Annotated in this window: 100 protein-coding genes and 2 riboswitches (1 of these 102 running past the window's edge); of the genes, 48 read left to right on the top strand and 52 right to left on the bottom strand. The window is 66.4% G+C overall.

Annotated features, from left to right (window positions below; genetic code table 11):
* From AC07ZS_RS07265 to thiC, 17 genes are all read left to right on the top strand, one after another.
* Window positions 1-425: the 3' portion of a precorrin-8X methylmutase gene (locus AC07ZS_RS07265; protein ID WP_494797916.1), read on the top strand. It extends 265 nt beyond the left edge of the window; only the last 425 of its 690 coding nucleotides appear in the window; its start codon lies off the left edge, out of view; it ends in the stop codon at window positions 423-425.
* Entirely contained in the window at window positions 422-1,531 is a 1,110-nt protein-coding gene (locus tag AC07ZS_RS07260; RefSeq protein WP_494797915.1) for a cobalt-precorrin-5B (C(1))-methyltransferase, read from the top strand. The genes AC07ZS_RS07265 and AC07ZS_RS07260 overlap by 4 nt, the downstream gene beginning before the upstream one ends.
* Entirely contained in the window at window positions 1,528-2,829 is a 1,302-nt protein-coding gene (gene cbiE / locus AC07ZS_RS07255; protein ID WP_494797914.1) for a precorrin-6y C5,15-methyltransferase (decarboxylating) subunit CbiE, read from the top strand. Before AC07ZS_RS07260 ends, cbiE begins: the two co-directional genes overlap by 4 nt.
* Entirely contained in the window at window positions 2,826-3,620 is a 795-nt protein-coding gene (gene cobI, locus AC07ZS_RS07250) for a precorrin-2 C(20)-methyltransferase (protein WP_494797913.1), read from the top strand. Before cbiE ends, cobI begins: the two co-directional genes overlap by 4 nt.
* Window positions 3,617-4,369 carry a cobalamin biosynthesis central domain-containing protein gene (locus AC07ZS_RS07245; protein ID WP_494797912.1) on the top strand — a complete coding sequence of 251 codons (753 nt, stop codon included), beginning with the start codon at window positions 3,617-3,619 and terminating at the stop codon, window positions 4,367-4,369. The genes cobI and AC07ZS_RS07245 overlap by 4 nt, the downstream gene beginning before the upstream one ends.
* Complete coding sequence (locus AC07ZS_RS07240) at window positions 4,366-4,818, top strand: cobalamin biosynthesis protein (RefSeq protein ID WP_472890505.1); 453 nt, start codon at window positions 4,366-4,368, stop codon at window positions 4,816-4,818. The genes AC07ZS_RS07245 and AC07ZS_RS07240 overlap by 4 nt, the downstream gene beginning before the upstream one ends.
* On the top strand, window positions 4,815-5,006 hold the full coding sequence (locus tag AC07ZS_RS07235) for a CbtB domain-containing protein (protein ID WP_494797911.1): 192 nt from the start codon (window positions 4,815-4,817) through the stop codon (window positions 5,004-5,006). Before AC07ZS_RS07240 ends, AC07ZS_RS07235 begins: the two co-directional genes overlap by 4 nt.
* A gap of 155 nt (window positions 5,007-5,161) precedes the next feature.
* Window positions 5,162-5,971: a CbtA family protein gene (locus AC07ZS_RS07230; RefSeq protein ID WP_494797910.1), complete on the top strand. Its 810-nt coding sequence runs from the start codon at window positions 5,162-5,164 to the stop codon at window positions 5,969-5,971.
* Entirely contained in the window at window positions 5,968-6,957 is a 990-nt protein-coding gene (gene cobJ / locus AC07ZS_RS07225; protein WP_494797909.1) for a precorrin-3B C(17)-methyltransferase, read from the top strand. The genes AC07ZS_RS07230 and cobJ overlap by 4 nt, the downstream gene beginning before the upstream one ends.
* A gap of 78 nt (window positions 6,958-7,035) precedes the next feature.
* Window positions 7,036-7,671, top strand: a complete 636-nt coding sequence (gene queE / locus AC07ZS_RS07220) for a 7-carboxy-7-deazaguanine synthase (RefSeq protein WP_494797908.1) — start codon at window positions 7,036-7,038, stop codon at window positions 7,669-7,671.
* Window positions 7,668-8,054 carry a 6-carboxytetrahydropterin synthase gene (locus AC07ZS_RS07215; RefSeq protein ID WP_494797907.1) on the top strand — a complete coding sequence of 129 codons (387 nt, stop codon included), beginning with the start codon at window positions 7,668-7,670 and terminating at the stop codon, window positions 8,052-8,054. The genes queE and AC07ZS_RS07215 overlap by 4 nt, the downstream gene beginning before the upstream one ends.
* A gap of 1 nt (window position 8,055) precedes the next feature.
* A complete protein-coding gene (locus AC07ZS_RS07210; RefSeq protein ID WP_494797906.1) occupies window positions 8,056-8,406 on the top strand; it encodes a (2Fe-2S) ferredoxin domain-containing protein in 351 nt (116 codons plus the stop codon).
* Window positions 8,396-9,145 (top strand): uroporphyrinogen-III C-methyltransferase, encoded by a 750-nt coding sequence (gene cobA / locus AC07ZS_RS07205; RefSeq protein ID WP_494797905.1) that lies wholly within the window; start codon window positions 8,396-8,398, stop codon window positions 9,143-9,145. Before AC07ZS_RS07210 ends, cobA begins: the two co-directional genes overlap by 11 nt.
* A gap of 296 nt (window positions 9,146-9,441) precedes the next feature.
* Complete coding sequence (bluB, locus tag AC07ZS_RS07200) at window positions 9,442-10,134, top strand: 5,6-dimethylbenzimidazole synthase (protein WP_494797904.1); 693 nt, start codon at window positions 9,442-9,444, stop codon at window positions 10,132-10,134.
* A 629-nt stretch (window positions 10,135-10,763) separates the two neighbouring features.
* Window positions 10,764-11,021: a hypothetical protein gene (locus tag AC07ZS_RS07195; RefSeq protein WP_494797903.1), complete on the top strand. Its 258-nt coding sequence runs from the start codon at window positions 10,764-10,766 to the stop codon at window positions 11,019-11,021.
* 270 nt (window positions 11,022-11,291) lie between these two features.
* A riboswitch (cyclic di-GMP riboswitch) is annotated at window positions 11,292-11,380 on the top strand.
* A gap of 53 nt (window positions 11,381-11,433) precedes the next feature.
* The gene (locus AC07ZS_RS07190; RefSeq protein WP_494797902.1) at window positions 11,434-13,737 is read left to right on the top strand and encodes a S8 family peptidase; all 2,304 of its coding nucleotides are present in this window, start codon (window positions 11,434-11,436) and stop codon (window positions 13,735-13,737) included.
* Between the two features lie 120 nt (window positions 13,738-13,857).
* A riboswitch (TPP riboswitch) is annotated at window positions 13,858-13,973 on the top strand.
* Window positions 13,974-14,093: 120 nt separating this feature from the next.
* On the top strand, window positions 14,094-16,001 hold the full coding sequence (gene thiC, locus AC07ZS_RS07185; RefSeq protein WP_494797901.1) for a phosphomethylpyrimidine synthase ThiC: 1,908 nt from the start codon (window positions 14,094-14,096) through the stop codon (window positions 15,999-16,001).
* 114 nt (window positions 16,002-16,115) lie between these two features.
* Here thiC and AC07ZS_RS07180 read toward each other — a convergent pair whose 3' ends face one another.
* The 7 genes from AC07ZS_RS07180 to AC07ZS_RS07150 all read right to left on the bottom strand — a co-directional run bounded on the left by AC07ZS_RS07180 (window position 16,116) and on the right by AC07ZS_RS07150 (window position 21,508).
* Complete coding sequence (locus AC07ZS_RS07180; RefSeq protein ID WP_494797900.1) at window positions 16,116-16,562, bottom strand: type IV pilin protein; 447 nt, start codon at window positions 16,560-16,562, stop codon at window positions 16,116-16,118.
* 311 nt (window positions 16,563-16,873) lie between these two features.
* Window positions 16,874-17,335 carry a hypothetical protein gene (locus AC07ZS_RS07175; RefSeq protein ID WP_494797899.1) on the bottom strand — a complete coding sequence of 154 codons (462 nt, stop codon included), beginning with the start codon at window positions 17,333-17,335 and terminating at the stop codon, window positions 16,874-16,876.
* Complete coding sequence (locus AC07ZS_RS07170) at window positions 17,332-18,657, bottom strand: hemolysin family protein (RefSeq protein WP_494797898.1); 1,326 nt, start codon at window positions 18,655-18,657, stop codon at window positions 17,332-17,334. The genes AC07ZS_RS07175 and AC07ZS_RS07170 overlap by 4 nt, the downstream gene beginning before the upstream one ends.
* A 210-nt stretch (window positions 18,658-18,867) precedes the next feature.
* Window positions 18,868-19,221, bottom strand: a complete 354-nt coding sequence (locus tag AC07ZS_RS07165; RefSeq protein ID WP_494797897.1) for a hypothetical protein — start codon at window positions 19,219-19,221, stop codon at window positions 18,868-18,870.
* A 396-nt stretch (window positions 19,222-19,617) separates the two neighbouring features.
* Complete coding sequence (locus AC07ZS_RS07160; RefSeq protein ID WP_494797896.1) at window positions 19,618-20,271, bottom strand: transmembrane anchor protein; 654 nt, start codon at window positions 20,269-20,271, stop codon at window positions 19,618-19,620.
* A 20-nt stretch (window positions 20,272-20,291) separates the two neighbouring features.
* Window positions 20,292-21,029: a HupE/UreJ family protein gene (locus tag AC07ZS_RS07155; protein ID WP_494797895.1), complete on the bottom strand. Its 738-nt coding sequence runs from the start codon at window positions 21,027-21,029 to the stop codon at window positions 20,292-20,294.
* 56 nt (window positions 21,030-21,085) lie between these two features.
* Window positions 21,086-21,508 carry a hypothetical protein gene (locus AC07ZS_RS07150; RefSeq protein WP_494797894.1) on the bottom strand — a complete coding sequence of 141 codons (423 nt, stop codon included), beginning with the start codon at window positions 21,506-21,508 and terminating at the stop codon, window positions 21,086-21,088.
* Between the two features lie 71 nt (window positions 21,509-21,579).
* Here AC07ZS_RS07150 and AC07ZS_RS07145 point away from each other — a divergent pair, with 71 nt between their 5' ends.
* The 8 genes from AC07ZS_RS07145 to AC07ZS_RS07110 all read left to right on the top strand — a co-directional run bounded on the left by AC07ZS_RS07145 (window position 21,580) and on the right by AC07ZS_RS07110 (window position 29,036).
* Window positions 21,580-21,858 carry a metal-sensing transcriptional repressor gene (locus AC07ZS_RS07145; protein WP_494797893.1) on the top strand — a complete coding sequence of 93 codons (279 nt, stop codon included), beginning with the start codon at window positions 21,580-21,582 and terminating at the stop codon, window positions 21,856-21,858.
* A 46-nt stretch (window positions 21,859-21,904) separates the two neighbouring features.
* Window positions 21,905-23,230 carry an MFS transporter gene (locus AC07ZS_RS07140; protein WP_494797892.1) on the top strand — a complete coding sequence of 442 codons (1,326 nt, stop codon included), beginning with the start codon at window positions 21,905-21,907 and terminating at the stop codon, window positions 23,228-23,230.
* 107 nt (window positions 23,231-23,337) lie between these two features.
* On the top strand, window positions 23,338-24,279 hold the full coding sequence (locus AC07ZS_RS07135) for a chromate resistance protein ChrB domain-containing protein (RefSeq protein ID WP_494797891.1): 942 nt from the start codon (window positions 23,338-23,340) through the stop codon (window positions 24,277-24,279).
* A complete protein-coding gene (gene chrA, locus AC07ZS_RS07130; protein WP_494797890.1) occupies window positions 24,276-25,649 on the top strand; it encodes a chromate efflux transporter in 1,374 nt (457 codons plus the stop codon). Before AC07ZS_RS07135 ends, chrA begins: the two co-directional genes overlap by 4 nt.
* Window positions 25,646-26,566: a Fe-Mn family superoxide dismutase gene (locus tag AC07ZS_RS07125; protein WP_494797889.1), complete on the top strand. Its 921-nt coding sequence runs from the start codon at window positions 25,646-25,648 to the stop codon at window positions 26,564-26,566. Before chrA ends, AC07ZS_RS07125 begins: the two co-directional genes overlap by 4 nt.
* Window positions 26,563-27,018 (top strand): chromate resistance protein ChrB domain-containing protein, encoded by a 456-nt coding sequence (locus tag AC07ZS_RS07120; protein ID WP_494797888.1) that lies wholly within the window; start codon window positions 26,563-26,565, stop codon window positions 27,016-27,018. The genes AC07ZS_RS07125 and AC07ZS_RS07120 overlap by 4 nt, the downstream gene beginning before the upstream one ends.
* A gap of 12 nt (window positions 27,019-27,030) precedes the next feature.
* Window positions 27,031-27,951, top strand: coding sequence for an MBL fold metallo-hydrolase (locus AC07ZS_RS07115; protein ID WP_494797887.1), 921 nt, complete (start codon window positions 27,031-27,033; stop codon window positions 27,949-27,951).
* A gap of 662 nt (window positions 27,952-28,613) precedes the next feature.
* Window positions 28,614-29,036 (top strand): hypothetical protein, encoded by a 423-nt coding sequence (locus AC07ZS_RS07110; RefSeq protein ID WP_494797886.1) that lies wholly within the window; start codon window positions 28,614-28,616, stop codon window positions 29,034-29,036.
* Window positions 29,037-29,423: 387 nt separating this feature from the next.
* Here the strand turns inward: AC07ZS_RS07110 and AC07ZS_RS07105 are convergent, their stop codons facing one another.
* Window positions 29,424-29,702 (bottom strand): metal-sensing transcriptional repressor, encoded by a 279-nt coding sequence (locus AC07ZS_RS07105; RefSeq protein WP_494797885.1) that lies wholly within the window; start codon window positions 29,700-29,702, stop codon window positions 29,424-29,426.
* Window positions 29,703-30,352: 650 nt separating this feature from the next.
* Between AC07ZS_RS07105 and AC07ZS_RS07100 the strand changes: the two genes are divergently transcribed.
* Window positions 30,353-31,474 (top strand): nickel/cobalt efflux transporter, encoded by a 1,122-nt coding sequence (locus AC07ZS_RS07100; RefSeq protein WP_494797884.1) that lies wholly within the window; start codon window positions 30,353-30,355, stop codon window positions 31,472-31,474.
* A 4-nt stretch (window positions 31,475-31,478) separates the two neighbouring features.
* A complete protein-coding gene (locus AC07ZS_RS07095) occupies window positions 31,479-32,249 on the top strand; it encodes a ZIP family metal transporter (RefSeq protein WP_494797883.1) in 771 nt (256 codons plus the stop codon).
* 115 nt (window positions 32,250-32,364) lie between these two features.
* Here the strand turns inward: AC07ZS_RS07095 and AC07ZS_RS07090 are convergent, their stop codons facing one another.
* Window positions 32,365-33,537, bottom strand: a complete 1,173-nt coding sequence (locus AC07ZS_RS07090) for a tyrosine-type recombinase/integrase (RefSeq protein ID WP_494797882.1) — start codon at window positions 33,535-33,537, stop codon at window positions 32,365-32,367.
* A 113-nt stretch (window positions 33,538-33,650) separates the two neighbouring features.
* On the opposite strand from AC07ZS_RS07090, the gene AC07ZS_RS07085 reads away from it, so the two are divergent.
* Entirely contained in the window at window positions 33,651-34,667 is a 1,017-nt protein-coding gene (locus tag AC07ZS_RS07085; RefSeq protein ID WP_494797881.1) for a DNA-binding protein, read from the top strand.
* Window positions 34,668-34,797: 130 nt separating this feature from the next.
* On the opposite strand, the gene AC07ZS_RS07080 is transcribed toward AC07ZS_RS07085, so the two are convergent.
* The 25 genes from AC07ZS_RS07080 to AC07ZS_RS06960 form a co-directional block, all read right to left on the bottom strand.
* Window positions 34,798-35,622: a hypothetical protein gene (locus AC07ZS_RS07080; RefSeq protein WP_494797880.1), complete on the bottom strand. Its 825-nt coding sequence runs from the start codon at window positions 35,620-35,622 to the stop codon at window positions 34,798-34,800.
* A 261-nt stretch (window positions 35,623-35,883) separates the two neighbouring features.
* A complete protein-coding gene (locus AC07ZS_RS07075; RefSeq protein ID WP_494797879.1) occupies window positions 35,884-38,835 on the bottom strand; it encodes a Tn3 family transposase in 2,952 nt (983 codons plus the stop codon).
* Window positions 38,836-38,999: 164 nt separating this feature from the next.
* Window positions 39,000-39,920 (bottom strand): helix-turn-helix domain-containing protein, encoded by a 921-nt coding sequence (locus tag AC07ZS_RS07070; protein WP_494797878.1) that lies wholly within the window; start codon window positions 39,918-39,920, stop codon window positions 39,000-39,002.
* Window positions 39,917-40,474 (bottom strand): methylated-DNA--[protein]-cysteine S-methyltransferase, encoded by a 558-nt coding sequence (locus AC07ZS_RS07065; protein WP_494797877.1) that lies wholly within the window; start codon window positions 40,472-40,474, stop codon window positions 39,917-39,919. The genes AC07ZS_RS07070 and AC07ZS_RS07065 overlap by 4 nt, the downstream gene beginning before the upstream one ends.
* A 7-nt stretch (window positions 40,475-40,481) precedes the next feature.
* Entirely contained in the window at window positions 40,482-41,387 is a 906-nt protein-coding gene (locus AC07ZS_RS07060; protein ID WP_494797876.1) for an SDR family oxidoreductase, read from the bottom strand.
* A 25-nt stretch (window positions 41,388-41,412) separates the two neighbouring features.
* Window positions 41,413-41,865: a GNAT family N-acetyltransferase gene (locus tag AC07ZS_RS07055; protein WP_494797921.1), complete on the bottom strand. Its 453-nt coding sequence runs from the start codon at window positions 41,863-41,865 to the stop codon at window positions 41,413-41,415.
* A 5-nt stretch (window positions 41,866-41,870) separates the two neighbouring features.
* Window positions 41,871-42,806 carry a glutathione S-transferase family protein gene (locus tag AC07ZS_RS07050; protein WP_494797875.1) on the bottom strand — a complete coding sequence of 312 codons (936 nt, stop codon included), beginning with the start codon at window positions 42,804-42,806 and terminating at the stop codon, window positions 41,871-41,873.
* Between the two features lie 26 nt (window positions 42,807-42,832).
* Window positions 42,833-44,482: an isovaleryl-CoA dehydrogenase gene (locus AC07ZS_RS07045; RefSeq protein WP_494797874.1), complete on the bottom strand. Its 1,650-nt coding sequence runs from the start codon at window positions 44,480-44,482 to the stop codon at window positions 42,833-42,835.
* 11 nt (window positions 44,483-44,493) lie between these two features.
* Complete coding sequence (locus AC07ZS_RS07040; RefSeq protein WP_494797873.1) at window positions 44,494-45,510, bottom strand: NADP-dependent oxidoreductase; 1,017 nt, start codon at window positions 45,508-45,510, stop codon at window positions 44,494-44,496.
* A 28-nt stretch (window positions 45,511-45,538) separates the two neighbouring features.
* Window positions 45,539-45,967, bottom strand: coding sequence for a PaaI family thioesterase (locus tag AC07ZS_RS07035; protein ID WP_494797872.1), 429 nt, complete (start codon window positions 45,965-45,967; stop codon window positions 45,539-45,541).
* A gap of 7 nt (window positions 45,968-45,974) precedes the next feature.
* Window positions 45,975-46,766 (bottom strand): SDR family oxidoreductase, encoded by a 792-nt coding sequence (locus tag AC07ZS_RS07030; RefSeq protein ID WP_494797871.1) that lies wholly within the window; start codon window positions 46,764-46,766, stop codon window positions 45,975-45,977.
* A 52-nt stretch (window positions 46,767-46,818) separates the two neighbouring features.
* Window positions 46,819-48,096, bottom strand: coding sequence for an RNA polymerase sigma factor (locus AC07ZS_RS07025; RefSeq protein WP_494797870.1), 1,278 nt, complete (start codon window positions 48,094-48,096; stop codon window positions 46,819-46,821).
* On the bottom strand, window positions 48,093-48,452 hold the full coding sequence (locus AC07ZS_RS07020; RefSeq protein WP_494797869.1) for a YciI family protein: 360 nt from the start codon (window positions 48,450-48,452) through the stop codon (window positions 48,093-48,095). Before AC07ZS_RS07020 ends, AC07ZS_RS07025 begins: the two co-directional genes overlap by 4 nt.
* Before the next feature lie 130 nt (window positions 48,453-48,582).
* Complete coding sequence (locus AC07ZS_RS07015) at window positions 48,583-48,882, bottom strand: Dabb family protein (RefSeq protein WP_494797868.1); 300 nt, start codon at window positions 48,880-48,882, stop codon at window positions 48,583-48,585.
* Window positions 48,882-50,705 (bottom strand): acyl-CoA dehydrogenase, encoded by a 1,824-nt coding sequence (locus tag AC07ZS_RS07010; RefSeq protein ID WP_494797867.1) that lies wholly within the window; start codon window positions 50,703-50,705, stop codon window positions 48,882-48,884. Before AC07ZS_RS07010 ends, AC07ZS_RS07015 begins: the two co-directional genes overlap by 1 nt.
* A 13-nt stretch (window positions 50,706-50,718) precedes the next feature.
* Window positions 50,719-51,156, bottom strand: a complete 438-nt coding sequence (locus tag AC07ZS_RS07005; RefSeq protein WP_494797866.1) for a PaaI family thioesterase — start codon at window positions 51,154-51,156, stop codon at window positions 50,719-50,721.
* Window positions 51,157-51,167: 11 nt separating this feature from the next.
* Window positions 51,168-52,343, bottom strand: coding sequence for an acetyl-CoA C-acyltransferase (locus AC07ZS_RS07000; RefSeq protein ID WP_494797865.1), 1,176 nt, complete (start codon window positions 52,341-52,343; stop codon window positions 51,168-51,170).
* A gap of 31 nt (window positions 52,344-52,374) precedes the next feature.
* Window positions 52,375-54,489, bottom strand: a complete 2,115-nt coding sequence (locus tag AC07ZS_RS06995; RefSeq protein ID WP_494797864.1) for a 3-hydroxyacyl-CoA dehydrogenase NAD-binding domain-containing protein — start codon at window positions 54,487-54,489, stop codon at window positions 52,375-52,377.
* Between the two features lie 259 nt (window positions 54,490-54,748).
* Complete coding sequence (locus tag AC07ZS_RS06990) at window positions 54,749-55,444, bottom strand: ABC transporter ATP-binding protein (RefSeq protein ID WP_494797863.1); 696 nt, start codon at window positions 55,442-55,444, stop codon at window positions 54,749-54,751.
* Complete coding sequence (locus tag AC07ZS_RS06985; RefSeq protein WP_494797862.1) at window positions 55,444-56,226, bottom strand: ABC transporter ATP-binding protein; 783 nt, start codon at window positions 56,224-56,226, stop codon at window positions 55,444-55,446. Before AC07ZS_RS06985 ends, AC07ZS_RS06990 begins: the two co-directional genes overlap by 1 nt.
* Window positions 56,227-56,228: 2 nt before the next feature.
* Window positions 56,229-57,521: a branched-chain amino acid ABC transporter permease gene (locus tag AC07ZS_RS06980; RefSeq protein ID WP_494797861.1), complete on the bottom strand. Its 1,293-nt coding sequence runs from the start codon at window positions 57,519-57,521 to the stop codon at window positions 56,229-56,231.
* A 3-nt stretch (window positions 57,522-57,524) separates the two neighbouring features.
* Window positions 57,525-58,559 carry a branched-chain amino acid ABC transporter permease gene (locus AC07ZS_RS06975; RefSeq protein ID WP_494797860.1) on the bottom strand — a complete coding sequence of 345 codons (1,035 nt, stop codon included), beginning with the start codon at window positions 58,557-58,559 and terminating at the stop codon, window positions 57,525-57,527.
* 83 nt (window positions 58,560-58,642) lie between these two features.
* Complete coding sequence (locus AC07ZS_RS06970; RefSeq protein ID WP_494797859.1) at window positions 58,643-59,878, bottom strand: branched-chain amino acid ABC transporter substrate-binding protein; 1,236 nt, start codon at window positions 59,876-59,878, stop codon at window positions 58,643-58,645.
* 133 nt (window positions 59,879-60,011) lie between these two features.
* Window positions 60,012-61,655, bottom strand: coding sequence for a 3-(methylthio)propionyl-CoA ligase (locus AC07ZS_RS06965; RefSeq protein WP_494797858.1), 1,644 nt, complete (start codon window positions 61,653-61,655; stop codon window positions 60,012-60,014).
* 181 nt (window positions 61,656-61,836) lie between these two features.
* Window positions 61,837-63,555 carry a carboxylesterase/lipase family protein gene (locus AC07ZS_RS06960; protein ID WP_494797857.1) on the bottom strand — a complete coding sequence of 573 codons (1,719 nt, stop codon included), beginning with the start codon at window positions 63,553-63,555 and terminating at the stop codon, window positions 61,837-61,839.
* Between the two features lie 219 nt (window positions 63,556-63,774).
* Here AC07ZS_RS06960 and AC07ZS_RS06955 point away from each other — a divergent pair, with 219 nt between their 5' ends.
* Entirely contained in the window at window positions 63,775-64,758 is a 984-nt protein-coding gene (locus AC07ZS_RS06955; protein ID WP_494797856.1) for an AraC family transcriptional regulator, read from the top strand.
* Between the two features lie 17 nt (window positions 64,759-64,775).
* Here AC07ZS_RS06955 and AC07ZS_RS06950 read toward each other — a convergent pair whose 3' ends face one another.
* The 3 genes from AC07ZS_RS06950 to AC07ZS_RS06940 form a co-directional block, all read right to left on the bottom strand.
* Window positions 64,776-67,253, bottom strand: coding sequence for an ATP-binding response regulator (locus AC07ZS_RS06950; RefSeq protein ID WP_494797855.1), 2,478 nt, complete (start codon window positions 67,251-67,253; stop codon window positions 64,776-64,778).
* Entirely contained in the window at window positions 67,250-67,642 is a 393-nt protein-coding gene (locus tag AC07ZS_RS06945) for an N-acyl amino acid synthase FeeM domain-containing protein (RefSeq protein ID WP_494797920.1), read from the bottom strand. The genes AC07ZS_RS06950 and AC07ZS_RS06945 overlap by 4 nt, the downstream gene beginning before the upstream one ends.
* 163 nt (window positions 67,643-67,805) lie before the next feature.
* Complete coding sequence (locus AC07ZS_RS06940; RefSeq protein ID WP_494797854.1) at window positions 67,806-68,489, bottom strand: iron-containing redox enzyme family protein; 684 nt, start codon at window positions 68,487-68,489, stop codon at window positions 67,806-67,808.
* Between the two features lie 283 nt (window positions 68,490-68,772).
* Here AC07ZS_RS06940 and AC07ZS_RS06935 point away from each other — a divergent pair, with 283 nt between their 5' ends.
* Genes AC07ZS_RS06935 through AC07ZS_RS06920 form a run of 4 tightly spaced genes read left to right on the top strand, consistent with a single transcriptional unit; the run spans window position 68,773 to window position 72,630 of the window.
* Window positions 68,773-70,260 (top strand): protein adenylyltransferase SelO, encoded by a 1,488-nt coding sequence (locus tag AC07ZS_RS06935; RefSeq protein ID WP_494797853.1) that lies wholly within the window; start codon window positions 68,773-68,775, stop codon window positions 70,258-70,260.
* Window positions 70,261-70,271: 11 nt separating this feature from the next.
* Window positions 70,272-70,694 (top strand): peptide-methionine (R)-S-oxide reductase MsrB, encoded by a 423-nt coding sequence (gene msrB, locus AC07ZS_RS06930; protein WP_494797852.1) that lies wholly within the window; start codon window positions 70,272-70,274, stop codon window positions 70,692-70,694.
* Entirely contained in the window at window positions 70,691-71,611 is a 921-nt protein-coding gene (gene cysK, locus AC07ZS_RS06925) for a cysteine synthase A (RefSeq protein WP_494797851.1), read from the top strand. Before msrB ends, cysK begins: the two co-directional genes overlap by 4 nt.
* Entirely contained in the window at window positions 71,608-72,630 is a 1,023-nt protein-coding gene (locus AC07ZS_RS06920; RefSeq protein WP_494797850.1) for an LLM class flavin-dependent oxidoreductase, read from the top strand. Before cysK ends, AC07ZS_RS06920 begins: the two co-directional genes overlap by 4 nt.
* Window positions 72,631-72,633: 3 nt before the next feature.
* Here the strand turns inward: AC07ZS_RS06920 and AC07ZS_RS06915 are convergent, their stop codons facing one another.
* On the bottom strand, window positions 72,634-73,593 hold the full coding sequence (locus tag AC07ZS_RS06915) for a YcjF family protein (protein ID WP_494797849.1): 960 nt from the start codon (window positions 73,591-73,593) through the stop codon (window positions 72,634-72,636).
* A 139-nt stretch (window positions 73,594-73,732) separates the two neighbouring features.
* Between AC07ZS_RS06915 and AC07ZS_RS06910 the strand changes: the two genes are divergently transcribed.
* From AC07ZS_RS06910 to AC07ZS_RS06900, 3 genes are all read left to right on the top strand, one after another.
* Window positions 73,733-74,281, top strand: a complete 549-nt coding sequence (locus AC07ZS_RS06910) for a septation protein A (protein WP_494797848.1) — start codon at window positions 73,733-73,735, stop codon at window positions 74,279-74,281.
* Window positions 74,278-74,553 carry a BolA family protein gene (locus tag AC07ZS_RS06905; RefSeq protein WP_494797847.1) on the top strand — a complete coding sequence of 92 codons (276 nt, stop codon included), beginning with the start codon at window positions 74,278-74,280 and terminating at the stop codon, window positions 74,551-74,553. Before AC07ZS_RS06910 ends, AC07ZS_RS06905 begins: the two co-directional genes overlap by 4 nt.
* 100 nt (window positions 74,554-74,653) lie before the next feature.
* The gene (locus tag AC07ZS_RS06900) at window positions 74,654-75,433 is read left to right on the top strand and encodes a peptidylprolyl isomerase (protein ID WP_494797846.1); all 780 of its coding nucleotides are present in this window, start codon (window positions 74,654-74,656) and stop codon (window positions 75,431-75,433) included.
* Between the two features lie 48 nt (window positions 75,434-75,481).
* Here AC07ZS_RS06900 and AC07ZS_RS06895 read toward each other — a convergent pair whose 3' ends face one another.
* A complete protein-coding gene (locus tag AC07ZS_RS06895) occupies window positions 75,482-76,222 on the bottom strand; it encodes a heparan-alpha-glucosaminide N-acetyltransferase (protein ID WP_494797845.1) in 741 nt (246 codons plus the stop codon).
* A 10-nt stretch (window positions 76,223-76,232) separates the two neighbouring features.
* Entirely contained in the window at window positions 76,233-76,985 is a 753-nt protein-coding gene (locus AC07ZS_RS06890) for an alpha/beta hydrolase (RefSeq protein WP_494797844.1), read from the bottom strand.
* A gap of 65 nt (window positions 76,986-77,050) precedes the next feature.
* Between AC07ZS_RS06890 and AC07ZS_RS06885 the strand changes: the two genes are divergently transcribed.
* Window positions 77,051-79,018 carry a peptidase U32 family protein gene (locus AC07ZS_RS06885; RefSeq protein WP_494797843.1) on the top strand — a complete coding sequence of 656 codons (1,968 nt, stop codon included), beginning with the start codon at window positions 77,051-77,053 and terminating at the stop codon, window positions 79,016-79,018.
* Window positions 79,019-79,021: 3 nt separating this feature from the next.
* Here the strand turns inward: AC07ZS_RS06885 and AC07ZS_RS06880 are convergent, their stop codons facing one another.
* The 4 genes from AC07ZS_RS06880 to purL are packed head-to-tail and all read right to left on the bottom strand — an operon-like array spanning window position 79,022 to window position 85,132.
* Window positions 79,022-79,993 carry a DUF808 domain-containing protein gene (locus AC07ZS_RS06880; RefSeq protein ID WP_494797842.1) on the bottom strand — a complete coding sequence of 324 codons (972 nt, stop codon included), beginning with the start codon at window positions 79,991-79,993 and terminating at the stop codon, window positions 79,022-79,024.
* Window positions 79,994-80,005: 12 nt separating this feature from the next.
* Complete coding sequence (locus AC07ZS_RS06875; RefSeq protein ID WP_494797841.1) at window positions 80,006-80,839, bottom strand: phytanoyl-CoA dioxygenase family protein; 834 nt, start codon at window positions 80,837-80,839, stop codon at window positions 80,006-80,008.
* Window positions 80,840-80,842: 3 nt separating this feature from the next.
* Complete coding sequence (locus tag AC07ZS_RS06870) at window positions 80,843-81,115, bottom strand: DUF2164 domain-containing protein (RefSeq protein WP_494797840.1); 273 nt, start codon at window positions 81,113-81,115, stop codon at window positions 80,843-80,845.
* Window positions 81,116-81,121: 6 nt separating this feature from the next.
* Complete coding sequence (purL, locus tag AC07ZS_RS06865) at window positions 81,122-85,132, bottom strand: phosphoribosylformylglycinamidine synthase (RefSeq protein WP_494797839.1); 4,011 nt, start codon at window positions 85,130-85,132, stop codon at window positions 81,122-81,124.
* Window positions 85,133-85,260: 128 nt separating this feature from the next.
* Here purL and map point away from each other — a divergent pair, with 128 nt between their 5' ends.
* Together map and AC07ZS_RS06855 are read left to right on the top strand one after the other, a co-directional pair.
* Entirely contained in the window at window positions 85,261-86,085 is an 825-nt protein-coding gene (gene map, locus AC07ZS_RS06860; RefSeq protein ID WP_494797838.1) for a type I methionyl aminopeptidase, read from the top strand.
* Window positions 86,086-86,089: 4 nt separating this feature from the next.
* Entirely contained in the window at window positions 86,090-88,777 is a 2,688-nt protein-coding gene (locus AC07ZS_RS06855; RefSeq protein WP_494797837.1) for a [protein-PII] uridylyltransferase, read from the top strand.
* A 146-nt stretch (window positions 88,778-88,923) separates the two neighbouring features.
* Here AC07ZS_RS06855 and AC07ZS_RS06850 read toward each other — a convergent pair whose 3' ends face one another.
* The 4 genes from AC07ZS_RS06850 to def form a co-directional block, all read right to left on the bottom strand.
* Window positions 88,924-92,079: an efflux RND transporter permease subunit gene (locus AC07ZS_RS06850; RefSeq protein WP_494797836.1), complete on the bottom strand. Its 3,156-nt coding sequence runs from the start codon at window positions 92,077-92,079 to the stop codon at window positions 88,924-88,926.
* Between the two features lie 10 nt (window positions 92,080-92,089).
* Window positions 92,090-93,211 carry an efflux RND transporter periplasmic adaptor subunit gene (locus tag AC07ZS_RS06845; RefSeq protein ID WP_494797835.1) on the bottom strand — a complete coding sequence of 374 codons (1,122 nt, stop codon included), beginning with the start codon at window positions 93,209-93,211 and terminating at the stop codon, window positions 92,090-92,092.
* Complete coding sequence (locus AC07ZS_RS06840; RefSeq protein WP_494797834.1) at window positions 93,208-94,638, bottom strand: efflux transporter outer membrane subunit; 1,431 nt, start codon at window positions 94,636-94,638, stop codon at window positions 93,208-93,210. Before AC07ZS_RS06840 ends, AC07ZS_RS06845 begins: the two co-directional genes overlap by 4 nt.
* A gap of 111 nt (window positions 94,639-94,749) precedes the next feature.
* Window positions 94,750-95,289, bottom strand: a complete 540-nt coding sequence (def, locus tag AC07ZS_RS06835; RefSeq protein WP_494797833.1) for a peptide deformylase — start codon at window positions 95,287-95,289, stop codon at window positions 94,750-94,752.
* A 447-nt stretch (window positions 95,290-95,736) separates the two neighbouring features.
* Here def and AC07ZS_RS06830 point away from each other — a divergent pair, with 447 nt between their 5' ends.
* Window positions 95,737-97,137 (top strand): collagen-like triple helix repeat-containing protein, encoded by a 1,401-nt coding sequence (locus tag AC07ZS_RS06830; protein ID WP_494797832.1) that lies wholly within the window; start codon window positions 95,737-95,739, stop codon window positions 97,135-97,137.
* A 20-nt stretch (window positions 97,138-97,157) separates the two neighbouring features.
* Window positions 97,158-98,855: a ShlB/FhaC/HecB family hemolysin secretion/activation protein gene (locus AC07ZS_RS06825; RefSeq protein ID WP_494797831.1), complete on the top strand. Its 1,698-nt coding sequence runs from the start codon at window positions 97,158-97,160 to the stop codon at window positions 98,853-98,855.
* Window positions 98,856-98,859: 4 nt separating this feature from the next.
* Here AC07ZS_RS06825 and ligA read toward each other — a convergent pair whose 3' ends face one another.
* Genes ligA through smc form a run of 3 tightly spaced genes read right to left on the bottom strand, consistent with a single transcriptional unit; the run spans window position 98,860 to window position 105,605 of the window.
* A complete protein-coding gene (gene ligA / locus AC07ZS_RS06820; protein WP_494797830.1) occupies window positions 98,860-100,935 on the bottom strand; it encodes an NAD-dependent DNA ligase LigA in 2,076 nt (691 codons plus the stop codon).
* Window positions 100,936-102,072 carry a cell division protein ZipA C-terminal FtsZ-binding domain-containing protein gene (locus tag AC07ZS_RS06815; protein ID WP_494797829.1) on the bottom strand — a complete coding sequence of 379 codons (1,137 nt, stop codon included), beginning with the start codon at window positions 102,070-102,072 and terminating at the stop codon, window positions 100,936-100,938.
* A gap of 14 nt (window positions 102,073-102,086) precedes the next feature.
* Window positions 102,087-105,605: a chromosome segregation protein SMC gene (gene smc / locus AC07ZS_RS06810; protein ID WP_494797828.1), complete on the bottom strand. Its 3,519-nt coding sequence runs from the start codon at window positions 105,603-105,605 to the stop codon at window positions 102,087-102,089.
* A 150-nt stretch (window positions 105,606-105,755) separates the two neighbouring features.
* Here smc and dapC point away from each other — a divergent pair, with 150 nt between their 5' ends.
* The 7 genes from dapC (at window position 105,756) to AC07ZS_RS06775 (ending at window position 113,487) form a co-directional block, all read left to right on the top strand.
* Window positions 105,756-106,979 (top strand): succinyldiaminopimelate transaminase, encoded by a 1,224-nt coding sequence (dapC, locus tag AC07ZS_RS06805; RefSeq protein WP_494797827.1) that lies wholly within the window; start codon window positions 105,756-105,758, stop codon window positions 106,977-106,979.
* A gap of 51 nt (window positions 106,980-107,030) precedes the next feature.
* A complete protein-coding gene (gene dapD, locus AC07ZS_RS06800) occupies window positions 107,031-107,855 on the top strand; it encodes a 2,3,4,5-tetrahydropyridine-2,6-dicarboxylate N-succinyltransferase (RefSeq protein WP_494797826.1) in 825 nt (274 codons plus the stop codon).
* A gap of 46 nt (window positions 107,856-107,901) precedes the next feature.
* Complete coding sequence (locus AC07ZS_RS06795) at window positions 107,902-109,062, top strand: PilT/PilU family type 4a pilus ATPase (protein WP_494797825.1); 1,161 nt, start codon at window positions 107,902-107,904, stop codon at window positions 109,060-109,062.
* 4 nt (window positions 109,063-109,066) lie between these two features.
* The gene (gene dapE, locus AC07ZS_RS06790) at window positions 109,067-110,239 is read left to right on the top strand and encodes a succinyl-diaminopimelate desuccinylase (RefSeq protein WP_494797824.1); all 1,173 of its coding nucleotides are present in this window, start codon (window positions 109,067-109,069) and stop codon (window positions 110,237-110,239) included.
* A 7-nt stretch (window positions 110,240-110,246) separates the two neighbouring features.
* Window positions 110,247-111,152 carry a 50S ribosomal protein L3 N(5)-glutamine methyltransferase gene (prmB, locus tag AC07ZS_RS06785; RefSeq protein ID WP_494797823.1) on the top strand — a complete coding sequence of 302 codons (906 nt, stop codon included), beginning with the start codon at window positions 110,247-110,249 and terminating at the stop codon, window positions 111,150-111,152.
* Window positions 111,149-113,131, top strand: coding sequence for an ABC-F family ATP-binding cassette domain-containing protein (locus AC07ZS_RS06780; protein ID WP_494797822.1), 1,983 nt, complete (start codon window positions 111,149-111,151; stop codon window positions 113,129-113,131). The genes prmB and AC07ZS_RS06780 overlap by 4 nt, the downstream gene beginning before the upstream one ends.
* A 107-nt stretch (window positions 113,132-113,238) precedes the next feature.
* A complete protein-coding gene (locus AC07ZS_RS06775; protein ID WP_494797821.1) occupies window positions 113,239-113,487 on the top strand; it encodes a GlsB/YeaQ/YmgE family stress response membrane protein in 249 nt (82 codons plus the stop codon).
* A 69-nt stretch (window positions 113,488-113,556) separates the two neighbouring features.
* Here the strand turns inward: AC07ZS_RS06775 and AC07ZS_RS06770 are convergent.
* The coding region (locus AC07ZS_RS06770) for a hypothetical protein (RefSeq protein ID WP_494797820.1) at window positions 113,557-113,804 on the bottom strand (248 nt) is incomplete at its 5' end.

The raw sequence follows: 113,804 nt of genomic DNA, 5'->3' as shown, positions 1-113,804 counted from the left end.
TGGAGATGATCTGTGTCGGCCTGTCGGCGCCGCGCCTGGGGCACTTCGGCATGGGCACGCACCAGTTCATCTCCGACCCGGACGTGATTGAGCAGGCCAAGGCCGAAGGCACCACCCGCGCGGTGCAGGCCATGCGCAAGGCGCACCGGCTGGGCCTGATCGACGGCGCCATCGTCGGCATCGGCAACGCGCCCACGGCGCTCATCGAGATCGTTCGCCTGATCCATGAAGAGGGAGCACGCCCCGCGCTAGTGGTGGGCATGCCGGTAGGTTTCGTGTCGGCGGCAGAGTCCAAAGACCTGATGGCGCTGGAGACCGGTGTTCCCTGGATCGTGATCCGTGGCCGCAAGGGCGGCTCCACCCTGGTGGTCGCAGCGATCCACGCGCTGCTGGGCCTGGCCGAAGCCAGGGAGCTGGCCGCATGATGAAAAAAGACGCGCCCCGCGGCACCCGCACCGGTTTCACCACCGGTGCGTGTTCCGCTGCGGCGGCGCGTGCGGCCGCCATCGGCCTCGTCACGGGTGCGGTGCCTGGCGAGGTCGAGTGCCTGCTGCCCAATGGCGACCGGGTGACCTTCGCCGTGCAGGACGGGCGGGTGGATGGCAGCGGCACCCAACGGACCGCCCACGCCATGGTGATCAAGGACGCGGGCGACGACCCGGACTGCACCGACAAGGCCCACCTCACCGCCGACCTGCGCCTGCTGCCCGAGCAGGCAGGCCAGGTGGTGTTGGCGGGCGGTGTCGGCGTCGGCACCGTCACCATGCCCGGCCTCGGCCTGGCAGTGGGAGGACCTGCGATCAACCCGGTGCCGCGTCGCAACATCGAGGCCAATGTGCGCCTGGTCGGGCAGGGCCTGCTGGACGAGACGGGCCTGGAGGTGCGCATCTCCGTGCCGCAGGGCGAGGTGATGGCGAAGAAGACGCTGAACGCGCGCCTGGGCATCCTGGGCGGCATCTCCATTCTGGGCACCACCGGTATCGTCAAGCCGTATTCCACCGCCGCCTATCGCGCCAGCGTGGTGCAGGGTGTGCAGGTGGCGGGCACCCTGGGCCACGGCGTGGTGGTGCTGACCACCGGCGGGCGCACCGAGAAGTTCGTGATGGAAGAAATGCCCGAGCTGCCCGAGCCGGCGTTCGTGCAGATGGGCGACTTTTTGCGTTACGCCATGGGCGCGGCGGTGAAGGCCGGGTTGAAGAAGGTCGTCATTGGCGGCATGGTCGGCAAGCTGACCAAGATCGCCCAAGGCGAAACGATCACCCACGCGGGGCGCGCCGAGGTTGACACCGGTCTGCTGGCCGATCTGGCTGCCGGCGTTGGCGCGCCGCCCGACGTCTGCGAGGCCATTCGCGGCAACGAAACGGCGCGCTACGCCGGTGAATGCATGGATGCGCTGGGCTTGGGCATCGCGTTTCACACCGCGCTGGCACGCAAGGTGATCGAGACCCTGCGCACGCGCTACCCCGATCAATTTGAACTGCAGGTGCTGGTCTGCGATTTCGATGGAAAAAAAATAGCGGAGGCTTCTTGACCCTTGACCCTGTGATTGAAAAATGCCGAATCCTCGGCGTGCTGGACGATGGGATCGTCAGCCTTGGCGCCAAGGCGCTGGAGCATCTGAGAGCGGCCCAACTGGTGATTGGTGGCGCCCGCACGCTGCAGATGTTCGCGGCGCACATAGAGCCCGCTGCGGTCCAGCGCGACCTGACCGGTGCGCTGTCACAGGTGCCTGAGTGGATCCGCGCCGCGCAGACCGAGCGGCTGCGCGTGGTTGTGCTGGCCACGGGCGATCCGCTGTGCCACGGCATCGCGGCCTACCTCGCGTCGCGCCTGTGCATCGAGGCCATCGAGGTGCTGCCGAACGTGTCCACGCTGCAACTCGCCTGCGCCCGCATGGGCCTGCCCTGGCAAGACATGAAATTCTCGTCCGTGCACAGCAAGGACGCGGGTGACTGGGTGCCGGGTGCCACGCCCGGACACGGTCTGTACGCCCTGTTGCGTGACATCCGCCAGCACGACCGCCTGGCCATCCTGACCAGCCCGGACAACACGCCAGACCGCATCGCCCGCATGCTGGTGGCCGAGGGTCTGGCCGATGACTTCGAGATGGCGGTGGCCGAACGCCTTTGCCAGTCCACAGAGCGCATCGTCAGCGGCATGGCCATCGGCGCGGCTGCGCAGATGCCCTTTGCCGACCCCAACGTCGTGCTGCTCTGGCGCAGCCGCCTGCTCGCGCCGCAGGTGCTGCTGGGCCTGCCAGACGCGAGCTTCGAGCAGCGCCACCCCGAGAAGGGGTTGATCACCAAGCACGAGGTGCGGGCCGTATCGCTGGCACGTCTGCAACTGCGCGCCGACAGCGTGGTCTGGGACATCGGTGCGGGTTCGGGCTCGGTCGGACTGGAGGCGGCGCGCCTGTGCCGCAACGGCCATGTGTACGCGATCGAAAAGAATGCGGACGACGCGGCCATCGTGCAGCGCAACCGCCTGGCCATGGGCATCAGCAACCACACCCTGCTGCATGGCAAAGCGCCCGAGGGCCTGCAGGACTGGGCCGACCCGGACGCGGTGTTCGTGGGCGGTTCGGGCGGTGAGCTGGCCGAGTTGATCACGCTGGTCCTCCAACGCCTGAGACCGCAGGGCTGGCTGGTGATGAACTTCGTGACGATTGAAAATCTGGGGGCGGCCGTGGACACCTTGAAACGCCTGGGCGCGGGCTGGGACGTGCTGCAACTGCAGGCCTCGCGCAGCAAACCCATCCTGCACATGCACCGCATGGCGGCGGAGAACCCGGTGTGGATCGTCTGCGCGCAGGCCGGAGGTGTGGCATGACGCAAGCTGGCACGCTGTTTGGCGTCTCCCTCGGCCCCGGCGACCCGGGCCTGATCACCCGCCGCGCCTGGGCGCTGCTGGAACGGTGCGACACCATCTGGACCTACCCGGTGCGCAGCCTGCGCAAAGAGAGCTACGCGCTGGACATCGCGGTCCGCGCCGGCCTGTCCTTGCCCGAGCGGCACCAATCGTTGCTGTTCCCGATGACGCACGACGCCGAAAAGCTGGCGCGCCACTGGTTGAAGGCGGCCGAGACGGTGCGCGAGCTGCTGGCCAGCGGGCAGGACGTGCTGTTTCTGGTCGAAGGCGATGCCTCCACCTACGCCAGCTTCTGTTACTTGGCCCGCGTGCTGCGCGAACTGGACGACGATGCCCGCATCGAGATCGTGCCCGGTGTGACCTCGTTCAACGCCGCCTGCGCGCGGTTGCAGGTGCCGCTCTCCGAGCAGGACGACACCATCGCCATCGTGCCCGCTGCCTACGGCATCGCGGCAGTGGAGAAGATGCTGGCCGACTTCGACACCCTGGTGCTGATGAAGGTCAAGCCGCTGCTGGACGATCTGATCGACCTGCTGGAGCGGCGTGGCCTGCTGGCGCACAGCCTCTTCATCGAAAAAGCCGGCTCGCCGGTGGAGCGCATCGTCACCGACGTGGCGCAGCTCAAAGGCACCCCGGTCAACTACCTGTCGCTGTTGCTGGTGAAAAACCCCGGGCGCGAGCGCGGCGAAATGCAACGCGGCTGCCGCAAAAAGACAAGCACCGAAATCGAAGAAGAGGAAACCCAGGAATGACCACCCCCGAAACCGCTGTGCGCGTCGTCCTCGTGGCGATCACCAAACACGGCGCCCAGCAGACCGCCGATCTCGCGCGCCAGATGCCCGGGGCCCACGTGTGCGTTGCGACCAAGTTCGCGCCGCTGATGGCGGGCCTGCCCAACCCGGTGCGCGCTTACAGCGGTGCCTTCCGCGACGAGATCGCCACGCTGTTCGCCGACTTCGATCAGGTGGTGTTTTTTGTGTCGCTGGGCGCCGTGGTTCGCCTGATCGCGCCGCACCTCAAGAGCAAAGACGAAGACCCGGGCGTGCTGGTGGTGGACGACGCGGCCCAGTTCGTGATCCCGGTGCTGTCGGGCCACGTGGGTGGCGCCAATGCCATGGCCGAAACGGTGGCCGCCTTGCTCGGTGCCACGCCGGTGCTGACCACGGCTTCGGACGTGGGCAAGACCATTCCGGTGGACATCCTGGGTCGCGAGTTGGGGTGGAAGGTTGAGGCGCCCAAGATCAACATCACCCGCGTGTCGGCTCACGTGGTCAACGGCGAGCCTGTTGCCGTGGTGCAGGAAGCGGGCAGCCCACACTGGTGGACCCGGCCCACGCCGCTGCCACCCAGCATCCACCGCTTCGAGCGCCTGGCCGACGTAGACCTGGCGCGTTTCAAGGCCGTGCTGTGGATCACCCACGCGCCAGTGACCGACGCGCACTGGGCCGAGCTGCACGAGCGCCTGGTCGTTTACCGCCCGCCGGTGGAGACGGAGGCGTGAACGTGGCTGTGGGCCTGGGTTGCGACCGCGGCACGCCGCTGGTCACGCTGCAGGACGCGCTGCGGGCGGCGCTCGCGCAGGCCGGGGCGTTGGCCCCGGATGTGGTGGCAGCGGCCAGCATCACGCTCAAGGCTGACGAAGCGGGCCTGCTCGCCCTGGCCGCCGAACAAGGCTGGGCCATGGCGTTCTACGCCCCTGCCCAGCTCGCCGAGGTGCCGGTGCCCAACCCGTCGGAGACCGTGCGCCAGTACACCGGCACGCCCTCGGTCAGCGAGGCCGCGGCCCTGCTGGCAGGCGCCCGAGCGCTGGGCCATGAACAGGCTTTGCCTATGACCGCCCTGCTGGTCGAAAAATTCAAATACCGTGGCGCCGATGGGCGCCACGCCACGGTTTCCATTGCCCGCTGTGACAGTTTTCTTTTTCTCAACCCTGAATGGAGCACGCCATGAATTCATCCACCACCACCCCCATCGCCGACGCCCAGCGCGTGAGCGCCACGCGTAGCCTGCTGCTGCAACTGTCCGCTGGTGCCGCGCTGGGCCTGGTCGTCCTGTACGGCGTGGCTTTTGCTGAAAGCCCCATCGCGCACAACGCCGCGCACGATGTGCGCCACGTCACGGTCAAACCCTGTCACTAAGAGAGTCTCCCCCGCCGCGCTTCGCGCGACCCCCTCAAGTGGGCAACGCGAGTGGCCCGGCAAAGCCGGCTCCACCGCGTTCCCGGTTGGGGCACTTAGGGCGTTTCGGATCGCGCGGCCGACGGGTTGCCACCTATCTGTATATGGAGAGTTTCATGATTTTTCGACGATTGATCTGGGCGGCGCTGGCCGTGGCCATGCTGGTGGGGAGCTTGCAAACTGGCCTGCAGCAATGGCAGACCATGCCGATCATCTTGGCGGCTGAGGGGTTCGAAAGCCAGAAGGTGGAGACTGCATTGGCCGTTGCCGACACGCACGCACACGGGGACGGTGCGGCGCACGACCATGGCGACGCCGAAGCATGGGCGCCCGCTGAAGGGGTGGAGCGCCAGCTCTGGAGTTGGGTGGCCCATGTGCTGCACGCGTTCAGCATGGCGCTGCTGGTGTTGGCGGTGATGGCAGTGTGCCAATGGCGCGGCACCACCCTGCGCGCCTTGCCGCTGGCCGCTTGGGTGGCCGCCGCTGGTTGGCTGAGCTTTCACTTCTGGCCTTCGATAGGTCTGCACGCCGAGATTCCCGGCATGGACGCCGCCCGGCTGGGTTCTCGCCAGGGCTGGTGGGTGCTCGCGGCGGGAGCCGCGGCGCTGGCCTGTGCGTCGGTGGCGCTGATGCGCACCCCCCTGCGCTGGGCCGTAGCAGCCGGCTGGCTGGCGCTGCCCTTCGTGGTCGGCGCGCCGCACATCATGGCCGACCCGCTGGCCGGTTTCACGGGTGAGGCCCAGGTGGCGCTGCGCCAGTTGGGCAGCCAGTTCATCTGGGCCACCACCTGGTTGTCGCTGTCGTTCTGGGTGAGCATGGGCGCGTTGGCCGGTCTGGCCTTCCAGCGCTGGCTGCGCCCCGCCGTAGCGGCCTTGCTGGAGCGCTCGGATGCAGGCCATGCCTCCGCTATGAAAGCCCCGCAATGAGCGACGTCAAAGGCAAGATCATGCTGGTGGGCATCGGTCCCGGCAGCCACGATCACATGACCCAGCGAGCGCGAGACGCGATCGCCGAGGCCGATGTGGTGGTGGGTTACGTCACCTACATCAAGCTCGTGGCCGATCTGCTGGAAGGCAAGGAGGTCATCCGCAAGGGCATGACCGAGGAGCTGGACCGCGCGGTCCATGCCCTGGCCAGCGCCCGCGAAGGCAAGAAGGTGGCTCTCATCTCCAGCGGAGACGCCGGGGTGTATGGCATGGCCGGGCCGACCTATGAAGTGCTGTTCCAGGCCGGCTGGACGCCCGAGTCGGACGTGCAGGTCGAGGTGGTGCCGGGTGCCTCTGCCATCAACGCCTGCGCGGCGCTGGTGGGCGCGCCCCTCACGCATGACTTCTGCTCCATCTCGCTGAGCGACCTGCTCACGCCTTGGCCGGTGATCGCGCGGCGGCTGGACGCGGTCGCGGCGTCGGACTTCGTGGTGGCGCTCTACAACCCCAAGAGCGGCCGCCGCACCCAGCAGATCGTGCAGGCGCAGGCGCTGTTGCTGCGCCATCGCCGGCCCGACACCCCGGTGGCGGTGGTCAAGTCGGCCTACCGGCGGCGCGAGCGCATCGAGTTCACCACGTTGGACAAAATGTGCGATTGCGACATCGGCATGCTGACCACGGTCCTGATCGGCAACAGCCACACCTTCGTGCAGCACGGTCTGATGGTCACGCCGCGCGGCTACGCCAACAAGTACGACTTGGACGACGGTGGCAGCACCCGCACGGGGGAGAAAGCAGGACGCTCGCTCTCAACCGGCCTGCTGGGCTGGATGGAGAATCTGCATGCCGACCATGCCGATGGCGCGAGCTTGGCCGCACTGGCGCAGCAGCACCGGCTGCCAGTGGACTACGTCGAAGCCGTGCTGAACACACCAGTCGAGGAAGCAGTGGCCGCATCGGCGGATGCAGAGGATCAGGCCGAATAAGGCGCTCCCGCGCGCGGCACTTCGCCCCTGAGCAGACTATGCCAACCACAACCTGATGCCACCCACGAGATCCGTTCCATGAGCTACATGGTCAAAGAAGTTTTTTACACCTTGCAGGGCGAAGGCGGCAACGTCGGCCGTGCGGCAGTGTTCTGCCGGTTCGCCGGTTGCAATCTCTGGTCCGGGCGGGAAGCCGATCGCGCGAGCGCTCAATGCCAGTTCTGCGACACCGATTTTGTCGGCGTGGATGGCACTGGTGGGGGGAAGTTCGATTCGGCACAGGCGCTGGCGGACCGGGTTTCGATACATTGGCCCACGTCGATGGGGGGGCGGAAGCTGGTCGTGCTGACGGGCGGTGAACCCTTGCTGCAGGTCGATGCCGCGTTGATCGACGCGCTGCACCGCTGCGGGTTTGAGATTGCGGTGGAGACCAATGGCACGATCGATGCGCCAGCGGGGGTGGACTGGCTGTGCGTTAGTCCCAAGGGCCGCACATCCCTCAAGATTCGTGCAGGCCACGAGCTCAAAGTTGTCGTTCCCCAGTCTGGCATCGACCTGGACGCGTTGATCGAACTGAACTTCGAGCGCCATCTGCTGCAGCCCATGGACGGCCCTGAGCTGAAAGAAAACACCCTCTGGGCCATTGAGTACTGTCTGCGTGACCCCCGCTGGCGCCTGACCCTACAAACCCACAAGATGGTTGGAATCCGATGACATTCGAAATTTCGCAAAGCTTCTTCTTTGACGCCGCACACACCCTTCAGCGCGAGATCGAGACTGAAGCCAGCACGCGTGTGCATGGGCACACCTACCGGGGCGAGGTCGCGGTGATGGGTGCCGTGGACCCCAACACTGGCATGGTGGTCGATCTGGTCCAGCTGCGTTCGCTGCTTGTGCAGGTGCGCGAGCAGTTGGACCACCGGCTGCTGGACGAGGTCCCCGGCCTGGGCATTCCGACCCTCGAAAATCTCTGTGCCTTCATTGCCCAGTTTGCCGCCATGTCGGACTTCCGCCTGAGCCGTGTTTCGGTGTGGCGCGACGGTATCGGGGACCGGTGTGATTTGCGCTTCGCGCGCACCCTTCCTTTCCAAGTCTGATATGCACGAACCCATCAAGCCTCACATCGGCGGCTACAAGCGCCACCTGTTGGTCTGCACCGGTCCACGTTGTACGCAGGATGGCGCCTCGCAGACCCTGTTCGATAGCCTTGGCAACAAGTTCAAGGCCGCTGGTTTGCACGAGGGCGAGTTGCGCGTGAAGCGCAGCCGCGTGAGTTGCTTTGCCGCCTGCAAGGGCGGGCCGGTGATGTGCGTGCAGCCCGACGGCACCTGGTACTACAACGTGACTGACGCCAACATGGACCGCATCATCGACCAGCACCTGGTCGGCGGACAAGTGGTGCAAGAGCTGGTGTTTCATCAGGGCCCGGGAGGCGTTGATGCCGAATGAGTCGGGCGCCAGAGGCTTTGTCTCCATCGTCGGCGCAGGTCCCGGTCCGGCCGACCTGATGACTCAACGCGCGCTTGATCGCTTGCAAAGGGCTGACGTAGTGATGTACGACCGACTGATCTCACCCGAGGTGCTGGCGCTGATTCCGCAGGGGGCGCAGCGCGTGTTTGTTGGCAAGGCCTCGGGGAACCACGCTCTGCCACAAGAGGGTATTCACGCCTTGCTGATTCAGCACGCGAGGGCCGGCCAGCGGGTGGTCCGGCTCAAGGGAGGGGACCCATATGTGTTCGGCCGCGGTGGTGAAGAGGTGCAGGCCTTGAGGGCCGAGGGCATTGCTTTTGAGGTCGTGCCCGGTATTACGGCAGCCACCGGCTGCTCGGCGGCGGCGGGTATTCCCCTTACCCACCGAGACCTCGCGGCCAGCTGCGTGTTCCTCCCAGGACACTTGGCTGACGACAAAGCCACGCACGAGTGGCGGGCGCTGGCGCGCCCCGGACAAACGCTCGTGTTTTATATGGGTATCCAGCGTCTAGCCCACATTGCGGAGCTGCTGATCGCCCACGGCCTGTGCCCAAACACCCCAGCGGCCGTCGTACGCGACGGCACGCGCCCCACACAAACCGTGGTGGCCTGCAGTCTGCGCCGCTTGGTTGAACGAGCCCCGGCCTATGATACCCATCCCGGTCTGCTGATCATTGGCGAGACCGTGCGACTTAGCCCGGAATTCCATGCGGAGTGAAACGCCAACGGCTGAGAAGTCCTACGACAAGGCCGATAGAGAGTGCCGAGGCTTCGTCAACGCCTGTGACGGCAGGGGCAAAGTGGCATCCGCCGTCGGCATGGTCCCGCACGATCAATGTAGTGGAAAGACAGTAGGAATTCACGGCGCTTGTAGCTACCCATTTACCGCTTCAGCGAGCACAGCACGATCGCACAGATCGCAGCTATCAACGAGGGCTGACCGAATTGACCAAGAATAGGCGAGCATCCAACGCGAACATCCCGTCGTAGTGCGGCATCGAAACTGAGCATGCCATGCCCGACAAACCTGCCCGCGATCAGACCTTCTCCCCGGCCGAGCGAGACGCTGTTTACCGAGCCATTTTTGAGCGGCGCGATATGCGCCACTTCGCGGGTGGAGCGGTCCCACCCGAACTGATGCGCCGGCTGCTCACCGCCGCGCACCATGCGCCCAGCGTGGGTTTCATGCAGCCCTGGCGTTTCTTGCGCGTGGCGTCGCCAGTGCTGCGGTGCAAGTTGCAGGCATTGGTGGAGCAAGAACGCGTGCAGACCGCCAGAGCGTTGGGTGAGCGGGAAGACGCTTTCATGCGCCTCAAGGTCGAGGGCATCAACGACGCGGCCGAGGTCTGGGTGGTCGCGCTCGCAGATGGACGTGAGCGGCATGTGTTTGGTCGCAGGACACTCCCACAGATGGACCTCGCCTCGACTGCCTGCGCGATCCAGAACCTCTGGCTGGCTGCCCGGGCCGAGGGGCTTGGCATGGGTTGGGTCTCGCTGTTTGACCCAATCGCTGTGGCGTGCCTGCTTGGAATGCCCGACGGGGCCGAGCCGATCGCTCTGTTATGCATCGGTCCCGTGCATGATTTTTACGAGGAGCCGATGCTTCAACGGCAACGGTGGGCCTCGCGTTGCGCGCTGGACGATGTGCTGTTTGAAGACACCTGGGCGCAGCCTCTTGGATCGACGGGATCGACGTCACCGCGCTAGCGCCCTAGCCGCACGCATCGTCTGACAAAACAGGGCAGTGAAGACGGATTGGATCCGGGCTGCTCGACAATCCCCCGTGCCAAGCCTTGGCCCGGCAAATAACCATGCGGGGCGGCATGAACGACCATTGCGCGCAATCTTTAATTGAGGTGGCCTGCGTGTACCGGATGCTCGCGAAGGTAGCGCTTGTAGTTGATGGCCTGGTCACAGTCTGCACGTCGGCCCACATGCCCGAAAGCAGTGTGATTCGCCCAACGGCCCGTACAAAAGGCCGTTGAGCGATGTTTGAAGGAGTGAGTTGCTCGCGGGTACCGTAAAAATGGTTCAAAAATCGAACCAGTCAGCGTGACGCGTAGTCACCCAACTCGCGAGCGAAGAGGGTAACTTCAGTTCTGCACCTTCAGCGTGCACCCCCACCGCCGCCACCGCCGGAGCCGCCGGAGCCACCGCCGGAGCCACCGGCGGAACCGGAGCCGGAAACGCCGCCGCCCACTGCGGCACTAACTGCTGCGCCAACGGTTCCAGTCGCGTTTGAAGCGGCGGATACCGCAGCGGCAGCGGTCGGACTCGCGCTGCTGGAGATCGAGGCAGAAGCGGCAGGGTTAGCAGTCTATGCCGACACACCGCCAATGCTGATCGCAATCGAACTTGCTGCCAAGATGAACAAATTAACTCTTTTGAATGTACTCACTTCTAAAACTCCTTATTCAAAAATATTACCGGTCAATAGGATCGGGCCGCTCCATAGCTCAGCAGGTGATATCAATGTACTGGAATCTGATGGTTCTGAGTGTCTTAAATTGTTTCATATTCGAAACCGTGCGATTGTTGGCATCAAGGTGAGATGCATTGGTGATCAGATTGCTTGCAAGTGGATAAACGGTTGAAATTGAAGATCAGTCGGCCTCCTAAACTTCGTTGTTTTTGTTTGATTTTTTAAACCCGTAGCAGCGATATTTCTTGTGCTCATGACAATGGAGTTAATTTAGGCTGCATTGAATGCAATTTGGTACTACACCTAAACATTTAATCAACAGGTGCGCGCTGGACTATCTCCGGGGTGGCCAGCCCCCACCCCCCGCACGGCATCGTTAATTATGGTGCTTAGAGCTCGCTGAGGAAGAGAAGGTAAGTCTGAAAAGGAGCATAGTCAACCGGCAATTTAATGGCAAACCAGCCGAAAGGCTGGGACGCAAAGCTTCCGGCCTAAAGTGCTTCCAAGCGCAACGGCAGCGGGGCCGCCGGTTCAGGGCCCGTCAGCCCTTTACCGGCCTCTCTTTGTTCTTTTTAGAGGCCAGTATGCATACCCCCAGTTCTTCTCAGGCGGCGGCGCGCCGCAAGCTCTACGCCAAGTACCTGCTGGCATCCGCGGCGCTTGCGGTCCTCACCGCGTGCGGCGGCGGGAGCGGCACAGGTGCCGCCTCCGCAAACGATACGACGCAACAAATCAGTGGCTCCGTGATCGACGGTCCGATTGAAGGCGCCATCGTTTTCCTCGACTTGAACAACAATCAAACGCACGATCCTGGCGAGCCCATGTCGCTTCCGACCAATGCAGCTGGCGCGTTCACGCTGGTGGCACCTCGGTTGACGCAAGCCCAGGCGGCCCTGGCCACCTTGGTCACTCACGTGCCAGACACGGCGCGCGACGCGGACGATGATGGACTGGATCTGCGCGCAGCTGGGCGTCGTGGCTTTACGCTTATGACCCCGGCGAGCGCGTATGTGCAAATCTCGCCCAACGGAGACAACGTTTCCGGCGCCTCCCTGCTCAGCCCGCTTACCACCCTGGTGGCGGCCGAGATGGCGCTCAACGGACTCAGCCTTGCCGATGCCAAGGCTGCGGTGAGTCAGCAACTTTCCTTGCAAGACAAAGACCCGCTGACGAATTTTGTGCGATCCAGTGATCGTGCGCTGGGCAACCTTGCACGAGCCGTGGCGGTGGCTCTGGGTGAAAACGGCAAGCTGATCGCCGATGCAGCGCGCAGCGAAGGCGGGCAATCGGCACGCGAGCATGTTGCCGCGACCGTGGAGGCTCTCAAGGCTCAGCTTCCCTCGCTGCTCGCCAATGTCGACTTTCAGTCGCCGGCACCTGTTCCGGTGGCGGACATCGTCGCTCAGTTGCCCGTCAGTGCCTTGGCAACGGCCGCTGCAGCCGCTGAGGAAAGTGGCACCGTCCAGACTTTCCGCCGCTACATTGTCGTGTTCAAGGACGGTGTGGGCCAACCGAGTGCGCGTGCGCAGGACGCCATGCGCGGGCGCGGGCGCGGCGGTGAGATCAATTTCACATACACCAACGTGGTCAAGGGCTTCGCTGTCACCTTGCCAGAAGCGGCTGCTGATGCTTTCTTGGAGGCAATGGAACTCAACCCAAACGTCGATCACGTCGAGGTGGACCAGCCCGTGGCGCTGCGTCAGACGACACAAACCAGCGCGACTTGGGGGCTGGATCGCACCGATCAGCGAGATCTGCCGCTCAATGGTAACTACACCTACTTTGGGAACGGCAGCGGCGTTCGCGCCTATGTGGTCGACACCGGCATCTTTGCGGCCAACGCAGACTTTGGTGGGCGCGTTGCCAGCGGCTACACCGCCGTCAACGACGGTAACGGCACTTCGGACTGCAACGGCCATGGCACTCATGTGGCAGGGACCATCGGTTCGTCCACCTGGGGCATTGCCAAAAGTGCGACCTTGGTCCCGGTGCGGGTGCTGGACTGCAACGGCTCGGGCACATTGAGCGGCGTCATCGCGGGGTTGGATTGGGTCGCTGCCAACGCAACTCGCCCTGCGGTGGTGAACATGTCGCTTGGTGCCGGTGCCTCGTCGACGCTCGATGCGGCTGTTGCCAACACGGTCGCCAAGGGCATCACGGTTGTGGTGGCCGCCGGCAACGACGCCGCCAATGCTTGCAACTACTCGCCTGCACGCGAGCCAACGGCGATCACGGTAGGAGCGACTACCACCATGGATGCGCGGGCGTCCTACTCCAACTACGGCACCTGCCTCGATTTGTTTGCGCCCGGCAGCAGCATCAAATCAACTTGGTCGACCTCAACGACAGCAACCAACACCATCAGTGGCACGTCGATGGCTTCTCCCCATGTGGCGGGACTTGCTGCGGTGTTGCTACAAGGAACACCCAGCGCCTCGCCGACTCAGGTGAACGAGGCGATCAAGGCCTCGGCCACGGTCAACGTGGTCACGAGCTCAGGCTCGGGCTCGCCAAACCTGCTGGTCTTTTCTGGTAGCGAGACCTCTACGAGCGAACCGCCGCCCACCACTTCGACGATTGCGTCCGTGGCGACTCTGACAGGCTCGGGCAAGCTGGTTCGCAACGGCTGGCGCGCGACGGTGAGCCTGGGTGTTGTCGACGGCAACGGTCTGCCGGTGGCGGGCGCCGTGGTGGTTGGTGACTTCAGCGTGGGAGGAGCGTCAGTGAATTGCACAACCAACACCAACGGGCAGTGCAGCATCCAGAGTGGCAACATCAGCAAGCGGACGTCCGAGACCACATTCGCCGTCAGCGGAATTACCGGCACGAACCTATCCTACGACGCGTCGAAGAACATCGTCAGCAATGTTACGGTGCGCCAACCCTGACGCCTATCGCGCTGCGGTCTTCGCCTGCGATCAGCGAATACCAGGGTTGGCCGCCCCTGCGGGTACGGCAGGTTGTTCGAGATGATTTGATTGGTTGGCCACGAGGATCAAAGTACACTGCCCTCTGCTCCGGGGTGCACCGGACCTGAAAAGGTCGGGCGCTGAGACGGCTTACCAGCCGAACCCGTGAACTTGATCCGGTTAGTACCGGCGAAAGAAGAGCGCATGCCCCACGCGGCATGTGGGCGAGCACCTCCTCCGTTCTCACGGCGGAGGTGGTTCACCCGCCATCGCGGTCCATGGGGCGGTCCTCCGGAGCATTCACTGCCCATCCACCGGAACCGGAGACCGCCCCCATGAATGCCCCCGATCAACTCCCCGTCTCGACGCTGGCCCTCAGCCGCGAGCCCTTCCCCGCCTCCCGCAAACTCTACGTGCCCGGCCAGCAGCCCGGCGTGCGCGTACCCATGCGCGAGATCGCCCTCACCAATGGCGAACGTGTCGTGGTGTACGACACCTCGGGCCCCTACTCGGAGCCCTCGACCATGATCGACGTGACGCGCGGCCTGCCCGATGTGCGCGGCGCGTGGATAGCGTCGCGTGGCGACACCGAGACCTACGCTGGCCGCGCCCGTCAGGTGCTGGACGACGGCGTGAAGAACGAGGCCCGCCAGAACGACACCACCATCGAACGCATCGAAGCGCTGCGCGCGCAAGCCGCCGGCCTGCAGCGCACGCCTCGCCGTGCCAAGAGCGGCATGAACGTGACGCAGATGCACTACGCGCGCCGCGGCATCGTCACACCCGAGATGGAATATGTGGCCGTGCGCGAGAACGGCAAACGCGAGTGGATGGCCGAGTACCTGGGCGACACCGCTCGCGAGGCTCGCCTGCGCGGCAACCCCATGGGCGCGCGCATCCCGGACATCATCACGCCCGAGTTCGTGCGCGACGAGGTGGCGCGCGGCCGCGCCATCATCCCGGCCAACATCAACCACCCCGAGGTCGAGCCGATGGCGATCGGGCGCAACTTCCTGGTCAAGGTCAACGCCAACATCGGCAACTCGGCGGTCACGTCGAGCATCGAGGAAGAGGTGGACAAACTGGTGTGGGCGATCCGCTGGGGCGCGGACAACGTGATGGACCTCTCCACCGGCCGCAACATCCACACCACGCGCGACTGGATCGTGCGCAACTCGCCGGTGCCCATCGGCACGGTGCCGATCTACCAGGCGCTGGAGAAAGTGGGTGGCGTGGCCGAAGACCTGACCTGGGCGATCTACCGCGACACGCTGATCGAGCAGGCCGAGCAAGGCGTGGACTACTTCACCATCCACGCCGGCGTGCGCTTGGCCTACATCCACCTCACGGCGAACCGGCGCACGGGCATCGTTTCGCGGGGCGGCTCCATCATGGCCAAGTGGTGCATCACGCACCACCGGGAGAGTTTTCTCTACGAGAACTTCGACGAGATCTGCGAGATCATGAAGGCCTACGACGTGAGCTTCTCGCTTGGCGACGGCCTGCGCCCCGGCAGCGCGGCGGACGCGAACGACGAGGCGCAGTTCGCCGAACTCAAGACGCTCGGCGAGCTCACCCAGACCGCGTGGAAGCACGACGTGCAGACCATGATCGAAGGGCCGGGCCACGTGCCCATGCACCTGATCCAGGCCAACATGGACGAGCAGTTGAAGCACTGCCACGAGGCGCCCTTCTACACGCTGGGCCCGCTCACCATCGACATCGCGCCCGGCTACGACCACATTGCCAGCGCCATCGGCGCGGCCATGATCGGCTGGATGGGCACGGCCATGCTCTGCTACGTGACACCCAAGGAACACCTGGGCCTGCCCGACCGCGACGACGTGAAGCAGGGCCTGATCGCCTACAAGATCGCAGCCCACGCAGCCGACATCGCCAAGGGCCACCCGGGCGCCCGCGCGCGCGACGACGCCATGAGCAAGGCGCGTTTCGAGTTCCGCTGGCACGACCAGTTCAACCTCGGCCTCGACCCGGACACGGCGCGCGAATTCCACGACGAAACCTTGCCCAAGGACAGCAGCAAGGAGGCGCACTTCTGCAGCATGTGCGGACCCAAGTTCTGCTCGATGAAGATCACGCAGGACGTGAGGGACTACGCTGAAAAACAGGGATTGAGCGAGACCGACGTCCTCGCTCGGGGCATGGCCGCGAAGTCGGCCGAGTTCAAGGCCGCGGGCGGCGCGTTCTATGTGCCGGTGGACACCTTGACCCGCAAGGCGTGACATCCGGCGAGCAGGGCGGGCACACCGAGATCTGCTGTCAAGACCGAGAGCACATCGCGGGCCCGGCCATGCAGATGGCAGAGCTGAAGCACCGTCGCGAACTGGAATCGCCGCTCAGCGGGCGTTCTCCAAGTACCAATAGCTGCGCTGACGGCGAGGCGAAATCAAAGGGTTGACCTTGGTCACCTCGATCGGAGACGCCTTTGGGTTGACGCCGCCTATGATGAAGGGGACCCGTTTCTGGGCTTCGCTGGTGCTGCCATCGACGTTGGTTTTGGTGTATGTCACTTCGACCGTGCCTGCCACGGCGCTGGGTGGTAATGCGCCCGCCCCAACCTCTATCGTCACGGTGTAGCGGGAGGCAATGGACGGTGGAACGATCACATTCAAGGCTGTCAAAGTAGCCGCAAATGCTCGCGTGTCGAGAAGGCGCTGTTGCTGTCGCAATGCGAGGTCTTGCATCAGCGCCTGGACTTCAGCGCGCTTGGATCGGCGCACATATTCTTCGTACGAAGGGTAAGCAATGGTCGCGAGTATCCCCACGATGGCAACCACGATCATCAGTTCAGGGGTGATATCGAATTCGGCGCAAATGACCCGGTTAGGGCGTACGGGTTAACCCGTGATCCCCTATGGATCTCCGGCATCGACCATCATGTCGAAGTAGGCAAGACTCTGTGCAGCCCTTGAGTTGGATTCCGATCAGGGCCTGAGTGGTCACGCGCCGGTATGCGTCGGCGATGAAGCGCCCCTCGCAAAATTGGCGTGAACTGGCGTGAACTGGCGAGAAGGCCTTTCTCGGCAATCGTCACGCAACTGCTGCTCAGGCCGCGCTCGTTTGCGCTCGGCATACTTGGCACCCACTGAATCGGTCATTCAGGCATGCCCATGCTATTCGTGCAAACAGCAGGCAAGTACTCAATCAGCCACTTCATCTGCGTGGCGTCATACCAGTTTGCGCTGTCCAGAACCGGCGTACCTGAGGTGGGCGGCTGGTTTGAAGAATGGGCTAACACCGTGTGGGAATCGGGCCCAGGTTCGTCAACCACCGTGGCCTTGACCTGCCTCGCGAGAACGCTCAGCACCGTTGTGCCGCCCGCCAGCGCGCGAGATTCAATGCGTAGATCGCAGTCCTTGCTCAGTTCGTAACGCCAGCGGTCATCCAGGTAGTTGCGTTTGCCAATGATTTCCATGGCTTGGAGCGTCGCCTCGCGACTCATGCCGTGTTTCAGGACAAGAGCTTCATCTTCGGTAGGGTAGCCATCTGCGCACGCACCAAGCATCAGGATGGAGTACCAAAAGGCGACGACCTTGAGGCAAACCCTTGCGCTCATACGGGGTGTGACACTTCGTCAGTGCTCTCTACCGTGTCCTGCGGCATGCGGGTAGCCAGCACCTTGTCGATGGAGCGACCGTCCATGTCCACGATCTCGAGCCTCCAGCCCTCCCAGGTCACCATGTCGGTCACCTTCGGCAAGCGCCCCGTGAGCAGCATCATCATGCCGCTGAGCGTGTGATACCGCCCACGCTCTTCGTCGGGAACTGCGTTCAGACTCAATCGGTCTTTCAGCTCAGGCACGGGGATGTGACCGTCAAGCAACCAACTGCCGTCCTCGCGCTGCATGGCCCACGAGGTCTCCGGGTCACGCGGGCTGAATTCGCCAGTGATGGCCTCGATCAGGTCCTGCAGTGTCACGATGCCCTGCACCTCGCCGTACTCGTCGATCACGAACGCCATCTGGACACCGGATTGGCGGAAGTTGTCCAGCAACTCCATGCCGGTGATGGTTTCAGGGACATACAGAGGATCCTGCAACGGCTGATTGGTCAGCTCGCGCGATTCGCCGCGCAGTGCCTGGGTCAGCCACTTGCGAGCATTCACCACGCCCACCACGTTGCTCAAGCTGCCACGCACCACGGGAAAGCGTGCATGGTCGGAAGCTTCCACGCGTGCCATGTTCATCTCGAAGCTCTGATCCAGATCGAGAACCACGACGTCGTTGCGTGGCAGCATGAGGGAGCCGATCTGCCTGTCATCAAGGCGGAACACATTGCGCACCATGGCATGTTCATGGGACTCGATCACACCGGCGGTGGTGCCTTCGGCCAGCATCGCGTGGATCTCCTCTTCTGTCACGGCACTCGTGGTGGACTCCTTCACCCCCAACAAGCGCAGCAGTGCCCGGGTGGAGACAGACAACAACAGCACGAAGGGTTTTGTGGCGATGGCCAGCCAGTCAATAGGCCGTGCTACCAGGCGCGCCAGGGTTTCGGGATGCGACTGCCCGATGCGTTTGGGCACCAGTTCCCCCACCACGATGGAGAAGTAGGTGATGAGCACCACAACGAGACCAGTGGCACCGTACTGGCTGTACGGATCGGGTACTCCCACGGAGGCGAGCCACAGCGCCAATGGTGCGGCGAGCGCCGCTTCCCCCACGATGCCGTTGAGCACACCAATCGACGTGATACCGATCTGGATGGTCGAAAGGAATCGGGTGGGGTCCTCTCCGAGCTTGACCGCAGCGGCGGCCGATTTGTCACCCTCGTCTACGAGTTTCTGCAGCCGCACCTTGCGAGCAGAGACGAGCGCCAACTCTGACATGGCAAACAAGCCATTGAGAAGAATCAGCGCGAAAAGTATGGCGATTTCCATGGGGTCAACTTTGAACGTGAAAGTGATTTGAAACAGGAATCCGGGACTGCATATCCTGCCCAAACAGCGGGACGAAGACAGAGCAGTCGGCGTGAAAGCGATGCGTTGCGAACTGGTATGCAGTGACTTACCGCGAATCCAGCCAGTAGATCGTCGTGTGCGCTCAGCGAGAACGCAAAGGTCGGGCCGCGGGGCGACCCGAAGCCGCCCTTAGGCGGGGATGGCGTCGTGTTTGGGAGGGCGTCTGGGCCCTTCGATCGTCGGGAATATGAGCTTGACGAAGGGCGGTGGCGCTGGGTGCAGCGTGGTCGATGTGCTGCTCATCAATCCGATGGAAACGGCCAGCATCTCGGGCAGATCTGGTTGCCCGTCTGTGAGTGCGTGATCGGGCGCTACGCCCATGAGGCCGTCGCTCTGAACAGGATGGTCGCTTCCAGCGAACAGGGGCGTAGTCGAGGCATCCCCTGCCTGTTGCGCCCCGACGGTGTCGATTTTCCCGATCGCAAACAAACCCACACTCAGAAAAAAGTGGAGCGCAAAAATTGCGATTAGCCAGCGGCGCATTGTCCGTGAATTCTATCGAAACGCAGCCATGGCGCGGTATCGCTGAAGAATCTGCTTAACCGGTCAAAAGAAAAAGAAGTACCTGATGCCGAACGGTTCATCAACATCAGGTGCGTTCTGGCTTGGAGCCTCGCGCCTCCACAGAGGAATGGGCACTCCTCAATGAGGAATCAAGAAAGGCCACATGACCTTGCTTTCAATCGTGGATATGTCCGTGGCCGGATGCGCCAGAGCCTCCCTGGGAAGGTGTTTTTTCGCATGCAGCCAGTCCAGACAGGAGGCAGATGAGCAAAAGGGTTTTGACAAAGGAGCGTTGTGTTTTCAGCATGATCAAGGGGTCTTTTGTGTGGTTCGGATGGCGGGGCGCCGCATTGGTTGAATGAGGCGCCCCTGCTTTCACATGGCGCGTTTGATGTCGGTGTATTCGCCGCGGGTGCGCAATACAACCTTCACGTCGGCCTTGCCGCGGTTGCGCCAGTACCAGCCATGGTTGCCGGTGAACGCTGCCACGAGCTGCCCATCATCGGCAGGCACGTCGCGCCCCTTCTCATAGCTGATGTTTTGTCCGCCACCGTCGCCATGGGTGTCGAAGTTGACCGTTCCACCCTGCACCACCCAGGCGTAGTCCGCCTTCGCACCCTCGGTCATGCGCATCTTGATCTCCAGGCCTTGGCCAGGGGTCAGGGTGAACGTCATTTCATCGCGCCACGGAACCTCTTGAACGGGAGGTTTGGCCGCAGGAGTGGCGGCCTGCGTCGGCGCGCTGCGGACATTCGCAGGGGGTTGCTGCGCTTGGGCCGATGTCACCACGGAGTTGCCAGAGGCGGCCGCGGTGTCGGCTGCGGCTTCCGCCGCCAACTGGGTCTTGATCTGGCCCATTTCAGTCAAGCGCAGAACGCGACCCACACCCGTGGGATCGATGCCGTACTCAGACGGCAGAACGACGGCAACGAGGAGGACGACAGCCGAGATCGCGGCCAGAACGGTGGAGCGCATCAACTGCTTCGAGGAAGGGAGCTCGGCGCGCAAAGGGGTTTCACTGTTGTACATGGTTCAGATTCCTTGGGTGTTCACGACACGAAGTAGCCAGTGAGCTGCATGCCCACAAGAATGAAGCCGGCGCTCATCATGGCGACGTTGGCGGTATAGGCGTTGCGAGCGAAACTGGGCGTGCGGCGCCAGTAGCTCATGCCGATCAGGATGACGGCCAACGCCAGCAACTGCCCGATCTCCACGCCCACGTTGAAGGCGAGCAGGTTGGGCACCAGCCCATCGGGCGAGATCTCGTATTCCAGGATCTTGGTGGACAGGCCAAAACCATGGAACAGGCCAAACACCAGGGTGGCGATCTTGGTGTTGGGCTGGAACCCCAACCAACGCTGGAAAGCACCGATGTTGTCCAAGGCCTTGTAGACCACGGACAGACCAATGATCGCGTCGATCAGGTAGCTGTTGATCCCGACGTTGAAGTAAACGCCCAGGATCATGGTGGTGGAGTGACCCAACGCAAACAGGCTCACGTAGATGCCGATGTGCTTGATCCTGTAGAGGAAGAAGATCACCCCGAACAGGAACAGGATGTGGTCGTACCCCGTCATCATGTGCTTCGCACCCAGGTACACGAACGGCAACAGGTTGACGCCCGAGATTTCCTGGATGTAGCCCTTGTCGCCCTCGGTGACCGCATGGGCCAGCGCTTCGGTGGTACCGAGGAGCAGAGAAAGAAAAAACGCGGATAGAAGTAACAGGCTGGTCTGCCAGATCGCCCAGGGCGAACGTGGCAGCCTGTCGTGAAGAAAGCTGTGCATGAAGAAGACTCCGATGGTCTGAGAACGAGAGTGCTGCACTCGGCAGCGGCTGCAAATCAGGCGAGCGTCAGTGCCATCGGAGGGCGGTCAAGCCGTGACGGGGCCATCCGTTCGACCCTGGGTGCGGCGATGGCCAGCCAGCTGGTGGGTCGGGCCATGGGTTGGCTCAAAGCACCGCGCGGCGCGTATGCCTTGTCGTGAGAATGGTCCGCGCTGTGTTGCGCATGCTCGGCGCTGGCGGAATGGTGTGCGACACCCGTGGCCTCGCCCTCATCCACGTGTTCGTGCACATGTCCACATGCCACATCTTCGTCACAAGACGTGCCGTGTTGAATCGCAGTGATCTCTGCCAAGCCGTGGGAGTTCAAGGTGCCCACCGGTGACAGCACGGCGCCGAGCACGAGCGCCATCGCCACGAGCCACCACATGGCAAGCGGCAGGCGCGGCCATGTTGATGAGGCGGTTTCGCGATGCGTCATGCGGGTTCGGTCGGCAGATAGAGTCGAAGAGCCCGGATTATAATATCCCCCCCGGGGGCATAGGATCTGTCATGGCCGAACATCACACACACGCATCGCATCCCGCCATCATCAAGCGGTTGAAGAGGGCCAACGGGCATCTCGCCAGCATCGTCGAAATGATCGAGCAGGGCCGCACCTGCCTGGACATTGCCCAGCAACTGCAGGCCGTGGAGAAGGCTGTTCAGCAGGCCAAGAAAACACTCATTCAGGATCACCTGGACCATTGCCTGGAAGATCTGGTGGGGCCGCTGCCGCGTGGTCAACGTCACTCAATGGAAGAGTTCAAGGAAATCACGCGCTACCTGTAGTGCGAGCCATCGCACCCATCCTCATTGGATAACCGAGGCCACCAGCATGCTCGACATCCTGGGTCATCGCACCTATCGCCACCTGTTCGCCGCTCAGGTGATCGCTCTTCTGGGCACTGGGCTGGCCACGGTCGCGCTGGGCCTTCTGGCATACGACCTGGCCGGCGATGACGCCGGCGTCGTGCTCGGAACGGCATTGGCCATCAAGATGATGGCCTACGTGGGTGTGGCGCCGGTGGCCGCCGCTTTTGCAAGCAGCTTCCCGCGCCGCGCTGTGCTGGTGTCGCTGGATCTGGTGCGCGCGGCAGTGGCGCTGTTGTTGCCATTCGTCACCCAGATCTGGGAGGTGTATGTGCTGATCTTCGTGCTGCAGGCCGCCTCAGCCGCTTTCACACCCACCTTCCAGGCGACCATACCGGACGTCTTGCCTGAGGAAAAGGACTACACGAAGGCTTTGTCGCTCTCCCGCTTGGCGTACGACATGGAGAGTCTGGTCAGTCCGATGCTGGCCGCTGCGCTGCTGACGGTCATCGGCTTTCACGACTTGTTTGCAGGCACCGTTCTGGGCTTCCTGGCCTCTGCCGCATTGGTCGTTTCGGTGGCGCTGCCGAAGAATCCCGCGCCCGAGCGCCGTGGGATCTATGACCGCACCACACGTGGGTTGCGAATCTTCCTGGCGACGCCCCGTTTGCGAGGGCTGTTGGCCATCAGCGCAGCGGTGGCCGCCGCCGGCTCCATGGTGTTCGTCAACACGGTGGTCATCGTCCAGGCCAACATGGGCCTCACGCAGAAGTCGGTGGCACTGGCGCTGGCCCTCTTTGGGGCCGGCTCGATGGTGGCAGCACTGGGTCTGCCGCGCCTGTTGGACAAGCTGTCCGATCGAGTGGCCATGATCGCGGGCGTGGCCCTGCTGGTCGCGGGTTTGGGGATCGGCACCCAGGTGGCTTCGTACACGGGGACGCTGATGTTGTGGTTCGTGATGGGCTTGGGCTACTCAACCGCTCAGACGCCATCGGGCCGCCTCTTGCGGCGCTCGGCCCAGTCGGAGGATCGACCAGCGCTTTTTGCGGCCCAGTTCGCGCTCTCGCACGCGTGCTGGCTGATCTTCTATCCGCTGGCTGGATGGCTGGGCGCGCGACTGGGAATGCCGCTGACGTTTGCCTGCCTGGGTTTGGCCGCGCTCATGGCCGTGTTGGTGGCGTTGCGGGTCTGGCCTGCCCATGACCCCGATGTGATCGAGCACGAGCATGCAGAGCTGCCTGCGGGGCATGCACATCTGCACGATGGAACGCCCGCAGCGCACGGCCTGAGGCACGCACATCCCTATGTGGTGGATGACCACCATCCTCGGTGGCCTGGACCGGACAGCTAAAGCGGCTCTTGCAGGGCTCTTGCTGATCGAAATCTGCCCAGCCGTGCCCGCATCTCCATCCAGCCTTGTAATTGTTATTTCAGATTCTGTGATGTATATTGCAATCCATGTTTGCCATGCTGCTCATCACGTTGCCGACCCAACCCTCCTCGGTGCGGGTGCGAATCTGGCGCGCGCTCAAAGCCCTGGGTTGTGCAGCGCTGCGCGATGGGGCCTATCTCTTGCCCGAAGAGCGGCAGGCGCTGTTCGAGCCACTGGCCGACGAGGCGCGCGAACATGGCGGCTCAGCCATGGTGCTGCGCCTGGACGCGACCGACGACGCCCAGCGCATGGAATTGCTGGCGCTGTTCGACCGGGGAGAGGCTTACGGGGCCTGGCGCGCCACGGCTGAGGCCTTGCATGTGGAGCTGGACGACCTCGGTGAGGCCGTCGCGCGTCGGCGCTGGCGTGGTTTGGCACAAGCGCTTGAAGAGGTGCAGCGCACCGACTACTTTCCCGGCGAGGCGGCGCTGCAGGCCCAGGTCACACTGGCTGACCTGCGCGACGCGTTGGACGCTCACTACTCCAAGGGCGAACCTCGAGCCCTGCCTGACCACGGCATCGCTTTGCTCGATGGAGACCAGTTCCAGGGCAAGCGATGGGCTACCCGAGCGCGCCCATGGGTGGACCGCCTGGCCAGCGCCTGGCTGATCGCGCGCTTCATCGACAGGCGGGCTGAGTTTGTCTGGCTGGCCGATGTGGCGCGCCTGCCGCGCGGCGCCATCGGCTTCGACTTCGATGGCGCACGCTTCAGCCATGTCGGTCCCCGTGTCACGTTCGAAGTGCTGCTCGCCAGCTTCCGGCTCGACCAGGATCCCCGATTGATGCGCATCGGTGCCATGGTGCACTGCCTTGACGCGGGCGGCATCCCGGTGCCCGAGGCAATCGGCCTGGAGGCCGTGCTGGCCGGACTGCGCGAGATGCACAACGACGACGACCAGTTGCTGGCGGCCGCATCGGCGGTGTTCGACGCCCTGTTGGCCACCCCGGCAGAAGGAAGGCAAGCATGAACGCCCTCGCACCCACTGAACGGCCCGCCCCCGTGAGCTACTGGGAGGCCTTCCGCTTCTGGCTCAAGCTCGGCTTCATCAGTTTCGGTGGCCCGGCCGGGCAGATTGCCATCATGCACACCGAGCTGGTGGAGCGCCGGCGCTGGATCAGCGAGCGGCGTTTCCTGCACGCGCTGAACTACTGCATGCTGCTGCCCGGGCCAGAGGCCCAGCAGCTGGCCACCTACATCGGCTGGCTGATGCACCGCACCTGGGGCGGCATCGTGGCCGGCGCGCTGTTCGTGCTGCCCTCGCTGTTCATCCTGATCGGGTTGTCCTGGGTGTACCTGAACTTCGGCGACGTGCCCGTGGTGGCGGGCATCTTCTATGGCATCAAACCGGCCGTCACGGCGCTGGTGCTGCACGCGGCGCACCGCATCGGCACGCGCGCGCTGCGCAACCCCTGGATGTGGGGGATCGCGGCCGCTGCCTTTGTGGCCATCTTCGCCTTCAACACCCCATTCCCTGCCATCGTGTTGGCCGCAGGTCTCATCGGTCACTTCGGTGCCCGGCGTTGGCCCCAGGTCTTTGCCATTGGAGGCGGACATGGTTCCAAGGTGGCGGGCTATGGCCCGGCCTTGATCGACGACGACACCCCCACGCCAGCGCATGCGTGCTTCTCGAAGCCGCACCTGGCCAAGGTACTGGCCGCGGGCCTGGGCCTATGGCTGATCGCCATGGCGGCGCTGCTGGCGACGCAGGGCTTGCAGGGCACGCTCACGCAGATGGGCTGGTTCTTCACCAAGGCCGCGCTGCTCACCTTCGGCGGCGCGTATGCGGTGCTGCCCTACGTCTACCAGGGCGCGGTGGACACGCACCAGTGGCTGAGTGGTGCACAGATGATCGACGGCCTCGCACTGGGCGAAACCACACCCGGCCCCTTGATCATGGTGGTGGCGTTCGTGGGTTTCGTGGGTGGCTGGACGAAGGAAGTGCTGGGGCCCGATGCGCTGTTCCTGGGCGCCGCGCTGGCGGCCACGGTCGTGACCTTTGTGACCTTCCTGCCGTCGTTCGTGTTCATCCTGGCCGGCGGACCGGCGGTGGAGGCCACGCACGGCAAGCTGGGCTTCACCGCGCCGCTGTCGGCGATCACCGCCGCGGTGGTCGGCGTGATCCTCAACCTCGCGCTGTTCTTTGCGTACCACGTGTGGTGGCCGCGGGGTTTTGGCGCATCGCTCGACCTGCCGTCGGTCGTCATCACGCTGCTGGCGCTGGTGGCGCTGTTCCGCTTCAAGATGGGTGTTTTGCCTCTGCTCGGTGCGTGCGCGGTCGCCGGGCTGATTGTTTCCCTCCACCAGATCGCGCTGCTCGCTCTGATCAGAATGCAATGAACACCGTCAATGTTTTGCCCTTGCCGTTCGCTGCTGGCGCAATAGCCGGTTTCTCGGAGCGCTTGCTGAGCAGCCACCACCAGAACAACTATGGGGGTGCGGTCAAGCGCCTCAATGCTATTCGGGCGCAACTCGCGGCAACGCCGTTCGCCAGCACGCCCGGGTTCGTGCTCAATGGTCTCAAGCGCGAAGAGCTGATTGCCACCAATTCCATGCTGCTGCACGAGCTCTATTTCAGCGGCCTGGGGGGAGACGGCCAGACGATGAAGCCCGCAATGCAGCTCGCACTCGACGCGAGCTTTAGCAGCTTCGAGCGATGGCGAGAGGAGTTCTCGGCCTGCGCCAAAGCACTGGGCGGTGGCTCGGGCTGGATGCTGCTGATGTTCCAGCCGCGCGAGGGCACGCTGGTCAACCAGTGGGCCGCGGACCACACCCACACGCTGGCCGGGGGCGTGCCGCTGTTGGCACTGGACATGTACGAACACGCCTACCACCTCGACTTCGGTGCTGCGGCGGGCGCCTATGTCGATGCCTTCATGGCCTGCATCGACTGGGCCGGTGTGTACGCCCGCTACCAGGCGGCAGTGCATGCGGCGAGCGAGCCATTCGGCGCTGACCACGCAGACGTGCCTGGTGCGCTGCTGCTGGACGTGCGCCGCGCCAGCGTGTTCGAGCAGGCCACGCAGATGATGCCGGGCGCGCGCTGGTGCGACCCCGCCACCGTGGGGCAGTGGTCTACCGATCTGCCCCGTGACCAACCCGTTGTAGCGTATTGCGTCTACGGCCATGAAGTCAGTCGCGCCACGGTATTGCGGTTGCGCGCGGCCGGGTTGGATGCGCGCTACCTGCGCGGCGGCCTCGACGGGTGGCAAGCGGCCGGCCAGGACCTGGTGGGCAAACAAGGAGGCACATCATGAAATGGATCACGCGCGAACGCCCCAAGATCGACCGCATTGCCTGCCCCTGGCTGATCCAGCGCTTCATCGACCCGGCGGCCGAATTCCTCTACGTGCCGGCCCGTGAAGTGCTGAGCATGGCCACTGAAACGGGTGCCACGCCCTACGACATCCCCGGCGTGGAGCTGAGCCATGTCGGCGAGCTGTGCAGTTTCGATGCCTTTCTGGCGAATTACCGGCTCGACGATCCGGCGCTGGACCGGCTCGCCGGCATCGTGCGTGGTGCCGACACTTCGAGGCTCGATCTCACCCCTCAGTCGGCCGGTCTCTACGCAATCTCGCTGGGCCTGTCTCGGGTGTTTTCGGACGACCACGAGATGCTGCGTCACGGCATGGTGATGTACGACGCGCTCTACGCCTGGTGCCGCGATGCCCAGGAAGAAACCCACGCCTGGCCTCCAGCCATGCAATGAGACTGAACTGTGATGATGAAAAAAACAATTCTTGGGATCATCGCGCTGTGCAGCATGACGATCGGTCATGCGCTGGAAGTGAAGTTCGAAGCCGTCGCGCAAGGGGTCTACGCCCACGTAGGGGACATCGGCGGGAGAACCTCCGAGAACGAAGGTCTCAACGCCAATATCGGACTGGTGGTCAGCCCTGCGGGTGCGCTGCTGATTGACAGTGGGGCCACCTACGCCAGTGCGAGAGCCATCCATGAGGCCGTGAAGAGGATCACCCCGCAGCCGGTGCGCTGGGTGATCAACACCGGCGGTCAGGACCATCGATGGCTGGGCAATGGCTATTTCAAGGAGCAAGGCGCTGAAGTGATTGCCCATGCCGCGGCAGCGGCGGACATGCGCACGCGATCGGGAGACCAGCTGGCCGCGTTGCGGACGATTCTGGGCGACAAGCTTCAGGGGACCGTTCCGGTCTATCCCGCTCGTTTCGTCAACACCAGTGATTCACGATTGGACTTTGGTGGCCGAACGGTGGAGCTGCTGCATCGCGGGGGCGGGCACACGCCAGGAGACATGATGGTCTGGTTGCCAGATGCCAAAGTTCTGTTCTCGGGAGACATCGTCTACGTGGACCGATTGCTGGCAGTCATCCCGGTCAGCAACACGCGGCAATGGCTGATGGCATTTGCCGAAGTGGAAAAACTCAATCCCATTCGCATCGTGCCGGGACATGGACACGTCACCGAACTGGCCACCGCGAGAGCGCACACTCGAGATTACCTGCAGGCGTTGCGCCTGCACATGAAGGATGCCGTTGAACGCAACGAGGACATCAGTCAATCGGTGCGACGCTTCGATCTTTCGCCGTTCAAGCAGCTTGCAAATGCCGACGAATTGCATCCGGGCAACGCGAGCAGGGTCTATTTGGAAATCGAGCGGGAATGAGTGGCTTGCGGCGCCAAGACCGGTAGGCCACCACAAACACACTGAGCGCCTTCGCATACCAAGGTGTTCGGGGCCAAAGCGTCATTCCGTCGCGTTAGAGTCGCCTGGACCAAGATTTCAATTTGTCGCTGATGGTCATGGGCGCCATGCATGCCAGATCTCAAGCGATCGAATACTGTCCCCGGCTTGGAGGACTGCTAGCCCACCCCGGCGTTGATATCCAAGCACCACTGCCACGGACTGGTGGCCCGTCATCGCCCTCGTGTCATCGATCGAGACGTTTTGGGCACCGGCCCCGGTCACGAAGCCGGACCGCAGCGAATGCGCAAGGCCGCGATGGGATGGCATTCTTCAGGCTTGCACTATCCGGCGCGAACGCAATGTCGACGTGATCGGGATGATTTCAATTTCGGCGCAGAAAGCCGGGTTAGTCACCGAGGGATAACCCGTGATCACTCAAATTTTCTGGAACCAACGAGAGCAATTCCTTAGACTCACGCACGGCTTGGAACTGCGCAGGCCATAGGGGGAACCAGCTTGCCAAGCTTTTATCTGCGTTTTGTCGGCTCCGACACCCTGCCCAAGTCTCTAGCCGTCGATGTCATGGCCGCCCGGTTGGCCGACCTCACGACGATTCGCCCGCGATTGAGGAACAGTAGCAAATGAAGAATCTAAAGAGGAATGGGGTGCCTTCGCGCGATGGAGCCGAAGGCACGGACGGGGTTGCATGGCCGGAGGCGTTCCGGCGTGTGATGGAAGAGCGAGGGCACAACGGCTGCCTGTGTGTTGTCTCTCGTGTCTCCCAGGACGTCGCAGGTGTCGTGACACACGTTGAGTGGGGCGTCATCGACAAGTGGCTGTGCGACTGGCTCGCCGGTCCGCAGGTCGCCCAAGTTAGCGACGTCCTGCAGGCCGTGGAAGACGGTGGCCAGGTGTCAACGTTGTTTGCCACGGAGACAGGATTCGCCCGGGGACCGAACGTTGCCGTCGATCACACGCGCCAGTTCGTGCTGGAGCGTGGTGGCCCGGCGGAGTGGAACGTCCACATGCTTGCAAGGCTTCAGCTGGCGCGTCGCCTTCATTGATGCGGCGCCCGTCCCGGACACGTACAGCCGATAACCTGGCAGTCGCATCTGAGGGATGATCGCCGCGTTGGCCAGGGGACCGTTCCGGTCTATCCCGCTCGTTTCGTCAACACCCGTGATTCACGATTGGACTTTGGTGGTCGAACGGTGGGCTGACCGCGGTCGCCGTAGCGTTGATCTTCTAGAAACGGAGTTTGCCGTTCAAGCAACCCACAGATGCGGACGAATTGCACCCGGGCAACGCAAGCAGGACCTATCTGGAAGTGGAGTGGGAATAGGACGGGGTGCCCAGTGCCGTGCTTGGTCTACCAGCCGCGCGCCGCAGTCAGCAACCGGCCAAGGCTGTCTGGCTGCTGCCTTCGGTCTATTGGCCTGTTTCGGTGGCGGCTACAAATACTTCGTGATGTCCTTGAACTCAGCAATCGAGGAGCGCACGCTCGCCGGCCCAGCGCCCACCAAATCTTCCAGGCAGTGATCCAGGTGATCGTGAATCACCAACCTCTTGGCCGCGCTGATGGCTTTCTCTACCGCGTGGAGCTGCTGGGCGATGTCCGCGCACGCCCGCTGCGCTTCAATCATGGCAATCACGTTTTGCAGATGTCCACTGGCACGCTTCAGGCGCTTGATCACATCGGGATGGGCGGTATGGAGATGGGCTTCGGTCATTTGATCATCCTATCCCCCAGGATATTCTAAAGTCAAGACCGCGTTGGTCGCAGGTCAACCCGCTTGAAAGCATGCACGAATCGGTTTACTTTCATGGCATGGAGACCGCAAAGCCCTTCCCGCAATCTGATCGCAGGAGCCGCAAGAGGCTCGTCGCGGTCATGATCACCGCCGTATTTGGGCTTCTGGCATGTTCCGGCTGCGGTGCGCTATTTCGCACCATCTTCCGCGACTAAGGGCCAGCCGGCGAGAGGCCGACTACATCACATCGTGATGTGCTTGAACTCGGCAGTCGAAGCGCTCATGCTCGCCGGCCCAGCGCCCACAACATCTTCCAGGCAGTGATCCAGGTGGTCGTGAGTCACCAGATTTTGGCTGCGCTGATGGCTTTCTCTGCCGCATCAACGTGACACCCTGACGCGGAGCATCACGTGGCTGCGGCCGAGGATGGTGGCTCAGGGTGCAGGCGGCATTCGCATCTCTTTTTGATCGCCGACAAGAATCGCCACGGCTCGACATGAGTGGCTTGAGCAGCAGGAGTTTGCATTGGGATCAATGGGTTTATATCCATACCCCCTGGATAGGTCGATAGAATAAGCCCTTTCCCTACAGCAATCGTCCAGCGCGATTGTTGTCCGGCTCCCCAAAAAATGACCGACTTTTCAACCCTGCTACAGCAAGGAACCGCCAGCGCCTGGCTGTTCATCCCGAGTGCCATCCTGCTTGGTGCCCTTCACGGACTGGAGCCCGGCCACTCCAAAACCATGATGGCGGCGTTCATCGTGGCCATTCGCGGCACAGTCAGCCAGGCCGTCCTGCTGGGCCTGTCGGCCACTATTTCTCACACGGCCGTCGTCTGGGTCGTCGCCATGCTGGGCCTGTACTTTGGCGAGAAGTGGAGTGGCGAGACCACCGAGCCTTACCTGCAGCTGGCGTCGGCCGTGCTGATCATTGGCGTGGCCCTCTGGATGATGTGGCGCACCTGGCGGGAAGAGCGCCAGCGCCGCCACGAGGAACAGAACACGCACGGTCATGATGACGCAATCCGGTACATCGATACCGGCCACGGCGTCGTCCGGCTGGAGATTTTTGAAGAAGGCGTTGCGCCGCGTTTTCGGCTGCATGCCGACTTGGCAGGCGACGGTCGCTGGGAGGCGTCGGAAGTCAAGGTTCGGACCGAGCGAGCCGGTGGGGAGGTGCAGTTGTTCACCTTCACAAACAATGGCGACTTCCTGGAATCGCTGCAAGAAATTCCCGAGCCACACGAGTTTGCTGCGCAGCTCCAGCTAGGTCATGGCAACCATACGCATAGCTACGACGTCCGGTACACCGAAACGGATCATGGCCACAGCCACAAGGATGTTGGCCTGGATGTCAATTCCCCAGGCTTTCAGGATGCCCACGAACGCGCCCATGCCAATCAGATCCGCAACCGCTTCGCCAATCGTCAAGTCACGACCGGGCAGATCATCGTGTTTGGACTGACCGGAGGCTTGATTCCGTGCCCGGCCGCGATCACGGTCCTTTTGCTGTGTCTGCAACTCAAGGAGGTCACGCTTGGCGCGGCGCTGGTCCTGTGCTTCAGCATCGGTCTGGCGTTGACGCTGGTGCTGTCCGGCGCGGTTGCGGCCATTGGCGCGCGCCATGCGGCCAAAAGGTGGAGCGGTTTCGGGGAGATCGCGCGTCGTGCGCCGTATGTTTCCGGGGCGCTCATTCTGCTGGTCGGCCTGTATGTCGGCTACCACGGCTACCTGGGTTTGGTCAAAGGCTGATCCGATGCTGCTCGCCTCCATCTTGTTGGCCTCCCTGTTGGGCGGCGTGCTGAGTGTCATCGTGGCGGGGTTTCTGCTGAAGGGCTTGCCGCACTACTGGCTGCCGCGCATGGTCGGGTTCTCCGCAGGGCTGCTGCTCGGCGCCGCGATGTTGTCTGTGCTGCCCGAAGCCTTCGAATCCGGAGCCGACGCCCACACACTGTTTACCGTGCTGCTGGCGGGCTTCATCGGCTTTTATGCGCTGCAGCGAACCACGCTTTGGCGCCACAGCCATAGCGCCCCAGAAGAAGGACACCAGCCGACGCACACACACACGCACGGCCTGGGCAGGGAGAGCGTTCTGACGGTGCTGATCGGCGACGGCTTCCACAACTTCGTCGATGGCGTCCTGATCGCGGCCGCCTTCCTGACGGATCCGGCGCTGGGCTGGGCGACCGCGATTGCCGTCATCGCCCACGAGATTCCGCAAGAGGCTGGGGACTTTGTGCTGCTGCTGTCGTCCGGTTTGAGCTTTCGCCGGGCGCTGGTGCTCAATGCGCTGTCCGGACTGGCATCGGTCCTGGGTGCCCTAGTCGGCTATCTGTTCCTTTCGCACGCTCAGGCGTTTTTGCCCTATGCGCTCGTGCTGGCTGCCGCCGGTTTTATCTACATCGCCATCGCCGATTTGCTGCCCTATCTGCGCCGCGAGCCGGCTGGTATGCAGATCGCCTGGCAGACCGCTGCGCTAGCGGCAGGGCTGGGGGCGGCCGTGCTGCTATCCGCCTCGCACGGTTAGTGAGTCGCATCGGCTAAACCACTGCGGGAGTGAGCCGACGCCGAAGGGCGAGCAGTTGGGGGAGTGCCAGTGGATCAATCGCCGCACAGTAGCTGCTCAACAGCGCCAGTAACGGCTACCGGACCGCCCATCCTGCTCGGTGTGCTTGTGACGTTGCGTCATGCCGTGAGTCATCTTCGGCATGAACATAGGTGTTGGTGGTGGCAATGTTGGCGTGGCCCAGGTTGTCGCGCACGACTTTGAGATCGATCTGATCGCTCTGGTGGGTTCCTGCAGTGTGACGCATCCAGTGCGTCGAAGCCTGCTCGATGTGCGCTGCCGCCGCATCGGCTTCGGGGTGGCCAACACGTCGCAGGCGCTCGGCGGTGGCACGCATGATGCCCTTGACGATTTCGTGCACGGCTGTGCGTGCCATCGGCTTTACCGGACCGATCACCGGAATCAGCAGGGGTGTTGCCTCGTCGTGCGCCGGCAATGGTGAGAGGCCGCGCGAGCGCCGATACAACATCAATTCGGCCATCAGTTCTGCCGTGGCCGGAATCAATCTGGTCTTCTCGCCCTTGCCGGTGGACTCCAGCCACCATCGCTCCTTGCCGTCGGCGCCGCGCCGACAGAAGAATCCGGCCATGACGCCGCCACAAACCTCCGAAACGCGCATGCCGCCGATATAGAGCAAAGAGAACAGCCAGCGCGCCCGAGCCGCGTGTGCACGCTCCCGGTCTGTGGCAGTGGGTAGGGATTCGATGGTCTGGCGGACTTCTTGCCAATGGGCCATTGGCAAAAATCGTGTCACCCGCGGCGCGCGGTGCAACCGCTTTCGACGTGCCAGGGCCAGCGGGTTGCCAGCCAGATAGCCCGCTTCAAGCAGCCAACTGAACAGGCTGTTGATGATGGATAGCGCCTGGCGCACGCTGGATGAACTCAACGGGCCGGCAAAGGGTCGCCACGCCGGTGAACTGCGCGCGGGCTTCTGCCCTGGGCTCATGATCCAGCGGTGCGCAGGCTCCGGATTGGTCAGAAAGCGCCGGTAGACCAGCAGGTCTTCGTGTGTCAGGTCCGACAAGGCAACCTGGTGCTGGAGCACGCACCACAACAGGAGGCGTTCGGACTCCTTGCGGTAGCTCGCCAGCGTGGCCGGCGAGTCCACATAGCGCGCGAGCCAGGCCAAGACCGCAGAGCGGTCGTCGCTCGCCGAGATCTGCTGGCGTCCCGCGCCCCGGTTGCGGCCTTGGCGCCCGTCCAACCTTTCGGGCACGACGATCTGGTCGATGGTGGTGATTTCTGACACTGGCGTATTTTTGTTTCTGGGACTGATGCATGATTATGGACATAACAATAATTATGTCCATAGATAAGTTAGAAAATCAATAAGTCTAACGGTATACGTTGTATTATTCATTCATGAACATCGAATCAGAAATCCAAACGGAGATCGAAACGCTCAAGGAACGGTTCAGCGAAACCAAGGCCTTGTACCGTGAGGTCTGCGCGCTGCTGTTCTTTCGGCACGGGATCACGCCCACGGCCAGCAAGCTGTACCAGTACGTGCGCAAGGGTTCGATGAGCGCTCCGGCAGAAGCGCTGGCCAGGTTCTGGGAGGAGCTGCGCAACAAAGCCCGGGTCGAGATCGACCACCCGGACCTGCCCGAAGCGCTCAAAGTTGCCGCGGCCGATGCCGTGCAGGCGGTTTGGGGCCAAGCCACCGAGCTGGCCAGGACCGAGCTGGCCGCCCTTCGAGTGGAAGCGCAGGCCGAGACGGCCAAAGCATTGACGGATCTGGAAGCCGAGCAGGATCGCGCCAAGGCAGCAGAGGCTCTCAATCAGGAGATGCGCGGGCACTTGGCCGAATTGGAGGTGCAGCTTCAAGCGAGCAACGGGGCCCATGAGGGCGAGCGCCGTTCGCACGCGGCCACCATGGCACGCACAGAAGCGCTGCAGCACCAAGTGGGCGAGTTACAAGCCCAGCAGGAGCGCATCCGGGCGGATTTCAGCGCCGAGCTGGACAAAGGGCGCACGGCCATTGAGGCCGCCAATGAGCGGGCCGCTGGCGCCGAGCGTCGGGCGCTGCGCGAAATTGAACAGGAGCGAGCCGGGCGCGCGGTGGCGGAGAAGCATCTGGAAGGCGTGCGCGCCAAGCTGGTCGAGACTGAACGCCAAAGCCAGTCCAAGGCGCTGGAAGTCGTCACGGCAACCACACGGATGAGCGCCGAACTCGAAGCCGCCAAGGCAGCAGTCAAAAACCTCACGGCATCCCTCGACGCTCAGAATCAGCAGTTGCAGGACGCCCGACAGCAGGCATCACAGTTCAAGGCTGAAGCCAACACGTTGCGCGACCTGATCGAGCAGTTCAAACCCGCTGCACCATCAAAGGCAGTGCGAGCCAGCACTGAGGGACTATCTAAAAAGCGCCACAACTGAGCCGTAGCCTCGCTGCGTTGGGTTCAATGAAAAATTGGCAACCATACGCTGTGCAGCGTATGAAGCGTTTTGAGCACATTGTCGGGCGCGGCAATTCCTGAGTGTTGGCACGGCTAGTGACCGGAGCAACTCACTGTTGTCGATACGTCTGGATGAGTTCTTTGGCCTTGGCGAATGCAGTTTCGTAGAGCTCTGGCGAGTTGCGCTGCTGGTTGTTCACGACGCGGCCGTGCGCCTCGCTGCTGAGCCGGAATTCGACGACACCAAATCGTTGAGCGATGTCCCTGACATTCGCTTTGCCCCAGCTGTCTTCCCCCATCCCGTCTGGGTGCAGAACGAAGCTATGAACATAGCCATCGGCCCCGTGCTCGGTTCCTTCCGCACCAGGCTCGAATCGGATGGCCAGTAGCGCTACGGGGTCCAAGCCCGTCAGCACACCCATCGCTTCCGCGAACGCGGCACACCTACCGAATGTGTATTCGGCCGCCTCGGCGGCCGGGATGCAGGGTGCCAACCGCTTGGGAATCGAAGCCAGATAAGGTGTGTTGGCCTCGATGGCTTTGGTTGCGCTTTCGATCTTGGTCGGATCTGGTGTGCACCGCAGAGGCAGCGACGCGAGCGCGCTTTCAGCGTAGTAGCGCGTCCTGACCCCGCCCATGCCGTGCCGAACAGCCATAGGCCGAATCGTTCGATGAATGAAGTCACCGAGTGACCGGTTGCCTCGCACATCAAAAATCCGGGTTCCGTTGTCCGCCACGTACACGCGCAGTGGTTTGCAATTCTCAAGAGCGACGTTGTTGTCCGGATCAAGCGACGGCACCCACCAATCCACATGAAGCAGCCAGCCCGTTACTCGCGCGAGCGCCACCGCAAAGTTGACTCCATCGTCCGATTCCCACTCATCGACCAATGCCGGCGCAAAGGCCGCGCGCTGCTTGAGCTTCGCTTGTCCCATCGTTCTTCTCCGTGATGACCCCCCGTCAGGGCGGCGGGCAATTGTCAGCGCCAAAACCTAACCCGGTGAATCGCACGGAAAAAGAGCCGGCTGTTTTTTGATCAATTCGCTAAGTCGTTGATTTCATTGATCAACGTGAACCGCTAACCGGGTGAAATGCACGAGAAAAGAGCCGGTTCTGAAAATCCACCATTCCCGAACATGTGCCCCTCGACGCCGGCCGACCCGAGCTTCGACCTCCCGTAATCCGGACTACCTGGATCAAACCCGGCGCGCGCGCACCTTGGACTGGCGCTGAATGAGCGCATCTGCGTACGAATCGATCTCGAAGGTGATGGTGCCCTTAAAGTTCACGTGCTCAAAGTGCACCGGCCCGATGCGCCGGATCCAGTGGTCCTCGATGGGGTGCTTGAGCGCCTTCCAGCGATCCACGACATCCTGCATCTTCATAGTGTTCCAGGCGATCACAACGTTGGTCAGCAGGGTGTGCGACGTCGAGATAGCGCGCAGTTCATCGGCCCGACGGCCGCGCGAGACGCCCACGCGCCCGTGGTACACGGCGCGCTGCAATAGATGGATGGACTCGCCGCGGTTCAGCAGTGCGTGCATTTCGCGGCGGAACTCAGGGATGGTGAAGTAGTCGCACAGAAAAACAGTGCGCAGAAGCTTTCCCAGTTCGTCTGCTGCAGCGTGCACAGCATCCCCCCGGGCGGCGCTGCCCAGGCGAGCGATGGCTTCTGCGGCTGTGAGGCGGCCCTGACGGATGGAGGCGATCAGGCGCAGCAGCTCCATCCAGCCGGCACGGATCTTCCGCAGCGAGACCTTGCCCACGACCAACCGCTCCAGCGATTCGGGCGGTGCAGTACCCCATGCCATGAACATCTTGCGCTCCGACAGCTGGCGCAAGCGAACACACAGATCGAAGCCCAGCAGCTTGGCGATCGCCATGGCTGCGTTGGTGTAGCCATGGGTGTCGACGGCCAGCAGGGACAGGCGGATCTGATCCTCGCGCCGGGTGCAGTTGTGTGCTTCGACGCCGTGCACCGCTGGCGCGGCCTGCCGATCGTTGATGACGATGGGCTGGTCGTGAAACAGCGCCCAGGTGTCAAGCATGTGCACATAGATGCCCATCCCATGCTGTTTGCGGCGGTACTCCATGCGCGCCGAGTGAAGATGCCGTGAGGTATCGAGCGTCATCGAATCGGAGGATGCCTTGTCGCCCTGGCCCCAGAGCATCGCAATCGGCATGCTCTGCTGGAAATCGATGATGCGTGTGTTGGCCTCCCGTAGGCGCCCGCTGGCCTCCAGCGCACGCATGGCCATGGAGATTTGTGAGACTTGCAGGCCGGAGATCATGGCGCACACCCCCTTGGCGTTGTTCTCCGTCCCATGCGCGTACAGGGCGCCGTACACCGCCTTCAACTCACCAATGTCCTTGGCCATCCGGCCCAGCAGCGCTTGGCTGAAACGGGTTTTGGCATCCACCTCAACCAGCATGTCGGCGAACTGCGCGCCGCCGATCATGTTGAACATGCTCTCGCGGGTCTTCGTGACCTGGGGTTCGACTTCAAGCGCCTGGATGGGTGCGATGCTGATGTGCCCCTGGTTGTCGATGGTGAGCGCGCCTTCCTCGACCGCTTTGGCGAGTTGGGCCAGGCCGGCGTCGACGCGCTCCAACACGCGACCCAGGAACTTGTCCGGATCGTCGGTGAGGCTCAGCGCCCGGATGAGCGACTTGTTCTTGTCCGTCCATTCCTGCTCAGACATCAGTTGATCGGCGCGGCTGCGGTGTCGGCTGCTGTGCGCCAGCCAGAGCTTCCCGCCCTTGATGGCCTTGCGCAGTGCGGTCGCGGCACTGACCTTCAGTGCAGCAAGCGCGAGCTTGCGATCCGAACCCTGCAACAACAGATGCCAGCCGGGGTCAGCAAAAGACACGTCCGTTCCCTCAGGCAGGCTGGTTTCCCGCCGTTTGGCCAGATCGCGCAGCAACTTGAGCTGCCTCAGTGCCTTGTCCGACGCCTCACCTCTGATCTCCAGGATGCCCAGTGAGTTGAGGAGCGCTGAGACACGCGGCGCTTCTTCCTTCACCAGTGCTTCGCGTACCAATTGGGCGCGCGTGCTTGCGAAGGCCGGCTCATCTTGAGGCACCAGCTCGCGCATCGCTGCGACGATTTGCACGGCGGTCAGCTTCTTGCTGTAAAGGACCTCCTTGAGCTTCACCCGCTCGGCGCGCAGATCGACGGAGCTGTCCGCTTGCTTCTTAAGCACCTTGCCGGAGGCCTTGCGGTAGAGGTCGGTGAGGCGTCGCGCGCCCATCTCCGCGGCCAGGTCGGTCTGTTCCAGCAATGTCACGTGCAGGAAAGAGACGATCTCCAGCTCGCGTTGCTCAGTCGACAGGTTCTTTGTCGCTGATGGTGGTCGATTGACCACCTCCTGGCTGTAGGCCTTCAACCGATTCAGCGCAATCGCCGACAGATTCCACTCGTGGACGCGCAAAGCCTTCAGGCACTCGATTTTCTTGGTGACCTCACTCAGGGTGAGCTGGCCATGCTTGCCCGGCGGCGTGCGCAGCCACTCCAGCACGGTGTGCCCGCCCGGTCCAGATCGTTTTGAGAACGCGTGCAAAAGCGCCCTGTGGATGTGCTCGCGCGGCACGCCTGCGCGAATCGTTTCGAGCGCCGCATTCTCCTGGTCGGCAAATGCCGCGCGGGCCATGTCCCTGAGGGTCCGATCGCCAGGCAGCACGAGGCGGCGGTCGAAAAGCCAGTGCTCCGACTGATGCACAAGATCGTTCACCGAGACCGCAGTGGTGGCAAGCTCGCGCAGGGTATCCGCAAGCAGCGATTTGGTGGTGTCGTCCAAGGCCGCGAAGCCGACGCGTTGCCGCGCCCAAAGCTGATGCTCGAAGCGGGTGTCCCTGTTCTTGTACAGCGACGTGACGGATGCGATGTCCGTCGCGCTCATGCCCAGTGTTGATGTCAGGTGGCGCAGCAGCACGGGTGGCAGGCCCGAGAGGGCATCTGGGTGTCGTCCAGTGGCGCGCAACATCACCAGTTGAACGGCCGCGCCAAGCCGAGCTGTACCCCGGAAGCGGGGCGGGCGAAGCTCGTGGATGTCTTCAGCGCTCAGGCCAAAGCATTCTTCGACCTCCCGCTTGGACAGAGACTTGGGAAGGGTGTCGGATCCGACAAAACGCAGATAGAAGCTTGGCAAGCTGGTTCCCCCTGGCCTGCGCAGTTCCAAGCCTGACAGAAGTCTACGGAATTGTTCTCGCAGGTTCCAGAAGGTTTCAGCGAATGCGGGTTAACCCTCAGCTGCTAAACCGGCTTTCTGCACCGGAAATGAGGTCACCCCGCTCTGGGCGAGGTCGTTGACTTTCAGTCCGAGGTGGTCGTACATGGCGAGGGTTTCCTGCTCGATGGGTGGATGAGGCGTTCATCTTCGAGCAGGGTCGCCAGGCGGTCTTGGAGAATCTTGCGGTCTTTCCGGGGGCCGTTGCGGGCGGCACGCCGGAAGCCACGCGGGGACAGGCCGGCCGCGCGGTGGAAGCTGCGCACGAAGTTGCTGAGGTCGGCGAAGCCCACCTCCAGCGCCACGTCCGTCACCGCGCGGTCGCTGTCGGCCAGCAACTGCGCCGCCTGCCGCAGCCGGGAGCGCACGAGGTATTGGTGCGGCGTCACCCCGAGCACGCGCGAGAACACCCGCAGGAAATGGAACGGGCTCAGGGCCGCCTCGCCGGCCGCCCGCTCCAGGTCGATGGCCTCGTGCGAATGGGCCGCGATCCACATCGCCGCCTCCACCGCGCGGCGGCGGTCGCGTTCGGCCACCGGCGCGGGCGTGAGCTGGCGGCCGGTCGCCACCTCCACGAAGCGGGCGGCGAACCACAGGCCCACCTCGTCCAGGCCGGCGTCGCCCCGACCGCCGGCCACCGCCTGCGCGAGTTCGCCCAGCACCATCAGCTCGGGCAGCGGCGGCAGGCCGCCGGTGCGCCAGGTGTGGCGGTCGCCGCCGACCAGCTCGACGAAGCCGGGCGAGAGGTGGAAGGCCAGGCATTCGTCGCCGCAGAGGGCGTGGTCGTGCGTGCACACGAACTCGTCACCCGGGTGGCCCACCAGCACCGAGCCGGCCACCAGTTCGTGGGAGACACCGCGCACCCGGTAACCGAAGGTGCCCTTGCGCACATAGGACACCGAGTACCCCTGATGCACCTCGGTGAACGGCCGCTCGGCCGGGCCGCTGCCGCAGCGGTAGTCCACCACGCGGACCGGACCGGCCTGCAGCTCGGTGGCGGTGATCACGGCGGCTCTCCGTCGAACAGGCCAGGCTCGTTGCCGATGCGCGCGCGCTCGATCTGCAGCATGCGCAGCTTGGTCGGCACGCCGTTGCCGCCCGAGAAACCGCCCGAGCGCCCGCCCGCGGCGAGCACGCGGTGGCAGGGCACGATGGGCGCGAACGGGTTGTGGCCCATGGCCTGCCCCACGGCGCGGGCCAGGCCGGCGTCACCCAGGGCCTCGGCCAGTTCCCCGTAGGTGCGCGTTTCGCCCGGCGGTATCGCGCGGGCCAGGGCATAGACCTCGCGCTGGAATGGGGTGAGGCCGCTCATGTCGAGCTCGATCTCGCGCAGATCGCTGCGCGAGGCACCCGCCAACAGGGCCTGAACGCCGTCGATGGCGGCCTGCACCGGCGCGGGCGGGCGAGCGACTTCCGGCAGCGGCGGCAGGCCCTTCAGCAGCCGTGCCCGGGTGCGCGTGGCATCCGCTTCGGGCAACTGCACCGCCACCACGCCGCCGGGGCCCCAGGCGATGCCGATGGCGCCGATGGCGGTGTCGAACAGCGTGTGGCCGCCGTCCATGGTGGCCTCACACGGCGCGCAGGGCCGCCCGCAGGCCGGCCCCGATCTCGGGCCGCTCCAGGAAAGGGTCGGCCGGGTTGGTCTGGTTGACGATGCCTTCCATGCGCGAGCGCACGTTGCCCAGCGCGCGCGGGTGGCTGAAGATGTAGAAGCGATCGGCGCTGATGGCATCGAACACCAGCTGCGCCACCTCGGCGGCAGAGACCTTGCCCGAGCTCACCGCCTTGTCGGTCATGGCCTGGCCGATCAGCTGGCTCTGGGTGGCCTTTTCGTCGGCCATCTCGGCCGGGCGGTTGCGGTGGCTCTGGCTGATGCCGGTGGCCACGAAGTACGGGCAGAGCACGCTGGTGCTGAGCTGGTCGCTCACCAGCTTCAGGTCCTGGTAGAGCGTCTCGGTCAGGCTCACCACGGCGTGCTTGCTCACGTTGTAGATGCCCATGTTGGGTGGCGTGAGCAGGCCGGCCATGCTGGCGGTGTTGACGATGTGGCCGCGCCAGTTCGGGTCTTTCTTCGAGGCGGCCAGCATCATGGGCGTGAACAGGCGCACACCGTGGATCACGCCCCAGAGGTTGACGCCCAGCACCCACTCCCAGTCGCGCACCGAGTTTTCCCAGATCAGGCCGGCCGAGCCCACACCCGCGTTGTTGAAGACGAAGTGCGGCGCGCCGAAACGCTGTTCGACCGCCGCCGCCAGGGCTTCCATTTGCTCCTGGCTGGACACGTCGACCTTGCGCGAGAGCACCTGCACGCCGGTGGCCTCGATCTCGGCCGTGGCTTTGTCCAGCGCATCCTGCTGCACGTCCACCAGCACCAGGTTCATGCCCAGTTTCGCGCCGATGCGCGCGCATTCGAGGCCGAAGCCCGATCCGGCGCCGGTGAGCACGGCGGTTTTGCCCTTGAAATCCTGAATCATGTGTGCGTCTCCTGTTGGAAAGAACTCAGCCGGCCCGAACCATTTCGACGTGGTCGATGCCGTCCTCGATGTAGATCTCGCTCGCCGGCTCGAAGCCGTGCTGGCGGTAGAACGCCTCCAGCCGCGCCTGCGCGCCGATGCGGATGGGCTGCACGCCCCACAGGCCATGCACGGCCTGCACCGCCTCGCGCATCAGCACATGGCCCAGGCCGCCGCCGCGCGCCGCCGGCAGCGTGACCACGCGGCCGATGCTGGCCTCGGTGAATTTCAGGCCGGCCGGCACCAGGCGGGCATAAGCCGCCAGCGCACCGTCGGCGCGTTCCCCGAGCAGATGAAAGCACTGCGGGTCCGCGCCGTCCATGTCCTGGAAGATGCAGGTCTGTTCCATCACGAACACCTCGGTGCGCAATTGCAGCAGGGCATACAGGGTGCGGGCATGGAGGGCATCGAACGGCAGGCAGCGCCAGGTCAGGTTCACGGAGCTCAAGCGCGCACTTCCCTCAACACGTAACCGATGCGCGGGAAATGCACATGCACCCTGCCCGTCCTGGCGTCGCTGCGCTCCAGCGTGTAGCGCGTGCGCGTGGCCGCGCGCAGGATGCCTTCGGTCGGCTCCGGGCCGAAGGCCTCGGCCGTGACCGTGACGCGGCTGCCCAGCGCGATGCCGTGCTCGTCCTGGAAGACGTCGTCGGCCAGCGCGGCGGGCTCCGCCGCGGCGGCGATGGCGATGGCGTCGGTCGACGTGAGCTTGGTCATCGGCCCGTGGCCGATGGCCGCCATGCGGTCCATCCATTCCAGCACCGGCGGCGTGGCATCCAGGATGCCCGCCATGGCGCGGTTGGCCACGCGGCTGAACCACAGCGGGTGGTAGGCCGAGAAGTCCGCCACGCAGGGCGCATCGCCAAGCAGGAAGGGCTGCTCTTCCACCATGGTGGAGAGGCGGCGCAGGTAACTGCGGAAGGCGGCGGTGGCGTCGCCCGGGCGCGGGCTCGTCATGCCGGCGCGCATGGCGGCGCGGTCGGCCGCGAAGGCCTGCCCGACTTCGGGCGGCTGGCCGGCGAACAGCGCGGCGGCGCCCTTGGGGCTGAGGTTGTAGCCCATCGAGGCCCAGAACAGCGTGGTGTCGGCCCATTGGGCCAGCACGCGCGCCATGCCCTTGTGGCGTTCGGGGTACAGCGGCGGATCGGGCCGCACATGCTCCAGCACATCACAGATGAGCGCCGTGTCGCAGTAGATGTCCGCCCCCATCTGCAGGATGGGTGTGCGGCGGTAGCCGCCGGTGAGCGCGGTCACATCGGGCTTGGGCAGGGTGGCGGGCACGGTCACGCCGCGCCAGTCCACGCCTTTGTAGCCGAGCAGCAGGCGCGCCTTCTCCGCGAACGGCGACAGCGAATAGTGGTGAAGGATGAGGTCGTGCATGGTGTGGGGGTCCTGTGAGGCCGCCGTCAGCGCGGCATGGCCCGGGCAATGATGGCATCGAAATCGGTGCCGGCACCGAGCGAGCCGAAACTGTGGCCCCACTGGCCGCCCAGGCGCGAATCGCAGAAGGCGCCGAACACCGCCGCCGGCGCGGTCTGCGCCAGCAGCGCGGCCTGCACGGCCAGGGCCACGTCCTGCGCCAGGCGGCGGGCCTCCATTTCGGTGGCCATCTCTTCCACCCGGACGGGCAGGCGCTCGGCCAGGTGGTCCAGCGCCGGGTGCATGCCGCGCGCGGGCGCCAGTTCATGGGCCAGCGCGGCAGCGGCATCGGCCTTGCGCAGCGCGCGCAACAGGTCCAGCGCCATGATGTTGCCCGCACCTTCCCAGATCGAATTGAGCGGCATCTCGCGGTAGATGCGCGCCATGATGCCTTCGCCACCCTCCTCCACGTAGCCGTTGCCACCCAGGCATTCCATGGCTTCCTGGGCGAAGTGGCTGCCGCGCTTGCAGATCCAGAACTTGGCCACGGGCGTGAGCAGGCGCGTCATCACCTGCTCGTGCGCGTCGCCCGCGCGATCGAAGCTGCGCGCCAGGCGAAGCGCCAGCGCGGTGGCGGCCTCGGACTCCAGCGCCAGATCGGCCAGCACGTTCTTCATCAGCGGCTGGTCGATCAGTGCCTTGCCGAAAGCCTTGCGCTGGGTGGTGTGGTTCAGCGCGATGGACAGCGCCTGGCGCATCAGGCCGCTGGTGCCCAGCGCGCAGTCGAGCCGCGTCATGGTGCCCATGGCCAGGATCTGCGGCACGCCGCGCCCCTCCTCGCCCACCAGCCAGGCGCTGGCGCCCACGAACTCCACCTCGGAGCTCGCGTTGGCCTTGTTGCCCAGCTTGTCCTTCAGGCGCTGGATGAACAGCTGGTTGAGCGTGCCGTCGGGCAGCACGCGCGGCAGGAACAGGCAGGACAGGCCGCTGGCCGTCTGCGCCAGGATCAGGAAGGCGTCGCACATCGGCGCCGAAAAGAACCATTTGTGGCCGGTGACGCTGTAGCGCTGGCCCCAAGCGTCGCTGCCGGCGGGCTCGGCGCGCGTGGTGTTCGCGCGCACGTCGGAGCCGCCCTGCTTCTCCGTCATGCCCATGCCCATGGTCAGGCCGGGCTTGTCGCGCCAGACCTTCAGCGCCGGGTCGTAGAGGCGGCTGGTGAGGCCGGGTGCCCAGTCCTGGTAGATGGCCGGGTTGTCCTTGAGCGCGGGCGCCACCGCGTAGCTCATGGAGATGGGGCACAGGATGGACGGCTCCAGCTCGGTGAAGAGCATGAAGCCGGCGGCGCGCAGCTGGTGGGCGTGACCGGTGGCCTGCTGCTCGGGCGAGAACGCGGTGCCGTGCAGGCCCGCCCCCACCGCCGCCGTCATGAGCGCGTGGTAGCTCGGGTGGAACTCCACATGGTCGATGCGGTGGCCGAAGCGGCTGTGCGTTTTCAGCTGCGGCGTGTGCACATTGGCCAGCCGCGCGTGGGTCTGCATCTCGCCGCTGCCGGCCGTGGCGCCCAGCGCCTGCATCGGCGCGGTGTCCAGGGCTGGCGCGTTGAACTTCAGCGCCGCCTGCATCGGGCGGTTGCCGGCGAACAGGTTCACGTCCACCAACGGCACGGGCTGGTTGAAGACGTCGTGCGTGGTGGACATGGCACGCTCCTTCAGATCAACTTGACGAGCTGCTTGCCGAAGTTCTTGCCCTTGAGCAGGCCCATGAAAGCCTCGGGTGCGGCGGCCAGGCCTTGCGCCACGGTTTCGCGCGGGCGCAGCTTGCCGGTGCCGACCAGCGTGCCCAGCTCGGTCAGGGCCTCGGGCCAGACTTCCATGTGCTCGCTGACGATGAAGCCCTCGATCTTGAGGCGGTTCACCAGGATCAGCGCGGGGTTGGCCAGCGGCAGCGGCTGGCCGTCGTAGCCGGCGATCATGCCGCACACGGCGATGCGACCGAAGGCGTTCATGCGCAGCAGCACCGCGTCGAGCACCATGCCACCCACGTTCTCGAAGTAGCCATCGATGCCATTCGGGCAGGCTTCCTTGATGGCCTTGGACAGCGAGTGCGCGTCCTTGTGCAGCTTGTAGTCGATGCAGGCGTCGAACCCGAGCTCTTCCACCGCGTACTTGCATTTGTCCGGGCCGCCGGCGATGCCCACCGCGCGGCAACCGCGCGCCTTGGCCAGAGCGCCGAAGGCGCTGCCCACCGCGCCCGTGGCGGCGCTGATCACCACCGTGTCGCCGGCCTTGGGGTTGATGATCTTCACCAGGCCGTACCAGGCGGTCACACCGGGCATGCCGACCGCGCCCAGGTAGTGCGAGAGCGGCACGTGGGTGGTGTCCACCTTGCGCAGCGCGCCAGGCTGGTTGGCATCCACCACGCTGTATTCCTGCCAGCCGCCCATGCCCACGACCTTGTCGCCGGGCTGGAACTTGGGGTGCTTGGACTCAGCAACCTCGCCGACGGTGCCACCGATCATCACCTCGCCCAGCGGCTGCGACGCGGCGTAGCTCTTGCTGTCGTTCATGCGGCCGCGCATGTAGGGGTCCAGGCTCAGGAAATGGTGGCGCACCAGCACCTGGCCGTCGGCCAGTGCGGGGGTCTGGGCGGTGACCAGCTTGAAGTTGGCCACGGTGGCTTCGCCCTGCGGGCGGTTGTCGAGAAGGATCTGCTGGTTGGCGGGCATGGTGTTTCTCCGTTGGGGAATGGGACCGTCAGTCGGTCTTGATGCGGTTGAGGGGCTGTGCGCTGCTGGCGCCAGTGGCCAGGCGCGGCATGAGCTTGAAGGTGCCGGTGGCGTGGGCGCAGAGTTTGCCGGCGGCGTCGAAGATGTGGCCTTCGGTGAAGACCATCGTGGCGGTGCGGTGCAGCGTGCGGCCGGTGGCCCGCAGCGGCCCCTTGGCGGCGCGCATGAAGCTGGTCTTCATCTCGATGGTGACCGCGCCCATGTCGGGCTCGGTGGAGCGCGCGGCGTGCGCCATGACCACATCGAGCAGCGTCATGCTGGCACCACCGTGCACCACGTCGAACGAGTTCATGTGGTCGGGCCCGGGGTTGAAGAGCAATTCCGCCTCCCCGCCCTCGAACCGGTGCAGCTCGAAACCCAGGAGTTCGACGAAAGGGATGCGGACGGAAAATTCCATGACCCGATCAGCCTCCGGTGATCACGCTGACGCCGCCGTCCACCGCCAACCACTGGCCGGTGATGTGCTTGCCGGCGTCGGAGGCGTAGAGCACGGTCAGGCCCTTGAGGTCTTCGTCATCGCCCAGGCGGCGCAGCGGCGCGTGCGAGGCCAGCTTTTCCTCACCCATGGTCTTGAGCGTGCCCACCGTCATCTTGCTCGGGAAGAAGCCCGGGCAGATCGCGTTGACGGTGATGCCGTACTTGCCCCACTCGGCGGCCAGCGCGCGGGTGAAGTTGATCACCGCGCCCTTGGAGGTGTTGTAGGCGATGGTGTTCATGCCCGAGGGGTTGCCGCCCAGGCCGGCGATGGACGCGGTGTTGATGATGCGGCCCGACTTGCGCGCGATCATGCTGCGCCGGGCGATCACCTGGCTCAGGATGAAGTAGCTGCGCACGTTGAGGTTCATCACCTTGTCCCAGGCTTCCACCGGGTGGTCTTCGGCCGGCGCGCCCCAGGCGGCGCCAGCGTTGTTCACCAGGATATCGATATCGCCCAGGCGCTGCAGGCTTTCGTCGGCCAGGCGGTGGATGTCTTCTTCCTTCGAGCAGTCGGCCGCGACCCAGCGCGCGTCGATGCCGGCGGCCTGCAGTTCGGCGGTGGCGCTCTCCAGGTCCTCGGCCTTGCGCGAGCTCACCAGCACGCGCGCGCCGGCCTCGCCCAGGGCGTGGGCCATCTGCAGGCCCAGGCCACGCGAGCCGCCGGTGATCAGGGCGGTCTTGCCCTTGAGGTCGAAGAGTTGGGGAATGGTTCGGGTCATGTTGTCGTCCTCGGGGTGATGGAGAAAAGCACGGTCAGTCATTGTGGGTGAATCAGGCGGGCGTGCCTGTCACCGGCGCGGCCTGCAGGGCCTGAAGCTTGTACCAGAGATGCGCCCGCAGGCGGGGGTCTTCGGTCAGGCCCATGCCGTGGCGCAGCGCGGCGGCGGCGTCCGGCCAGCGCCGTTGTTGCTCCAGCAGGTGGGCGCGCGCCACCCACCAGGGGGCGTGGTTGCGCACCTCGGCCTCGGGCAAGCCGTCCAGGGCGGCCAGGCCTTGCGCGGCCCCATGCGCCGTGCCCAGCGCCACCGCATGGCCCACGTGCGCGCCCAGCGTGGGGGCGATCTGCAGCAGGCCCTCGTAGAGCTGGACGATGCCGCCCCAGGGCACGCGGCCGGTGACGGCGCGCTGCGCATGGGCCGACTGGATCGCCGCCTCCAGTTGGTACGGCCCCAGTTGACCCAGCGCCGCAGCTTCGCGCAGCAGCGCATCGGCCTGTGCGATCTGGGCGTGGTCCCAGCGCGCCGTGTCCTGCTCGTGCAGGGGCACGAAGCGCTCGCTGCCGTCGGGTGCGGCCACGAAGCGCGCCGCGCGGCGCGACTCGCAGAACAACAGCAGGGCCCGCAGTCCGCGCGCCTCCGCGTCGCCCGGCAGCAGGGCCTCGCACAGCTCGGCCAGGTAGAGCGCCTCGGCCGCCAGCTCGCCCGATCCGCCCAGCCGCTCCCAGGCCAGCCCGTAGGCGGCGTACACGGCCTCCAGCAGCGCGTGCGTGCGCTGCGGCAGGTCGGCCGGCTCGGGCTCCTCGAAGCGGATGCCGGCCTGGGCGATCTTCTGTTTGGCGCGCACCAGGCGCTGCGCCATGGCCGCGGGCGACACCAGGAAGGCGGCGGCGATGCGCTGGGCGTCCAGCCCGAGCACGGCCTGCAGCATGAGGGGCGTGCGCACCGAACGCTCGATCGAGGGATGGGCGCAGACCAGCATCAGGCGCAGGCGGTTGTCGGGAATCGGGTGGGCCTGCAGGAAGGGCTCGGGGGCCGCGTCGTCCTCGCGGGGCAGCAGTCGGCGCACCACCGGGTCGTCGGCCAGCCGCTGCACCACGCCCTGGTGCCGCGCCGACTGCAACAGCGCCCGATGGGCCACGGCGAGCAGCCAGCCTTCGGGCTGGGCCGGCACACCATCGCGCGGCCAGCGCTCCAGCGCCTTGAGCAGCGCGTCACCCAGCGCGTCCTCGGCGGCGGCCAGGTCGTTCCAGCGCCACGACAGGTAGGCCACCAGGCGGCCGTAGGTGTCGCGCGCGGCCAGCGCCGCCGCTTCGGCCGCCCGGGTGTTCATGTGGCGTGCGGGATGTCCATGGGTGGCAGCACGGGGCGCACTTCCACGCTGCCGGTGCTGGCGCAGGGCGCACGCGCGGCCCACTCCAGCGCCTGATCGAGCGAGGGCACCTCGATCACGAAATAACCGCCCAGGTGCTCCTTGGTGTCGGGGTACGGCCCGTCCTGCACCTGGCGCTGGCCATTGCGCACCCGCACCTGCGTGGCGGTGTGCGGCGGCTGCAGGCCGTTGCCGCCCTTGGTGATGCCGGACGCATGCAGCGCGGCGATGTAGGCGCCCCAGGCGCCGAAGTAGGCGTCGTCGGGACGGCGATCGAAGTCGGCCTGGGTTTCCTTGAAAACGATCATGTATTCCATGTGAAGCTCCTGTGGAGGCCGCGGGATCGTGCGGCACGGTGGATGAAAGTGCAACCCTGCACTTCCTGCTCCATGGATGCCTGAAGACCGGCCCGATCGACACCTTCGACAACCGCCTGTCGGCCCGGGCTCAGACCTCGTAGTCCATGCACTGCCGCTGCTCCACCACCAGGCGCATGAACGGCTTGAGGGCCGTGTGCGAGGGATGGTTCTGGTACGCGGCGAGCGCGTCGCGGCCGGTGAAGCTGCTGTTGAGCACCAGGTCGTAGGTGCATTCCAGGTCGCCGCCGGTGGCAACCTCGAAGCGCACGATGCCGGGCACCAGCTGGGCACAGGCATCGAGCAAGGCCTTGGCCTTGGCGATGTTGGCCTCGCGGCTGCTGCCGTCGGCGGTCGCCTTGATCTTCCACATGACGATGTGATGCAGCATCAGAAGGCCTCCTCGGGCAGGGCCGCGCAGGTCTGGTCGCGCTGGCTCACCACCTGCAGCCACGCGCTGATCTTGGGCAGCTCGTAGTGAAAGAAGAAGCGCATCGCCGCCAGGCGGCCGGTGCGGGCGTTCGATGCGGGCGCGGCGTGCGCGGCCAGCGCCACGTCCAGCCAGACCCAGGCCAGCACCGTGTGGCCGAAGGCCTGCAGGTAGGGCACGGCGTTGGCCAGCGCGTCGGTGGGCTCGCCGGTGGCCCAGGCGGCCTTGGTGGCGGCCCCCACCTGCGCGAGCGCCTGGCCCAGCGCATTGGCGTGGGCGGCCAGTTCGGGCACGTGGATGGCGCGCTGGATGGTGTCGTTGATGCGGGCGGCCAGCAGGCTCAGGCCCTTGCCGCCTTCCATCAGCACCTTGCGGCCCAGCAGGTCCATGGCCTGGATGCCGTGTGTGCCCTCGTGGATCATGTTCAGGCGGTTGTCGCGCCAGTACTGCTCCACCGGAAAGTCGCGCGTGTAGCCGTAGCCGCCGTGGATCTGGATCGCCAGGCTGTTGGCCTCCAGGCACCACTCGCTGGGCCAGCTCTTGGCGATGGGCGTGAGCACCTCCAGCAGCAGGCGCGCACCGTCCGCCGTGGCGGCGTCACCCGTGTGCTGCTCGTCCACCAGGCGCGCGCAGTACAGCTCCAGCGCCAGCGCGCCTTCGCAGTACGCCTTCTGCGCCAGCAGCATGCGCTTGACGTCGGCGTGTTCGATGATGCGCACCGGCGGCTGCGCCGGGTCCTTGCCGGCCGGGCCCATGGGCCGGCCCTGCGGGCGGTTCTTCGCGTAGTCCAGGCTGGCGTGGTAGCCGGCCATGCCCAGCATGGTGGCGGCCATGCCCACGCCGATGCGGGCCTCGTTCATCATGTGGAACATGCAGTGCAGGCCCTTGCCCGCCTGCCCCACCAGGTAGCCCACCGCGCCCGCCTCGCCCTGCACCGGGTACTTGCCTTCGCCGAAGTTGAGCAGCGTGTTGGTGGTGCCGCGCCAGCCGCACTTGTGGTTCAGGCCCGCGAGCGCCACGTCGTTGCGTTCGCCCGTCAGTTCCCCGGCGGGGTTCACGATTTTCTTGGGCACGATGAAAAGCGAGATGCCGCGCGTGCCGGGCACGAGTTTGCCGTTCTCGTCGGGGATCTTGGCCAGCACCAGGTGGATGATGTTCTCGGTCAGCTCGTGCTCGCCGGCCGAGATCCACATCTTGTTGCCCTTGAGGCGGTAGCGCGGCCCGAGCGGGTCGCTCTCGAAGCCGGCGCCGTCGGGCACGGCGCGGGTCGTCACGTCGCTCAGCGACGAGCCGGCCTGCGGTTCGGACAGGCACATGGTCCCGGAGAACCGGCCCGAGAACTCGTTGAGCGCGAACACCTGCTTCTGCGCCTCGGTGCCGTGCACCATGAGCAGGTTGGCGTTGCCGGTGGTCAGCATGCCGCTGCCGATGCTCACCGAGGCCATGGCGAAGAAGGCGTTGGCCGCGGCCTCCACCGTGTAGGGCAACTGCATGCCGCCCACGGCATAGTCCTGCGCGGCGCTGAGCATGCCGCTCTCGGCGTAGGCCTTCTGCGCGTCGTGCGTGGCCTGCGGCAGGATCACCTTCTCGCCGTCGAAGTGCGGCTCCTGCGTGTCCACCACGCGGTTGAACGGCGCGTACTTCTCGCGCGCGATGCGCTCGCAGGTGTCGAGCACGGCGTCGAAGGTTTCTCGGCTGTGGTCGGCAAAGCGCTCGCGGCCGCTCAGCGCGGGCGCGTCGAGCCAGTCGTAGAGCAGAAAATCGACGGTGGGACGCAGGCTCATGGAAGTCTCTTCTTCAGTTCTTGGGCGGCAGCGCGGCGATGGTGCCCTGCGCCACCGCGCAGAGCTTTTCCACCCCGTCCTGGACCACGAAGACGTCGCAGCGGCAGACCGATTGCGTCCTGCCGGTGTGCACGGCTTCGGCCCGGGCGATCAGGCGCTCGCCGATCGCCGGCCGCAGGTAGTTGATCTTGAACTCCGCCGTGACGACCGGCAAGCCCAGGGCACTGCCGCCGGCGTAGGTGAGCGCGTTGTCGGCGGCGTAGCTCAGCACGCCGCCGTGCACGAAGCCGTGCTGCTGCTTCACCGATTCGCCGATGGGCACGTGCAGTTCGCACTGCCCCCTGGAAAACGCGGCCAGCTCAGCGCCGATGAGGCGCGAGAACGGCTGCGCGGCCAGCACCTCGCGCCCCATGGCCAGAAACACCTCGGGGCTGACGCTGGCCTCGGCCATCGCGGTCGTCCTCAGAGGACTTCGAACACGCCGGCGGCGCCCATGCCACCGCCGATGCACATGGTCACGCAGACGCGCTTGGCGCCTCGGCGCTTGCCTTCGAGCAGCGCGTGGCCGGTCAGGCGCTGGCCCGACACGCCATAGGGGTGGCCCACGGCGATCGCGCCGCCGTTGACGTTGAGGCGGTCGCCCGGAATGCCCAGCTTGTCGCGGCAGTAGATCACCTGCACCGCGAAGGCTTCGTTGAGCTCCCACAGGTCGATGTCGCCGACTTTCAGGCCCAGGCGCGCGAGCACCTTGGGGATGGCGAAGACCGGGCCGATGCCCATTTCATCGGGCTCGCAGCCGGCCACCGCGAAGCCAAGGAAACGGCCCAGGGGTTGGAGGCCGCGTTTTTCGGCCAGGGTCTCGTTCATGACCACGCAGGCGCCGCCGCCGTCGCTGAACTGGCTGGCGTTGCCGGCCGAAATCACGCCGCCGGGAATCGCCGGGCGGATGCCGCTGATGCCTTCCTTGGTGGTGCCGGCGCGGATGCCCTCGTCGTGCTCCACCGTCACCTGCTTGGTGATCAGGCCCATGACCTTGTCGGCCACGCCGGCTGTCACGGTGATGGGGGCGATCTCGGCCTTGAACAGGCCGGCCTCCAGCGCGGCCGTGGCCCGTTGCTGGCTCGCGGCGCCGTACTCGTCCATGGCGTCGCGCGAGATGTTGTAGCGCTTGGCCACCTGCTCGGCGGTCTGCAGCATGTTCCAGTAGATCTCGGGTTTGTTCTTCACCAGCCAGGGATCGGCCAGCATGTGGGTGTTCATCTCCTGCTGCACGCAGGAAATGCTCTCCACGCCGCCGGCCACGTACACGTCGCCTTCGTTGGCGATGATGCGCTGGGCGGCCATGGCGATGGTCTGCAGGCCGGACGAGCAGAAACGGTTGACCGTCACGCCCGAGGTGGTGATGGGCAGGCCGGCGCGCAGCGCGATCTGGCGCGCGATGTTGGCGCCGGTGGCGCCTTCGGGGTTGGCGCAGCCCATGATGACGTCGTCCACTTCAGCGGCTTCGATGCCGGCGCGCTGCACGGCGTGCTGCACCGCGTGGCCGCCGAGCGTGGCGCCGTGGGTCATGTTGAAAGCGCCCTTCCAGCTCTTGGCCAGGGGGGTGCGGGCGGTGGAAACGATGACGGCGTTGGTCATGAAATGTTCTCCTAATGTGGGGTTCGTGGGCTCAGGCGTTGAAGGTCTTGCCTTCGGCCACGAGTCGCGCCAGCAGCGGTGCAGGCTCCCAGAATTTCGCATCGTCCAGCGGGTTCTTGGCAAAGCGTTTCATGCTCTGCACCACGTTGAACAGGCCCACCGTGTCCGCGTAGATCATCGGACCGCCGCGGTGGATCGGGAAGCCATAGCCGAAGATGTAGACCACGTCGATGTCGCTGGCCTTGTTGGCGATGCCCTCTTCCAGGATGTGCGCGGCCTCGTTCACCAGCGAATACACCAGGCGCTGCACGATCTCCTCGTCGGAAATCTTGCGCGGCGTGATGCCGAGCGACTTGCGGTGGTCCTCGATCATCTTCACGACTTCGGCGTTCGGGATCGCGTCGCGCTTGCCCGGCACGTAGTCGTACCAGCCGGCACCGGTCTTCTGGCCGAAGCGGCCCTTCTCGCACAGCAGGTCGGCCGTCTTGCTGTACTTCATGTCCGGCTTTTCCTGGTAGCGGCGCTTGCGGATCGCCCAGCCGATGTCGTTGCCGGCCAGGTCGCCCATGCGGAACGGGCCCATGGCCATGCCGAACTTCTCCATCGCCTTGTCCACCTGCTCGGGCGTGCAGCCCTCGTCCAGCAGGAAACCGCCCTGGCGGCCGTACTGCTCGATCATGCGGTTGCCGATGAAGCCGTCGCACACGCCGGAGACCACCGCCGTCTTCTTGATCTTCTTGGCCACGGTCATCACGGTGGCCATCACGTCCTTGGCGGTCTTCTCGCCGCGCACCACTTCCAGCAGTTTCATCACGTTGGCCGGGCTGAAGAAGTGCAGGCCCACCACGTCCTGCGGGCGCTTGGTGAAGTTGGCGATCTGGTTCACGTCCAGCGTGGAGGTGTTGGACGCCAGGATCGCGCCCGGCTTCATCACGCGGTCGAGTTCCTTGAACACCTTTTCCTTGACGCCGATTTCCTCGAACACGGCCTCGATCACGAGGTCGGCCGAACCGATGTCGTCGTAGCTCAGCGTGGTGCTCAGCAGGGCCATGCGCTGGTCGTACTTGTCCTGCTTGAGCTTGCCCTTCTTCACCTGGGCTTCGTAGTTCTTGCGGATGGTCGCGATGCCGCGGTCCAGCGCTTCCTGCTTCATCTCCAGGATCTTCACCGGGATGCCGGCGTTGAGGAAGTTCATGGAGATGCCACCGCCCATGGTGCCCGCGCCGATGACGGCCACCGAGGCGATCTCGCGCTTGGGCGTGTCTTCCGGCACATCGGGAATCTTGCTCGCGGCGCGCTCGGCCGTGAACAGGTGGCGCAGCGCGCGGCACTCGGGCGTCCACATCAGGTTGATGAAGATCTCGCGCTCGAAGGCCATGCCGTCGTCGAACTTCTTCTTGGTGGCGGCTTCGACGGCGTCCACGCACTTGGCGGGCGCCGGGAAGTTCTTGGACATGCCCTTGACCATGTTGCGCGCGAACTGGAAGTACGCATCGCCCTTGGGGTGCTTGCACGGCAGGTCGCGCACCCGGGGCAGCGCGCTGCCGTCGGCGTGCTTCGCGGCCATCTCGCGGGCCAGGGCCAGGGCCTCCTCGGCCAGGCTTTCGGGCGAGGCCGACAGCTTGTTGAACAGCATCTGGCCGGGCACCTGCGCGAGCATCTCGCTCTTGACCGGCTCGCCGCTCACGATCATGTTGAGCGCGGGCTCCACGCCCAGGGCGCGCGGCAGGCGCTGCGTGCCGCCGGCACCGGGAATCAGGCCCAGCTTCACCTCGGGCAGCGCCACGTTGGTGCCGGGCGCGGCGATGCGGTAATGGCAGCCCAGGGCCAGCTCCAGGCCACCGCCCATGGCGACGGAGTGGATCGCGGCGATGACCGGCTTGGACGCGTTTTCCACCGCCAGGATCACCGACAGCAGGTTCGGCTCGGCCAGCGCCTTGGGCGAGCCGAACTCGCGGATGTCCGCCCCACCCGAAAACGCCTTGCCGGCACCCGTCAGCACGATGGCCTTCACGACCGCATCCGCCTCGGCCTTGGCCAGCCCGTCGGTGATGCCCTGGCGGGTGGACAGCCCCAGACCGTTGACCGGCGGGTTGTTCATGGTGATGACGGCCACATCGCCGTGGACCTGGTACTCAGCGGTCATGAAAAAGCTCCTTCGTTGTGTGTCGGACAGTGCCTGAGGGCGTTGACTGTGACGCTCTTCGTCAAAAAGAACGATCGTTCGATTCTAGAAAGATTGTGCATCGCCGCAAGACCCGGGTGTCGCCGGGTTGTCTCGGGAGATGAAAAAAGAAATGGCTCCGGAGCGCGTGCCCCAACCCAGGATGCCGTGGGTCCGGCTCCGCCGGCCCACAGGCATCGCCCCCCAGTGGGGGGTGCCGCCAAAGGCGGCGCGGGGGGCGTCAAACTTCCAGCCACTCCTTGCGGGTGTACGGGTCGGCGCGCAGGCTCTCCGGCGTGCCCTGGAACACGATGCTGCCGTGCCCCATGACCAGGGCGCGGTCGGAGATCGCCATGGCGATGGTCAGCTTCTGCTCGATCAGCAGCACCGAGACCCCGCGCGACTTGAGCGTCTGCAGGTACTGGCCCACCAGCTCCACGATCTTGGGCGCCAGGCCCTCGGTGGGCTCGTCGATGATGATGAGGTCGGGGTCGCCCATGAGGGTGCGGCACAGGGTGAGCATCTGCTGCTCGCCGCCCGAGAGCACGCCGGCCTCGGTGTGCTGGCGCTCGCGCAGGCGCGGGAACATGCCGTACATGTCCTCGAAGCTCCAGCGCGAGCCCTTGCCGCTGCCCTTCTGCCCCAGCATCAGGTTCTGGTGCACGGTGAGCGTGGGGAAGATGTCGCGGTTCTCGGGCACGTAGCCCAGCCCCAGGTGGGCCACCTCATAGGCCTTCTTGCCCATGATCTGCTGGCCCTTCCAGTGGATGCTGCCCTGGCATTCCACCAGGCCCATGACGGCCTTGGCGGTGGTGGAGCGGCCCGAGCCGTTGCGGCCCAGCAGCGCGACGATCTCGCCGGGCTGCACGTCGAAGCTCACGCCGTGCAGGACGTGGCTTTTACCGTAGTAGGCGTGGAGGTTTTCGATCTTCAACATCAGTGTGCCGCTCCCTGTGCGTCTGCCACGTGCGAGCCCAGGTAGGCCTCTTGCACGCGCTGGTTGGCCCGGACGGCCGCGGGCGTGTCGAAGGCCAGCACCTCGCCGTAGACGACGACGGCGATGCGGTCGGCCAGGCCGAACACCACGCCCATGTCGTGCTCCACCGTGAGCAGGGTCTTGCCCACGGTCACTTCCTTGATGAGGCTGATGAAGCGGCTGGTCTCGCTCTTGCTCATGCCGGCGGTGGGCTCGTCGAGCAGGATCACGTTCGCCCCGCCGGCGATGGTGATGCCGATCTCCAGCGCGCGCTGCTCGGCGTAGGTGAGGTTCATGGCCAGCGTGTCGCGCTTGCGGTCGAGCTTGATCATCTCCATGAGCTGCTCGGCGCGCTCGTTGGCGTCGTCCAGGTCGGCCAGGAACTTCAGGAAGGTGTACTTGTAGCCCAGGCTCCAGAGCACACCGCAGCGCAGGTTCTCGAACACGCTGAGCTTGGGGAAGATGTTGGTGATCTGGAAGCTGCGCGAGAGGCCTGCGCGGTTGATCTCGAACGGCTTCTTGCCGTCGATGCGCTGGCCGTTGAGCAGCACCTGGCCGCTGCTGGGCGCGAAGCGCCCGCTGATGAGGTTGAACAGCGTGGACTTGCCCGCGCCGTTGGGGCCGATGATGCCCACGCGCTCGCCGGCGTTCACGGCCAGGTTCACGCCCCGGATGATTTCGGTCTTGCCGAAGCTCTTGCGCAGGTCCTTGAGTTCCAGCGCGTAAGTCGATGGTGCGTTCATGCTCACAGCGCCTCCCTCCGCTTGATTTCCTTTTCAATGTATTCCTGGATCTCGCCCCACTCGCGCAGGAAGGTGCGGCGCGTGAGCTCGAACAGACCCAGGCCGGTGAGCATGACCATGGCAGAGCCGAACCAGCTGTTGACGCTGTGGGCGTCCAGCGGCACACCGAGGAAGCGCAGCTCGGAGCCCAGCGTGGTGTTGAGTTGCAGGTGGTAGATCATCTCGATCATGGCCGCCGCGCCCGCCAGCATCACCAGCGCGGTGCCGGCCAGCGCGAGGTAGCTCACCCAGAGTTCGCGCAGGCGCCCGAAGGCCGCCACGCGCAGGTTCATCATGATCAGGCTGGCGATGCCGCCCGGGGCGTAGATCACCATGAACAGGAAGATCAGGCCCAGGTAGAGCAGCCAGGCCTTGGTGAACTCCGAGAGCAACACGAAGGCCAGCACCATGAGGATGCCGCCGATGATGGGCCCGAAGAAGAAGGTGGCGCCGCCCAGGAAGGTGAACAGCAGGTAGGCGCCGGAGCGCGCCGCGCCCACCACCTCGGCGGTGACGATCTCGAAGTTCAGTGCGCCCAGGCCGCCCGAGATGCCGGCAAAGAAGCCGGCGATGATGAAGGCGATGTAGCGCACCCGCTGGGTGTCGTAGCCCACGAACTCCACGCGCTCGGGGTTGTCACGCACGGCGTTGAGCATGCGGCCCAGCGGCGTGCGGGTGAAGGCGAACATGAGCCCGACCGAGATGAAGGTGTAGACGGCGATCAGGTAGTACACCTGCACCTGCGGCCCGTAGGTGATGCCCATGAAGGGCTTGCCGGCCATGCGGTCACCCGAGACGCCGCCTTCGCCGCCGAAGAACTCGGGGATCATGAGCGAGAGCGCGAACACGAGTTCGCCCAGGCCCAGCGTGATCATGGCGAAGGTGGTGCCCGATTTGCGGGTGGTCACGTAGCCGAACAGCACCGCGAAGCCCACGCCGGCGAGGCCGCCCACGATGGGGACCAGCGACACCGGCAAGGGCAGCGAGCCGGCGGTCACGCTGTTGAGCGCGTGGATCGCCAGGAAGGAGCCCAGGCCGGTGTAGACCGCGTGCCCGAAGCTGAGCATGCCGCCCTGCCCCAGCAGGATGTTGTAGGACAGGCAGGCGATGATGGCGATGCCCATCTGCGAGAGCACCGTCATGGCCAGCCCGCTGGTGAAGATCCTCGGCGCCACGATGAGCAGCAGCGCGAAGAGTCCCCAGGTCAGCCAGCGCCCGACGTTGAGCGGCTTGAATTCGTAATGTTTGGAGGTCATCGCTCAGCCCTCCCGTTTGCCGAGCAGGCCGCGCGGCCGGAAGATCAGGATCAGCACCAGGAACAGGTACGGCAGGATGGGCGCGACCTGGGACAGCGTGAGCTTGATGTACGAGTTGTTGGCCACCGCCTCCGGCAGCGGCAGGCCGATCTGCTGGGCCAGCGTGGCCAGCGAATACTCGAAAGCCACGGCAAAGGTCTGGATGACGCCAATGAGGATGGAGGCGACGAAGGCGCCCGAGAGCGAGCCCATGCCGCCCACCACCACCACCACGAAGATCACCGAGCCCACCGTGGCGGCCATGGCCGGTTCGGTGAGGAAGGTGCTGCCGCCGATGACACCGGCCAGGCCGGCCAGCGCGGAGCCCGCGCCGAACACCAGCATGAAGACGCGTGGCACGTTGTGGCCCAGCGATTCGACGGCGTCGGGGTGCGTGAGCGCGGCCTGGATCACCAGGCCGATGCGGGTGCGCGTGAGCAGCAGCCAGACCGAGGCCAGCATGACGATGGCCACGAGCATCATGAAGCCGCGCGTGGCGGGAAACGGCGAGCAGACCACGCGAATGGCGGCGTCGGCGGCGCTGCACAGTTCGGGCGGCGCGGCGCCCCAGACCATGCGCAGGCCGTCGACGGAATGGTTGATCAAGGTGAAGACCGGGCCGCGCAGTTCTTCGGGCGGGCGGAACTCGACCGCGATGCGGCCCCAGATGAGCTGCACCAGCTCGACGATGACGTAGGACAGGCCGAAGGTCACCAGCAGCTCGGGCACGTGGCCGTACTTGTGGACCTTGCGCAGGCACTGGCGCTCGAACGCCGCGCCCAGCAGGCCCACCACGATGGGCGCGATCAGCAGCGCGGGCCAGAAGCCCACGAACTGCGCCACGGTGTACCCCACATAGGCACCCAGCATGTAGAAGCTGGCGTGCGCGAAGTTGAGCACGCCCATCATGCTGAAGATCAGCGTGAGACCCGAACTCAGCATGAACAGCAGGAGCCCGTAGCTCAGCCCGTTCAGCATCGAGATGATGAAAAACTCCATTCCCTCAGACCTTCCTCATCGTTGAAAGTGAAAGAGCCCGATACGGCGACCCGCTCGGGCTCTGTTTCAGGGGTGACAGCGACTCAGGACGGGCGCTTCATGTCGCAGCTGGTGGGCGTGCTCGACACGTAGTTCGGGTACTCCGCCACCGGCGCCAGCGTCATGCCGGTCTTCTCGGGGCTGTAGGGGTACTTGGCATCGGCCTTCTGCCAGACCGACATGTACAGCGGCTGCTGCAGCTGGTGGTCGGTCTTGCGCATCTGCACTTCGCCGTTGAAGCTCTTGACCGTCAGGCCTTCGAGGGCGGCAGCCACCTTCACCGGGTCGGTCGACTTGGCCTTGGCCATGGCCGCACCGAGGAACTCGAAGATGCGGATGGTGGAGCCGGTGTAGAAGTCGTCGTTGTACTTCGTGTTGAATTCCTTCATCCACTTGTCCATCTGCCCACCCATGTTGTAGTGGTTGTAGGCGATCTGGTAGACGCGGCCGGCGCCGTTGGTGCCCAACGCGGTGGGCGTGCCGGTGACGCCGGCGTAGTAGGTGAAGAACTTGCCGGTGTAGCCGTTTTCGTTGGCGGCCTTGATCAGCAGCGAGAGGTCGGAACCCCAGTTGCCGGTGATCACGGTGTCGGCGCCCGAGGCCTTGATCTTGGCGATGTAGGGGGCGAAGTCGCGCGTCTGGGCCAGCGGGTGCAGGTCTTCACCCACCACCTGAATGTCCGGGCGCTTGCGCGCGAGGGCTTCCTTGCCGAACTTCACGACCTGGTGGCCGTGCGAGTAGTTCTGGTTCAGGAAGTACACCTTCTTGATCTCGGGCTGCTTGGCGATGAAGCTGGCCATGGCTTCCATCTTCATCGAGGTGTCGGCATCGAAGCGGAAGTGCCAGTAGCTGCACTTGCTGTTGGTCAGGTCCGGGTCCACGGCGGAGTCGTTGAGGTACAGGACTTCCTTGCCGGGGTTGCGGGCGTTGTGCTTCTCGACGGCGTCGGCCAGCGCCAGCGCGACGGAGGAGCCATTGCCCTGGATGATGTAGCGCGCGCCCTGGTCGATCGCGGCCTTGAGCGCGTTCAGGCTTTCGGCCGGGCTCAGCTTGTTGTCGATCGGGGTGACTTCGAATTTCACGCCGGCCGGGTTGCCCTTGCCGCTGAACTTCTCGGCGAAGAACTGGTAGCCCTTGATCTGGCTCACGCCGACCGGGCCGAGCAGGCCGGTCAGGGGATCGATCCGGATCATCTTGACGGTTTCACCCGCCTGGGCAAACGATGCACCGGCGGCCACCAGCATGGCGGCGCCTGCAACGATCTTCACGGTCAGTTTCATACCTATGTCTCCTTGTTGACGAATCGAACAGGCGCAGCGTAAGGGCTTCTGGTGCGGTGCAGCGTAGGGGATTGCCCGGGCTTCTATCACGCAGGCGACAAGACGCCGCGCGATGGTGCACCCGGGCCCTTTTTCACGCCCCCGGCAGCACGTAGTCCTTGAGCTGCTCGCGCAGGGTCATCTTCTGCATCTTTCCGGTGGCACCCAGCGGGATCGCGTCGACGAACACCACGTCGTCCGGGATCTGCCACTTGGCGATCTTGCCTTCGTAGAAGGCCAGCAATTCCTCGCGGCTGAGTTCGGTGCCGGGTTTCTTCACCACCACCACGATGGGGCGCTCGTCCCACTTGGGGTGCCGCATGCCGACGCAGGCCGCCATGGCCACGGCGGGGTGCGCCATGGCGATGTTTTCCACGTCGATCGAGCTGATCCACTCGCCGCCGGACTTGATCACGTCCTTGCTGCGGTCGGTGATCTGCATGAAGCCGTCGGCGTCGATGGTGGCCACGTCGCCAGTGGGGAACCAGCCATGCCCCTGCGCGTCGTAGCGCAGCGGGTCGCCGCCCTCGCCCTTGAAGTAGCTGGCGATGATCCAGGGACCGCGCACCAGCAGGTCGCCGTAGGCCTTGCCGTCCCAGGGCAGCTCTTCGCCGGCCTCGTTGACGATCTTCATGTCGGCGCCGAAGATGGCGCGGCCCTGCTTGAGGCGCACCTTGAGCTGCTCGGCCGGCGGCAGCGCCAGCTGCGCGTTCTTCAGCGTGCAGACCGTGCCCAGTGGCGACATCTCGGTCATGCCCCAGGCGTGCAGCACTTCCACGCCGTACACGTCGTTGAAGGCGCTGATCATGGCCGGCGGGCAGGCCGAGCCGCCGATGACGGTGCGGTTGAGCGTGCTGAACTTCAGGTTGTTGGCCTGCAGGTGGCCCAGCAGCATCTGCCAGACGGTGGGCACGCCGGCGGCCATGGTCACCTTCTCGGCTTCGATGAGCTCGTAGACCGATTTGCCGTCCAGCGCCGCACCAGGGAACACCAGCTTGCAGCCGACGGCCGCCGCCGCGTAAGGCAGGCCCCAGGCGTTGACGTGGAACATGGGCACCACGGGCAGCACGCTGTCGCGCGCCGAGAGGCACATGGCATCGGGCAGTGCGGCACCGAAAGCGTGCAGCAGCGTGGAGCGGTGCGAGTACAGCGCGGCCTTGGGGTTGCCCGTGGTGCCGCTCGTGTAGCACATGCTCGAGGCCGAGTTCTCGTCGAAGGTCGGCCAGGCGTAGGTCGTGGGCTGCTGGCCCATCCAGGCCTCGTAGCTCTGCAGGCCGGGAATGCCGCTGTCGGCCGGCAGCTTGTCGGCGTCGCACAGGGCGATCCAGTGTTTCACCGTCGGGCACTTGGCCGCCACGGCCTTGACCAGCGGCAGGAAGGTCATGTCGAAACAGACCGCCTTGTCCTCCGCGTGGTTGACGATCCAGACCAGTTGCTCGGGGTGCAGGCGCGGGTTGAGGGTGTGCAGCACGCGGCCGGTGCCGCTCACGCCGAAATACAGTTCCAGATGGCGGTAACCGTTCCAGGCCAGCGTGGCCACACGGTCGCCCTGGGGAAGGCCCAGGCCGTCCAGCGCATTGGCCACCTGGCGCGAGCGGCTCGCGATCTGGCCCCAGGTGCTGCGGTGGATGTCGCCTTCCACACGGCGGGACACGATTTCGCCACTCGCGTGATGCCGCTCGGCATGCACGATCAGCGAAGAAATCAAAAGGGGTTGGCTCTGCATCTGGCCCAGCATGGGGAGTCTCCTGTCGATGAGGGGGTTGGTATCGGCGTTCATCGTAGCGGGTTGCCCCGCACGGTTGCCCCTGGGATATCCAGGGGGAACGCCCTCGGTGTCCGTTGCGGGACACGATACCTCGTCCTTCATCCACATGGTGTTGCGTCGAATGGGTTGAATGGCGGTGGCTTGATCTGCCTCAAGGCACCGCGGTGATCTGCGCGGCGGTGAGTGAGGCGTTGAAACGCACCTGACCGGGCCACGCCGGCCAGGTGGCGCCCAGCGCGGCGTGGTTGGGGTTGCCGCTGCGGGCGAACTGGCCCACGCTGGCCATCATGTGACCCGACAGCGCCAGGCGCCCTGCCCGGTTGGCGTTGCCGCCGATGGCGTTGGCGAACAGCGAGGGGCCGAAGTTGCCGAACACGAACGGCAGGTCGAAGGCGTGCGCCGCGCCGTACACCGTGTTCCAGGGTGCGGGTTGCTGCGCCCAGTCGAACTGGTAGTGCCAGATGTCGGCCTGCTGCGTGCGCAAGGTGTTGAGCACGTTGTCGCGGCCGGCGCCGAAAGAAGCAGCGGTGAGCTGCGCGGCGCGGGCGGTCCAGCCGGTCACGGCGGTGTTGGACGGCACGTAGGCGGCGTTCAGGATGTCGCCCTCGGTCAGCAGCGTCGGCGCGTTCGGGTCGAAGCTGAACAGCAGGTTGAAGAGCTGGGCGTCGGTGACGATGAAGCCGGCCGGCCCGCCCAGCAGGGTCAGGAAGCTGGGGAACAGCTTGCCCTCTTCCGCCGTGGTGCCGGCCAGCACCGGTACCTTGTTGTAGGTACCGGCCGCGAACGCCGCGATCGGGTCCAGCGGCAACACCGTGCCGTCGGGGATCGGGCCCGAGCCCGTGAGGTTGTTGGCCAGCAAAGTGGTGAGCACCGTGGCGCCCGCCTTGCCGCGCAGGTAGTCCGCCACCTGCGGCGCCGATTGCGTGGCGATGTAGGCCTGCGCGGTCGGCAGGTCGACCGCGAGGCCGTCGGCGATCACCAGCCGCGCCAGCAGCGCATTGCCTTGTGCCAGCGAGGTGGACGCCGGGTTGAGCGAGGGAATGGTGCCCGGCGGCAGGTTGGTCGCCAGCGAAATGCCCCCCGAGATCGGCACGGCCTTGTGGAACAGGCCCGCGCCCAGGGGCGAGGCCACCAGCGACCAGACGTTGGTCGCGCCGGCCGACTGGCCCATCAGCGTCACATTGGCCGCGTTGCCGCCGAAAACCGCCGCGTTCTGCTTCACGAACTTGAGGCCCTGCACGATGTCGAGCAGGGCGAAGTTGCCCGAGTCTTCCGCGCTGTCCAGCCCGGTCTTGAGCTGCGGCAGGTTCATGAAACCCAGCACGCCCAGGCGGTAGTTGAGCGTGACCACCACCGCGTTGGCGCTGCGCGCCAGGGCCGCGCCGTCGTAGATCGGGTCGGCGGTGTAGCCGGTGATGTTGCTGCCGCCGTGCACGAACACGATCACGGGCAGCCCCGTGGTGGTGCTGGCGGGCCGCCAGACATTGAGGAACAGGCAGTCCTCGCTGCCCACCGGGGTGTTCAGCGTCGCGCCGATGGTGGCGTCGAAACGGTTGTTGGCGCCCGGGCCGTACAGGCGGCCGTTCTGCAGACAGGCCGCGCCGAACTGCGTGGTGTCGCGCGTGCCGCTCCAGGCCGCCACCGCGGCGGGCGCCTTCCAGCGCCGCGCGCCGACTGGCGGCTGGGCGAACGGAATGCCCTTCCAGGCATAGGTGCCATTGGCCGCCGCGTCGTTGCGGCCCTTGATCGTGCCCTGCGCGATCTGCCGGACCTCGGGCCCTGGCGGCGTCTCGGCGGAACCGCCGCCGCCGCAGGCGGCCAAAGTCAGGCAGGCTGCGCCCGCCACCCACCACCGTGTGTTGCTGCTCATGTCTTGTCTCCTGTCGTTCTTGGAAGCGATAACCCGCTTGCGCCGGGGCCTGAAATCCTTTTGAATTCCAGCTTCCCGCTGACGCCCTCTGACCATCAAAATTCTAGGAACGGGTGCCCGATACACCGCTATCGCAACACGACCAATCGAGTGACTTCACGACGCCACCACCCCAGCCGAAGAAGCAGTTCCGCCCTCTGGGTCAAATGCCTCGCCGACATGTTTGCCTCCCGGGGCCTGGACGCGCCGCGCCTGCTGGCCGGCGCGCGCATCGACGACGCCCTGCTGCAGGACCCGGACGGGCGGGTCGAGGTCGATGACATCACCCGCCTGTGGGAACTCGCCGTCGCCTGGTCGGGCAACCCGGCCCTGGGCATGGACCGCGACCTGCCGGCGCGCCACGTCAACTTCGACATGGTGGGCTACGTGATGCTGGCCAGCCCCACCCTCAAGGCCGGGCTGATCAACCTTTCTCGCTACTACGCCGTGATCTCGGACGCGATCACGCTCGACCTCGAACCCGACGGCAGCAACCACTGGATGGTGCTGGGCCTCATCGGCAACACCCGGCCGCTGCCGCGCCAGCGGCTGGAATACAGCCTGCTGACGGTGGCCACGCTGTGCCGCTGGATCACCCGGCGCGACGTGCAGCCCCAGGCCGTGGAGTTCGTCGACCCCGAGCCGGCGGATGCGCGGCCCTATGTGGCGGCGTTCGGCTGCCCGGTGCGCTTCGGCCAGCCGCGCAACCGGCTGCTGCTGACCAACCGGGACCTGGAGATGCCGCTGCTCTCCAGCGACCCGGTGCTGTTCGACATGCACCAGCGCGTGATCGAATCGCGCCTGGTGCGGCTGGGCCACGCCAGCACCGGCCAGCGCGTGACCGAAGAAATCATCCACCGCCTGCACCTGGGCGAACCGCGCCGCGAAGACATCGCCAGCAGCCTGGCCATGGCCGACCGCACGCTGCAGCGCCGCCTGCGCGAGGAAGACACCAACTTCCAGCAATTGCTCGACGACGCCCGGCGCGACCTGGCGCAGAAGTACCTGGCCGAGGACCGCTACACCCTGACCCAGGTGGCCGACCTGCTGGGCTTTGCCGACCAAAGCAACTTCTTCCGCGCCAACAAGCGCTGGTTCGGCGTGTCGCCGGGGCAGTACCGTGCACGGCTGGCCGAGGCCGAGCCGCTGGCCGAGCCCGATTGACGGGCTCCTGCCCGCGCCTATGACATTCGGGCGGCAATAGAGTATTCGTGCAACGCCCGGTAGCTTTCCCTGGCCAGCGCTCGCAACGACTCGATCCAATCAGCCTGCGAGGGCCATTGGCTCTCCGACAAGGGCTCGTAAATGCGCCTTGCCAGCTGGCACAGCGCCCAAGCCCCGGCTTCACCGCTCATCCCGATCAGCGAATGCAATGCGAATCGACAGCCCGCGAGGTCGTTCGCACTTGCGGCTACCTCAACGTCGCCGACATTTTGTTTGATGACAGGAAGAAGATCCGCCAGCAGTTCGTCCAGCACGCCAAGGCGGTGGTAGTTTTGAAGCCGGTTGATGTCCAGCAAGCCGGGGACCGTGGCAGTGCTCGCGTGAGCTGGAGACAGCACGGGCACAGAATCGGCTGCAGGCGGCGCCAGCCACTCCCGCAGCTTGCTGTACAGGCTCGTCATGTCAACCGGTTTAACCAGCAAATCGCTCATTCCCGCCTTCCGAGCCATCGCAACCATGTCGGCCCCCGAATGCGCCGTCAGCGCCACGATGGGTGCGTTGCGACAAGCCATGCCGCTGGCCCGGATCGCGCTCGCGACCTCCAGGCCATTCATGCCCGGCATCTCGATATCGAGCAGGATCGCATCGCAATGGGCCATGGATTCAAGCAAAGCCAAGGCCTCCTGACCAGAACCCGCTTCAGTCACCACGACCCCGGCATGCCGCAGGTAAGTGGCAACTGCCTTGCGGTTGAATGCGATGTCGTCTGCCAGCAATACCGAACGACCCGCTATCTGCAATGCTCCATCCATATCGGTGGCTGATGCGGTCTGCAACGCACGACACAGCGCATGCAACAAAACGGATTGCTCACACGGTTTGGGCACGAAGCCGTCCATGCCAGCCTTGCGCGTTTTGACCCGGGCTACTGACGCAGGTTCGCTGGAGTGGGCCACGATCCGCAAGCTCCGATCAATGCCTGGATGCCCGGCACGGATGAGCTTCACGACCTCATACCCATCCAAGCCAGGCATGTTCAAGTCGAGCACCATCAGGTCGTAATGTGTGCGCGCCAGCATAGACAAAGCTTGCTCGCCATCGGCACATTCGTCGACCGTCGCACCTGTGGACACAAGCCTCTGACGTGTCACGGTGCGCAGCATGGTCTGATCATCGACCACCAACACACGCCGGCTCTCCAGTAGCCCGCGTGCCTCAAGCAGCGTCGCATTGCGCAGGGCTTCGCTTTCGGCTGCTGTCACTGGCGGAAATTCCAGAGTGAAGCATGTGGACTCGCCAAGCACGGACAAGCAACTGATTCGACCTCCAAATGCCTGCATGACACGCTGGCAGTAGGAAAGGCCGAGGCCGGTGCCACCCTTCTTCCCGCTGGTGTGAAAAGGCTGAAAGAGGCGCTCCAGCACGGCGGGTGGGATGCCAGGCCCGTTGTCGCTCACCCTCACCTGCTGATCGTCGACCGTGATACACAGTTGCAACTGTGGATACGCCAGCGCGTTCTTGATCAGATTGAACAGCACAAACAGGAAGGCGGTTTCGTCGCCATGGAAAACAAAGTCCCGTTCCACATGAAGGCTGACACGCTCACGATGTGAAGCATCTTCGTAGCCAAACTCCTCCACGGCCTTTCTGCAGGAATCACCAGCGGACAGCAGCATGAAGCTGTCGGACCGCAGAGGCTTTTGATGCACCTCGTCCAATGTCATGGAAACGACCTGCAATCCGCGCTGCACTGACAATTCGCCTTGAGCGATGTGACGGTAGAGCGCATCTTGGTCCTCCTGCGTGAGCACTTGGTCCTGAGCCTTCGTGGTGGGAGGCGGCAGCACCTTCTCGATGTTCTCCAGGGTGTATTTCAATTGCCCGAGGGGGTTGCGCATTTCGTGGGCGATGGAGCCGGCAAGCGAGGCGTATGCCTGGCGAACACGTTCAGCGGTAGACCTTTCGACGCACAACTTGAACAGGCTCCCTCCAACCAAAGTCAGCAAAAGGATGGGAACTCTTGCCACGTAGTCATACGGGAGCGTGGGATTGGGATCCGTCACCCAGTACACCCCGAACGCTGCAGAAAAGCCGATCAAGAGCATGAGGATCATGTTGCGTCTATCGGTGATCAGCATGACAAAAAAGACCGCCATCAGCGTATTGCCGACAGCGGCTGGACCACCGCCATTCTTCAATGATGTGAAGACAAAGAAGAATGGCAAGGTGAGCGTGACAGTCACCCAAGAGTAAGGAAAGAAATAAGGTACCAGCGAGCGAGGCCACCGGTAGCGCAGCAGCAAAAGCAAACTTGCTGCAAAGGCCAATGATCTGAGAGCTAGATCGTCGTAAACGGGTTCGTTCTTTGCGAAGCGAAGCAAATAAAAAAGTGGGTATGCGACTGTGCCCAACAGCCCCGCATACAACAGCATTTGAGGGTCGCCTTCGTGGTATTGACGATGTTGATCGAGCAGGCCACGCAAAAACTTCATCATTGTTGAACTCCTGCCAAAGCACGCAACACTTGTGGTGCACGGCCATGGATTAGTGTGTAACTCTTGTCTACCGATGGGTGGTACACATCCGTAGCGAAGGTCGAAAATGCGAAACGGCGATACAGACGTCCAAGCACATGTGTGCAAGACGCAAACAGATCGCCCACGGTGGTGATAGACGAGGCATAGCTAAGCGAGAGGTAAAGGCAGCGCCGCAAGGTGTCGACATCGGCGCGAAAGTCCGGAGCCAGAACAAGGCGCCCTACTTCCCACTGAGTTCCTGTGCGTTCGGGTGCTTGAACGCCAGGCTGCTTTAGCAGCAACTCAGTTAACGTCAAGTCGTGCCCCAGAGGAACCATTCGAATGGTGCCGACGATATGGCCACGCAAGTCAAACTGGCCTACAAAGCCCAACTCGTCTCTTTTTTTTCTAGCGCAGAAAACTGCGCTCCCGAAGTCATGTGCGCACTCAGATCGATCTCATCCCTGAGGTGAAGAATCGACTCGATTTCCGAAGCCGTTTTCAAGTGACGCAAGACGACATCCTGGCTATTCAATACATGCATGTCGAAACCCCTTTCTTTCGATGCAGGCGAACCACTTGCTCCAACAACTGCCCGGTGAGAAATAGGCTCGTCACAGCCACGCGCCTGACCAACTCTTGCTCCTGCTCACGCCCTGCAAAACTCTCCACAGCGTCCTCCACCTGCTGCAAATGGACCAGATCCGCTTCCGCATGCGCTCCGAAAAAGGTCATGTCCTTGCGGGTAAGGCCTATGTCGGTACTGATCTTTGCAATCAGCTCACCGAGATGGCGATGGGCGTCTTCCGCCCAGAAGCTGTAGCCCAACCGAGCCACCGCGCCATAGCGCAAGGCGACCGCGTAGAGGTAGCCGATCAGCGCTTCCGTGGCCGGCAATGGCGCACGTTCAAGATCGGCTTCGTCAAACAGGCCGGCGCTCTTCAAGTCATGCACAACCATGCGCTCATGGCCGAGCTCCTCGGCAGCATGGCGGTAGACGTACTTCAATAGCCCTTCCGGAGCGGGCACGAAGGCCGCCACAGCTTGGTTCATGGAGTTGTGCCGCGAGTAGTGCCACACCTGCAGCATCAGATCGCGATACAGCTCGCCAGGGACAGGCTGCTCCATCAATCGACGCCAGGGCGCACCTTGCTTGATCTCCTCCCATTGAGCGTCCACCGACGCTTGGAGAGTCCGCATGAAATGTTTGCTCATGAAATCCTTTGAGGTTCAATAGAAACGGGGAATCCAAGAACTGGATCAACCGGGGTTGAAGACATTTCTCAACTTCCGGGTGAGGTGCTTGGCTGGCCGAAGTGTCCAAGCAGTGCGGTGCAGGCGAGGCATTTTCAGAACAGAACGCAAGATTTGGTGCACCAGCGTGATAGCTGCAGGAACAAACCAATGAAGGCTTACACCTCTATAGGCCTAAAAAAAGAGGACGGCAGAATTGACCCTGCGCCCCGCCATGTCGGCCCCGATGGGGACAATGGCGGACATGAACCGACCCGTCGACATGGCCGCCCAGCTGGACCTGGGCCTGGCCTGGCACAACCGCTTCGCCAGCCTGGGCGAGGCCTTCTACACCTTCAGAGCCCCCACCCCGCTGCCCTCGCCCCACTGGGTGGGCACCAGCCCGGCCGTGGCCGATCTGCTGGGCCTGGACCGGGCCTGGCTGGCCTCGCCCGCCGCGCTGGACGCCTTCACCGGCAACCTGCCCATCGCCGGCACGCAGCCGCTGGCCAGCGTGTACAGCGGCCACCAGTTCGGCCACTGGGCCGGCCAGCTGGGCGACGGCCGCGCCATCCTGCTCGGCGAGGTGGACACGCCCTCCGGCCCGCAGGAGGTGCAGCTCAAGGGCGCCGGCCTCACGCCGTATTCGCGCATGGGCGACGGGCGCGCGGTGCTGCGCAGCTCGATCCGCGAATTCCTTTGCAGCGAGGCCATGCACGCCCTGGGCATTCCCACCAGCCGCGCGCTGTGTGTGACCGGCTCGCCCGCGCCGGTGCGCCGCGAGGAGATCGAGACCGCCGCCGTGGTCACGCGCGTGGCGCCCAGCTTCATCCGCTTCGGCCACTTCGAGCATTTCTCGCACCACGGCCTGCACGGCGAACTCCGCCAGCTGGCCGACTTCGTGATCGACCGCTTCTACCCCGCCTGCCGCGAAGCGGCGGGCAACCCCTACGCGGCCCTGCTGGAGGCCGTGAGCGCGCGCACCGCCGAGATGGTGGCGCAGTGGCAGGCGGTGGGCTTCTGCCACGGGGTGATGAACACCGACAACATGAGCATCCTGGGCCTGACCATTGACTACGGGCCGTTCCAGTTTCTCGACGCCTTCAACCCCGGCCACGTCTGCAACCACTCGGACACCGGCGGGCGCTACGCCTACAACCGCCAGCCCAACATCGCCTACTGGAACCTGTTCGCGCTGGGCCAGGCGCTGCTGCCGCTCATGGACGACCAGCAGCAGGCGCTGGACGCGCTGGAGCCCTACAAGGCGCTGATGCCGGCCGCGCTGCAGCGCCGCATGAACGCCAAGCTGGGCCTGAGCCGCACGGAAGACGGCGACGCCGAGCTCACCGAGTCGCTGATGAAGCTCATGGCCGCCGACGCGGTGGACTTCACCATCTTCTGGCGCCGCCTGAGCCACGCCGTGGCCGGCGCGCTCGACCCGGTGCGCGACCTGTTCCTGCAGCGCGAGGCCTTCGATGCCTGGGCCGTTCGCTGGCAGGAGCGCCTGCGGGCCGAGACCGGCTTCGATGCCGCTGCCACGCAGGCCCGCATGCTGCGCACCAACCCGCAGGTGGTGCTGCGCAACCACCTGGGCGAAATCGCCATCCAGCGCGCCAAGCAGGGCGACTTCAGCGAGCTCGCCCGGTTGCAATACGCGCTCGAGCACCCATTTGAAGCCCTTGCCGGCCAGGAAGACCTGGCCGCTTTCCCGCCCGATTGGGCCAGCCAGATCGAAATCAGCTGCTCGTCCTAGGAGACCTCCCGATGAACTTTCCCGTCCAGAAAACCGAAGCCGAATGGCGCGAAGTGCTGGCCGCCAAAGGCGCCGAGCCGCGCGCCTTCGACGTGACCCGCCATGCCCACACCGAGCGCCCGTTCACCGGCAAGTTCGAGCAGGTCTGGGCCGACGGCAGCTACCACTGCATCTGCTGCGGCAACCAGCTGTTCGACGCCGACACCAAGTTCGACGCCGGCTGCGGCTGGCCCAGCTTCTCGCTGGCCGTGCCGGGCGCCATCACCGAGATCACCGACCGCAGCCACGGCATGGTGCGCGTGGAAACCGTGTGCAGCCAGTGCGGCGCGCACCTGGGTCACGTGTTCGAGGACGGCCCCGCCCCCACCGGCCTGCGCTACTGCATGAACTCCGCCTCGCTGGAACACCAACCCAAGAAGGACCCCACGCCATGAAAGCCCAGAACATCCTCCAGACCATCGGCGGCACGCCGCACATCCGCGTGCAGCGCCTGTTCGGCGACGCGAGCCAGCAGGTGTGGATCAAGTCCGAGCGCAGCAACCCGGGCGGCTCCATCAAGGACCGCATCGCCCTGTCCATGGTGGAAGACGCCGAGCGCTCGGGCGCGCTCCAGCCCGGCGGCACCATCGTCGAGCCCACCTCGGGCAACACCGGCATCGGCCTGGCCATGGTGGCCGCCGTCAAGGGCTACAAGCTGATCCTGGTGATGCCCGACAGCATGTCGGTCGAGCGCCGCCGCCTGATGCTGGCCTACGGCGCCACCTTCGACCTGACCCCGCGCGAGAAGGGCATGAAGGGCTCGATCGCGCGCGCCGAGGAAATCGTCGCCGCCACGCCGGGCGCGTGGATGCCGCAGCAGTTCAACAACCCGGCCAACGTGGACGTGCACGTGCGCACCACGGCCGAGGAAATCGCGGCCGACTTCCCCGACGGCATCGACGTGCTCATCACCGGCGTGGGCACGGGTGGCCACATCACGGGCGTGGCGCGCGTGCTCAAGGCGCGCTGGCCCCAGCTCAAGGTGTTCGCGGTGGAGCCGGCGGCCTCGCCCGTCATCTCCGGCGGCAACCCCTCGCCCCACCCCATCCAGGGCATCGGCGCGGGCTTCATCCCCAACAACCTCGACACCAGCCTGCTCGACGGCGTGATCCAGGTCGATGCGGAGCCGGCGCGCGAGATGGCGCGGCGCAGCGCACGCGAAGAAGGCATCCTGGTCGGCATCTCCTCGGGTGCCACGCTGGCGGCCATCGCGCAGAAGCTGCCCGAGCTGCCGGCCAAGGCCGTGGTGCTGGGCTTCAACTACGACACCGGTGAACGGTATCTCTCGATCGAAGGCTTCCTCCCGGCATGAAAAACCTCTCCGACATCCGCCTGTCCATGCTCGACCTGGTGGCCGTGCGCGAAGGCGGCACCGTGGCCGACGCGCTGGCGGTGGCCCTGCGCACCGCCCAGCACGCCGAGTCGCTCGGTTTCACGCGCTACTGGCTGGCCGAACACCACAACATGAGCGGCATCGCCAGCTCGGCCACGGCCGTGCTGATCGGCCACATCGCGGGTGGCACGAAGCGCATGCGCATCGGCTCGGGCGGCGTCATGCTGCCCAACCACGCGCCGCTGGTGGTGGCCGAAGCCTTCGGCACCCTGGCCGAGCTCTATCCCGGCCGCATCGACCTGGGCCTGGGCCGCGCCCCCGGTACCGACCCGCACACCATGCGCGCGCTGCGGCGCGACCGCGTGGAGACCGAGGCGGACTTCCCGCGCGACGTCGCCGAGCTGCAGCACCTGCTGGGCCCGGCCTCGCCCGGCCAGCGCCTGATCGCCAACCCCGGCGCGGGCACCAACGTGCCGATCTGGCTGCTGGGCTCGAGCCTGTTCTCCGCGCAACTGGCGGCCGAGCGCGGCCTGCCCTACGCTTTCGCCTCGCACTTCGCGCCGCGCCTGCTGCTGCAGGCGCTGAACGTCTACCGCACGCACTTCCAGCCTTCGGCCACGCTGGCCGAGCCCTACGCCGTCGTGGGCGTGCCGCTGGTGGCCGCGCCCACCGACGAAGAGGCCGAGTACCTCGCGAGCAGCACCTACCAGCGCGTGCTGGGCATCCTCACCGGCAAGCGCGGCCAGCTGCCGCCGCCGGTGAAGGGCTTCATGCAGGGCCTGCACGCGCAGGAGCAGGCGGCGATCGCCGACTTCCTCGCCGCGGCCGTGATCGGCGGGCCGGAGACGGTGCGCGCGGGCCTGCAGTCGCTGGCCCAGGTGACGCAGGCCGACGAGTTCATGATCGTGAGCGACCTGTTCGACCCCGCGTTGCGGCTGCGCTCGCTGAGCATCGCCGCCGAGGCCATGGCCACGCAGGCCGACACACAGGCGGCCTGAGCGTCAGACGCCGCCGCGCACCATCTGCATCACCTGGCCGGCATCCAGGGTCGCCGCCTTCTGCTGGATCTGCGGCAGGTACTGCGCCTGCATCTGCTTGGCCGGGCCCAGCAGGTCCTGGAAGCTCTGCTTGAGCAGTTCGGTGCTCATCACACGGCCGCCCGCGTAGTAGCGCCTGGCCACCTGGCCCAGCGCGTAGGTGGTGGCGAACGAAAACGCCATGCCGGTGGCCGCGCCGCCCAGGCGGCCCACCGTGCGCCCGGCCGCCTTGCCCAGCAGGCCGCCGAGCAGCTTGCGACCGAACTGCTCCAGGTACTGCGAGGTCAGGCCCACGCCCACCGCCGCGATGAACTCGCGGATGTGGCCTTGATCCAGCTCCACGCCGTGCGCCTTGCCGATGGCGTAGACCATCTTCACCTGCAGCGGAATGATGGCCATCGAGGCCCAGGATTGCGGCAGCAGCTCCAGCGCGCCGTTGAGCAGAGCGTAGTTGAGGATGGATTTGTCCAGATCCACGCCCGGCGCCACGCTGGCGGCGACCACCGGAGGCGCCACGGGCGCGGCCACCGGCACGGCCTTCTCCGCCGCGTCCACAACGGCATCGGCCTCGCGCTCGAAGGCAGCGGCCTCGCCCGCGTCCAGCTTCAGACGGGCCTTGAGGTCGGCCAGGAAGGCGGCCTCGGCCGGGCTTTGCCGTCCGTCGGCGTCGCACACGCAGACCGCCATTTCGTAGGCGAGCTGCCGTTGCCCGGCGTCCTGCAGGCCGGCCACGGCCTCGGCCAGCGACACGCGCTTGAGCAACACGTCCTGGTACAGGCGCACCAGCACGGTGCCGCCCGATTCGTGCGGCAGCGATTCGGCCATGCGCCGGATCGCTTCGCGCTCGGCGTCGGCCTTGTTGCCGTCGGCGAACGCGGCCAGCAAGGCGATGGAGAGGATGGACTGCTGTTCCTGTGGGGTCATGCGCGGTGGGCTCCTGGAGAAAGGGTGAATCGGGACCGGGGATGCGATAGAGAGCCTTTGCGGGGCCGCAAGTTCCGCCCGCCGCCAGGTCCAAAGCCCCGCTTAAGGATGCGTCATATCCAAGCCCGATAATCGCCCCATGCGTTTTCTCATCGATTTTTTCCCTATCGGGCTTTTCGTGGTGGCCTACAAGATGGCCGACATCTACACCGCCACTGGCGTGCTGATGGTCGCCACGCTGATCCAGACCGCCCTGATCTACGCGCTCGACCGCAAGCTGCAGACCCTGCACAAGGTCACGCTGGTGCTGGTGCTGGTGTTCGGTGCGCTCACGCTGTTCCTGCAGGACGAGCGCTTCATCAAATGGAAGCCGACGGTGCTCTACGCGAGCATGGCCATCGTGCTGGCCGCGGCGCTGTGGATCTGGAAGAAGAACTTCCTGCAGATCCTGCTGGGCAGCCAGCTCAACCTGCCGACCGACGTGTGGGCCCGGCTCACCGTGGCCTGGGTCGGGTACTTCCTGTTCATGGCCGGCATCAACGCCTACGTGGCGGCCTACTACTCGACCGAAGACTGGGTGAACTTCAAGCTCTGGGGCTACGTGTTCCCGGTGGTCTTCATCGTCGGCCAGGGCCTGTACATCGCTCGCTACCTGAAGGACGACGACGCTGTGGAGAAGAAGCCATGAGCGGCGCCGTGGCGCCCACCGCCGCCGCGATCGAGGCGCGCCTGCGCGAGGCCCTCGCACCCACCGTGCTGGAGGTGCTGGACGAAAGCGCGGCCCACGCCGGCCACGCGGGCGCCAACGGCCTGGGCTATGGCACGCATTTCCGGGTGCGCATCGGCGGGCCCGCGTTCGCCGGCCGCACGCGGGTGGCGCAGCACCGCCTTGTGTATGATGCGCTGCAAAAATTCACCGAGGCCGGGCTGCATGCCCTGGCCATCGAAATCAAGGCCTGACGGCCCACGACACCTCATTCAGCCGCTACGTTCTGATACCTGTTTGCTGAAACCCCGTCCCTGGCGGCGGCTCCAACCCCCTTTTATCCTGAGGAACACCATGAAATTTTCCCTGACGGCCCTCACCGCGGCTGCCCTCATCACGGCAGCGCCCTGGGCCCTGGCCCAGAACGTGGCCATCGTCAACGGCAAGCCCGTTCCCACGGCGCGCCTGACGGTGCTGGAGCAGCAGATCGCCGCCTCCGGCCGCCCGGTGGACGACAACGTGCGCGCCCAGCTCAAGGAAGAAGTGGTGCTGCGCGAAGTCTTCATGCAGGAAGCGCAGAAGCGCGGCATCGCCGCCACCGAGGAATACAAGAACCAGATGGAACTGGCGCGCCAGACCATCATGATCCGCGCCCTCTTCACCGACTTCCAGAAGAAGAACCCGGTGACCGACGCGGACGTGAAGGCCGAGTACGACAAGTTCGTGGCGGCCAACGGCGGCAAGGAATACCGCGCCCGCCACATCCTGGTGGAAAAGGAAGACGAAGCCAAGGCCATCATCGCCAGCCTCAAGAAGGGCGGCAAGTTTGAAGAGATCGCCAAGAAGCAGTCGAAGGACCCGGGCTCCGGCGCCAACGGTGGCGACCTGGACTGGGCGGCCGCCGCCAGCTACGTGCCGGAATTCTCCGAAGCCATGATCAAGCTCGAAAAGGGCCAGCTGACGCCGGAGCCGGTGAAGACGCAATTCGGCTGGCACATCATCCGCGTGGACGACGTGCGCACCGCCGAGCTGCCCAAGCTGGAAGACATCAAGCCGCAGATCGAGCAGCAGATGCAGCAGCAGAAGCTGGCCGAGTTCCAGAAGACCCTGCGCGAAAAGGCCAAGATCCAGTAAGGCGTTTCGCCTCTTGCACAAAAAAGCGCGGCCAGTCTGCGCTTTTTTTTACCGCATTTGCGCGGCGAGCCCCACCAGACCCAGCAACACCGGCTGGTGCAGCAGGTAGTAGGACAGGCTCCACTGCCCCATCTTGACCAGGCCTCGCCGCAGCCCGGTGGCCGCCGCATCGGCCGTGCCCAGCCAGTGCGGCCGGTGCACAAGCGCCCATTGGCCGGCCGCCATGCCCCACCACATCACGCCCAGCCAGGGCGCCAGCGGCACGTAGTCTTCGGTGATCGGCTTGCGACTGATCAGGCCCAGCCAGTTGAGCGCCGGGCCGTTGAACACGTCCAGCACCGGCCAGGCGGCGATGGCGTGCGGCGCGGCGAATTTGAGGCCGATCACCAGCGCCCCCAGCCACCACAGCCAGGCGCCCCACCCCGCCGTGAGCCGCACGATGACCAGCATGGCCGCGATGCCGTGCAGCACGCCGAAGTAGATGAAGCTGTTGGGGAACATCGCCACCGAGCCGGCCGTCACGAGCAGCGCCGCGCCGGCCACCTGCAACCAGCGTTTCCAGAAGCGCGCCCAGCTCTGTCCCTGGTGCAGGGCGACGGCCTGGGACAGACCGGCGGTGAACAGGAACAGGCTGACGATGGCGGTGCGCTGCCCGGTCCAGACCGGGTCGCGGTAGAAGTCCTGGTTGATGAAACCGAAGAAGTCCAGGTCGAAGCAGAAATGGAACGCGGTCATCCACAGCATGGCCGCCGCGCGCAGCAGGTCGATGCGGTCGAGGCGCTGTGCCATGGCGAGACCCTCAGGCGGACGCGCGGTGGATGCCCAGCAGCATCCCGGCCAGGGCCTGGGGCTCGCTCACCATCGGGTCGTGCCCGGTGGCCAGTTCCAGCACCTGCCAGCCGGGTTCGCGCCGCACGCGTTCACGGGCGGGCGCGATGGTCGCCAGGGCGGGCGAGGTGCAGTCGATGAAGCTGCGGGGCACGGCGGCGACGCGCTCGCCGTCGAAGTCCAGCGGCTGCTGGTACAGGCGGAAAGGCTGCGGCGTCTGGCGGCGGTTCACCCAGTCGCGGTCGGCGCCTTCCAGCCCGAACAGGCTGGCGTCGGGCGGCGGAAAGCTCAGGCCACCGCTGGGTTTCGCGGCATCGGTGCGGGCCTGCTTGGTTTCGGCCGAGTGGTGGCTGCTCCAGCTGTCGCCGGGGTAAGGCACGGCCGCGTCGAGGTACACCAGATGGGCCAGGGTGCCGGGGCGCTCGCGCTGCAGGCGGTCGGCCACGCCGGTGACCACCACGCCTGCGTAGCTGTGCCCCACCAGCACGATGCGCTGCAGCTCTTCGGCCTCGATCAGGCCGACCACGTCCTGGATGTGGGTGTGCAGGTCCACCGCCGGGCTCAGCAGGTGGGCGCGTTCGCCCACGCCGGTGAGGGTGACGGCATGCGCCTCCACGCCCGCACCCCGCAGCAGCGGCAGCACGCGGCGCCAGCACCAGGCGCCGTGCCAGGCCCCGTGGACCAGCACGAAAGCGGTTTTTGAGGTGTCGGGGCTTGGGGACATGGGCGTTCTCCGGGACAATATCGGGCTGTTTTTCCTGGCCCGATTCTGCCCGCTCCACGACCGCCATGCTGCCTCACCAGATTGAACTGCTCTCCCCCGCCCGCGACGCCGACATCGGCATCGAGGCGGTGAACCACGGCGCCGACGCGATCTACATCGGCGGGCCGTCGTTCGGCGCGCGCACCAGCGCCGACAACCGCGTGCAGGACATCGCGCGCCTGACCCGGCATGCGCACCGCTTCGGCAGCCGCGTCTACGTGACGATGAACACCATCCTGCGCGACGACGAACTCGAAGGCGCGCGCAAGCTGGCCTGGCAGCTGTACGACGCGGGCGCGGACGCCCTCATCATCCAGGACATGGGCCTGCTGGAGATCGACCTGCCCCCGATCCAGCTGCACGCGAGCACGCAGACCGACATCCGCACGCCCGAGAAGGCGCGCTTCCTGCAGGACGCCGGTTTGTCCAAGCTGGTGCTGGCGCGCGAGCTGACGCTGCCGCAGATCGCCGCCATCCGCGATGCGCTCGACGCCGAGCGCTGCCTGATCGAGTTCTTCATCCACGGCGCGCTTTGCGTGGCCTACAGCGGCCAGTGCTACGTGAGCCACGCCCACACCGGCCGCAGCGCCAACCGGGGCGACTGCTCGCAGGCCTGCCGCCTGCCCTATGAGGTGAAGGACAGCCAGGGCCGCATCGTCGCGCACGACAAGCACGTGCTCTCGATGAAGGACAACAACCAGAGCGACAACCTGCGCGAACTCATCGAGGCGGGCGCGCGCAGCTTCAAGATCGAGGGCCGCTACAAGGACATGGGCTACGTCAAGAACATCACGGCGCACTACCGCGTGCTGTTCGACCAGATCCTGGAAGAGCGCCCCGAGCTGGGCCGCGCGTCCAGCGGCCGCTGCACCTTCGGCTTCACGCCCGACCCCGATCAAAACTTCAACCGCGAGTTCACCGACTACTTCGTGCAGGGCCGCCAGGAGGACATCGGCGCCTTCGACACGCCCAAGAACCCCGGCCGACCCATCGGCTGGGTGACCCAGGTCGGGCCCCATTTCGTCGAGCTGGAGACCGACGACCCGGCCACCGTGGTGCACAACGGCGACGGCCTGTGCTATCTCGATCTGCACAAGGAACTGGTGGGCCTGCAGATCAACCGCGCCGAGCCCGCGGGCACGCCGGGCCGCTGGCGCGTGTTCCCCAAGGACGCCATCGAAGGCCTGCGCCACCTCAAGCGCGGCACGGTGGTCAACCGCAACCGCGACATGGACTGGGTGCGCACGCTGGAGAAAAAGTCCGCCGACCGCCGCATCGGCGTCTGGCTGCGGCTGGACGAGACGGCCGAGGGCCTGACGCTGACCGCGACCGACGAGGACGGCCACTGCGCCGCCGCCGCCCTGCCCGGCTCCCTGGAGCCGGCCAAGGACCCGGCGCAGGCCGAGGCCCGGCTGCGCGAGGGCCTGGCGCGCCTGGGCGAGACGGTGTTCGAGCCGATCGACGTGTCGCTGCAGCTGTCACAGCCCTGGTTCGTGCCGGCCTCGCTGCTCAACCCGCTGCGGCGCGACGCCATCGCCGCCCTGGAAGCGGCGCGCGCGTCGGCCTGGCAGCGCCTGCCCCGCGCCACCCCGGTGCAGCCGCCGGTGAACTACCCGGAAGACACGCTCACCTACCTGGCCAACGTGTACAACCACAAGGCGCGCGACTTCTACGCGAAGCACGGCGTGAAGGTGATCGCCTCGGCCTACGAGAGCCACGAGGAAGAAGGCGAAGTGAGCCTGATGATCACCAAGCACTGCGTGCGCTTCTCGCTCAGCCTGTGCCCCAAGCAGGCCAAGGGTGTCACCGGCGTGCAGGGCACGATCCGCGCCGAGCCCATGAGCATCACGCACGGCAACGAGAAGCTCACCCTGCGCTTCGACTGCAAGCCCTGCGAGATGCACGTGGTCGGGCGCATCAAGCCCGCCGTGATGCAGGCCGTGCCCGCCAGTCCGCTGAAGTTCTACCGCACGCGCCCCACCGCCGGAGCGTGAGCCTCAGGCGGGCTTGGCGGCGCCGCGCAGGCGTTTGCCCACGCTCACCAGGGCCAGCACCACGCCACCCGCAACCAGCCCCGCGAGCGCACCCGCCAGGCTGGACGCCAGCGAACCGATCCAGCCCAGCGTGGCAGCGAAGGCCTCGATGCCGTGGCCCAGCGCCGGGATGCCGTGCACCAGAATGCCGCCGCCGACCAGGAACATGGCAGCGGTGCCGACGATCGACAGCGTCTTCATCAGCCAGGGCGCCGCCGCGAGGATGCCGCGACCCAGGGACTGCTTCCAGGCGGCCGCCTGCCGGTTGAGGTGCAGGCCGAGGTCGTCGAGCTTGACGATGCCGGCCACCAGGCCGTAGACGCCGACGGTCATGATCAGCGAGATGCCCACCAGCACGGCGATGCGCTGGCCCATGCCGACGGCGGCCACCGTGCCCAGCGTGATGACGATGATCTCGGCCGAAAGAATGAAATCGGTGCGCACCGCGCCCTTGATCTTCTGCTTCTCGAACGCGACGAGGTCGACGTTTTCATTGGCCACGGCCTCGACCAGTTCCTCGCGGTGCGCCGCGTCTTCGGCCTTGTGCGGGCCGAAGGCGTGCCACAGCTTCTCGGCGCCCTCGAAGCACAGGAACAGGCCGCCGAGCATCAGCAGCGGCGTGATGGCCCAGGGGGCGATCACGCTGATGACCAGCGCGCTGGGCACCAGGATGGCCTTGTTCATCAGCGAGCCCTTGGCCACGGCCCAGACCACGGGCAGTTCGCGATCGGCCTTCACGCCAGTGACCTGCTGCGCGTTGAGTGCCAGGTCGTCGCCCAGCACGCCGGCGGTCTTCTTGGCCGCCAGCTGGGTCATGGCGGCCACATCGTCCGCCACCGCGGCGCTCTTGCGCGCGGCCACCTTGGTCATCAGGGCCACATCGTCCAGGATGGTGGCGATGTCGTCGATCAGCGCGAGCAGACTGGTACCGGCCATGGGGCGGCCCTTTCAGGAATGGGGGTGGTCGTTGGAGGGCCAGACGGGCGGAAACAGGGGATCGTCGAGCTCGGCACCGTCGGCCATGCGCTCGGCCAGGCCGGGAAATGGCGGCGAGGTGCGCCAGGGCCGGGGCGCGTGCCGCGCGTCTTCGCCCAGGTAGCGGGCGGAGAACACGCGCCGGCGCTGGCCCGGGCCGACGCCGCTGGAGGCGTGCAGCGCAAGCATGTGGAAGGCCACGCAGTCGCCGGGTTCCAGGGCCCAGGCCAGCTGGCGGAAGCGCTCGGGTTCGGCGTCGATGGCGGGCAGTTCGGCCAGCGTGCCTTCGGGGAACCAGCGGGCCTGCTGGTCGCGGAAGGTGCGCGGCATGTACCAGGTGCCGGCGTGCGAACCGGCCACGAAACGCAGCGTGCTGGCCAGCGGCACCGGGTCCACGGGAATCCAGAAGCTCACGTTCTGGCGGCCGCTGACGTTGTAGTACGGCTGGTCCTGGTGCCAGGGCGTGGGCTGGCGCGTGCCGGGTTCCTTGACCAGCAGGTGGTCGTGGTAGATCCGGGCCGTGCGGCTGTGCATGAGCTGGGTGGCGATGTGCGGCAGGGCCGACTCGCGCAGGATGCGCTGGTACGAGGGGTTGTCCTGCCAGGTGCAGAAGTCCTCGACGAAACGGCCCGGGTCATCGGGTTCGCTGGCGACCAGCGCCAGGGGGCTGAGGTTCGCCAGGTTGTGCTCGATGCCGCGTTCGAGCAGGGCCAGCTCGTCCGCATTGAACACCCCGCGCAGCACCACGGCGCCGTCGGCGGCGAAATCGGTGGCCGTGCCCTCAGGCAGAAAGAACTCGCGTGCCATGCGTCATCTCCCCTTGGCGGGTTTCTCCCGCTTGCGCCAGTAGGTGAAAGCTTCCTCGTGGACCTCGATGTCGAGCTCGGCCACGCGCGCCTGCAGGCGCTCCTGCACGTCGGCCACGGCCTGGTTGTAGACCACGGGGGCGATCTCTTCCAGGAAGAAGCCCAGCAGGCCACCGGCGGCGATGTTGCCGATGCGCTCGTCCATGTTCGCCTCGAAGTAGCGCTGGATCGAGGCGATCGCCTCGTCGCGGGTGGCCTTGGGCAGCTCGATGGCCATGTTCGTTCAGCCGACCCAGCGGCGTGCGTTGCGCCACAGGCGCATCCAGGCGCTGAAGGCGGCCGGGTCCTGGTCGGTCCAGCTCATCTGGATGTTGCGGAACACGCGCTCGGGGTGCGGCATCATGGCCGTGAAGCGGCCGTCGGCCGTGGTCACCGCCGTCAGGCCGCCCGGGCTGCCGTTGGGGTTGAACGGGTAGGCCTCGGTGGCCGCGCCGCTGTGGTCGGTGAATCGCATCGCGGCGATGGCCTTGCCGGCGTCGCCCCGGTGGCGGAAGTTGGCGTAACCCTCACCGTGCGCCACCGCGATCGGCAGGCGGCTGCCGGCCATGCCCTGCAGGAACAGGCTGGGGGAGTCCAGCACCTCCACCAGGGACAGGCGCGCCTCGAAGCGCTCGCTCTGGTTGGTGGTGAAGCGCGGCCAGGCCTCGGCGCCGGGGATGATGTCGGCCAGCTCGGCAAACATCTGGCAGCCGTTGCACACCCCCAGGCCGAAGGTGTCGCTGCGGCCGAAGAAGGCCTGGAACTGCTCGGACAGGCCGGGGTTGAAGGTGATGCTGCGCGCCCAGCCTATGCCCGCGCCCAGCGTGTCGCCGTAGCTGAAGCCGCCGCAGGCCACCACACCCTTGAAATCGGCCAGCTTCGCGCGGCCGGTCTGCAGGTCGGTCATGTGCACGTCGAAGGCCTCGAAACCGGCCTGGGTGAAGGCGTAAGCCATCTCCACGTGCGAGTTCACGCCCTGCTCGCGCAGGATGGCAACCTTGGGGCGCGCGAGGTTGAGGAAGGGCGTGGCCACGTTGTCGGCGGCGTCGAACGTCAGCTTCGTGTGCAGACCCGGGTCGTCCGGCTGGCCCGCCGCCGCGTGTTCGGCATCGGCGCCCGCCGGGTTGTCGCGCTGCTGGTTGATCTTCCAGCTCACGCTGTCCCAGACCTGTTGCAGGTCGAACAGGCTGGCCGAAAACACCGCCTTGGTGTCGCGCCAGACCTGCAGTTGCCCCTTGCCGGCGTCCATCGCGGACGAGGCCGGGCGGGTCTTGCCCACGAAGTGGCTGTGTTTGGACAGGCCGTGCTCGCGCAGGGTCTGCATCACGGCGTTGCGGTCTTCGGTGCGCACCTGCAGCAGCACGCCCAGCTCTTCGCTGAACAAGGCCTTGAGCGTGAGTTCCTCGCGGCGCGCGCTGACCTGGCCGGCCCAGTTCTTGGCGTCGCCCATCTCGGCGCGGCTGTCGCTGATGCCGTCGCCCTCGGTCACGAGCAGGTCCACATTGAGCGCCACGCCCACATGGCCGGCGAAGGCCATTTCAGCGGCCGCCGCCAGCAGGCCGCCGTCGCTGCGGTCGTGGTAGGCCAGGATCTGGCCCTGCGCGCGCAGGGCATTCACCGCGTTGACTAGGCTCACCAGGTCTTTGGCGTCGTCCAGATCGGGCACCTCGCCCCCGCCCTGCCCCAGCACCTGGGCCAGCACGGAGCCGCCCATGCGGTGGCGGCCCTTGCCGAGGTCGATCAGGACCAGGGTGGTGTCTTCGAGCGCGTTGTTGAGTTGCGGCGTGAGCGTGCCGCGCACGTCGGCCAGCGTGGCGAAGGCGCTCACGATCAGGCTGACCGGCGAGGTCACCTTCTTCGTCTCGCCGCCTTCGCGCCATTGGGTGCGCATGGACAGGCTGTCCTTGCCCACCGGGATGGAAATGCCCAGCGCCGGGCAGAGCTCCAGGCCCACGGCCTTGACGGTGTCGTACAGCGCGGCGTCTTCACCCGGTTCGCCGCAGGCGGCCATCCAGTTGGCGGAGAGCTTCACGCGCGGCAGTTCGATCGGCGCGGCCAGCAGGTTGGTGATGGCCTCGGCCACCGCCATGCGGCCGGACGCGGCGGCGTCGAGCGCGGCCAGCGGCGTGCGCTCGCCCATGCTCATGGCCTCGCCGGCGAAGCCCTTGTAGTCGGCCAGCGTGACGGCGCAGTCCGCCACCGGCACCTGCCAGGGGCCGACCATCTGGTCGCGGTGGCTCAGGCCGCCCACGGTGCGGTCGCCGATGGTGATGAGGAAGCGTTTGGAGGCCACGGTCGGGTGGCTCAGCACATCGATCACGGCCTGCTGCAGGTTCACGCCGGTGAGTTCCAGCGGGGTCGCCTGACGGGCCACGCTCTTCACGTCGCGGTGCATCTTGGGCGGTTTGCCCAGCAGCACGTTCATCGGCATGTCGACCGGGCTTTGTTGTCCCTCATCGGCCAGCACGAGCTGTCGCTCTTCGGTGGCGACGCCGATCACGGCGAACGGGCAGCGCTCGCGCTCGCAGAAGGCCTGGAAGAGCGGCAGCGATTCGGGCGCGATCGCCAGCACATAACGCTCCTGGCTCTCGTTGCACCAGATTTCCTTGGGCGCCAGGCCGCTTTCTTCCAGCGGCACGGCCCGCAGGTCGAAGCGCGCGCCTCGGCCGGCGTCGTTGGTGAGTTCGGGGAAGGCGTTGGAGAGGCCGCCCGCGCCCACGTCGTGGATCGCCAGGATGGGGTTGTTCTCGCCCTGCTGCCAGCAGTGGTTGATGACCTCCTGCGCGCGGCGCTCGATCTCGGGGTTGCCGCGCTGCACGGAGTCGAAGTCCAGCGAGGCGGCGTTGGTGCCGGTGGCCATGGAGCTGGCCGCGCTGCCGCCCATGCCGATCTTCATGCCGGGGCCGCCGAGCTGGATGAGCAGCGAGCCGGCCGGGAATTCGATCTTCTTCGTCTGGATGGCATCGATCACGCCGACGCCGCCCGCGATCATGATGGGCTTGTGGTACCCGCGTTGCACGCCGTACACCGCCAGCTCGTACTCGCGGAAGTAGCCCAGCAGGTTGGGCCGGCCGAACTCGTTGTTGAAGGCCGCACCGCCCAGGGGACCCTCGGTCATGATTTGCAGCGGGCTGGCGATGTGCTCGGGCTTGCCGCCCGGCTGGTCGGAGAGACCGCCCCAGAGCTTGCCGACGGTGAAGCCGGTCAGGCCGGCCTTGGGCTTGGAACCCCGGCCGGTGGCGCCCTCGTCGCGGATCTCGCCGCCCGCGCCGGTGGAGGCGCCGGGGAACGGCGAGATGGCGGTCGGGTGGTTGTGCGTTTCCACCTTCATCAGCACGTGGTGCGTGGCGGTCTCGGCGGCGTAGGCCGGCGAGGTGTCGCCACCGGCTCGGGCCACGAAGCGCTCGACCACGCTGCCTTCCATGATGGAGGCGTTGTCCGAGTAGGCCACCACGGTGTGCTGCGGCGCCTGCTGGTGGGTGTGGCGGATCATGCCGAACAGGCTCTTGTCCTGCGCCGCACCGTCGATGGTGAACTGCGCGTTGAAGATCTTGTGGCGGCAGTGCTCGCTGTTGGCCTGCGCGAACATCATCAGCTCGACGTCGGTCGGGTTGCGCTTCAAGCCGTTGAAGGCGTTGACGAGGTAATCGATCTCGTCGTCGGCCAGGGCCAGGCCCCAGTCGGCGTTGGCGCGCTCCAGCGCGGCACGGCCGCCCCCGAGCACGTCGACCTGCTCCATGGGCGCGGGGTGCAGCTCGGTGAACAGGGCCTGGGCCTGGCTGCGGTCGAGCGAGACGTTTTCCGTCATGCGGTCGTGCAGCAGGTCGGCCACGGCGCGCAGCTGTTCTTCGGACAGACTGGCCTTCTTGCCCAGCAGGCCGGACTTGAGGCCCACCCGGTACTCGACCAGGCGCTCGACCCGGTGCAGCGCCAGGCCGCAGTTGTGGGCGATGTCGGTCGCCTTGGAAGCCCAGGGCGAGACGGTGCCCAGGCGCGGCATCACCAGCAGGGCCGGCGCGCCGGCCGCCTCGAGCTGGGCGTGCGCCGGGGTGCCCGGTTCGCCGTAGGTCAGCAGCTCGCCCACCCGCTGCAGCGTGGCCGCGTCGGGCTCGCCGTCGAAGCTCGCCAGGTGGACGAAGCGGGCCGAGAGGCCGGTGATCTTGTCGGAAATGCCCGCGAGACGGGGCAGGATCTGCTGGACTTTGAAGTCGCTGACGGCGTTGCCGCCTTCAAAAAAGCGCAGGTGCAGGGACACGTTGGGAGCCTGAGGTGCGTTGACCCGCCGACGGCAGGTGGGAAAACCCTGGATTTTACCCGGCCGCCCCCATGGCCTTGCCGTGCGCAGGCCCCGGCAGACGGGGCCAGATGGGATAATCGCGCCCCATGAGCATCACCTACAAAGACGAAGCCGGCATCGCGGGCATGCGCACGGCCTGCCGCCTGGCGTCCGAAGTGCTGGACTACCTCACACCCCTGATCCAGCCGGGCGTCACCACGCTGGAAATCGACCGCCTGGCGGCCGAGTACATGAAGCAGCAGGGCACGGTCTCGGCCACCATCGGCTACCAGCCCAGCGGCTACCCGCCCTACCCGGGCCACCTGTGCACCTCGATCAACCACGTGGTCTGCCACGGCATCCCGAACGAGAAGCCGCTCAAGAAGGGCGACATCCTCAACGTCGACGTCACGGTGATCAAGGACGGCTGGTACGGCGACAACAGCCGCATGTTCCTGATCGGCGGCGAAGCCGCCTGCTCGGTGCAGGCGCGCCGGCTCACCCAGGTGACCTATGAGGCGATGTGGAAGGGCATCGTGCTGGTGCGCCCCGGCATCCGCCTGGGCGACATCGGCCATGCCATCCAGGTGTTCGCGGAAAGCAACGGCTTCTCGGTGGTGCGCGAGTTCTGCGGCCACGGCATCGGCCAGCGCTTCCACGAAGACCCGCAGGTGCTGCACTACGGCCGTCCCGGCACCCTGGAGGAGCTCAAGCCGGGCATGACCTTCACCATCGAACCGATGATCAACGCCGGCAAGCGCGACATCAAGGAGATGGGCGACGGCTGGACCATCGTCACGCGCGACCGCTCGCTCTCGGCGCAATGGGAACACACCGTGCTGGTCACCGAAACTGGCTACGAGGTGCTCACCCTGTCCGCCGGCAGCCTGCCCGCGCCCGCCTTCGTGACCCCGGCGCCCGCCCTTGCCTGACGCCATGGCGCTCGCGCCGGTGCCCGCCGTGCCCGAACTCGGCACCCTGCGGCAGCAATACCGCACCGACAAGGCCACCCTGCTTGACCAGCTGGGTGTGCAGGGCTCGTCCACCCGCGGCGTGCGCAAGACGCTGCAACACCTCTCCCGCCTGACCGACCAGACCCTGCGCGAGCTCTGGTCCCTGGCGGCTTTCGAGCCGGGCTTCTCGCTCGTCGCCGTGGGCGGCTACGGGCGCGGCGAGCTGTTCCCCAGCTCCGACGTGGACGTGCTGGTGCTGCTGCCCGACGGCAGCCGGCCCGATGACGACCCCGCGCTCAAGGCCCGGCTGGAGAGCTTCATCGGCGCCTGCTGGGACCTCGGCCTGGAGATCGGCTCCAGCGTGCGCACCATCGCCGAGTGCGTGGACGAGGCCGCCAAAGACGTGACGGTGCAGACCTCGCTGCTCGAATGCCGGCTCATCGCGGGCAGCAAGAACGCCTTCTCCAGCCTGGTGAACCAGCTGGCGGAGGCCATGGACCCCAAGGCCTTCTTCGTCGCCAAGACGCTGGAGATGCGCCAGCGCCACACCAAGTTCGAGAACACACCCTACTCGCTGGAGCCCAACTGCAAGGAGTCACCGGGGGGCCTGCGCGACCTGCAGATCATTCTGTGGGTGGCCAAGGCCGCCGGCCTGGGCCGCAGCTGGGACGAGCTCGCCCGCAAGGGCCTGGCCACGCCCCTGGAGGCGCGGCAGATCAAGGCCAATGAGGCTCTGCTGAGCCTGATCCGCGCGCGCCTGCACCTGCTGGCCCACCGCCGCGAGGACCGGCTGGTGTTCGACCTGCAGAACGCCGTGGCCGAGTCCTTCGGCTTCAAGGCCCAGGTGCCCGCCGGCGGCGGCCCCACCGCCAAGGGCACGCGCCGCGCCAGCGAAGCGCTGATGAAGCGCTACTACTGGGCGGCCAAGGCCGTGACCCAGCTCAACCAGATCCTGCTGCTCAACATCCAGGAGCGCCTGCAGAGCGACGTGGCCGGTGTGGACCGCCTGCGCCCGCTCAACGAGCGCTTCTTCGACAAGGGCGGCATGCTGGAGGTGGCGAGCGACAACCTGTACGTGCAGCAGCCGCACGCCATCCTGGAGACCTTCCACCTCTACCAGACCACGGTGGGCATCAAGGGCCTGTCGGCGCGCACCCTGCGCGCGCTGTACAACGCCCGCCCGGTGATGAACGCGCGCTTTCGCGCCGACCCGGTCAACCGCGCGCAGTTCCTGCAGATCCTGAAGGAGCCCGAGGGCATCACGCACGCCATGCGGCTGATGAACCAGACCTCGGTGCTCGGGCGCTATCTCTGGGTGTTCCGCCACATCGTCGGGCAGATGCAGCACGACCTGTTCCACGTCTACACGGTGGACCAGCACATCCTGATGGTGCTGCGCAACGTGCGCCGCTTCTTCATCGCCGAGCACTCGCACGAGTACCCGTTCTGCTCGCAGCTGGCCGCCGGCTGGGACAAGCCCTGGATTCTCTACATCGCGGCGCTGTTCCACGACATCGCCAAGGGCCGGGGCGGCGACCATTCCGACCTGGGCGCACGCGACGTGCGCACCTTCTGCCACCAGCACGGCATCGACCGCGAGGACACGAAGCTGATCCAGTACCTGGTGTCCGAGCACCTCACGATGAGCCGGATGGCACAGAAGGAGGACCTGAGCGACCCCGACGTGATCGCCGCCTTCGCCAAGCGGGTGGGCAACGAGCGTTACCTCACGGCGCTGTACCTGCTCACGGTGGCCGACATCCGGGGCACCAGCCCCAAGGTGTGGAACGCCTGGAAGGGCAAGCTGCTGGAAGACCTGTACCGCTACACGCTGCGCGCGCTGGGCGGTCGGGCGCCCGACCCGGGTGCGGTGATCGAGGGCCGCAAGCGCGAGGCGCTGTCCATGCTGGCCCTGCACGCCCTGCCCCACCAGGCGCACAAGGCGCTGTGGGACACGCTGGACGTGAGCTACTTCATGCGCCACCAGGCCGACGAGATCGCCTGGCACACGCGGGTGCTCTCGCGCCAGATCGCGCAGGCGGCGGGCAAGCCGGCGGTGAAGACGGCCGAAGGGGCGGAGGCCCCTATCGACAACTGCATCGTGCGCGCGCGCATCTCGCCCGAAGGCGAGGGCCTGCAGGTGCTGGTGTACGCGCCCGACCAGCCGGACCTGTTCGTGCGCATCTGCGGCTATTTCGACAGCTCGCACTTCAGCATTCTCGATGCGCGCGTGCACACCACCCTGACCGGCCATGCGCTGGACACCTTCCAGGTGGTGGCGCCCACGATGTCGGAGCACTACCGCGAGCTGATCGCGATGGTGGAGAACAACCTGGCGCAGACGATCGACGAGCGCGGTCCCTTGCCCACGCCGGCCAAGGGCCGGCTCTCGCGGCGCGTGAAGAGCTTTCCGATCACGCCGCGCGTGGATCTGCGGCCCGACGAGAAGGCGCAGCGCTGGCTGCTCTCGATCTCGGCGAGCGACCGCGCCGGCCTGCTCTACGGCATCACGCGGGTGCTGGCGCATTACGACATCAGCGTGCAGCTCGCCAAGGTCACCACCCTGGGGGAACGGGTGGAAGACACCTTCCTCATCAGCGGCGCCCAACTGCAGATGAACAAACGCCAGATCGAGTTGGAGACGGAGCTTCTGGAGACGCTGGAGGGCTGAGTTTTTTCGCTGCCTGCGAGGGCGGGTGCTCTGCTCCGCGGATGTCCCCCGGCGGCTGGTGCCGCCTCCTCCTTTACCCCGCTGCGCAGAACACCCACCCTCGCAGGCTCAGAGGTACCGTTGGCACGCCGCCGGCCCCAAACCCGTCAGGCGCGAAGGGTCCCCGGCTCCACAGCCCCGTCCCCCGACTTGCGCCGGAACAGACCGGCAAACCACAGCGACACATCGTCCACGATGGTGAACACCGCCGGGATCACCAGCAGGCTCAGGAAGGTCGAGGTGATCAGGCCACCGATCACCGCCACCGCCATCGGCGAGCGGAAACTGCCGTCGGCCGCGCCCCAGCCAATCGCGATCGGCAACATGCCCGCACCCATGGCGATGGTCGTCATCACGATTGGCCGGGCGCGCTTGTGGCAGGCGTCCAGGATCGCGTCCAGCCGGTTCAACCCGTGCTCGCGCCGCGCCTCGATCGCGTACTCCACCAGCAGAATCGAGTTCTTCGTCGCCACCCCCATCAGCATGATCAGACCGATCAGCGACGGCATGGAGAAGCTCTTGTTCGCCAGCAGCAGCGCCACGAAAGCACCGCCCAGCGACAGCGGCAGCGCCGCCAGGATGGTCACCGGGTGCAGGAAGGCCTTGAACAGCAGCACCAGCACGATGTAGATGCACAGCACGCCGGTCAGCATCGCCAGGCCGAAGCTCGCGAACAGCTCGCCCTGCACCTCGGCGTCACCGATCTCCAGCACCGACACGCCCGGTGGCAGGTTGCGCAGGCTCGGCAGCTTCTCCACCGCCGTCTTCATGTCACCCAGCGCGATGCCCGCGAGCTCGACCTCGAAGTTGATGTTGCGCGCACGGTCGTAGCGGTCGATCACCGCCGGGCCGCCGCCGAAGTCGAGCTGGGCCACCTGCCCCAGCATCACCGGGCCCTTGCTGCCCGGCACCGAGAGGCGGTTGAGCACCTCGAGGTCGTGCCGCGCGCCCACGTCGAGCTTGACCACGATGGGAATCTGCCGCTCGGGCAGGTTCATCTTGGGCAAGGCGTTGTCGTAGTCGCCCACCGTGGCGATGCGCAGCGTCTCGGCGATGGCCGAGCTCGTGACGCCGAGTTCGGCGGCTCGCGCAAGGTCGGGCGTGACGATGATTTCCGTGCGCACCAGCGCCGCCGTGGACTGGATGCTGCCCACACCCTGGATGGTGCGCAGGTCGCGCTCGATGGCGCGCGCCGCGGTGCTCAGCGCATGGGCATCGCTGCCGGTGAGCGTGAGGATGTATTTCTCGCCCGAACCGCCCAGGCCCACCTTGCTGCGCACGCCCGGCAGGTTCGACATCGCCTCGCGCAACTGGTTTTCAATGCCCTGCTTGCGCGGCCGCTCGCCGCGCGGGTCGAGCTGGATGGTCAGCGCGGCCTTGCGCGACTCGGCCGCGCCCTGCGGCGCGAACGGGTCCGAGCCGGCCGTGCCCGAGCCGATGGTGGTGTAGACCGAGCGCACGTGCGGCACCGCTGCCACCAGCAGGCGCGCGCGTTCGGCCGTGGCAATGGTCTGCTCCAGCGTCGCACCGGGCGAGAGCTCCAGGAAGACCTGGGTCTGCGAGTTGTCGTCGGGCGGGATGAAGCCCTGGGGCAGCAGCGGGATCAACATGAGCGAGCCGATGAAGAAGAGACCGGCACCCAAGCTGGTGATCCAGCGGTGCCGGATGCACCAGCGCGCCCAGTTCTGGTAGGTGTTGAGCCAGCCCGGCTCCTCCTGGTTGTTGACCCAACGCCAGGCGGCGGCCGTGACGGGGTTGGACGCCGCCCAGCGCGGCATCTCCCGGGACACGAAGGGCTTGAGGATGTAGGCCGCCATCATCGGGGTGAGCGCGCGCGCCACCACCAGCGAAGCGAACACCGCGAGCGCGGCGGTCCAGCCGAACTGCTTGAAGAACTTGCCCGGGATGCCGGCCATGAACGCCGTGGGCAGGAACACCGCGATCAGCGTGAAGGTGGTCGCGATCACCGCCAGGCCGATCTCGTCGGCCGCCTCCATCGCCGCCTGGTACGGCGTCTTGCCCATGCGCATGTGGCGCACGATGTTCTCCACCTCCACGATGGCGTCGTCCACCAGGATGCCGATCACCAGCGAGAGCGCCAGCAGCGTCACCACGTTGATGGTGAAGCCCATGTAGTACATGCCGATGAAGGCCGGGATGGCCGAGAGCGGCAGCGCCACAGCCGACACGATGGTGGCGCGGATGTCGCGCAGGAAGAGCCACACCACCAGCACGGCGAGCAAGGCGCCCTCGTAGAGCAGCGTCATGGAGGCGTCGAATTCCTCTTTCACCGGCGTCACGAAGTCGAACGATTCGGTGATCTTCAGGTCCGGCCGCGCCGTCTGCAGGTCCTTGAGGCGCGCACGCACCCCGTCGCCCACCTCGATTTCGCTCGCGCCGCGGCTGCGCGCGACCTCGAAGCCCACCACCGGCTTGCCGTCCAGGAAAGCAGCGGCGGTCGGCTCGGCCACGGTGTCGCGCACCTCGGCGATCTGGTCCAGGCGAATGCGGCGGCCATCGCTGAGCGAGATTTCCATCTTCGACAGCGCCTCGGCCGACGCCAGCTGCGACAGGGTGCGCAGCGGCTGCTGGCTGCCGCCCAGGTCCACCCGACCGCCCGCGCTTTCGATCTGCACCCGCGCCAGCTGTCGCGAGACATCGGTGGCCGTGGTGCCCAGCGACTGCAGCTTGAGCGGGTCGAGCAGCACCTGCACTTCGCGGTCCACGCCGCCCACGCGGCTGACGGCGCCTACACCCGTCACCGACAGCAGCTGCTTGGACACGTCGTTGTCCACGAACCAGGACAGGGCCTCGGCGTCCATCTTGTCGGAGGACACCGTGTAGGCCAGCACCGCGCCGCCGGCCAGTTCCACCTTGTTGACGATGGGGTCGCGCAGGTCGGTGGGCAGCTCGCTGCGCACCTTGGCCACCGCCGAACGCACGTCGTCCAGCGCTTCCTGGGTGTTCTTCTCGATGCGGAACTCGACCGTGAGCGAGACGGTGCCGTCCTGCACCTTGGTGTAGATGTGCTTGAGGCCCTGCAGCGACGCCAGGCTGTTCTCGATGATGCGCGCGACGTCGTTCTCGAGCTGGTTGGGCGAAGCCCCCGGCAGCGCCGCCACGACCGTGATGGTGGGCAGATCCAGGTCGGGGAAGTTCTGCACCTTCATCTGCTTGAAGGAGAACAGGCCCGCCAGCGTGAGCATGACGAACAGCATCGCCGCCGGGATGGGGTTCTTGATGGACCAGGCGGAAACGTTCATGGCCGCGCCCTCACTGAACGACCTTGACCAGGTCGGCTTCGTTCAGGAAGCCCGCGCCCTGCACCGCCACCGCCTCGTCCGGCTTGAGGCCTTCGAGCACCTCGACGCGGTCGTCCACCCGCCGCCCGGTCTGCACCTTGCGCTGGTTGGCCTTGCTCTGCGCGTCGATCACGAACACGTAGTTGCTGCCGTCGCGCACCACGATGGCCTGGCTGGGCACGGTGAGCGCGTCGCTCTGTCCGAGGTCGAAACTGCCCTTGGCGAAGGTGCCGGCCTTGAGCTCGGCGTGGCGCGGCAGGTCCACGAAGACCAGGATGTTGCGGGTCTGCGGGTCAGCGCCGGGCGCGATGGCGCGCACCTGACCGGTGATCTCCAGGCCGGTGGCCGCCGTGACCTGCACCTTCTGGCCAACGCGCACGCGGCCCACTTCGTTGGGCGTGACTTCGCCGCGCCATTCCATGCGGCTCTGGCGCACCATGCGAAACAGCTCCTGCCCCGCACCCACCACCGCGCCCACGGTGGCGGTGCGCGCGGAGATCACGCCGTCGTCGGGCGCGAGCACGCGGGTGTTGCCCAGGCGCACCTCGGTCGCGCCGAACGCGGCCTTGGCCGCTTCCAGTTGGGCGCGGGCCACCCGCTCCTGCGTGAGGTACTGCGCCACCTGGGATTTGGAGAGCGCGCCAGTGTCCTGGATCGAGCGAGCGCGGTCGGCGTCGGCCTTGGCGTTCTCGAAGCTGGCCTCGGCCTGCGCCAGGCTGGCCTGGCTCTGCAGGCTGTCGGCCTTGGTGGTCTCGCTGGCGAACACGGCCAGCACCTGGCCCTTGCGCACGAGGTCGCCCACGTTCACGTTCACCGAGGCCAGGCGCAGGCCGTTCACCTCGGCACCCACACTGGCTTCCTGCCAGGCGGTGATGTTGCCGTTGGCCTGCAGGCGGATCGGCAGGTTGCCGTGCACGGGCTGGGCCACGGTCACGGTGAGCGAGGGCCGGGGCTTGGCCTCGGCGGCGGGCGCGGTTGCTTCGGGGTTGCCCGGCTTCTTGATGAAGACCCAGAACACGCCCAGAAGAACCAGGGCCAGGGCGATGGCCAGCCAGAGCCAGCGTTTGCGCGATTGCGGAGGAGCGGCGTTCATGATGGGTCTTTGAGAGCGTCGGGGTTGTTCACGGGGTCGAAGCCGCCGCCGAGGGCGACGTACAACTGGATCCAGGCGTTGATGCGTTCCTGCTGCAGCGCCACGGCGCTGCTGTCGGCCGCGAGCTTGAGGCGGCGCGCCTCTTCCAGCTCGTTCAGACTGGCCAGGCCCACGCGGTAGCGCGCCTCGGTGGCCTGGAACGACTGGCCGTAGCCCGCCACGGCGGTGTCGGTCGACGCCACGCGCTCGCGCAGGCTGGAAATGCTCACCAGTGCCTGCTCCACCTCGGCCACGGCCTGGCGCAAGCTGCCGGCGTAGGCAATGGCCGCCGCTTCGTAACGTGCCTGGGCGCTGTCGGTGTTGGCGCGCAAGGCATCGCGCCCCAGCAGCGGCAGGCTCAGCGTGAGCGGGCCGGCCGACCAGGTGTTGAACGTGCCTTCGTTGCCGCCGCCCGAAAAGCGGTTGCGCAGCACGCTGCCGGAGAGCGACAGGCTGGGCAGCAAGGCGGCCCGGGCCACGCCGACGTCTTCGCTGGCGGCCACGAGCTCACGCTGGGCGCGGTACACGTCGGGGCGCTGGCGGATCACCTCGGCCGGCACGGCGTTCACCGACAGCAGCTGGTCCATGCGCGGGGACTGCAGCAGCGCCTGCAGGTCGGGCGCGGCGGCGAGGCGCTGGCGCACCTCGGGCTCGGGCACGCCGGTGAGCGCGGTGAGCGACTTCACCTGGCGTTCGCAGGTTTCGTTCTGCTGCCGGTAGCGCGCGGCGCCCTCGGCGCCGCTGGCGCGCGCCAGGGCGGCCACCGCCGGGGCCGTGAGGCCGGCGCGCTCGGAGATCGCGTTGTTCTCGGCCGTCACGCCGCGCGAATCGCGGTCGCGCGCGGCCACCGCCAGTTGCTCGCGGCACAGGCGCTGGGCGAAATACAGTTGGGCCAGCTCGGAGGCCACCAGCACGCGGGCCTGGTGCCAGCCGGCGCCAGCGGCGTCCTGCTGTGCTTCGGCGCTGCCGCGGCGGGCGTCGTTGCCGCCCCAGAGGTCGATGGCCCATGAGGCCTGCAAGCCGGCATTCAACGATGTGCCCAGGGGCATGGTGGGATCGGTCAGGCCCCGGCTGGCGTTGGCCACGGCGTTCAGCTGCGGCCCGGCCTGGGCTTCGACACCGAGGCGCGCCGCGCGGGCGGCAAACACCTGCGCACGCGCCGACGCCACGGAAGGGCTTTGGGCCTGCGCGCGCGCCACCCAGTTGGTGAGCACGGGGTCGTCGAACCGACCCCACCAGGTGGTGAGCTGCTCGGTGCTGCCCTGGTGCGCCAGGGGCGGTGCGTACCAGGTGGCCGGCAGGTCCACTGGCACGCTGGCGGGGGGCTTGGTCACGCTGCAGGCGCTGAGCACGGCCGCGCTGGCCGCCACGACAAGCATTCGCTTCATGGAAAGGCAGTCCCTGTTCGGTTGTTATTCCGGGGACTGACTCTAGTCGATTTCCCTGCCTGGATATTTCAATACATTTCAACCGCGCCGCGGTTTGTAACAGCGCCGATATCAGTCGTCTTCGGCGGCCGCCAGGCCCGGGAACAGCACCTCGGTGAAGCCGAAGCGGCGGAAGTCGCGCACCCGCATCGGGTACAGCGTGCCCCAGAGGTGGTCGCATTCGTGTTGCACCACGCGGGCGTGGAAGCCCTCGGCTTCACGGTCGATCGGCCGGCCCTGGGCATCGAAGCCCTGGTAACGGATGCGACGCCAGCGCGGCACCACGCCGCGCATGCCCGGGACCGACAGGCAGCCTTCCCAGTCTTCCTCTTCCTCGTCGCCGAGCGGCGTGATGACCGGGTTGATCAACACCGTGCGGGGGACCGGCGGCGCGTCGGGATAGCGCGGGTTGGGCAGGCCGCTGCCGAACAGCACCACCTGCAGATCGACCCCGATCTGCGGCGCGGCCAGGCCGGCCCCATTGGCCGCGGCCATGGTGTCCTGAAGGTCGGCGACGAGCTGGTGCAGCTCGGGGGTGTCGAACGCGGTAACCGGCTGGGCGTGCCGCAGCAGGCGCGGATCCCCCATTTTGAGGATGTTGTGGATGCTCATGTCGCTTCGATGTGGAATTGGACTTGGAAATGGGTGGCGCCGCTGCCGTGTCAAAAGTCGCGAGACACGGCAATATTCATTCGAGGTGCAAATTTGACCAATTGGAAAATCTTCGATTGGCCATTGAAATTAAAGGCAGATGGATCTGTTAAATATAGTTTCCATTTCCCATTGCAATACAGCTTTCCCTTCACCAAAGGGCTCCATACCCTATGACAAAAAAGGGCTTTTCGCCGTCAAAAAACCCTGATCCAGATGACAGAAGCAAGCCCTAGACTGGTCACGGGAGCCAGTTATTTCACCCGGCTGCCGGCACCAGGAATTAAATCTGACGCCGCGCAAAAACAAATTAATGTTGCTTGCCAACCCGTCGATGAATTGCTGGCACCTCCCCCGGAATTGGCCGTGGGTGTCTGCGTTGGTTTCACGTTCCTCAGGAGGATATCCATGAAAAGGATTATCGATCGTTCCCACGGCCCGGCTCGGGCAGGTCTGACCGCCCTGGCAGCGGCTTTGCTCGTTCTGGGCGGGTGTTCCGGCACGGGCTCACTCAACAGCGCCGGTGACGGCACGGCCGTTTCCTCGGGCGGAGGCTCGGGTGGTGGCGGCGGCGGAGGCACCAGCAGCTCCCCGCTGGCGGCAGTCGTTCGTGAGCAAGGCAACACGGTCACCGACCTGGGCCAGACCGTCTCCGGCCTGGGTGGTACGGTGTCCAACGTGGTGAAACCCCTCGTGGGCGATGCCTCGGCGCAAGGCGTGAACGGCGTGGTCGGCCACACCGGCGGCGTGGTCAGCGCCGTGGGCGCGGCGGTGGCCAATGGCGTGGGCCAGATCGGCAAGGTCGACAACCCGCTGGGGGTCACCGCAGCCGGTCTCGGCGGTGCGGTCGATCAGGCGGGCAACGCGGTGTCCAGCGCAGGTGCCGCCGTCACAGGCCTGGGCCAGAACCCCGCCACCTCGGCCCTGAGCCCGGTGACCAACGTCGCCGGCCAGGCCGTGGACCAGGCCGGCCAGGTGGTCAGCCGTGTCGGCCAGGGCCTGGACACGCAGCTGAGCACCGGCCCGGTCAACCCATTGCTCGGCGGCGCCAGCAAGGTGGTGGAGACGGTGGTGAACACCGGCGCAGGCGCCACGCAGACCGTGGGCAAGGCCACGGGCCTGGGTCCCGTGGCAGACCGCGTCGTCGACCCCGTGGCCAAGGCCGTGGGCCAGGCGGGCGAACAGCTCGCGGGCAGCAACCAGCCGGTCGCGCGCGAAGTGGGCGAGATCCTGGGCAACACCTCGCGCACGCTCGGTCATACCGGCGATCTGGTCAACGCACCTGCCTCGGGCGCTCCCATCGGTTCGGTCGAACAGGTGGGCCGGGCGATCAACACCGTGATCGTGCCCATCACCGCCGGCGTGACACAGGTGGCCGCCCATGTGAACGACGCCACCGGCGTCGGCACACCCGTCGGCAACCTGCTGGTGACCACCGGCGGCGCGGTGCAACAGCTGGGCGTGGGCGTGCAGGGCAACGGCAGCCAGCCTGTGGTCAACAGCCTGGGTGAGGTGGTCACCCAGACCGGTGGACTGGTCGCCAACATCGGCGGCGCCGTGGGCGGCACCACGGGCAGCGGCGGGGCCGGCGTGCTGGCCCCTGTCGTCGGTGCCGTGAGCGGCCTGACCGGCGGCGGCAGTGGCGGTGCGGGCAGCGTGCTCGCGCCTGTGGTCAACACCGTCGGCGCATTGACCGGCGGCATCACCGCCACGGTCGGTGGCGGCCAGGTCGGCGGCGGAAGCTCCAACCCGCTGACCACCACCCTGACCAACACCCTGGGCGGCCTGACGGGCGCGCTGAACCGCTGAAGCAGAGAGGGCGGGAGCGCATGCCAAGCCATTTCACCCGACCGATGCTGCTGGCCGGGGCGGCCTGGTGGGTGGCCACGGGGGCGGGGGCGCAAACCCTGGCCCCCGTCGGCAGCCCGCTGGACACCCTGCCGCGCCCCGCGCTGCCCGTGCAGCCGGGCGCGGATGTGCGGGTGGACGTGGACGTGCAGCGGCCCGCCGCGCCGGGTGCCGAGGTGTTGAGCGCGCGGCTCACCCCGCGCAAGTTCGACATCGAAGGCGTGCAGTCGATCCCCTTCGAGGCGGTGGCCGCGCTGTTCGCGCCGCTGGCAGGCCAGCCGGTGACGGTGGGCGACATCGTGGCGCGGGCCCAGCAGGCGACCGCGCTGTACCAGGAGCGCGGCTACGCGCTCTCTTTCTTCTTCGTGCCGAAGCAGGACTTCCAGAACGGCACGGTGCGCGTGGTGGCGGTGGAAGGCCACGTGCAAACGGTGCGCATCGAGGGCAAACCCGGCAAGGCCGAGGCCCGGCTGCGCGAGATCGCCGAGCACGTCCGACAGGAAAAGCCGCTGCGCACCGCCACCTTCGAACATTTCACCGCCCTGCTCGGCCGCCTGCCGGGCATGGCCATCCAGGCCCAGGTGCAATTGCCGACCAGCACCGACGGGGCCAGCACCCTGGTCATCCAGGCGAACCAGAAACCCTACGACATCGCCGTGGGCCTGGAGACGCGCAAGCCGAATCCGCGCGCCGTGGTCACCGGCGTGTTGAACGACCCCTTCGTGGCCGGCAGCCAGATCGGGGCATCCACCCTGCTGTCCACGGCGGACGACGATCACTACAACGCCCTGCACTACGAGCAGGTCCTGGGCAGCCAAGGCTGGTCGGTCAAAGGCTCGCTCTCGCGCTACCGGGGCGATCCCGACGAGCAGCTTGGGGTGAGCAACGCACTGCAACGGAGAACCGAAGTCGAGCGCGCCGAACTCAGCGCCAGCCTGCCGCTGAAACTCTCGCGCGAAACCAGCTGGATCGCCAGCACCGGGCTGTACGGCGTGAACACCCGCGACAGCCTCACCAACCCCGCCAACGGCGCGCAGCTGACCGATGAGACCCAGGTCCGCGCCGTGTTCGGCCAGCTGAGCTACACGGCGCAGAAACCCAACGACAGCCTGCAGCTCAACCTGCGGCTGACCCACGGCCTCTCGGGCCTGGGAGCCGACGCCGGCATCACCAGCAACGTGCCCGGCCTCTCCGGACCCAGCGCGGTGAAGCTGGCTTTCGCGCGCCTGCAGGCCGAGGCCAGCCACCAGCACCGATTCGCCAACCGCTTCGGCACGGCCGTGTCCTTCGCGATGCAGTACAGCCCGCACAACCTGCCCAGCAGCGAGAAGCTGTCCTTCGGCGGCAACCGCTTCGCGCGCGGCTACGGCGCCGGCGAAGCGGTGGGCGATTCGGGCTGGGGCCTGGGGCTGGAGCTCAACCGCGTGTTCGCGGTCGACGGCATCTGGTTGCGGCAGTGGCAGCCCTATGTGCTGCTGGAGGCCGCTCGCGTGCATGCCCGCCTGGCCACGCCGTCACCGGCTCAACTGAGTTCGGTCAGCCTGGGCCTCAGGCTCACCAACCACAAGCACTACCACCTGGATCTGGCCGTGTCGAAGCCGACCGGGGACATGCCGCTGGAGAACACGCAGCGCCACTGGCGCGCGAACCTCACGCTGAGCTATCGGCTGGGCGAGTGAAGCGTCAGGTGCCCAGCATGGCCAGCATGGCCGCTTCGTCGATCACCGCCACGCCCAGGGTCTGCGCCTTCTCCAGCTTGCTGCCGGCCTCAGCACCGGCCACCACGTAGTCGGTCTTCTTGCTCACCGAGCCGGCCACCTTGGCGCCGGCGGCTTCGAGCAGGTCCTTGGCCTGGTCGCGGCTGAGCGTGGGGAAGGTGCCGGTGAGCACGAAGGTCTTGCCCGCCAGGGGCTGCGGCGCGCGCGCGGCGGGCTCGCCCTCTTCCCACGTCAGGCCGCAGGCGCGCAGCTGCTCGACCACTTCGCGGTTGTGCGGTTGCTCGAAGAACGTGTGGATGCTCTGCGCCACCACCGGGCCGACGTCGCTCACCTCCGAGAGGGCTTCCACGCTGGCGTCCATGATGCGGTCGAGCTGGCCGAAGTGGCGCGCCAGCTCCTTGGCCGTGGCCTCGCCGACGTGGCGGATGCCCAGGCCGAACAGGAAGCGCGGCAGCGTGGTGCGCTTGGATTTTTCCAGTGCGTCCACGATGTTCTGCGCCGATTTGTCGGCCATGCGCTCCAGGCCGGCCAGGGCCGTGAAGCCCAGCCGGTAGAGGTCGGGCAGGGTCTTGACGACGCCGGTGTCGACCAGCTGTTCCACCAGCTTGTCGCCCAGGCCTTCGATCTCGACCGCGCGGCGCTGCGCGAAGTGCAGGATGGCCTGCTTGCGCTGCGCCCCGCAGAACAGGCCGCCGCTGCAGCGGAAATCGACCTCGCCCTCTTCGCGCACCGCTTCGCTGCCACACACCGGGCAGGTGCGCGGCATGGTGAAGGGCTCAGGCTCGCCCACGCGCTTGTCCGCCAGCACGGACACCACCTCGGGGATCACATCGCCCGCGCGGCGCACGATCACCGTGTCGCCCACACGCACGTCCTTGCGGCGCGCCTCGTCCTCGTTGTGCAGGGTGGCGTTGGTCACCGTCACGCCGCCCACGAACACCGGGGCGAGCTTGGCCACCGGCGTGAGCTTGCCGGTGCGGCCCACCTGCACGTCGATCGCGAGCACGGTGGTGAGCTGTTCCTGCGCCGGGTACTTGTGCGCCACGGCCCAGCGCGGCTCGCGGGTGACGAAGCCGAGCTGTTTCTGCAGCGGCAGCGCATTGACCTTGTAGACCACACCGTCGATGTCGTAGGGCAATTGGTCGCGGCTGGCCCCGATGCGCTGGTGGAAGGCCACCAGTTCGTCCGCCCCGGTGGCCAGGGTGGTCTGCTCGGCCACCGGGAATCCCCAGGCCTTGAGCTGCTGGAGCATCTCGAAGTGCGTGGCGAACACCGGCCCGCCCTCTTCGGGAGGGGTGATGTCGCCCAGACCGTAGGCAAAGAAGCTCAGCGGGCGCTGCGCCGCAATGCCCGAATCGAGCTGGCGCACGGCACCGGCGGCGGCGTTGCGCGGATTCACGAAGGTTTTTTCGCCCTTGGCCCCGGCGGCGATCTTGGCGCGCTGTTTGTCGTTGAGCGCCTCGAACTGGTCGCGCCGCATGTAGACCTCGCCGCGCACTTCCAGCACGGGCGGCGCATCGGCGGGCAGCCGCAGCGGCACCTGCGGGATGGTGCGGATGTTGGTCGTGACGTCCTCGCCCACCTCGCCGTCGCCGCGCGTGGCGGCCTGCACCAGCACGCCGTTCTCGTAGCGCAGGCTCATGGCCAGGCCGTCGAACTTGAGTTCGGCCACGTAGTCCACCGGCGGGTCGGCCTCGGTCAGGCCCAGGGCGCGGCGCACCCGGGTGTCGAAGTTGCGCGCGCCGCTGGGCTCGGTGTCGGTCTCGGTGTTGATCGACAACATGGGTACGGCGTGGCGCACGGGCGTGAACATGTCGAGCACGCGCCCACCCACGCGCTGGGTCGGCGAGTCGGGCGTGAGCAGCTCGGGGTGCTCGGCCTCGATGGCCTGCAGCTCGCGAAACAGCCGGTCGTACTCGGCGTCGGGAATCTCCGGGTCGTCGAGCGTGTAGTAGCGGTGGGCGTGGTGGTGCAGTTGCGCGCGCAATTCGGCGGCACGCGCGGCCGGCGACGGCGGCTCGGCAAACAGGTCAGCGGTCATTCAGGAGAAAAGTCGGCGGGCTTGCGGGGAGCCGGCGGAGAGGTCGCGGCTGTCGAGCGCGTCGTACAGGCTCTCCAGGTCGGCGCCGATGCGGTCCATGGTGTCGGTGGAGAGCGGCTGGCCGCCGTCGTCGGTGACGACACCCTCCATGGCCTCGGCCAGCGCCGTGGCGGCCTGACGCATGCGCACGAAGGGCTGTTCGCTGCGCGGCACGTGAGTGACTTCAAGCGAGAGCGCGATCTCGCGCAAGGCGGTTTGTTCGGGGTCCTCGGCCATGGCGGCCTGCGGGTCGAACATGAGGCTGAGGATGGGGGCCTGGCCGCTCTGGTTGCTCGCGAGCACCATGCGCCCGGGCAAGGCGCCGGCGACGAAACCGAGCTTGGCCGCGTGCTGGGCCACATAGCCGGGGCTCCAGGCGGTGCGGCGCGCGCGCAGGGTGAAACCCAGTTGGGCATCGTGGCCGCTGGCGAAGGCGTCCAGCTCGCGCGCCCGCGCCACCTCGGCGCGCATCTCGGGGAAGTCGGGGGCGGCGCCCACCGCGTCGGCAAAGGCCTGGGCCTTCACCACGAATTCGGAGAACTCGATGTCGTTGAGCGGCCCGGAGCGGTTGGCCAGTTGCAGACCGGCCTGCAGCGCGCGGTAGCGCTGGCCCGCGCGCGGGCTTTCCCATTCGCCGCTGGCCTCGCTCTGGCCTTCCACCGCGAAGGGCTTGCTGCCCACACGCCGCGTGCCCGGCAGCGCGGCCAGCAAGGCATCGCCCGAGACCTCGTGCTCCAGCAACAGCGGCGCGATGACGTCGATCAGGGCATCCAGGCCAGGGCGCTTCTCGGGCGGTTGGCCCATCAGGGGGTTGAGGCTCACCGCCGCAGCCGCTTGCGCGATCACCACCGGGTCGGGCGGCGCTGGCGCGCCCGGCGTGTCGCCCAGCACCGGGTCGATGCGCTGGATTTCGTGTTCGGACAGGTCGGCCGGCGTGTAGGGCAGGGTTTCATCGCCGGACGCCTCGTCGCGCGCTGCCTCGCCGCGTTCGCGCACCGTGCGCGGCGCGCTGCGGCTGGTGACCCAGGCGTTGTAGGCCACCAGGCCCGCCAGAACGAGACCACCCATGATGGCCAGACCGATTTGCAAAGTGCTCATGGTGAGGAGTGTGATCAGGTGGGTTCGAGCATGCCGGCGGCCGATTCCATGTCCACCGCCACGATGCGGGAGACGCCCTGCTCCTGCATCGTCACGCCGATCAGCTGCTCCGCCATTTCCATGGCGATCTTGTTGTGGCTGATGAAGAGGAACTGGGTTTCCTTGGACATCGCGGTCACCAGTTTCGCATAGCGTTCGGTGTTCGCGTCGTCCAGCGGCGCGTCCACCTCGTCCAGCAGACAGAACGGCGCCGGGTTGAGCTGGAAGATGGCAAACACCAGCGCGATGGCGGTCAGCGCCTTCTCACCGCCCGAGAGCAGGTGGATGGTCTGGTTCTTCTTGCCGGGCGGCTGCGCCATCACCTGCACGCCGGCATCGAGGATTTCCTCGCCGGTCATCATCAGCTTGGCGTTGCCGCCCCCGAACAGCTCGGGGAACATGCGGCCGAAGTGGCCGTTGACGGTGTCGAAGGTGCTGCCCAGCAGTTCGCGGGTTTCGTTGTCGATCTTCTTGATCGCGTCTTCCAGCGTGTTCATGGCCTCGACCAGGTCGGCCGTCTGCGCATCGAGGAAGGTCTTGCGCTCGCGCGCGGCGGTGAGTTCGTCGAGCGCGGCGAGGTTGACCGCGCCCAGTGACTGGATCTCGCGGTGCAGGCGGTCGATCTCGCTCTGCAGGCCGCTCAGGCGGACATTGCCTTCGGTGACGCTTTGCGCCACCGCCGCCAGATCGGCCTGGGCCTCTTCCAGCAGCTGGCTGTATTGCTCCACACCCAGGCGGGCGGCCTGCTCCTTGAGCTGGAAATCGGTGATGCGGTTGCGCAACGGTTCGAGTTCGCGCTCCAGTTGCAGGCGGCGCTCGTCGCTGGCGCGCAGCTTGGCGGTGAGTTCGTCGTACTGGCTGCGCAGCGCACCCAGGGCCTGCTCGCGCTCCATTTTCATGGCCAACGCGTTCTGCAGACCGGCCTGGGCCGCGGCGTCGTTGAGCCGCCCGAGTTCCTCGCTGGCGCGCTGCTGCTCGTCGGCCAGCGATTTTTCCTGGCTGGCGGCGGTTTCCATCGAGCGCTGCAGCTCGCTCTGGCGCGCCTGCAGGCTGCGCAGCGCGAACACCGCTTCCTGCGCGGTGCGCTCCAGCGAGCGCTGCTGTTCGCGCGCCTGGTTCAGCGCGCGCTCGGCTTCGATGACCTTGTCGTCGAACTGCGCGTGGCGCTCCTGGCTGTCGGCCAGCTGCATGTCCAGTTCCTCGAAGCGGGCCTCGGCCGTCACGCGGCGTTCCTGCAGCTCTTCGAGCTGGGCATCCACTTCGGCGAGGTCGGCGCCGATCTGTTCGCTGCGCGCGCGGGTCTGCTCGGCCAGTTGCGTCAGGCGCAGGGCTTCCACCTGCAGCTCGTGGGCGCGGCTGCGCGACTCGGCGGCGTCGCGGCGCGCGCTCACCAGGCGCTGCGAGGCGTCGGTGTAGGCCGCCTCGGCGCGGATCAGGGCGGAGCGGGCCTGTTCGGCGATCAGCACCTGGGCCTTGAGCTGCTTGTCGATGTTCTCGATTTCCTGCGCGCGCGCCAGCAGGCCGGCCTGCTCGCTGTCGGGCGCGTAGAAGCTCACGCTGTGCGCGGTGACGGCGTGGCCGCTGGCAACGAAGATCACCTCGCCGGGCTGCAGTTGCGCGCGCTGGGCGAGCGCCTCTTCCAGGCTGGAAGCCGTCAGGCAGCCGTGCAGCCACTCGGCCAACAGCGCCTGCTGGCCGGCGTCGTTCAGGCGCAGCCATTGCACCAGGGGTTTGAGGCCGGTGGCGCTGCTGGCGGCCGCCGCGCCGGGCGGCGGGCTGTAGAAGGCCAGCTTGGCGGGCGGCGCGTCGTTGCCGAAGGCCCGCACCATGTCCAGGCGCGACACCTCCAGCGCGCTCAGGCGCTCGCGCAGCGCGGCTTCCAGGGCGTTTTCCCAGCCGGTTTCGATGTGGATGCGGCTCCACAGGCCCTGCAGGCTCTCCAGGCCGTGCTTGGCCAGCCAGGGCTTCAACTTGCCGTCGGTCTTGACCTTGTCCTGCAGCGCCTTGAGCGCCTCCATGCGGGCCGACAGGTCGGCCTGTTTCGCGGACTCCTGGTTCACCGCCTGCTGCGCGGCGCGACGGGCTTCGTCGAGCTGGGGCACGCTGTCCTGCAACTCGTGCAGCACGGCGTCGTTGAGTTCGGCGGTTTCCTGCGCGCTGGCCAGCTGGGTCTGGGCGCTGAGCAGGCGCGCTTCGTCCGGCGCGGCCAGGGCGTTGCGGTCGGCCACGAGGCGCTCACGGCGCTGGTTGAGCGCCCGGCTCTGTTCCTCGACGTTGCGCTGTTCGGCGGCCAGCACCTGGATCTGCTGCTGCACCTGCGTGACGCTGGCACGCTGTTCGTTGGCCCGCGCCTGGGCCTGGCGCAAGCTGTCTTCCAGCGCGGGCAAGGCGCCCGACTGCTCTTCGCCCTGCGCGGCCAGCACGACCGACTGGTCTTCTGCCTGCACCATGGATTCGGCCAGCTGTTCCAGCTCCACCGCCGCGTCCTGGCTGCGCGTGGCCCAGGTGCCCAGTTGCTCCTTGAGCTGCGCCAGGCGCTGCTCGACGCGCTGGCGGCCTTCGACCACGAAGCGGATCTCGGCTTCGAGCTTGCCGACTTCGGCACTGGCTTCGTAGAGCTTGCCCTGGGCCTGGTTCACCTGATCGCCGGCCGCGTAGTGGGCCTGGCGGATGGTCTCGAGTTCGGATTCGACGCGGCGCAGGTCGGCGGTGCGCGATTCGAGGTCGTTGACCGCCTGGGCCGCATCGGTCTTCACCTTGACCTGGTCGGACTCGGCCTCGGCGCGCTTGAGAAACCACAGCTGCTGCTGCTTGAGCGTGGCGCTGGACTGCAGGTGGTTGTAGCGCGCGGCGACCTCGGCCTGCTTCTCCAGCTTGTCGAGGTTGGCGTTGAGTTCGCGCAGGATGTCTTCCACCCGCGTGAGGTTTTCGCGCGTGTCGGCCAGGCGGTTGGCGGTCTCGCGGCGGCGCTCCTTGTACTTGGAGACGCCCGCGGCCTCTTCCAGGAACAGGCGCAGCTCTTCGGGCTTGCTCTCGATGATCCGGCTGATGGTGCCCTGGCCGATGATGGCGTAGGCGCGCGGGCCCAGGCCGGTGCCCAGGAACACGTCCTGGACGTCGCGGCGGCGCACCGGCTGGTTGTTGATGTAGTAGCTGCTGGTGCCGTCGCGCGTGAGCACGCGCTTGACCGCGATCTCGCCGAACTGCCCCCATTGGCCGCCGGCGCGGTGGTCGCTGTTGTCGAACACCAGCTCCACGCTGGAGCGGCTGGCCTGCTTGCGCGTGGTCGTGCCGTTGAAGATCACGTCCTGCATGGACTCGCCACGCAATTCGGAGGCCTTGGACTCGCCCAGCACCCAGCGCACCGCGTCCATGATGTTGGACTTGCCGCAACCGTTGGGCCCGACCACCCCCACGAGCTGGCCGGGCAGCATGAAGTTGGTGGGTTCGGCGAAAGACTTGAAGCCGGAGAGCTTGATCGAGTTGAGACGCACGCTGGGAGGCCCCCTGGCATAGCCAAGTATTTGATTTCAAAGGCATTTCCCCCGTCGCGGCGGCGACGGAGGGGTCGCTGATGATACCGTGCGTGCGCCCCGGGGTACGGTACGGGGCACCCTTTGCGCCAAGCCCGATAATCGGCGGCCATGAACCCCTTGCTTTCGCGCCTGCAGCCCTACCCCTTCGAGCGGCTGCGCAAGCTCTTTGCCGACGTCACCCCCAACCCCGCACTGCGCCCCATCAGCCTGGGCATCGGCGAGCCCAAGCACGCCGCGCCCGACTTCCTGAAACAGGCCCTGGCGGCCTCGCTGGACACCGGGCTGAGCAGCTACCCCGCCACCGCGGGCACCCCGGCACTGCGCGAAGCCTGCGCCGCCTGGGTGCAGCGCCGCTATGGCGTGACCCTGGACCCGACCAGCCAGCTGTTGCCGGTCAACGGCTCGCGCGAGGCGCTGTTTGCCTTCGCCCAGACCGTGATCGACCCGACCCGTCCGGGCGCCACGGTGGTCATGCCCAACCCGTTCTACCAGATCTACGAAGGCGCGGCCCTGCTGGGCGGCGCCGAGCCTTACTACGTGGCCAGCGACCCGGCGCGCAACTTCGCTGCCGCCTGGGACAGCGTGCCGGAGGCCGTGTGGGCGCGCACGCAGCTGCTGTTCGTGTGCTCGCCGGGCAACCCCGCCGGTGCCGTGATGCCGCTGGACGAATGGCAGCGCCTGTTCGAGCTGAGCGACCGCCACGGCTTCGTGATCGCTTCCGACGAGTGCTACAGCGAGATCTACTTCCGCGACGATGCGCCGCTGGGCGGCCTCGAAGCCGCGCAACGCCTGGGCCGCAGCGACTTCCGCCGCCTGATGATGTTCACCAGCCTGTCCAAGCGCAGCAACGTGCCTGGCCTGCGCAGCGGCTTCGTGGCAGGCGACGCCTCGCTGATCAAGCCGTTCCTGCTCTACCGCACCTACCACGGCGGCGCCATGAGCCCGGTGGTGCAGGCGGCCAGCGTGGCAGCCTGGGGCGACGAAGACCATGTGGTGGACAACCGGCGCCAGTACCGCGAGAAGTTCGCCCAGGTCACGCCGCTGCTGGCCGAGGTGCTCGACGTGGCCCTGCCCGATGCCTCGTTCTACCTGTGGGCGGCCGTGCCCGCGTCCTTTGCCGATGCCGCGGCCGGCCTCAGTGCCGACGAGGCGTTCGCCCGCGAGCTGCTGGCTCAATACAATGTGACGGTGCTGCCCGGCAGCTACCTGGCCCGCGAGGTGGGCGGCGTGAATCCGGGCACCGGCCGCGTTCGCATGGCCCTGGTGGCCGAACCCGCCGAATGCCTGGAAGCCGCCGGGCGCATCCAGGCCTTCCTGTCGCGCCGCGCCTGACGCGAACCGTCCCGCTTTCTCTTTTTTTTCACCCTTGCTCTTCTGAGACCCATGACCCAACAACTGCAAACCCTGATCGACAACGCCTGGGACAACCGCGCCGAACTCTCCCCCGCCTCCGCCCCCAAGGAAGTGGTGGACGCCGTGGAGCACGTGATTGCCGAGCTCAACAACGGCCACCTGCGCGTGGCCACGCGCGAAGGCGTGGGTCAGTGGACGGTGCACCAGTGGATCAAGAAGGCCGTGCTGCTGTCGTTCCGCCTGAAGGACAACGAAGTCATGCGCTCGGGCGACCTCGGCTTCTTCGACAAGGTCAAGACCAAGTTCGCCCACCTGAGCGAAGCCGAGATGAAGGCCACCGGCGTGCGCGTGGTGCCGCCGGCCGTGGCGCGCCGCGGCAGCTACATCGCCAAGGGCGCGATCCTGATGCCCAGCTACGTGAACATCGGCGCCTATGTCGATGAGAACACCATGGTCGACACCTGGGCCACGGTCGGCTCCTGCGCGCAGATCGGCAAGAACGTGCACCTCTCGGGCGGCGTGGGCATCGGCGGCGTGCTGGAACCGCTGCAGGCCGGCCCGACCATCATCGAAGACAACTGCTTCATCGGCGCCCGTTCGGAGGTCGTCGAGGGCGTGGTGATCGAGGAAAACTCCGTCATCTCCATGGGCGTGTACATCGGCCAGAGCACCCCGATCTACGACCGCGCCACCGGCGAAGTGAGCTACGGTCGCGTGCCTGCCGGCTCGGTCGTGATCAGCGGCAGCCTGCCCAAGGACGGCGGTAAGTACAGCCTGTACGCGGCCATCATCGTCAAGCGCGTGGACGCGCAGACCCGCTCCAAGACCAGCCTGAACGACCTGCTGCGCGATTGAGATCGAGGTAGCAGCGGCGGCCCGGATCAAACCACAGGGAGACGGCATGAGCAGCGGAACGATGGAGCGCATCCTGCGCCTGATGGCCGACAAGAAGGCCTCGGATGTGTACCTGACGGCGCACGCGCCGGCCATGATCAAGATCAACGGGCAGACCATCCCCGTCAACAGCCAGGTCCTGCCGCCGGATGCGCCGCGAAACCTGCTGGCCGAGATCGTGCCGCCCACCCGCATGGAAGAGCTGCAGGAAACCGGCGAACTCAACATGGCGGTGCCGCTGGACAACCTGGGCAACTTCCGTGTCAGCGCCTTCCGCCAGCGCGGCCACATCGCGGTCGTGATCCGCTACGTGTCGAGCGAGATCCCGGCGCTGGACTCGCTCAACGTGGCACCGGTGCTGGCCGATCTGATCATGGAAAAACGCGGGCTCATGCTCATGGTCGGCGCCACCGGCGCGGGCAAGAGCACCACGCTCGCGGCCATGATCGACCACCGCAACGAGCAAGCGACGGGCCACATCCTGACGATCGAAGATCCGATCGAGTACGTCTACCGCAACCGAAAGTCGGTGGTGAACCAGCGCGAGATCGGGCCCGACACCGCCTCGCTGCAAGTCGCCCTGAAGAACGCGTTGCGGCAGGCGCCGGATGTGATCCTGATCGGCGAGATCCGAGACCGCGAGACCATGTCGGCCGCCATCTCCTACGCGCAGTCGGGCCACCTGTGCCTGGCCACGCTGCACGCCAACAACAGCTACCAGGCCCTCAACCGCATCCTGAGCTTCTACCCGGTCGAGGTGCGCCCCACGATGCTGGGCGACCTGGCGGCCGCGCTGCGCGCCATCGTCTCGCAACGCCTGCTGCGCACCCACACCGGCGGGCGCGTGCCGGCGATGGAGGTCATGCTCAACACCTCGCTGATCGCCGACCTGATCCAGAAGGCGGACTTTTCGGGGGTGCGCGACGCCATGGAGAAGTCGCTCGCCGAAGGCTCGCAGAGCTTCGAGCAGGACCTGGCCCGCCTGATCAACGACGGCCTGGTCGCCCGCAACGAGGGCCTGGCCCACGCCGACTCGCCCAACAACCTGCTCTGGCGCCTGCAGAACGACTTCAACGCCACCAAGGCAAGCGAAGCGGCGCAGGCCTCCGAAGAAGACGCGGGCGACAACGCCACCTTCACCGAGTTCACGCTCGACGTCAAATTCTGATCCGATGACCGACACCCTGCGCCTGACCGAAGCCCTGATCGCCTGCCCCTCCGTCACCCCCCGCGACGAAGGTTGCCAGGCGATGATCGGCGCGCGGCTGGCGCGACTGGGCTTTGCCTGCGAAACCATCGAGAGCGGCCCGGCCGACTTTCGCGTGACCAACCTCTGGGCCCGCCTCGGCCAGGGCCGACGCCCCACCCTGGTGTTCGCCGGCCACACCGATGTGGTGCCCACCGGCCCGCTCACCGCCTGGACCAGCGACCCCTTCGTACCCAGCCACCGCGACGGCAAGCTGTTCGGCCGGGGCACGGCCGACATGAAGACCTCGCTGGCGGCCATGGTGGTGGCCTGCGAGGAGTTCGTCGCCGCGAACCCGGCACCGGCGATCGACGTGGCCTTCCTGCTCACCAGCGACGAAGAAGGCCCGGCCCTGGACGGCACCGTCGTCGTCTGCGATGCCCTTCGGCAGCGCGGCGAGCGGCTGGACTGGTGCATCGTCGGTGAACCGACCTCGGTCGAACGCACCGGCGACATGATCAAGAACGGGCGGCGCGGCACCATGAGCGGCAAGCTCACCGTCAAGGGCATTCAGGGCCACATCGCCTACCCGCACCTGGCGAAGAATCCGATCCACCTCGCCGCCCCGGCGCTGGCCGAACTCACGGCCACGGTGTGGGACGAAGGCAATGCGTTCTTCCCGCCCACCAGCTGGCAGATCAGCAACATCCACGGCGGCACCGGTGCGAGCAATGTGATCCCGGGCACGGTCGTGATCGATTTCAATTTCCGTTTCTCCACCGAGTCCACACCCGAAGGCCTGCAGCAACGCGTGGCCGAACTGCTGCAGCGCCACGGCCTGCAGCCCGGTGCCGACTTCGACCTCGACTGGACGCTGGGGGGCCGCCCCTTCCTGACGCAGCCCGGCACCCTCGTCGATGCGGTGCGCGCGGCCGTCCACGCCGAGGTCGGCATCGACACCACGCTGTCCACCACCGGCGGCACCAGCGACGGCCGTTTCATCGCCCAGGTCTGCCCGCAGGTGATCGAACTGGGCCCGCCCAACGCCACCATCCACAAGATCGACGAGCACGTGGCCGTGGCCGACATCGAACCGCTCAAGAACATCTACCGCCGCACGCTGGAGCACCTCGACGCCCACGCCCGTGCGCCCGCTTGAGCCCACCGTGAACCTGAACGAACTCCTCACCCAAGCCGGTCAACGCCTGGAGGCCGCGCAGCTGGCCTACGGCCACGGCACGACCAACGCCCAGGACGAAGCCGCCTGGCTGGTGCTCTGGCAACTGGGCCTGCCGCTGGACAGCGATCTGGACGCGCTGGCCAACCACCCCATCGGCACCGCCGAGCAAACCGCCGTGCTCGACCTGGTCCAGCGCCGCATCGACACGCGCGAACCGGCGGCCTACCTCACCGGCGAGGCGTGGTTGCAAGGCGTGCCGTTCTACGTGGACCGCCGCGCCATCGTGCCGCGCAGCTTCATCGCCGAGCTGCTGGCCGAAGGCTCCATCGACCCCTGGCTGGACGACCGCACCCGCGACGTGCTCGACCTGTGCACCGGCAACGGCAGCCTGGCCGTGCTCGCCGCCATGGCCTACCCCGAAGTGCAGGTGACCGGTGCCGACATCTCGCCCGACGCGCTCGCCGTGGCGCGCATCAACGTCGATCGGCACAGCCTGCAGAACCGCGTCCGGCTGGTCGAGTCCGACGGGCTCGCGGCCTGCCCCGGTCCCTGGGACCTCATCCTCTGCAACCCACCCTACGTGAGCGCGCGCAGCATGGCCGCGCTGCCGCCCGAGTACCTGGCCGAGCCCGGCCTCGCGCTGGACGGCAACACGGCCGGCGGCCAGGACGGCATGGACTTCGTGCGCGTCCTGCTGCGCGACGCGACCCGCTGCCTCAAGCCAGGCGGCGTGCTGGTGCTCGAGATCGGCAACGAACGCGAGCACTTTGAAGCGGCCTTTCCCGAACTCGAAGCCATCTGGCTCGAAACCAGCGCTGGCGACGACCAGGTGCTGCTGCTCACCCTTGAATCCCTTTCGGCACTGCCCGATCCGCAGGCGCCCCGCTCATGATCACCTTGAAGAATGTTGTCCTTCGCCGTGGGGCGAAGGTCTTGCTCGATGGCGCCTCCTGCACCATCAACCCCGGAGAAAAAGTCGGTCTGGTGGGGCGCAACGGCGCCGGCAAATCCAGCCTGTTCCGCCTGCTCGACGGCACCCTGCACGAAGACAAGGGTGATTTCAACGTGCCTCAGCAATGGCGCATGGCGCAGGTCGCGCAGGACATGCCCGAGACCGACATGTCGGCCACGCAATTCGTCATCGAAGGCGACTCCACGCTGCTGAAAGCCCAGGAGGAAGTGACCGCCGCCGAAGACAGCGGCGACGGCGAGCGCATGGCCCACGCCTACATGGCGCTGCACGATGCCGGCGCCCACGATGCGCCGGCGCGTGCGCAGGCCCTGATCCTCGGTCTGGGTTTCCGCATCGACGAGCTGGAGCGCCCGGTCGACAGCTTCTCCGGCGGCTGGCGCATGCGCCTGCAGCTCGCGCGCGCCCTGATGTGTCCCAGCGAATTGCTGCTGCTCGACGAACCCACCAACCACTTGGACCTCGACGCCCTGGTCTGGCTCGAAGCCTGGCTCAAGCGCTATGACGGCACCCTGCTCGTGATCAGCCACGACCGCGAATTCCTCGACGCCATCACCAACGTCACCGTGCACATCGAGCGCGCGCTGCTCAACCGCTACGGCGGCAACTACAGCCGCTTCGAGGACATGCGCGCCGAACAGATGGCCCTGCAGGCGACCTCGTACGCGCGCCAGCAGGAGAAGATGGCCCACCTGCAGAAGTTCATCGACCGCTTCAAGGCCAAAGCCAGCAAGGCCAAGCAGGCGCAGAGCCGCGTCAAGGCGCTGGAGCGCATGGAGAAGATCGGGCCGGTGCTCGCCGAGGCCGACTTCAACTTCGAGTTCAGCGAACCGCAAAACCTGCCCAACCCCATGCTGGCCATGGAAGGCGTCACCTTCGGCTACCCACCGCGCGAACCGGGCGGCGAGCCGGTGGCCATCGTGCGCGGCATCAGCCGCTCGGTGCTGGCCGGCCAGCGCATCGGCATCCTGGGCGCCAACGGCCAGGGCAAGTCCACCGTGGTCAAGACCATCGCCCGGGACCTCCAGGCGCTGGCCGGGCAGATCACCGAGGGCAAGGGCCTCAACATCGGTTACTTCGCCCAGCAGGAACTCGACGTGCTGCGCCCGGCCGACACGCCGCTGGAACACATGATCCGGCTGGTGCGCGACTGCACCGCACAGGGACGGCTGAGCGGCCAACCCACACGCGAGCAGGACCTGCGCAGCTTCCTGGGCAGCTTCAACTTCACCGGAGATCAGGTCAAGCAGAGCGTGGGCAGCATGAGCGGCGGCGAGAAAGCCCGCCTCGTGCTGTGCATGATCGTCTGGCAGCGCCCCAACCTGCTGCTGCTCGACGAACCCACCAACCACCTGGACCTGGCCACGCGCGAAGCGCTGTCCGTGGCGCTCAACGAGTTCGAGGGCACCGTCATGCTGGTCAGCCACGACCGCGCCCTGCTGCGCGCCGTGTGCGACGAGTTCTGGCTGGTCTCGCGCGGCGGCATCGAGCCCTTCGACGGCGACCTCGATGACTACCAGCGCTACCTGCTCGACGTGGCCAAGCAATCGCGCGAGGCACAACGCCAGGAGCAGCGCGGCCAGCAGGCCGCACCGCCCCCCGCGGCGGCGGCGCCCAAGGCGCCGGAACCGGCTCGCGCGCCGGACCAGAAGCGGCAGGACGCCCAGCGCCGCCAGCAGCTGGCCGAAAAGACCCGGCCGCTGAAGAAAGAACTCGAACAGACCGAGAAGCGCATGGCGCAACTCGCGCAAGAGAAGACGCGCCTGGAAGCGGCCATGAGCCAACCCGCCAGCCCCGCCGACATCGCGGAGTCGGGGCGCCGCCTCAAGGCCGTGAACGACGAGAACGACGCGCTGGAAGCCCGCTGGCTGGAGCTGCACGAAGCGATCGAGGGCGCCTGAGCCCGACGGGACAGCGGGGCCAACCCTCCGCCGCAGCGGCTGGAGTATCCTGTGGACGCCGCCTGCCCTGGGCGGCGCTCTCGAACCACCCGGAAAGGCCCCTTCACATGATGTCCATTCTCGGCACGCTCTTCATTGGTCTCATCGCCGGCTTCATTGCCCGGGCGCTCAAGCCTGGCGACGACGGCATGGGTTGGATCATGACCGCCGTCCTCGGCGTGGCGGGCGCCTTCGTCGCCGGCTACCTGGGCGCGGCGCTCGGTTTCTATCAGCAGGGCGAGCCCGTGGGCTTCATCGCCTCCGTCATCGGCGCCATCCTGCTGCTGGTGATCTACGGCTTCATCAAGAAAAAGTGAGCGGCGCCGGCCCGCTCCCGGCCGGCCGTTGATTCATTTCCCGTCGCTGGTGGCTGCGCCGCCGGCGCGTCAATCGTGCGCTTGGGCCACGAAAACGGGCGTCTGAATCCCGAAATTTGGCACTTCATTCTCCTGTGACAGTGGCGCGCATGGCCTGCGATATGGTTCGCAGCCATTCGCCACATGCCCCAGCGTCCTGTGCCCATCCTTCAAGCCGCTCCCGCCCTCGCTTCCCGTTCCTTCCCCCTCCCTGTCTTCCTTCGCTGCCTGCGACACCTGGCACTGATCGCAGGCACCTGCGCCGGCCTGCAAGGCCC

It is taken from the genome of Hydrogenophaga sp. GW456-12-10-14-TSB4 (assembly GCF_059424305.1).
The sequence above is the reverse complement of the archived record's forward strand: the minus strand, read 5'-3'. Positions and strand labels throughout refer to the sequence as shown.

Excerpts from the sequence above, each read along its gene's own strand:
- AC07ZS_RS07260 (WP_494797915.1), top strand. The coding sequence starts at position 422 with ATGATGAAAAAAGACGCGCCCCGCGGCACCCGCACCGGTTTCACCACC.
- cobI (WP_494797913.1), top strand. The coding sequence starts at position 2,826 with ATGACGCAAGCTGGCACGCTGTTTGGCGTCTCCCTCGGCCCCGGCGAC.
- AC07ZS_RS07245 (WP_494797912.1), top strand. The coding sequence starts at position 3,617 with ATGACCACCCCCGAAACCGCTGTGCGCGTCGTCCTCGTGGCGATCACC.
- AC07ZS_RS07235 (WP_494797911.1), top strand. The coding sequence starts at position 4,815 with ATGAATTCATCCACCACCACCCCCATCGCCGACGCCCAGCGCGTGAGC.
- AC07ZS_RS07230 (WP_494797910.1), top strand. The coding sequence starts at position 5,162 with ATGATTTTTCGACGATTGATCTGGGCGGCGCTGGCCGTGGCCATGCTG.
- cobJ (WP_494797909.1), top strand. The coding sequence starts at position 5,968 with ATGAGCGACGTCAAAGGCAAGATCATGCTGGTGGGCATCGGTCCCGGC.
- queE (WP_494797908.1), top strand. The coding sequence starts at position 7,036 with ATGAGCTACATGGTCAAAGAAGTTTTTTACACCTTGCAGGGCGAAGGC.
- AC07ZS_RS07215 (WP_494797907.1), top strand. The coding sequence starts at position 7,668 with ATGACATTCGAAATTTCGCAAAGCTTCTTCTTTGACGCCGCACACACC.
- AC07ZS_RS07210 (WP_494797906.1), top strand. The coding sequence starts at position 8,056 with ATGCACGAACCCATCAAGCCTCACATCGGCGGCTACAAGCGCCACCTG.
- cobA (WP_494797905.1), top strand. The coding sequence starts at position 8,396 with ATGCCGAATGAGTCGGGCGCCAGAGGCTTTGTCTCCATCGTCGGCGCA.
- bluB (WP_494797904.1), top strand. The coding sequence starts at position 9,442 with ATGCCCGACAAACCTGCCCGCGATCAGACCTTCTCCCCGGCCGAGCGA.
- AC07ZS_RS07195 (WP_494797903.1), top strand. The coding sequence starts at position 10,764 with ATGCTGATCGCAATCGAACTTGCTGCCAAGATGAACAAATTAACTCTT.
- AC07ZS_RS07190 (WP_494797902.1), top strand. The coding sequence starts at position 11,434 with ATGCATACCCCCAGTTCTTCTCAGGCGGCGGCGCGCCGCAAGCTCTAC.
- thiC (WP_494797901.1), top strand. The coding sequence starts at position 14,094 with ATGAATGCCCCCGATCAACTCCCCGTCTCGACGCTGGCCCTCAGCCGC.
- AC07ZS_RS07180 (WP_494797900.1), bottom strand. The coding sequence starts at position 16,562 with ATGATCGTGGTTGCCATCGTGGGGATACTCGCGACCATTGCTTACCCT.
- AC07ZS_RS07175 (WP_494797899.1), bottom strand. The coding sequence starts at position 17,335 with ATGAGCGCAAGGGTTTGCCTCAAGGTCGTCGCCTTTTGGTACTCCATC.
- AC07ZS_RS07170 (WP_494797898.1), bottom strand. The coding sequence starts at position 18,657 with ATGGAAATCGCCATACTTTTCGCGCTGATTCTTCTCAATGGCTTGTTT.
- AC07ZS_RS07165 (WP_494797897.1), bottom strand. The coding sequence starts at position 19,221 with ATGCGCCGCTGGCTAATCGCAATTTTTGCGCTCCACTTTTTTCTGAGT.
- AC07ZS_RS07160 (WP_494797896.1), bottom strand. The coding sequence starts at position 20,271 with ATGTACAACAGTGAAACCCCTTTGCGCGCCGAGCTCCCTTCCTCGAAG.
- AC07ZS_RS07155 (WP_494797895.1), bottom strand. The coding sequence starts at position 21,029 with ATGCACAGCTTTCTTCACGACAGGCTGCCACGTTCGCCCTGGGCGATC.
- AC07ZS_RS07150 (WP_494797894.1), bottom strand. The coding sequence starts at position 21,508 with ATGACGCATCGCGAAACCGCCTCATCAACATGGCCGCGCCTGCCGCTT.
- AC07ZS_RS07145 (WP_494797893.1), top strand. The coding sequence starts at position 21,580 with ATGGCCGAACATCACACACACGCATCGCATCCCGCCATCATCAAGCGG.
- AC07ZS_RS07140 (WP_494797892.1), top strand. The coding sequence starts at position 21,905 with ATGCTCGACATCCTGGGTCATCGCACCTATCGCCACCTGTTCGCCGCT.
- AC07ZS_RS07135 (WP_494797891.1), top strand. The coding sequence starts at position 23,338 with ATGTTTGCCATGCTGCTCATCACGTTGCCGACCCAACCCTCCTCGGTG.
- chrA (WP_494797890.1), top strand. The coding sequence starts at position 24,276 with ATGAACGCCCTCGCACCCACTGAACGGCCCGCCCCCGTGAGCTACTGG.
- AC07ZS_RS07125 (WP_494797889.1), top strand. The coding sequence starts at position 25,646 with ATGAACACCGTCAATGTTTTGCCCTTGCCGTTCGCTGCTGGCGCAATA.
- AC07ZS_RS07120 (WP_494797888.1), top strand. The coding sequence starts at position 26,563 with ATGAAATGGATCACGCGCGAACGCCCCAAGATCGACCGCATTGCCTGC.
- AC07ZS_RS07115 (WP_494797887.1), top strand. The coding sequence starts at position 27,031 with ATGATGAAAAAAACAATTCTTGGGATCATCGCGCTGTGCAGCATGACG.
- AC07ZS_RS07110 (WP_494797886.1), top strand. The coding sequence starts at position 28,614 with ATGAAGAATCTAAAGAGGAATGGGGTGCCTTCGCGCGATGGAGCCGAA.
- AC07ZS_RS07105 (WP_494797885.1), bottom strand. The coding sequence starts at position 29,702 with ATGACCGAAGCCCATCTCCATACCGCCCATCCCGATGTGATCAAGCGC.
- AC07ZS_RS07100 (WP_494797884.1), top strand. The coding sequence starts at position 30,353 with ATGACCGACTTTTCAACCCTGCTACAGCAAGGAACCGCCAGCGCCTGG.
- AC07ZS_RS07095 (WP_494797883.1), top strand. The coding sequence starts at position 31,479 with ATGCTGCTCGCCTCCATCTTGTTGGCCTCCCTGTTGGGCGGCGTGCTG.
- AC07ZS_RS07085 (WP_494797881.1), top strand. The coding sequence starts at position 33,651 with ATGAACATCGAATCAGAAATCCAAACGGAGATCGAAACGCTCAAGGAA.
- AC07ZS_RS07080 (WP_494797880.1), bottom strand. The coding sequence starts at position 35,622 with ATGGGACAAGCGAAGCTCAAGCAGCGCGCGGCCTTTGCGCCGGCATTG.
- AC07ZS_RS07065 (WP_494797877.1), bottom strand. The coding sequence starts at position 40,474 with ATGGACGGCGGCCACACGCTGTTCGACACCGCCATCGGCGCCATCGGC.
- AC07ZS_RS07060 (WP_494797876.1), bottom strand. The coding sequence starts at position 41,387 with ATGATTCAGGATTTCAAGGGCAAAACCGCCGTGCTCACCGGCGCCGGA.
- AC07ZS_RS07050 (WP_494797875.1), bottom strand. The coding sequence starts at position 42,806 with ATGCACGACCTCATCCTTCACCACTATTCGCTGTCGCCGTTCGCGGAG.
- AC07ZS_RS07045 (WP_494797874.1), bottom strand. The coding sequence starts at position 44,482 with ATGTCCACCACGCACGACGTCTTCAACCAGCCCGTGCCGTTGGTGGAC.
- AC07ZS_RS07040 (WP_494797873.1), bottom strand. The coding sequence starts at position 45,510 with ATGCCCGCCAACCAGCAGATCCTTCTCGACAACCGCCCGCAGGGCGAA.
- AC07ZS_RS07035 (WP_494797872.1), bottom strand. The coding sequence starts at position 45,967 with ATGGAATTTTCCGTCCGCATCCCTTTCGTCGAACTCCTGGGTTTCGAG.
- AC07ZS_RS07030 (WP_494797871.1), bottom strand. The coding sequence starts at position 46,766 with ATGACCCGAACCATTCCCCAACTCTTCGACCTCAAGGGCAAGACCGCC.
- AC07ZS_RS07025 (WP_494797870.1), bottom strand. The coding sequence starts at position 48,096 with ATGAACACCCGGGCGGCCGAAGCGGCGGCGCTGGCCGCGCGCGACACC.
- AC07ZS_RS07020 (WP_494797869.1), bottom strand. The coding sequence starts at position 48,452 with ATGGAATACATGATCGTTTTCAAGGAAACCCAGGCCGACTTCGATCGC.
- AC07ZS_RS07015 (WP_494797868.1), bottom strand. The coding sequence starts at position 48,882 with ATGCTGCATCACATCGTCATGTGGAAGATCAAGGCGACCGCCGACGGC.
- AC07ZS_RS07010 (WP_494797867.1), bottom strand. The coding sequence starts at position 50,705 with ATGAGCCTGCGTCCCACCGTCGATTTTCTGCTCTACGACTGGCTCGAC.
- AC07ZS_RS07005 (WP_494797866.1), bottom strand. The coding sequence starts at position 51,156 with ATGGCCGAGGCCAGCGTCAGCCCCGAGGTGTTTCTGGCCATGGGGCGC.
- AC07ZS_RS07000 (WP_494797865.1), bottom strand. The coding sequence starts at position 52,343 with ATGACCAACGCCGTCATCGTTTCCACCGCCCGCACCCCCCTGGCCAAG.
- AC07ZS_RS06995 (WP_494797864.1), bottom strand. The coding sequence starts at position 54,489 with ATGACCGCTGAGTACCAGGTCCACGGCGATGTGGCCGTCATCACCATG.
- AC07ZS_RS06990 (WP_494797863.1), bottom strand. The coding sequence starts at position 55,444 with ATGTTGAAGATCGAAAACCTCCACGCCTACTACGGTAAAAGCCACGTC.
- AC07ZS_RS06985 (WP_494797862.1), bottom strand. The coding sequence starts at position 56,226 with ATGAACGCACCATCGACTTACGCGCTGGAACTCAAGGACCTGCGCAAG.
- AC07ZS_RS06980 (WP_494797861.1), bottom strand. The coding sequence starts at position 57,521 with ATGACCTCCAAACATTACGAATTCAAGCCGCTCAACGTCGGGCGCTGG.
- AC07ZS_RS06975 (WP_494797860.1), bottom strand. The coding sequence starts at position 58,559 with ATGGAGTTTTTCATCATCTCGATGCTGAACGGGCTGAGCTACGGGCTC.
- AC07ZS_RS06970 (WP_494797859.1), bottom strand. The coding sequence starts at position 59,878 with ATGAAACTGACCGTGAAGATCGTTGCAGGCGCCGCCATGCTGGTGGCC.
- AC07ZS_RS06965 (WP_494797858.1), bottom strand. The coding sequence starts at position 61,655 with ATGCTGGGCCAGATGCAGAGCCAACCCCTTTTGATTTCTTCGCTGATC.
- AC07ZS_RS06960 (WP_494797857.1), bottom strand. The coding sequence starts at position 63,555 with ATGAGCAGCAACACACGGTGGTGGGTGGCGGGCGCAGCCTGCCTGACT.
- AC07ZS_RS06955 (WP_494797856.1), top strand. The coding sequence starts at position 63,775 with ATGTTTGCCTCCCGGGGCCTGGACGCGCCGCGCCTGCTGGCCGGCGCG.
- AC07ZS_RS06950 (WP_494797855.1), bottom strand. The coding sequence starts at position 67,253 with ATGATGAAGTTTTTGCGTGGCCTGCTCGATCAACATCGTCAATACCAC.
- AC07ZS_RS06940 (WP_494797854.1), bottom strand. The coding sequence starts at position 68,489 with ATGAGCAAACATTTCATGCGGACTCTCCAAGCGTCGGTGGACGCTCAA.
- AC07ZS_RS06935 (WP_494797853.1), top strand. The coding sequence starts at position 68,773 with ATGAACCGACCCGTCGACATGGCCGCCCAGCTGGACCTGGGCCTGGCC.
- msrB (WP_494797852.1), top strand. The coding sequence starts at position 70,272 with ATGAACTTTCCCGTCCAGAAAACCGAAGCCGAATGGCGCGAAGTGCTG.
- cysK (WP_494797851.1), top strand. The coding sequence starts at position 70,691 with ATGAAAGCCCAGAACATCCTCCAGACCATCGGCGGCACGCCGCACATC.
- AC07ZS_RS06920 (WP_494797850.1), top strand. The coding sequence starts at position 71,608 with ATGAAAAACCTCTCCGACATCCGCCTGTCCATGCTCGACCTGGTGGCC.
- AC07ZS_RS06915 (WP_494797849.1), bottom strand. The coding sequence starts at position 73,593 with ATGACCCCACAGGAACAGCAGTCCATCCTCTCCATCGCCTTGCTGGCC.
- AC07ZS_RS06910 (WP_494797848.1), top strand. The coding sequence starts at position 73,733 with ATGCGTTTTCTCATCGATTTTTTCCCTATCGGGCTTTTCGTGGTGGCC.
- AC07ZS_RS06905 (WP_494797847.1), top strand. The coding sequence starts at position 74,278 with ATGAGCGGCGCCGTGGCGCCCACCGCCGCCGCGATCGAGGCGCGCCTG.
- AC07ZS_RS06900 (WP_494797846.1), top strand. The coding sequence starts at position 74,654 with ATGAAATTTTCCCTGACGGCCCTCACCGCGGCTGCCCTCATCACGGCA.
- AC07ZS_RS06895 (WP_494797845.1), bottom strand. The coding sequence starts at position 76,222 with ATGGCACAGCGCCTCGACCGCATCGACCTGCTGCGCGCGGCGGCCATG.
- AC07ZS_RS06890 (WP_494797844.1), bottom strand. The coding sequence starts at position 76,985 with ATGTCCCCAAGCCCCGACACCTCAAAAACCGCTTTCGTGCTGGTCCAC.
- AC07ZS_RS06885 (WP_494797843.1), top strand. The coding sequence starts at position 77,051 with ATGCTGCCTCACCAGATTGAACTGCTCTCCCCCGCCCGCGACGCCGAC.
- AC07ZS_RS06880 (WP_494797842.1), bottom strand. The coding sequence starts at position 79,993 with ATGGCCGGTACCAGTCTGCTCGCGCTGATCGACGACATCGCCACCATC.
- AC07ZS_RS06875 (WP_494797841.1), bottom strand. The coding sequence starts at position 80,839 with ATGGCACGCGAGTTCTTTCTGCCTGAGGGCACGGCCACCGATTTCGCC.
- AC07ZS_RS06870 (WP_494797840.1), bottom strand. The coding sequence starts at position 81,115 with ATGGCCATCGAGCTGCCCAAGGCCACCCGCGACGAGGCGATCGCCTCG.
- map (WP_494797838.1), top strand. The coding sequence starts at position 85,261 with ATGAGCATCACCTACAAAGACGAAGCCGGCATCGCGGGCATGCGCACG.
- AC07ZS_RS06855 (WP_494797837.1), top strand. The coding sequence starts at position 86,090 with ATGGCGCTCGCGCCGGTGCCCGCCGTGCCCGAACTCGGCACCCTGCGG.
- AC07ZS_RS06850 (WP_494797836.1), bottom strand. The coding sequence starts at position 92,079 with ATGAACGTTTCCGCCTGGTCCATCAAGAACCCCATCCCGGCGGCGATG.
- AC07ZS_RS06845 (WP_494797835.1), bottom strand. The coding sequence starts at position 93,211 with ATGAACGCCGCTCCTCCGCAATCGCGCAAACGCTGGCTCTGGCTGGCC.
- AC07ZS_RS06840 (WP_494797834.1), bottom strand. The coding sequence starts at position 94,638 with ATGAAGCGAATGCTTGTCGTGGCGGCCAGCGCGGCCGTGCTCAGCGCC.
- def (WP_494797833.1), bottom strand. The coding sequence starts at position 95,289 with ATGAGCATCCACAACATCCTCAAAATGGGGGATCCGCGCCTGCTGCGG.
- AC07ZS_RS06830 (WP_494797832.1), top strand. The coding sequence starts at position 95,737 with ATGAAAAGGATTATCGATCGTTCCCACGGCCCGGCTCGGGCAGGTCTG.
- AC07ZS_RS06825 (WP_494797831.1), top strand. The coding sequence starts at position 97,158 with ATGCCAAGCCATTTCACCCGACCGATGCTGCTGGCCGGGGCGGCCTGG.
- ligA (WP_494797830.1), bottom strand. The coding sequence starts at position 100,935 with ATGACCGCTGACCTGTTTGCCGAGCCGCCGTCGCCGGCCGCGCGTGCC.
- AC07ZS_RS06815 (WP_494797829.1), bottom strand. The coding sequence starts at position 102,072 with ATGAGCACTTTGCAAATCGGTCTGGCCATCATGGGTGGTCTCGTTCTG.
- dapC (WP_494797827.1), top strand. The coding sequence starts at position 105,756 with ATGAACCCCTTGCTTTCGCGCCTGCAGCCCTACCCCTTCGAGCGGCTG.
- dapD (WP_494797826.1), top strand. The coding sequence starts at position 107,031 with ATGACCCAACAACTGCAAACCCTGATCGACAACGCCTGGGACAACCGC.
- AC07ZS_RS06795 (WP_494797825.1), top strand. The coding sequence starts at position 107,902 with ATGAGCAGCGGAACGATGGAGCGCATCCTGCGCCTGATGGCCGACAAG.
- dapE (WP_494797824.1), top strand. The coding sequence starts at position 109,067 with ATGACCGACACCCTGCGCCTGACCGAAGCCCTGATCGCCTGCCCCTCC.
- AC07ZS_RS06780 (WP_494797822.1), top strand. The coding sequence starts at position 111,149 with ATGATCACCTTGAAGAATGTTGTCCTTCGCCGTGGGGCGAAGGTCTTG.
- AC07ZS_RS06775 (WP_494797821.1), top strand. The coding sequence starts at position 113,239 with ATGATGTCCATTCTCGGCACGCTCTTCATTGGTCTCATCGCCGGCTTC.